The sequence below is a fragment of the Rhodospirillum centenum SW genome (genome assembly GCF_000016185.1).
Lineage (GTDB): Bacteria > Pseudomonadota > Alphaproteobacteria > Azospirillales > Azospirillaceae > Rhodocista > Rhodocista centena.
In genome coordinates, this window is record NC_011420.2 from 1,966,741 (window position 1) to 2,079,460 (window position 112,720).

Annotated in this window: 108 protein-coding genes, 2 tRNA genes, 1 other RNA gene and 1 CRISPR repeat array (2 of these 112 running past the window's edge); of the genes, 47 read left to right on the forward strand and 64 right to left on the reverse strand. The window is 70.1% G+C overall.

All coding sequences use genetic code 11. The annotated features are described in order from the left end of the window. A protein-coding gene (locus RC1_RS09170) for a hypothetical protein (RefSeq protein WP_012567093.1) crosses the window boundary here: on the reverse strand, nt 1-134 show its 5' portion. Its footprint begins 124 nt before the window's first position; 134 of the gene's 258 nt are visible here — the first part of the coding sequence; its start codon is at nt 132-134; its stop codon lies off the left edge, out of view. A gap of 180 nt (nt 135-314) precedes the next feature. Between RC1_RS09170 and RC1_RS09175 the strand changes: the two genes are divergently transcribed. The 10 genes from RC1_RS09175 to RC1_RS09220 all read left to right on the forward strand — a co-directional run bounded on the left by RC1_RS09175 (nt 315) and on the right by RC1_RS09220 (nt 8,860). Further along, nucleotides 315-1,607, forward strand: coding sequence for a glutamate-5-semialdehyde dehydrogenase (locus RC1_RS09175; protein WP_012567094.1), 1,293 nt, complete (start codon nt 315-317; stop codon nt 1,605-1,607). After that, nucleotides 1,604-2,377: a nicotinate-nucleotide adenylyltransferase gene (locus RC1_RS09180; RefSeq protein WP_012567095.1), complete on the forward strand. Its 774-nt coding sequence runs from the start codon at nt 1,604-1,606 to the stop codon at nt 2,375-2,377. Before RC1_RS09175 ends, RC1_RS09180 begins: the two co-directional genes overlap by 4 nt. Nucleotide 2,378: 1 nt before the next feature. Continuing rightward, on the forward strand, nt 2,379-2,810 hold the full coding sequence (rsfS, locus tag RC1_RS09185) for a ribosome silencing factor (RefSeq protein ID WP_419760920.1): 432 nt from the start codon (nt 2,379-2,381) through the stop codon (nt 2,808-2,810). A 34-nt stretch (nt 2,811-2,844) separates the two neighbouring features. Then, a complete protein-coding gene (gene rlmH, locus RC1_RS09190; protein WP_012567097.1) occupies nt 2,845-3,303 on the forward strand; it encodes a 23S rRNA (pseudouridine(1915)-N(3))-methyltransferase RlmH in 459 nt (152 codons plus the stop codon). A gap of 145 nt (nt 3,304-3,448) precedes the next feature. Beyond that, complete coding sequence (locus tag RC1_RS09195) at nt 3,449-4,054, forward strand: tetratricopeptide repeat protein (RefSeq protein WP_012567098.1); 606 nt, start codon at nt 3,449-3,451, stop codon at nt 4,052-4,054. A 204-nt stretch (nt 4,055-4,258) separates the two neighbouring features. Beyond that, nucleotides 4,259-4,969 carry a glycosyltransferase family 2 protein gene (locus RC1_RS09200; protein WP_012567099.1) on the forward strand — a complete coding sequence of 237 codons (711 nt, stop codon included), beginning with the start codon at nt 4,259-4,261 and terminating at the stop codon, nt 4,967-4,969. Between the two features lie 3 nt (nt 4,970-4,972). Further along, nucleotides 4,973-5,329 (forward strand): lipid-A-disaccharide synthase N-terminal domain-containing protein, encoded by a 357-nt coding sequence (locus tag RC1_RS09205; RefSeq protein WP_012567100.1) that lies wholly within the window; start codon nt 4,973-4,975, stop codon nt 5,327-5,329. Next, entirely contained in the window at nt 5,326-7,071 is a 1,746-nt protein-coding gene (locus RC1_RS09210; RefSeq protein ID WP_012567101.1) for an ArnT family glycosyltransferase, read from the forward strand. The genes RC1_RS09205 and RC1_RS09210 overlap by 4 nt, the downstream gene beginning before the upstream one ends. Before the next feature lie 16 nt (nt 7,072-7,087). Next, nucleotides 7,088-7,558, forward strand: coding sequence for a RidA family protein (locus tag RC1_RS09215; RefSeq protein WP_012567102.1), 471 nt, complete (start codon nt 7,088-7,090; stop codon nt 7,556-7,558). Between the two features lie 105 nt (nt 7,559-7,663). Then, nucleotides 7,664-8,860 (forward strand): GNAT family N-acetyltransferase, encoded by a 1,197-nt coding sequence (locus tag RC1_RS09220; protein ID WP_012567103.1) that lies wholly within the window; start codon nt 7,664-7,666, stop codon nt 8,858-8,860. A gap of 79 nt (nt 8,861-8,939) precedes the next feature. On the opposite strand, the gene RC1_RS09225 is transcribed toward RC1_RS09220, so the two are convergent. Further along, a complete protein-coding gene (locus tag RC1_RS09225; protein WP_041785271.1) occupies nt 8,940-9,791 on the reverse strand; it encodes a BrxR family helix-turn-helix transcriptional regulator in 852 nt (283 codons plus the stop codon). A gap of 123 nt (nt 9,792-9,914) precedes the next feature. Here RC1_RS09225 and RC1_RS09230 point away from each other — a divergent pair, with 123 nt between their 5' ends. The 7 genes from RC1_RS09230 (at nt 9,915) to cas2 (ending at nt 17,984) form a co-directional block, all read left to right on the forward strand. Next, nucleotides 9,915-10,331, forward strand: a complete 417-nt coding sequence (locus RC1_RS09230; RefSeq protein ID WP_012567105.1) for an HIRAN domain-containing protein — start codon at nt 9,915-9,917, stop codon at nt 10,329-10,331. Between the two features lie 5 nt (nt 10,332-10,336). Further along, complete coding sequence (gene cas3g, locus RC1_RS09235; RefSeq protein ID WP_012567106.1) at nt 10,337-12,994, forward strand: type I-G CRISPR-associated helicase/endonuclease Cas3g; 2,658 nt, start codon at nt 10,337-10,339, stop codon at nt 12,992-12,994. Beyond that, a complete protein-coding gene (cas8g2, locus tag RC1_RS20760; protein ID WP_012567107.1) occupies nt 12,994-13,890 on the forward strand; it encodes a type I-G CRISPR-associated protein Cas8g2 in 897 nt (298 codons plus the stop codon). Before cas3g ends, cas8g2 begins: the two co-directional genes overlap by 1 nt. Next, a complete protein-coding gene (cas7g, locus tag RC1_RS09245) occupies nt 13,887-14,954 on the forward strand; it encodes a type I-G CRISPR-associated RAMP protein Csb1/Cas7g (RefSeq protein WP_012567108.1) in 1,068 nt (355 codons plus the stop codon). The genes cas8g2 and cas7g overlap by 4 nt, the downstream gene beginning before the upstream one ends. Nucleotides 14,955-14,990: 36 nt before the next feature. Then, complete coding sequence (gene csb2, locus RC1_RS20060) at nt 14,991-17,237, forward strand: type I-G CRISPR-associated protein Csb2 (protein ID WP_012567109.1); 2,247 nt, start codon at nt 14,991-14,993, stop codon at nt 17,235-17,237. Between the two features lie 139 nt (nt 17,238-17,376). Then, nucleotides 17,377-17,664, forward strand: a complete 288-nt coding sequence (locus RC1_RS09255) for a CRISPR-associated endonuclease Cas1 (protein WP_012567110.1) — start codon at nt 17,377-17,379, stop codon at nt 17,662-17,664. A gap of 20 nt (nt 17,665-17,684) precedes the next feature. After that, a complete protein-coding gene (gene cas2, locus RC1_RS09260; RefSeq protein WP_012567111.1) occupies nt 17,685-17,984 on the forward strand; it encodes a CRISPR-associated endonuclease Cas2 in 300 nt (99 codons plus the stop codon). 217 nt (nt 17,985-18,201) lie between these two features. Beyond that, a CRISPR array of direct repeats spans nt 18,202-19,060; the repeat unit is 36 nt; unit sequence CTTCCTCGGCCCCTCGGGCCGAGGCCTCATTGAAGC. A gap of 163 nt (nt 19,061-19,223) precedes the next feature. Here the strand turns inward: cas2 and RC1_RS09265 are convergent. The 6 genes from RC1_RS09265 to wrbA form a co-directional block, all read right to left on the reverse strand. Beyond that, entirely contained in the window at nt 19,224-19,616 is a 393-nt protein-coding gene (locus tag RC1_RS09265) for a DUF423 domain-containing protein (RefSeq protein WP_012567112.1), read from the reverse strand. Between the two features lie 267 nt (nt 19,617-19,883). Next, nucleotides 19,884-22,430, reverse strand: a complete 2,547-nt coding sequence (locus RC1_RS09270; RefSeq protein WP_012567113.1) for a TonB-dependent receptor — start codon at nt 22,428-22,430, stop codon at nt 19,884-19,886. A gap of 92 nt (nt 22,431-22,522) precedes the next feature. Further along, nucleotides 22,523-23,545 carry a FecR family protein gene (locus RC1_RS09275; RefSeq protein WP_012567114.1) on the reverse strand — a complete coding sequence of 341 codons (1,023 nt, stop codon included), beginning with the start codon at nt 23,543-23,545 and terminating at the stop codon, nt 22,523-22,525. After that, the gene (locus tag RC1_RS09280) at nt 23,542-24,105 is read right to left on the reverse strand and encodes an RNA polymerase sigma factor (protein ID WP_049766676.1); all 564 of its coding nucleotides are present in this window, start codon (nt 24,103-24,105) and stop codon (nt 23,542-23,544) included. The genes RC1_RS09275 and RC1_RS09280 overlap by 4 nt, the downstream gene beginning before the upstream one ends. Nucleotides 24,106-24,306: 201 nt before the next feature. Further along, nucleotides 24,307-25,017, reverse strand: coding sequence for a pirin family protein (locus tag RC1_RS09285; RefSeq protein WP_012567116.1), 711 nt, complete (start codon nt 25,015-25,017; stop codon nt 24,307-24,309). A 77-nt stretch (nt 25,018-25,094) separates the two neighbouring features. Next, entirely contained in the window at nt 25,095-25,697 is a 603-nt protein-coding gene (wrbA, locus tag RC1_RS09290) for an NAD(P)H:quinone oxidoreductase (protein ID WP_012567117.1), read from the reverse strand. A gap of 207 nt (nt 25,698-25,904) precedes the next feature. Here wrbA and RC1_RS09295 point away from each other — a divergent pair, with 207 nt between their 5' ends. Together RC1_RS09295 and RC1_RS09300 are read left to right on the forward strand one after the other, a co-directional pair. Continuing rightward, complete coding sequence (locus RC1_RS09295) at nt 25,905-26,840, forward strand: LysR family transcriptional regulator (protein WP_012567118.1); 936 nt, start codon at nt 25,905-25,907, stop codon at nt 26,838-26,840. A gap of 126 nt (nt 26,841-26,966) precedes the next feature. Continuing rightward, nucleotides 26,967-27,662: a glutathione S-transferase N-terminal domain-containing protein gene (locus RC1_RS09300; protein WP_012567119.1), complete on the forward strand. Its 696-nt coding sequence runs from the start codon at nt 26,967-26,969 to the stop codon at nt 27,660-27,662. Between the two features lie 81 nt (nt 27,663-27,743). Here the strand turns inward: RC1_RS09300 and RC1_RS09305 are convergent, their stop codons facing one another. After that, a complete protein-coding gene (locus RC1_RS09305; protein WP_012567120.1) occupies nt 27,744-28,556 on the reverse strand; it encodes an SDR family oxidoreductase in 813 nt (270 codons plus the stop codon). A 101-nt stretch (nt 28,557-28,657) separates the two neighbouring features. Here RC1_RS09305 and RC1_RS09310 point away from each other — a divergent pair, with 101 nt between their 5' ends. After that, complete coding sequence (locus RC1_RS09310; RefSeq protein WP_012567121.1) at nt 28,658-29,254, forward strand: SEL1-like repeat protein; 597 nt, start codon at nt 28,658-28,660, stop codon at nt 29,252-29,254. A gap of 26 nt (nt 29,255-29,280) precedes the next feature. Here RC1_RS09310 and RC1_RS09315 read toward each other — a convergent pair whose 3' ends face one another. Then, nucleotides 29,281-29,871, reverse strand: a complete 591-nt coding sequence (locus RC1_RS09315) for a cell wall hydrolase (protein WP_012567122.1) — start codon at nt 29,869-29,871, stop codon at nt 29,281-29,283. A gap of 143 nt (nt 29,872-30,014) precedes the next feature. Next, nucleotides 30,015-30,554 (reverse strand): thioesterase family protein, encoded by a 540-nt coding sequence (locus tag RC1_RS09320; protein WP_012567123.1) that lies wholly within the window; start codon nt 30,552-30,554, stop codon nt 30,015-30,017. Between the two features lie 143 nt (nt 30,555-30,697). On the opposite strand from RC1_RS09320, the gene RC1_RS09325 reads away from it, so the two are divergent. Further along, on the forward strand, nt 30,698-31,282 hold the full coding sequence (locus RC1_RS09325) for a thymidine kinase (protein ID WP_012567124.1): 585 nt from the start codon (nt 30,698-30,700) through the stop codon (nt 31,280-31,282). A gap of 26 nt (nt 31,283-31,308) precedes the next feature. Here the strand turns inward: RC1_RS09325 and RC1_RS09330 are convergent, their stop codons facing one another. The 6 genes from RC1_RS09330 to RC1_RS09355 form a co-directional block, all read right to left on the reverse strand. Beyond that, entirely contained in the window at nt 31,309-31,572 is a 264-nt protein-coding gene (locus RC1_RS09330; RefSeq protein WP_012567125.1) for a ParE family toxin-like protein, read from the reverse strand. Then, nucleotides 31,569-31,796, reverse strand: coding sequence for a hypothetical protein (locus tag RC1_RS09335; protein WP_012567126.1), 228 nt, complete (start codon nt 31,794-31,796; stop codon nt 31,569-31,571). Before RC1_RS09335 ends, RC1_RS09330 begins: the two co-directional genes overlap by 4 nt. Before the next feature lie 96 nt (nt 31,797-31,892). Then, entirely contained in the window at nt 31,893-33,686 is a 1,794-nt protein-coding gene (locus RC1_RS09340; protein ID WP_012567127.1) for an acyl-CoA dehydrogenase C-terminal domain-containing protein, read from the reverse strand. A gap of 153 nt (nt 33,687-33,839) precedes the next feature. Further along, entirely contained in the window at nt 33,840-36,185 is a 2,346-nt protein-coding gene (locus RC1_RS09345) for a 3-hydroxyacyl-CoA dehydrogenase/enoyl-CoA hydratase family protein (protein WP_012567128.1), read from the reverse strand. A 52-nt stretch (nt 36,186-36,237) separates the two neighbouring features. After that, entirely contained in the window at nt 36,238-37,374 is a 1,137-nt protein-coding gene (locus RC1_RS09350; protein WP_012567129.1) for a thiolase family protein, read from the reverse strand. Nucleotides 37,375-37,517: 143 nt separating this feature from the next. Next, nucleotides 37,518-37,955 carry a MerR family transcriptional regulator gene (locus RC1_RS09355; RefSeq protein ID WP_012567130.1) on the reverse strand — a complete coding sequence of 146 codons (438 nt, stop codon included), beginning with the start codon at nt 37,953-37,955 and terminating at the stop codon, nt 37,518-37,520. Nucleotides 37,956-38,203: 248 nt separating this feature from the next. Here RC1_RS09355 and RC1_RS09360 point away from each other — a divergent pair, with 248 nt between their 5' ends. Then, a complete protein-coding gene (locus RC1_RS09360; RefSeq protein WP_012567131.1) occupies nt 38,204-38,572 on the forward strand; it encodes a VOC family protein in 369 nt (122 codons plus the stop codon). 122 nt (nt 38,573-38,694) lie between these two features. On the opposite strand, the gene RC1_RS09365 is transcribed toward RC1_RS09360, so the two are convergent. Continuing rightward, nucleotides 38,695-40,281 carry a peptide MFS transporter gene (locus RC1_RS09365; protein WP_148213428.1) on the reverse strand — a complete coding sequence of 529 codons (1,587 nt, stop codon included), beginning with the start codon at nt 40,279-40,281 and terminating at the stop codon, nt 38,695-38,697. Between the two features lie 270 nt (nt 40,282-40,551). Then, nucleotides 40,552-41,475 carry a ribokinase gene (locus RC1_RS09370; RefSeq protein ID WP_012567133.1) on the reverse strand — a complete coding sequence of 308 codons (924 nt, stop codon included), beginning with the start codon at nt 41,473-41,475 and terminating at the stop codon, nt 40,552-40,554. A gap of 238 nt (nt 41,476-41,713) precedes the next feature. Between RC1_RS09370 and pepN the strand changes: the two genes are divergently transcribed. Together pepN and RC1_RS09380 are read left to right on the forward strand one after the other, a co-directional pair. Beyond that, on the forward strand, nt 41,714-44,386 hold the full coding sequence (gene pepN, locus RC1_RS09375) for an aminopeptidase N (protein ID WP_012567134.1): 2,673 nt from the start codon (nt 41,714-41,716) through the stop codon (nt 44,384-44,386). Next, the gene (locus RC1_RS09380) at nt 44,298-44,918 is read left to right on the forward strand and encodes an O-acetyl-ADP-ribose deacetylase (protein WP_083759283.1); all 621 of its coding nucleotides are present in this window, start codon (nt 44,298-44,300) and stop codon (nt 44,916-44,918) included. Before pepN ends, RC1_RS09380 begins: the two co-directional genes overlap by 89 nt. A gap of 49 nt (nt 44,919-44,967) precedes the next feature. On the opposite strand, the gene RC1_RS09385 is transcribed toward RC1_RS09380, so the two are convergent. The 3 genes from RC1_RS09385 to RC1_RS09395 all read right to left on the reverse strand — a co-directional run bounded on the left by RC1_RS09385 (nt 44,968) and on the right by RC1_RS09395 (nt 48,032). Continuing rightward, nucleotides 44,968-45,336, reverse strand: a complete 369-nt coding sequence (locus RC1_RS09385; RefSeq protein ID WP_012567136.1) for a hypothetical protein — start codon at nt 45,334-45,336, stop codon at nt 44,968-44,970. A gap of 166 nt (nt 45,337-45,502) precedes the next feature. After that, nucleotides 45,503-46,369, reverse strand: a complete 867-nt coding sequence (locus RC1_RS09390; RefSeq protein WP_012567137.1) for a universal stress protein — start codon at nt 46,367-46,369, stop codon at nt 45,503-45,505. Nucleotides 46,370-46,481: 112 nt separating this feature from the next. Next, nucleotides 46,482-48,032 (reverse strand): bifunctional aminoglycoside phosphotransferase/ATP-binding protein, encoded by a 1,551-nt coding sequence (locus RC1_RS09395; protein WP_041785275.1) that lies wholly within the window; start codon nt 48,030-48,032, stop codon nt 46,482-46,484. A 287-nt stretch (nt 48,033-48,319) separates the two neighbouring features. On the opposite strand from RC1_RS09395, the gene RC1_RS09400 reads away from it, so the two are divergent. Beyond that, the gene (locus RC1_RS09400; protein ID WP_012567139.1) at nt 48,320-48,859 is read left to right on the forward strand and encodes an acyloxyacyl hydrolase; all 540 of its coding nucleotides are present in this window, start codon (nt 48,320-48,322) and stop codon (nt 48,857-48,859) included. A 12-nt stretch (nt 48,860-48,871) separates the two neighbouring features. Here RC1_RS09400 and RC1_RS09405 read toward each other — a convergent pair whose 3' ends face one another. Then, nucleotides 48,872-50,221, reverse strand: coding sequence for a hypothetical protein (locus RC1_RS09405; RefSeq protein ID WP_012567140.1), 1,350 nt, complete (start codon nt 50,219-50,221; stop codon nt 48,872-48,874). Between the two features lie 242 nt (nt 50,222-50,463). On the opposite strand from RC1_RS09405, the gene RC1_RS09410 reads away from it, so the two are divergent. Beyond that, entirely contained in the window at nt 50,464-51,051 is a 588-nt protein-coding gene (locus RC1_RS09410) for a biotin transporter BioY (protein ID WP_012567141.1), read from the forward strand. Nucleotides 51,052-51,063: 12 nt separating this feature from the next. Here RC1_RS09410 and RC1_RS09415 read toward each other — a convergent pair whose 3' ends face one another. From RC1_RS09415 to miaA, 16 genes are all read right to left on the reverse strand, one after another. Beyond that, nucleotides 51,064-51,249, reverse strand: coding sequence for a hypothetical protein (locus RC1_RS09415; protein ID WP_012567142.1), 186 nt, complete (start codon nt 51,247-51,249; stop codon nt 51,064-51,066). 203 nt (nt 51,250-51,452) lie between these two features. Next, a tRNA-Lys gene (locus tag RC1_RS09420) sits at nt 51,453-51,528 on the reverse strand. 42 nt (nt 51,529-51,570) lie between these two features. Further along, a tRNA-Lys gene (locus tag RC1_RS09425) sits at nt 51,571-51,646 on the reverse strand. A 151-nt stretch (nt 51,647-51,797) separates the two neighbouring features. Next, nucleotides 51,798-52,946, reverse strand: coding sequence for a rod shape-determining protein RodA (gene rodA, locus RC1_RS09430; RefSeq protein ID WP_012567143.1), 1,149 nt, complete (start codon nt 52,944-52,946; stop codon nt 51,798-51,800). Beyond that, nucleotides 52,943-54,874, reverse strand: a complete 1,932-nt coding sequence (gene mrdA / locus RC1_RS09435) for a penicillin-binding protein 2 (RefSeq protein ID WP_012567144.1) — start codon at nt 54,872-54,874, stop codon at nt 52,943-52,945. Before mrdA ends, rodA begins: the two co-directional genes overlap by 4 nt. Nucleotides 54,875-54,878: 4 nt before the next feature. After that, on the reverse strand, nt 54,879-55,400 hold the full coding sequence (mreD, locus tag RC1_RS09440; RefSeq protein ID WP_012567145.1) for a rod shape-determining protein MreD: 522 nt from the start codon (nt 55,398-55,400) through the stop codon (nt 54,879-54,881). An 11-nt stretch (nt 55,401-55,411) separates the two neighbouring features. Continuing rightward, nucleotides 55,412-56,287, reverse strand: coding sequence for a rod shape-determining protein MreC (gene mreC / locus RC1_RS09445; RefSeq protein ID WP_012567146.1), 876 nt, complete (start codon nt 56,285-56,287; stop codon nt 55,412-55,414). Between the two features lie 86 nt (nt 56,288-56,373). Then, nucleotides 56,374-57,414 (reverse strand): rod shape-determining protein, encoded by a 1,041-nt coding sequence (locus RC1_RS09450; protein ID WP_012567147.1) that lies wholly within the window; start codon nt 57,412-57,414, stop codon nt 56,374-56,376. A 360-nt stretch (nt 57,415-57,774) separates the two neighbouring features. After that, on the reverse strand, nt 57,775-59,349 hold the full coding sequence (locus RC1_RS09455) for a 2-isopropylmalate synthase (RefSeq protein WP_012567148.1): 1,575 nt from the start codon (nt 59,347-59,349) through the stop codon (nt 57,775-57,777). Between the two features lie 139 nt (nt 59,350-59,488). After that, a complete protein-coding gene (locus tag RC1_RS22505) occupies nt 59,489-59,620 on the reverse strand; it encodes a hypothetical protein (RefSeq protein WP_012567149.1) in 132 nt (43 codons plus the stop codon). Nucleotides 59,621-59,802: 182 nt separating this feature from the next. Continuing rightward, nucleotides 59,803-61,656 carry a DUF885 domain-containing protein gene (locus RC1_RS09460; protein ID WP_012567150.1) on the reverse strand — a complete coding sequence of 618 codons (1,854 nt, stop codon included), beginning with the start codon at nt 61,654-61,656 and terminating at the stop codon, nt 59,803-59,805. 71 nt (nt 61,657-61,727) lie between these two features. After that, on the reverse strand, nt 61,728-63,593 hold the full coding sequence (locus tag RC1_RS09465; protein ID WP_012567151.1) for a DUF885 domain-containing protein: 1,866 nt from the start codon (nt 63,591-63,593) through the stop codon (nt 61,728-61,730). A gap of 214 nt (nt 63,594-63,807) precedes the next feature. Then, nucleotides 63,808-64,827, reverse strand: a complete 1,020-nt coding sequence (gene ilvC, locus RC1_RS09470) for a ketol-acid reductoisomerase (protein WP_012567152.1) — start codon at nt 64,825-64,827, stop codon at nt 63,808-63,810. A 178-nt stretch (nt 64,828-65,005) separates the two neighbouring features. Then, nucleotides 65,006-65,521, reverse strand: coding sequence for an acetolactate synthase small subunit (gene ilvN, locus RC1_RS09475; RefSeq protein ID WP_012567153.1), 516 nt, complete (start codon nt 65,519-65,521; stop codon nt 65,006-65,008). A gap of 73 nt (nt 65,522-65,594) precedes the next feature. After that, a complete protein-coding gene (locus RC1_RS09480) occupies nt 65,595-67,385 on the reverse strand; it encodes an acetolactate synthase 3 large subunit (RefSeq protein ID WP_012567154.1) in 1,791 nt (596 codons plus the stop codon). A gap of 154 nt (nt 67,386-67,539) precedes the next feature. Next, nucleotides 67,540-68,484 carry a tRNA (adenosine(37)-N6)-dimethylallyltransferase MiaA gene (gene miaA, locus RC1_RS09485; RefSeq protein ID WP_012567156.1) on the reverse strand — a complete coding sequence of 315 codons (945 nt, stop codon included), beginning with the start codon at nt 68,482-68,484 and terminating at the stop codon, nt 67,540-67,542. 148 nt (nt 68,485-68,632) lie between these two features. On the opposite strand from miaA, the gene RC1_RS09490 reads away from it, so the two are divergent. Both RC1_RS09490 and serB read left to right on the forward strand, forming a co-directional pair. Beyond that, complete coding sequence (locus tag RC1_RS09490) at nt 68,633-69,805, forward strand: OpgC family protein (RefSeq protein WP_012567157.1); 1,173 nt, start codon at nt 68,633-68,635, stop codon at nt 69,803-69,805. A 75-nt stretch (nt 69,806-69,880) separates the two neighbouring features. Further along, nucleotides 69,881-70,780, forward strand: a complete 900-nt coding sequence (gene serB / locus RC1_RS09495) for a phosphoserine phosphatase SerB (RefSeq protein ID WP_012567158.1) — start codon at nt 69,881-69,883, stop codon at nt 70,778-70,780. 122 nt (nt 70,781-70,902) lie between these two features. Here serB and RC1_RS09500 read toward each other — a convergent pair whose 3' ends face one another. From RC1_RS09500 to hflK, 4 genes are all read right to left on the reverse strand, one after another. Then, entirely contained in the window at nt 70,903-72,453 is a 1,551-nt protein-coding gene (locus RC1_RS09500; RefSeq protein WP_012567159.1) for a DegQ family serine endoprotease, read from the reverse strand. 164 nt (nt 72,454-72,617) lie between these two features. Next, the gene (locus tag RC1_RS09505) at nt 72,618-72,803 is read right to left on the reverse strand and encodes a DUF2065 domain-containing protein (protein WP_012567160.1); all 186 of its coding nucleotides are present in this window, start codon (nt 72,801-72,803) and stop codon (nt 72,618-72,620) included. Between the two features lie 127 nt (nt 72,804-72,930). Beyond that, nucleotides 72,931-73,854, reverse strand: coding sequence for a protease modulator HflC (gene hflC, locus RC1_RS09510; RefSeq protein ID WP_012567161.1), 924 nt, complete (start codon nt 73,852-73,854; stop codon nt 72,931-72,933). An 11-nt stretch (nt 73,855-73,865) separates the two neighbouring features. Further along, nucleotides 73,866-75,011, reverse strand: a complete 1,146-nt coding sequence (gene hflK / locus RC1_RS09515) for an FtsH protease activity modulator HflK (protein WP_012567162.1) — start codon at nt 75,009-75,011, stop codon at nt 73,866-73,868. A 145-nt stretch (nt 75,012-75,156) separates the two neighbouring features. Between hflK and apbC the strand changes: the two genes are divergently transcribed. After that, on the forward strand, nt 75,157-76,290 hold the full coding sequence (gene apbC / locus RC1_RS09520; RefSeq protein WP_012567163.1) for an iron-sulfur cluster carrier protein ApbC: 1,134 nt from the start codon (nt 75,157-75,159) through the stop codon (nt 76,288-76,290). 154 nt (nt 76,291-76,444) lie between these two features. Next, complete coding sequence (locus RC1_RS09525) at nt 76,445-76,741, forward strand: hypothetical protein (protein WP_012567164.1); 297 nt, start codon at nt 76,445-76,447, stop codon at nt 76,739-76,741. A 117-nt stretch (nt 76,742-76,858) separates the two neighbouring features. Here the strand turns inward: RC1_RS09525 and RC1_RS09530 are convergent, their stop codons facing one another. The 14 genes from RC1_RS09530 to RC1_RS09600 form a co-directional block, all read right to left on the reverse strand. Further along, nucleotides 76,859-78,022, reverse strand: coding sequence for a cystathionine gamma-synthase (locus RC1_RS09530; RefSeq protein WP_012567165.1), 1,164 nt, complete (start codon nt 78,020-78,022; stop codon nt 76,859-76,861). A 46-nt stretch (nt 78,023-78,068) separates the two neighbouring features. Then, entirely contained in the window at nt 78,069-79,454 is a 1,386-nt protein-coding gene (locus RC1_RS09535) for a pyridoxal-phosphate dependent enzyme (RefSeq protein ID WP_012567166.1), read from the reverse strand. A gap of 116 nt (nt 79,455-79,570) precedes the next feature. Next, nucleotides 79,571-80,212, reverse strand: coding sequence for an elongation factor P hydroxylase (locus RC1_RS09540; protein WP_012567167.1), 642 nt, complete (start codon nt 80,210-80,212; stop codon nt 79,571-79,573). A 21-nt stretch (nt 80,213-80,233) separates the two neighbouring features. Next, nucleotides 80,234-80,806 carry a dihydrofolate reductase gene (locus RC1_RS09545; RefSeq protein ID WP_012567168.1) on the reverse strand — a complete coding sequence of 191 codons (573 nt, stop codon included), beginning with the start codon at nt 80,804-80,806 and terminating at the stop codon, nt 80,234-80,236. A gap of 192 nt (nt 80,807-80,998) precedes the next feature. Beyond that, complete coding sequence (locus tag RC1_RS20765) at nt 80,999-81,526, reverse strand: EndoU domain-containing protein (protein WP_041785279.1); 528 nt, start codon at nt 81,524-81,526, stop codon at nt 80,999-81,001. Nucleotides 81,527-82,226: 700 nt separating this feature from the next. After that, nucleotides 82,227-82,493 (reverse strand): transposase, encoded by a 267-nt coding sequence (locus tag RC1_RS09560; RefSeq protein WP_012567171.1) that lies wholly within the window; start codon nt 82,491-82,493, stop codon nt 82,227-82,229. 279 nt (nt 82,494-82,772) lie between these two features. Beyond that, a complete protein-coding gene (locus RC1_RS20770) occupies nt 82,773-83,342 on the reverse strand; it encodes a RebB family R body protein (RefSeq protein WP_083759288.1) in 570 nt (189 codons plus the stop codon). 25 nt (nt 83,343-83,367) lie between these two features. Further along, entirely contained in the window at nt 83,368-83,676 is a 309-nt protein-coding gene (locus RC1_RS09570) for a RebB family R body protein (protein ID WP_234703853.1), read from the reverse strand. A gap of 58 nt (nt 83,677-83,734) precedes the next feature. Next, nucleotides 83,735-84,061, reverse strand: a complete 327-nt coding sequence (locus RC1_RS09575) for a RebB family R body protein (protein ID WP_012567174.1) — start codon at nt 84,059-84,061, stop codon at nt 83,735-83,737. Between the two features lie 152 nt (nt 84,062-84,213). After that, the gene (locus tag RC1_RS09580; protein ID WP_012567175.1) at nt 84,214-84,537 is read right to left on the reverse strand and encodes a RebB family R body protein; all 324 of its coding nucleotides are present in this window, start codon (nt 84,535-84,537) and stop codon (nt 84,214-84,216) included. Nucleotides 84,538-84,698: 161 nt separating this feature from the next. Continuing rightward, a complete protein-coding gene (locus tag RC1_RS09585) occupies nt 84,699-85,052 on the reverse strand; it encodes a RebB family R body protein (RefSeq protein ID WP_012567176.1) in 354 nt (117 codons plus the stop codon). A gap of 32 nt (nt 85,053-85,084) precedes the next feature. Then, the gene (locus RC1_RS20775) at nt 85,085-85,432 is read right to left on the reverse strand and encodes a RebB family R body protein (RefSeq protein WP_012567177.1); all 348 of its coding nucleotides are present in this window, start codon (nt 85,430-85,432) and stop codon (nt 85,085-85,087) included. 223 nt (nt 85,433-85,655) lie between these two features. Further along, nucleotides 85,656-86,225: a RebB family R body protein gene (locus tag RC1_RS09595; RefSeq protein WP_012567178.1), complete on the reverse strand. Its 570-nt coding sequence runs from the start codon at nt 86,223-86,225 to the stop codon at nt 85,656-85,658. 21 nt (nt 86,226-86,246) lie between these two features. Continuing rightward, nucleotides 86,247-86,645, reverse strand: a complete 399-nt coding sequence (locus RC1_RS09600) for a RebB family R body protein (RefSeq protein WP_012567179.1) — start codon at nt 86,643-86,645, stop codon at nt 86,247-86,249. A 614-nt stretch (nt 86,646-87,259) separates the two neighbouring features. Here RC1_RS09600 and RC1_RS20065 point away from each other — a divergent pair. Continuing rightward, on the forward strand, nt 87,260-88,153 hold the full coding sequence (locus tag RC1_RS20065) for an RNA polymerase sigma factor (RefSeq protein ID WP_234703879.1): 894 nt from the start codon (nt 87,260-87,262) through the stop codon (nt 88,151-88,153). A gap of 54 nt (nt 88,154-88,207) precedes the next feature. Here RC1_RS20065 and thyA read toward each other — a convergent pair whose 3' ends face one another. After that, the gene (gene thyA / locus RC1_RS09610; protein ID WP_012567181.1) at nt 88,208-89,116 is read right to left on the reverse strand and encodes a thymidylate synthase; all 909 of its coding nucleotides are present in this window, start codon (nt 89,114-89,116) and stop codon (nt 88,208-88,210) included. Nucleotides 89,117-89,227: 111 nt separating this feature from the next. On the opposite strand from thyA, the gene ssrA reads away from it, so the two are divergent. From ssrA to RC1_RS09620, 3 genes are all read left to right on the forward strand, one after another. After that, nucleotides 89,228-89,583, forward strand: a transfer-messenger RNA (tmRNA) gene (ssrA, locus tag RC1_RS20555). A 60-nt stretch (nt 89,584-89,643) separates the two neighbouring features. After that, nucleotides 89,644-90,117, forward strand: coding sequence for an SspB family protein (locus RC1_RS09615; RefSeq protein WP_012567182.1), 474 nt, complete (start codon nt 89,644-89,646; stop codon nt 90,115-90,117). 13 nt (nt 90,118-90,130) lie between these two features. Beyond that, on the forward strand, nt 90,131-90,505 hold the full coding sequence (locus RC1_RS09620; protein WP_012567183.1) for a TfoX/Sxy family protein: 375 nt from the start codon (nt 90,131-90,133) through the stop codon (nt 90,503-90,505). A 144-nt stretch (nt 90,506-90,649) separates the two neighbouring features. On the opposite strand, the gene rpoD is transcribed toward RC1_RS09620, so the two are convergent. The 3 genes from rpoD to RC1_RS09635 form a co-directional block, all read right to left on the reverse strand. Further along, entirely contained in the window at nt 90,650-92,596 is a 1,947-nt protein-coding gene (rpoD, locus tag RC1_RS09625; protein WP_012567184.1) for an RNA polymerase sigma factor RpoD, read from the reverse strand. A gap of 192 nt (nt 92,597-92,788) precedes the next feature. Next, nucleotides 92,789-94,651 (reverse strand): DNA primase, encoded by a 1,863-nt coding sequence (gene dnaG, locus RC1_RS09630; RefSeq protein ID WP_012567185.1) that lies wholly within the window; start codon nt 94,649-94,651, stop codon nt 92,789-92,791. A 193-nt stretch (nt 94,652-94,844) separates the two neighbouring features. Continuing rightward, on the reverse strand, nt 94,845-95,303 hold the full coding sequence (locus RC1_RS09635) for a GatB/YqeY domain-containing protein (protein ID WP_012567186.1): 459 nt from the start codon (nt 95,301-95,303) through the stop codon (nt 94,845-94,847). A 322-nt stretch (nt 95,304-95,625) separates the two neighbouring features. On the opposite strand from RC1_RS09635, the gene carA reads away from it, so the two are divergent. Beyond that, a complete protein-coding gene (carA, locus tag RC1_RS09640; protein WP_012567188.1) occupies nt 95,626-96,819 on the forward strand; it encodes a glutamine-hydrolyzing carbamoyl-phosphate synthase small subunit in 1,194 nt (397 codons plus the stop codon). A 76-nt stretch (nt 96,820-96,895) separates the two neighbouring features. Here carA and RC1_RS20070 read toward each other — a convergent pair whose 3' ends face one another. Then, a complete protein-coding gene (locus tag RC1_RS20070) occupies nt 96,896-97,534 on the reverse strand; it encodes a DUF3618 domain-containing protein (protein ID WP_012567189.1) in 639 nt (212 codons plus the stop codon). A 217-nt stretch (nt 97,535-97,751) separates the two neighbouring features. On the opposite strand from RC1_RS20070, the gene RC1_RS09650 reads away from it, so the two are divergent. The 5 genes from RC1_RS09650 to chrA all read left to right on the forward strand — a co-directional run bounded on the left by RC1_RS09650 (nt 97,752) and on the right by chrA (nt 104,298). Further along, nucleotides 97,752-98,093: a PilZ domain-containing protein gene (locus RC1_RS09650; RefSeq protein WP_012567190.1), complete on the forward strand. Its 342-nt coding sequence runs from the start codon at nt 97,752-97,754 to the stop codon at nt 98,091-98,093. Between the two features lie 83 nt (nt 98,094-98,176). Next, on the forward strand, nt 98,177-98,728 hold the full coding sequence (locus tag RC1_RS09655) for a hypothetical protein (RefSeq protein WP_012567191.1): 552 nt from the start codon (nt 98,177-98,179) through the stop codon (nt 98,726-98,728). A gap of 224 nt (nt 98,729-98,952) precedes the next feature. Further along, nucleotides 98,953-102,240, forward strand: coding sequence for a carbamoyl-phosphate synthase large subunit (gene carB, locus RC1_RS09660; protein WP_012567192.1), 3,288 nt, complete (start codon nt 98,953-98,955; stop codon nt 102,238-102,240). 103 nt (nt 102,241-102,343) lie between these two features. Beyond that, complete coding sequence (gene greA / locus RC1_RS09665) at nt 102,344-102,817, forward strand: transcription elongation factor GreA (protein WP_012567193.1); 474 nt, start codon at nt 102,344-102,346, stop codon at nt 102,815-102,817. A 125-nt stretch (nt 102,818-102,942) separates the two neighbouring features. Continuing rightward, a complete protein-coding gene (gene chrA / locus RC1_RS09670) occupies nt 102,943-104,298 on the forward strand; it encodes a chromate efflux transporter (RefSeq protein ID WP_012567194.1) in 1,356 nt (451 codons plus the stop codon). 99 nt (nt 104,299-104,397) lie between these two features. Here chrA and RC1_RS09675 read toward each other — a convergent pair whose 3' ends face one another. Continuing rightward, complete coding sequence (locus RC1_RS09675; RefSeq protein WP_012567195.1) at nt 104,398-104,913, reverse strand: Lrp/AsnC family transcriptional regulator; 516 nt, start codon at nt 104,911-104,913, stop codon at nt 104,398-104,400. Nucleotides 104,914-105,043: 130 nt separating this feature from the next. Here RC1_RS09675 and RC1_RS09680 point away from each other — a divergent pair, with 130 nt between their 5' ends. From RC1_RS09680 to RC1_RS09705, 6 genes are all read left to right on the forward strand, one after another. After that, complete coding sequence (locus tag RC1_RS09680) at nt 105,044-106,039, forward strand: mitochondrial fission ELM1 family protein (RefSeq protein WP_012567196.1); 996 nt, start codon at nt 105,044-105,046, stop codon at nt 106,037-106,039. A 107-nt stretch (nt 106,040-106,146) separates the two neighbouring features. Beyond that, complete coding sequence (locus RC1_RS09685; protein ID WP_012567197.1) at nt 106,147-106,866, forward strand: 2OG-Fe(II) oxygenase family protein; 720 nt, start codon at nt 106,147-106,149, stop codon at nt 106,864-106,866. A 39-nt stretch (nt 106,867-106,905) separates the two neighbouring features. After that, a complete protein-coding gene (locus RC1_RS09690) occupies nt 106,906-108,837 on the forward strand; it encodes a hypothetical protein (RefSeq protein WP_012567198.1) in 1,932 nt (643 codons plus the stop codon). A 53-nt stretch (nt 108,838-108,890) separates the two neighbouring features. Further along, a complete protein-coding gene (locus tag RC1_RS09695; protein WP_012567199.1) occupies nt 108,891-109,304 on the forward strand; it encodes a DUF350 domain-containing protein in 414 nt (137 codons plus the stop codon). 107 nt (nt 109,305-109,411) lie between these two features. Further along, entirely contained in the window at nt 109,412-109,921 is a 510-nt protein-coding gene (locus RC1_RS20075; protein WP_012567200.1) for a DUF1190 domain-containing protein, read from the forward strand. A gap of 4 nt (nt 109,922-109,925) precedes the next feature. Further along, entirely contained in the window at nt 109,926-111,101 is a 1,176-nt protein-coding gene (locus RC1_RS09705; protein WP_012567201.1) for a glutathionylspermidine synthase family protein, read from the forward strand. Nucleotides 111,102-111,104: 3 nt separating this feature from the next. On the opposite strand, the gene RC1_RS20080 is transcribed toward RC1_RS09705, so the two are convergent. Then, entirely contained in the window at nt 111,105-111,890 is a 786-nt protein-coding gene (locus tag RC1_RS20080) for a MerR family transcriptional regulator (RefSeq protein ID WP_012567202.1), read from the reverse strand. 174 nt (nt 111,891-112,064) lie between these two features. Between RC1_RS20080 and pdeM the strand changes: the two genes are divergently transcribed. After that, nucleotides 112,065-112,720: the 5' portion of a ligase-associated DNA damage response endonuclease PdeM gene (gene pdeM / locus RC1_RS09715; RefSeq protein WP_049766680.1), read on the forward strand. Its footprint extends 85 nt past the window's final position; 656 of the gene's 741 nt are visible here — the first part of the coding sequence; its start codon is at nt 112,065-112,067; its stop codon lies off the right edge, out of view.

Below are 112,720 nucleotides of genomic sequence, written 5' to 3' on the forward strand. Positions count from 1 at the left end.
GCCTCGCCACCACCGGCAAGCGCCTCCGCCGCGCGGGCGACGCGCGCCTGGGCATCCCCGATGCCGGAAAGCGCCAGACCGGAGGGAGAGCCGGTCAGGGGACCGCTCCCGGAAATACCGCCGATCCCTGCCATGCCGATCCCCTTCCCCCGCCACAGGACAGTCCCCGCGGGTCCCCGATCATAGCCGCATCAGCGGCGCCGGGCGAGCCCCGCCGCGTCTGCCCGCCACCCCCTGGTTGCCGGTCGGGCTGGCGTATGGTCATCATCTCACGGTTCCGATAGTGTCGCCTGCCCAGGCCGGGAGAGGGTGTCATGGATGCACGGGAAGCCGCCGCCGAGGCGCCGATGGACGACGTCGCCGCCCTGATGGAGACGCTGGGCCGCCGGGCCCGCGCCGCCGCGGAGCAGCTCGCCACCGTGCCGACGGCGGCGAAGGACGCGGCCCTGCGCGCGGCCGCCGCTGCCGTGCGCGCCCGTGCGGCGGAAATCCTGGAGGCCAACGCGGCCGACATGCAGGCGGCGCGGGCCAAGGACCTGCCCCCGGCCATGCTGGACCGGCTGCGGCTGGACGGCGGCCGGGTCGATGCCATCGCCCGGGGGCTGGAGGAGGTGGCCGCCCTGCCCGATCCGGTGGGCAGCGTGACGGAGGAGTGGACCCGCCCGAACGGGCTGCGCATCCAGCGGGTGCGGGTGCCGCTGGGCGTCATCGGCATCATCTACGAGAGCCGCCCCAACGTGACGGCGGACGCCGGAGGGCTGTGCCTGAAGTCGGGCAACGCCGCCATCCTGCGCGGCGGTTCGGAGAGCTTCCACAGCTCCCGCGCCATCCTGGCGGCCCTGCAGGACGGGCTGCGCGCGGCCGGGCTGCCGCCGGACGCCGTGCAGGCGGTGCCGACCCGCGACCGCGCCGCCGTCGGTGCCCTGCTGGGCCTGACCGGGCTGGTGGACGTGGTGATCCCGCGCGGCGGCAAGTCGCTGACCGCCCGGGTGGCGGCAGAGAGCCGGGTGCCGGTGATCTACCACCTGGACGGCATCTGCCATGTCTACGTGGACCGTGCCGCCGATGTGGAGAAGGCGCGGGCCGTGGTGATGAACTCCAAGATGCGGCGCACCGGCATCTGCGGGGCGGCGGAGACGCTGCTGGTGGACCGCACGGTGCTGGACAGCCACCTGCGCCCGATCCTGGCCGACCTGCTGGAGGCCGGCTGCGAGATCCGCGGCGACGCGGCGGTGCAGGCGCTGGACCCACGGGTCCGGCCCGCCGCCGAGGAGGACTGGGAGACCGAGTACCTGGACGCCATCCTGTCGGTGAAGGCGGTGGACGGGGTGGACGCGGCGGTGGAGCACATCCAGCGCCACGGCAGCCACCACACCGACAGCATCGTGACCAAGGACGCGGCCACGGCCGAGCGCTTCCTGTCCCGCGTGGACAGCGGCATCGTGCTGTGGAACGCCTCCACCCAGTTCGCCGACGGCGGCGAGTTCGGCTTCGGGGCGGAGATCGGCATCTCCACCGGCAAGCTGCACGCCCGCGGCCCCGTCGGCGCTGCCCAGCTCACCAGCTACAAGTACGTCGTCCGCGGCGACGGCCAGATCCGGCCGTGACGCAGGCCCCCGACCCCGGCGGAGCGGGTGCCGCCACCCGCCCCTATTCCCGCACTGCCGCCCCGCTCCCGTCTCCGGCACAGCCGCGCCCCCTGGGCGGGGCGGCCTGGGCCGGGCGGCGCATCGGGCTGCTGGGCGGGTCGTTCAACCCGGCGCACGAGGGGCACCGCCACATCAGCCTGATGGCGCTGAAGCGGCTGGGGCTGGATCAGGTCTGGTGGCTGGTGACGCCGCAGAACCCGCTGAAGTCCGCCGCCGATACGGCGGCGCTGGACCTGCGCGTGGCGACCGCCCAGGCCCGCGCCCGGCACCCGCGCATCGTGGTGACGGCGCTGGAGACGCAGCTCGGCACCCGCTACACGGCGGAAACGCTGGCCGAACTGCGTCGGCGCTTCCCGCGGACGCGCTTCGTCTGGCTGATGGGGGCGGACAACCTGCGGCAGATCCCCCACTGGCGGGGCTGGACGCGAATCTTCGGGATGGTCCCGGTTGCAGTCTTCCCGCGCCATCCCTATGCTATTCCCGCGCTGGTCGGCAAGGCCGCCCGGCGCTTCGCCCGGGACCGGGTGGATGCGGGCCGGTCGCGCGAGCTTCCCCTGAGGGAGCCGCCGGCCTGGGTGTTCCTGGACGGCCCCCTGCATCCGGCCTCGGCAACGGAGATCCGGCGCCGGGGCGATTCCCGTGCCTGGGCCGGGAAGACCGGGGTTCCGGCAGCCGGCGTCGCGGCAAGCGACGGCCCGGCGGATCGGGCCCCCCATCATGGGACATGAGGTGAAGACCATACCTGCCGCATCTAGCATCGGCGTCGCCGGCGCCAGCGCCGCTTCCGCCGACATCCCCGCCCGCATCCGGGATCTCGTCCTCCAGTCGCTCGACGGCGACAAGGCAGAGGACACGGTCGTGATCGACCTGATCGGCAAGACGAGCCTGGCCGACTACATGGTCGTCACTTCCGGCCGTTCGGCCCGTCAGGTCGGCGCCATGGCCGACCACCTGCTGGAGAAGCTGAAGGCCATGGGCATCGACGCCGAGGCCGAGGGCATGCCCCAGAACGACTGGGTGCTGATCGACGCCGGCGACGTGATCGTCCACCTGTTCCGGCCGGAGGTCCGCGCCTTCTACAACATCGAGAAGATGTGGGGCGTGGAACCGCCGGCATCGCTGATCACGACCGGGTTCCAGCCGGACCTGCGGGCGGGCTGACCGCCCGCCCGGTCCACGCGGGGAAGACGCCGACATGCGCCTGTGGCTTGCCGCCGTGGGGCGGGCCAGGCCCGGCCCCGCGCGCGACCTGTTCGAGGAGTACCGCGGCCGCCTGGGCTGGCCCCTGACCTTGAAAGAGGTCGAGGCCCGCAAGCGGGTGGCGGGCGAGGAACTGAAGCGGCTGGAAGCGGACCTGCTTCTGGCCGCGGTTCCCCCCGGCGCCATCCTGGTGGCGCTGGACGAGCGCGGCCAGATGCTCGCCTCCGAAGCCTTCGCCCGCCGCCTGGGCACCTGGCGCGACCAGGACAGCGCCGACATCGCCTTCGTCATCGGTGGCGCCGACGGACTGGCCGAGGAGGTGCGGCGCCGCGCCGACCTGCTGCTGGCCTTCGGCCCCATGACCTGGCCGCACATGCTGGTGCGCGGGATGCTGGCCGAGCAGATCTATCGCGCCCAGCAGATCCTGGCCGGCCACCCCTATCACAGGGCTTAAGACTTCCGAAGGCGTCACACGCCTGCACGCGCTGCATGACAACGGCGGACGGACCTGCATTCCCGCCGATCTGCTTTCCCACGCCACCGAACACTTCCATGCTAGCCTTCAATACTCGGGCAACGCTTGACATGGGGAGGTCGGTATGCGGAAAGCATCGCTGTCGGTGGCGTCTGTTCTCTCCTTCTCCCTTGGAACCCTGGCCGTCGGACTCCTGGCCCTGGTCATGTGCACCGGGCCGGCGGTGGCGGAGGTCCGGTCCCTGAGCACGACCGGCACCATCACGGTGATCGGGCTGACCGATGTGCAGCTCTGCGTGCGGGAGACCCTGCGGGACAATCTCGACGAGGCGGACTACTGGTGTACCCGGACCCTGCAACGGGCGGAGAGCAGCATCAACAGCCGCGCCGTGGCCTCGGTCCACCGCGGCGTGCTGAACCTGAAGCGTGGCCGGACGGCGGACGCGCTGGCGGACATGAACGAGGCGATCCGGCTGACGCCCGACTATGGCGACGCCCACTTCAACCTGGGCAACGCCCTGTTCGCGCTGGGCCGCTACGGCGAGGCGGCGCAGGCCTACGGCAGCGCCATCGCGCTCGCCAATTCGACCATGCCGGACCTGACCTACTTCAACCGGGCCAAGGCCCATGAGCGGCTGGGTCGGGCAGACCTCGCCCGCGCCGACTACGATCAGGCCCGCGCCCTGATGGCGCCGGACAGCCCCCTGCGCGGACGGCTGGCGCAGAACTGACCGGCGGCGGCGCGGAAACGGTCCATGATGAAAGAGGCGTGGGGCGGCAGGATCACCCGCCGCCCCACGCCGGTCCGTGCCGGGACAAGACCTGTTACCGACAGACAAGACCTGCGGGGTTGACGCGGCCGCCCAGCCAAAGCTTCACTGGCGCCCCGTCGCGGCCCGGGCTAAGAGCGCGGCCGGATTACGCGCGAGGTCGCCTTGCTCCGCTATTCGCTGGTCATTCCGGTCCTGAACGAACAGGACAACGTGCTGCCCCTGGTCGAGGAGCTGTACGCCGTCCTGGACCCCGGCTTCGAACTGATCTTCGTGGATGACGGCTCCACCGACGCCACGGCCGAGCGGCTGGCGGCGGCGAAGGAGCGCTTCCCCGGCCTGCGCCTGATCCGCCACGCCGGCCGCGCCGGCAAGAGTGCCGCCCTGCGCACCGGGATCGCTGCCGCCACCGCCCCCTGGATCGTCACCATGGACGGCGACGGCCAGAACGACCCGCGCGACGTGCCCCGCCTGCTGGCGGCGGCCGAGGCCGACCCCGCCGTGGCGCTGGTCGCCGGGCTGCGGCGCAAGCGCGACGACATCTGGCGCAAGCGCGTCGCCTCGCGCATCGGCAACGGCATCCGCCGCGCCCTGCTGCGCGACGACTGCCCGGACACGGCCTGCGGGCTGAAGGCGATCCGGCGCGACGTGTTCCTGGGGCTGCCCTTCTTCGACAGCCTGCACCGCTTCTTCCCGGCGCTGGTGCGCCGGCACGGCCACGCCGTCGCCATGGTGGCGGTGAACGACCGGGCGCGGCGGGCCGGGGTCTCCAAGTACACGAACTGGGGCCGCGCCGTGGCCGGCCTGTTCGATCTGGCCGGCGTCGTCTGGCTGATGCGCCGCACCACCCTGCCCTCCGCCGCGACCGAGATCTGACCCATGCTGTGGACCCATCTGGAATCGTGGTGGCAGGCGGCCGTCGCCGACAAGGGCTGGCTGGTCGTCTTCGGGCTGGCCGCCCAGACCATGTTCATGATGCGCTTCGTGATCCAGTGGATCTCCTCGGAGCGGGCGAAGCGCAGCGTGGTGCCGGAGGCGTTCTGGTACTTCAGCCTCCTGGGCGGGATGATGCTGGTGGTCTACGGCCTGCTGCGGCCGGATCTCGTCATCATCGTCGGGCAGATGCCGGCGCTGATCATCTACAGCCGCAACATCGTCCTGATCCGGCGCGAGAAGCGCCTGAAGGGGGCGGTCGAGCCGGCCGCGGAGGCCGCCCGCGAGGCGGTGGCGGAATGAGCCCGGTAACGGCGGGTGGATCGGCCGCGGACGGGGCGCTGCGGCTGCCGCACTATCTGCTGATCGCGGCGGTGGCGCTGCTGCTGCTGCTGCCCGGCTTCTTCACGATCCCGCCCTTCGACCGGGACGAGAGCCGCTACGCCCAGGCCAGCCACCAGATGCTGGAGACGGGCGATTTCGTGGACATCCGCTTCCAGGAGGAGCCGCGGCACAAGAAGCCCGTGGGCATCTACTGGATGCAGAGCGCGGCCGTGGCGCTTCTGTCCGACGACGGGCACGGCGCCATCTGGATGTACCGCCTGCCGTCCCTGCTGGGGGCCGTCGCGGCGGCGCTGCTGACGGCCTGGGCCGGGGCGCGGCTGTTCGGACCGGCGGCGGGGCTGGCCGGCGGGCTGGCCCTGGCGGCGGCGCTGGTGCTGGGCGTCGAGGCCCGCATGGCGAAGACGGACGCCGCCCTGCTGGCGACCGTGGCCGCGGCGCAGGGCGTGCTGGCGCAGTTCTACATGGCACGCGGCCGGCCGGGGATGCAGCCCGGGACCGGCGTCGCCCTGGCCTTCTGGGCGGCGCTGGGCGTCGGCATCCTGATCAAGGGGCCGATCATCCTGATGGTGACGGGCGGCACGCTCCTGGCGCTGGGCGCGGCCGACCGCGACCTGCGCTGGCTGAAGCCGCTGCGGCCTGCCCTGGGCGTGCCGCTGCTGCTGGCCATCGTGCTGCCCTGGCTGGTCGCCATCGGCATCGCCACCGACTGGGAGTTCTTCCGCTACGCCATCGGGCACGAGTTCCTGGGCAAGGCGCATTCCGTGCAGGAAAGCCATTCCGGCCCGCCCGGCTACTATCTGGCGACCTTCTGGCTGAGCTTCTGGCCCTGGTCGCTGCCGGCGGTGCTGGCCCTGCCCTGGGCCTGGGCGGCGCGGCGGGAGCCGGCGGTGCGCTTCTGCCTCGCCTGGGTGCTGCCGAGCTGGATCATCTTCGAGGCGGTGTCCACCAAGCTGCCGCACTACACCATCATCGTCTTCCCGGCGATCGCCCTGCTGGCCGCCGCGTCCCTCCTGGACCGCGCGAACGGGGCGGACGGGGCCGGTGCCGCGGGGGCTCCCGCACCGGGCCAGGGGGCGCGCTGGTTCCGCGGCGGGGCCGCGGGCTTCTATCTGCTGGTCACCGCCGCCTTCGCCGGGGGCGCCGTCTGGTTCCCCTACGACCTGGAAGGCCGGGTCGAGCCGCTGGCCGTGGCCGCCGCCGTCGCCATCCTGGGCACCGGCATCGCCGTCGCGGTCTTCGCGGCAAGGCGGCAGGCGGAACGGCTGCTGGTGGCCGGTCTGATCGGCGCCGCCGCGACCTACGGTCTGGCCCACGGCGCGGTGCTGCCGCGGATCGAGCCGATGTGGCTGAGCCCGAAGGTCGCCGCCGCGCTGGAGAAGCACCGCCCCTGCCCCGGCACGGTGCTGGCCGCGGCCGGCTATACCGAGCCCAGCATGGTCTTCCTGGTCGGCACCGGCACCGTGCTGGGCGCGGGCGACCGGGTGGCCCGACACCTGCTGGCGGACCCGGCCTGCGCCCTGGGGCTGGTCACCGGCGAGGCGGAGGAGCGCCGCTTCCGCGAGGCGCTGGGCGGTGCGGAACCGCGCCTGCTGGAAGAAATCCCCGGCTTCAACTATTCCCGCGGCAAGCGGGTGGTGCTGCGCCTCTACACGCTGGCGCCCGCCGCTGCGGACCCCGACCAACCCCGGCAACAGCCATAGAAAAGGAGACCATCCCATGGCAGGACGGATCGACGCGCGCCTCGCGGAACTGGGCATCGAGCTGCCGCAGGCCGCCGCCCCCGTGGCCGCCTACGTGCCCGCGGTGCGCACGGGCAACCTGCTCTTCCTCTCCGGCCAGATCACGCTGGAGAACGGCGAGCTGCGCCACAAGGGCAAGCTGGGCGACGGCATCGACCTGGAGACCGGCCGGCAGGCGGCGCGGCTGTGCGGCCTGAACATCCTGGCCCAGGCGAAGGCCGCCCTGGGCGGCGACCTGGACCGCGTGGTGCGGGTGGTGAAGCTGGTCGGCTTCGTGAACTCCACCCCCGACTTCGTGGACCAGCCGAAGGTCGTCAACGGCGCCTCGGAGCTGATGCAGGAGGTGTTCGGCGAGGCCGGCCGCCATGCCCGCTCCGCCGTCAGCGCCGGCAGCCTGCCCCTGGGCGTGGCGGTCGAGGTCGAGGCGATCCTGGAAGTGGCGGACTGACAGCCGGCGGTCGGAACCGGGTGCGGGCGGGGGAGGCTTCCGGAGCCTCCCTTGCCCCGGCCGGGCGGGGCGCTACATGCTGTGGACGCCAACCCGGACCCGCCCATGCCCGACGGACGCGACCTCCCGAGCAGCCTGACCCTGCGCCTCGTCCCCCATATCGCGGAGGTCGGCGCCGACGAGTGGGACACCCTGGCCGGGCCGGACAACCCCACCGTGAGCCACGCCTTCCTACGTCTGCTGGAAGAGAGCGGGTCCGTCGGCAAGGGCACCGGCTGGACCCCGCAGCATCTGACCCTGCGCGACGGCGCCGGCACGCTGCTGGGGGCGATGCCGCTCTACCTGAAGTCCCATTCCTACGGCGAATACGTCTTCGACCATGCCTGGGCCGCCGCCTGGGAGCGGGCGGGCCGCGACTACTACCCCAAGCTCCAGTCGGCCGTTCCCTTCACCCCGGTGACGGGGCCGCGCCTGCTGGTCCGCCCGCAGGCGCCCGAAGGCACGGCGGAGGCGATGCTGCGCGGGCTGGAGCAGATCGCCCGCACCAACGGCCTGTCCTCCGTCCATGTCACCTTCCCGACGGCGGCGGAGTACGATCTGGCCGGCCGCGCCGGCTGGCTGCAACGGCTGGGCCGGCAGTTCCACTGGGAGAACCGGGGCTATGGCAGCTTCGACGACTTCCTGGGGGCGCTGAGCGCGCGCAAGCGCAAGGCCGTGCGGCGGGAACGGCGGGAGGTGGCGGAGAGCGGGCTGGTCCTGCACAGCCTGACCGGCGACGCCCTGCGGCCGGAGCACTGGGACGCCTTCCACCGGCTCTACATGGCGACCAGCGACCGCAAATGGGGCTGGGCCTACCTGACGCGGGACTTCTTCCACCGGCTGGGCACGGTAATGCCCGACCGGGTGCTGCTGGTGCTGGCGGAGGACGGGGGCCGCTGGGTCGGGGGCGCGCTGAACCTGATCGGCACGGACACGCTCTACGGCCGCAACTGGGGGTCCGCCGGGGAATACCCGTTCCTGCATTTCGAGGCGTGCTATTACCGCGCCATCGACTTCGCCATCGCCCGAGGTCTGAAGCGGGTGGAGGCCGGCGCCCAGGGCGAGCACAAGATCCAGCGCGGCTATCTGCCGAGCCCCACCTACAGCGTCCACCACATCGTGGACCGCGGCTTCCGCCGTGCCGTGGCCGACTTCCTGGAGCGCGAACGCGCCACCGAGACGGAGGAGACGGCGCTGCTGGCGGCAGAGAGCCCCTACCGCAAGGACGGCGGCGATGACGCCGGCGGACGTGAGGGCGCTTAGGGCCTGGAACAGACCCGCAGCATGAGCCGGATGGCGCTTCCGGAACCACTCTTCGCTGCCACAAGACGCTGTCGGTGCCTCATGACAGCCGGATGCGCTGATGGATCTCGATATGCTGCTTTTCCGGTGAGCGGTGATCCGGATCGATATCCAGCCCAAGCCGGCGCTCCGCATAATAGAGCAAGGCTTCCCTGACGGTCAGGCGCAGATATCCATCCACCATGCCGTAGTCACGCTCAATCGCCGCTCTCTGAGGCAAGGACAAGCGGCGGTGCGGGACAATTTCCAGCAGGATCAACTGGTGCCATTGGGCATCCTGGGCGGGATCGGACTCTGCCGGGTCCTGCCCGCTCACCGACAGGATGCGGCCCAGCACGAAATCCTTGAAGACCTTGTCGCGGCGGCACCAGGACCGGGCGTGCCACCGGAAACCGTCGAAGGCCAGGGCGTGCGGTTCAATCCAGCGGTCCGTCGGCGCTGCGGCGGTCATGGACTGGTAGCGGACCGCCAGCGCCTGCCGCCGTTGGATCGCCGTGACGATGGCCCGCAGGATGTCCGGGGGCACGGCACGGCGCGGTGTGGGTACCGTTGAGAAGGGCGGCAGATCCGCGGGAGAGATGCCGGCATCCGCGACGATACCCTCCGCATCCAGCCGCAACCAGGCAAGATAGCGATCACTGTCCGGTGTCAGCACCACCGGCTGGAAGCCTGGGGCGGCCCGGTAACATTTGGCGCTCTTGTCGTAGCGGATGTTACCCGGCGCCATCGACTGATAGCGGGTCAGGTCCCCCGACGCCTGATTGATGGAGATGTCGAACCTTTCCATCAGGTCGGAGCGGTTCACCGTCCCGCCCCAGTACAGGCGGAACTCGATGAATTCAAGACGATGCCGGATGCCCCAGCGCAACCCGGACGAGTCCCCTTGTCCCATGATTGAATCTCCCTTGACTCCCTGTCCGGCTTTACCCACCATGAGATGCGAATATAAAATGGATGGACCGCCTTAAAGGACCCGTCAATCTTCACCACTCATCTGATTTCAGGAGGGAAAATCATGCTGCCGCAAGGACCGGCGCCGATCAAGCGGCGGGGCCTTCTGGCTGGCCTGGCCGGGCTTGCCGGTGGACTGATCGCCCCGCGCGCAACCCAGGCAGCGGCAGCCCCGTCCGCCCCGATCCTGCTGCTGGAAAGCCAGGTCGCGGGCACAGCCTATTACGATGCAGGCAAACTGCTGAAGGGATTGTCGCCGGGGCAGCGCCTGACCCTGCGCCGTCAGCCGGACAACAGGCATGACGGTCTGGCCATCGAGGTGCTGGTGCCTGACGCCGGCAAGCTGGGCTACGTGCCCCGGATCCACAACCAGCCGCTGGCGCGACTGATGGATGCAGGCAAAGTCCTGCACGCCGAAGTATTGGCTCTGACTCCGCAGGAATGGGAAAAGGTGCGGATCCAGGTCTGGATGGCAGGGTGACGGGTATGGACGGTTTCGCACAGAACTTCAAGGCGTTGACCGGACATTCCCCTTTGCCCTGGCAATGCCGGCTGTATAGCCGGTTCCGGCAGGGCGACGTGCCGCCGGCCCTGGATCTGCCGACCGGCCTGGGCAAAACCTCCGTCATGGCGATCTGGCTGGCAGCGAAGATCGCCGGGACGCGCCTGCCCACCCGGCTGGTCTATGTGGTGGACCGGCGCGTGGTGGTGGATCAGGCGACGGAAGAGGCGGAGATGCTGCGCCGGAATGCCATGGCACATGGCCTTCTGCCTGACCTGCCCATCTCCACCCTGCGCGGTCAGCATCTGGACAACCGGCGCTGGATGGAGGACCCGACGGCGCCGGCGATCATTGTCGGCACGGTGGACATGATCGGCTCGCGGCTGCTGTTCCAGGGCTATGGCGTGTCCGCCGGCATGCGCCCGTTCCAGGCCGGGCTGCTGGGAGTGGATACGCTGGTGGTGCTGGATGAGGCCCATCTCTGCCCGCCCTTCCAGGCGCTGCTGGAGCGGATCGCGGCCCGGAAAGGCCTGGGCCCGGCAGAAAGCCTGGGGCCGGATGCGGGGCTGCTGCCGCCGTTCAGGCTGCTGCCCCTGTCAGCCACGGGACTGCTGCCCCTGTCAGCCACGGGAAAGAACGCCGATGGCGCTTTCACCCTGGAGGAAGAAGACGAAAAGGACAGCTTCGTCCGCGACCGGCTGACCGCCGGCAAAAGCCTGACCATCGCCCCCTCCGACGGCAAGCTGGAGGACGGGCTGGCCCGGGAAGCGCTGGCCCTGGCCGACAGCGCCGGTGGCCGCATCGCCGTCTTCTGCACCAGCCGTGAGGTGGCCCGGAAGGTGGCCGACCGGCTGGTCGACAGGAAGGCGGGACGCCCGCGCGAAGCGGTCGTGCTGCTGGCCGGCGCCCGCCGGGTCCATGAACGGGAACGGGCCAGGGACGAGCTACAGGCAACCGGCTTCCTTCCCGCCAGGAAAGATCAGTCCGCCCTGTCCCCGCCTACGTTCCTGGTCGCCACGGCCGCCGGTGAGGTGGGGATCGACCTGGACGCCGACCATGCGGTCATGGATCTGGTGGCGGCGGAGCGGATGATCCAGCGGCTGGGCCGCGTCAACCGCGCGGGGGGCCAGGGCCGGCTGGCCCAGGTGCGGGTGATCGACGCCGCACCGGAGAAGGAGAGTGCCGAGGCCCAGGCCCGGCGGCAGGCTTGCCGGCAGTTGCTGGAAAGCCTGCCGATCCGCAGCGATGGCGGCTTCGACGCCAGCCCCGGCGCCCTGCTGACCCTGCGGAAGGACCGCAAGCTGCTGGACCGGGCCAGCACCCCGGCCCCGCTGTACCCGGCCCTGGACCGGCCGACGCTGGACGCCTGGGCCATGACCAGCCTGAAGACCCATCCGGGCCGGCCGGATGTGGCCCCCTGGTTGCGCGGCTGGGTGGAGGAGGACGATCCGGAGATCACCCTGATCTGGCGCCGCTGGCCCTGGGACGAGCAGCATCGGCTGCCCGACCCCAAGGTGCTGCAGGACTATTTCGAGGCGACCAGCCCCCGCCTGCTGGAACGGCTGGAAGTGCCCCGCTCCCTGGCCCAGAAGGTGCTGACCGAGCGGGCCAGGCGGGTGGATCTGGGCGAGCAGGTCCCGGTGGTGCTGGCCCTGGGCGACCGGGTCGAGTGGCTGACCTTGGGCGATCTGCGGGACAAGCGGCAGCGCGACCGCTTCTTCGAACGGCGTTCCGCCGACACGGTCTTCGTCGTCTGCCACCATCTGGGCGGGCTGGATGAGCATGGCCTGCTGTCCGACGATGCCGCCGGCCCGGTGCCCTGCCTGGATGATGGCTGGGACGATGAGGTCCTGAAAAATGCCGGACTCCGCATCGTCTTCGACGAAGCGGGCGAAGCGTCCGGGAGTGAGGGAAAAGGCGGCTGGCGGCAGGTGGACCGGATCGACCTGACCGATCCCCAGCGGCCGGATGCCGAACGGTACCTGTCCATCCAGGTCTGGCGCGATACGGACCGGGAGACGGGCGGTGATCCGGCCGTCCGGCGGCGGGAACAGTTGTTGACCGAGCATCTGCGCGAGGCGGAGGAGGAAGCGGGCGGGCTGGCCAAACGGCTGCACCTGCCTGCCCCCTACCGGGACCTGCCTGCCCCCTATCGGGCCATGCTGATGGCGGCGGCCAAGGCCCACGATCTGGGCAAGCAGCGGCCGCACTGGCAGCGGGCCATGGGGGCGCCGCGGGGCGGGGAACCCTACGCCAAGACCACCGGCAAGGGCGCCACCCCCGCCCTGCTGCGCATCAACGGAGAGACCTACCGGCACGAGTTCGGCAGCCTGCTGGACCTGGAACGGGCGCCGGAGGTTCTGGCCGGGCTGGACGCGGGTCTGAAAGACCTGGCCCTGCATCTGGTGGCCGCCCACCACGGGTACGCCCGGCCCTGGATCGCCCCCGTCGATCCCGACTGGGAGATGTCCCTGGCCAGCCACCGGGAACGGGCGGCCGCGGCGGCCCTGCGCTTCGCCCGGCTTCAGGCGACATGGGGCCCGTGGGGGCTGGCCTGGTGGGAAGCGCTGCTGCGGGCCGCCGACCAGCGGGTGTCGCGCCGGCTGGACCAGGATGCGCAACCGGCCGAGGAGACGGCGTGATGGCGACCTCATCCATTCCCGTCGATCTGCGCAATCCAGGCCAGGTCTTCGCCTGCCTGGGCCTGATGGAGGCGGCGGAGATCCTCGGCGACCCGGCAGAGGGGGGCTTCTTCTGGAAGGATCGGGAAACGCATGTGCGCTTCACCCTGACCACCCCCGGTGAGGCCGATCCCGTGCTGACGGTCCTCCGGTTTCTGACACAGGCCGAGGTGGTGGCGCTGGCGCCGTATCATTCGGGCATAAGGGATAGCCACAAGATTCGGACGGTGGAGACGAAAAATCGCGAATTCCCCTGCCCCCTGCCGGCCGAAACCGCTTTGCCGATTTTCCTTCAAGCCGATGGCGTGAGAGTTCCTATTTCACATTGGGTCGATAGTTTCGGAAAATATAATATAGAAAAAAGATTATTTATTTCTTCTGGGGTGGATAATGTAAAATTTTGGGCCGGCAATAACTCCGGAGCCAAGATAGCAAATTTGGGATTGTCCATTATAAAGAGTGTAAGCGACGACATTCACTCTATATCGGCCCACCCCTTTGCTTTTGCCCACCCACAGAGCAGCAGCTTCCGCTTCGACTGGCGGCGGGACTACATCCCGCTGGATGTGGGATTCTCGCCCAATGACCATGACAAGAAGGTGCGGATGGTGGGCTATCCGCTGGTGGAACTGCTGGCGGCCATCGGCCTGCAGCACGCCCGCCCGCTGCGCCTGCAGAACCTAGCCTATCGCTACGGCGCCTGGGGAGCCAGGGTCCCGACCCTGTTCGCCCGTGCCATGCTGGGGCTGAGCAATCCCGGCTTTCCCATCCGCAGTTTCACCATGCATCTCGGTTGGCCCGGCAAGGAAGGTCAGGCCCGCTGCATCAAGGACGCCCTGGAGGATACCGCACCATGACCGACATCCTGTCTCTGACCGACGACATCATCCATGGCTGGGCCGACGATCCGCGCGGACCGGTGGCCCTGTCCCTGAAGCAGCGCCTGCTGCCGGTGGAGGGCGAGGGGGCGGTCTTCTTCCCGCCCACTTATGCCGACACCAAGAATGGCTACGCCATCGACGAGCTGTCCGATGGCACCAAAGTGGTGACGGTGGACAGTGTGGGGGCGCAGGCCAACCGCATGGAACCCCTGTTCAAGCGGGCCGAGGGCGACCAGCCGGAGAATCCCCTGGCTGCCCTGGTGCCGCAGATCGACGTCGTCTATGGCAACGAAAAGACGATTTCCATCCTGGAGGCGGGCCATCGGCTGGGCGATGCCCTGATCCGGTCCACGGACCTGCAGGAACAGGCCCAGGCCGCCTTCCGGCACTATCTGGACACCGGCGATGCGGACGCCATCGCCAAACTGGCCCCGACCTCCCTGGTATTCGGCGCCTGGGACAGCCGCGACACCCAGGCCAAGCTGCCGCGCATCGTGCAGTCGGTGATCCGCGCCTTCGACATTGACGTGCTGCACCGTTCCGCCCAGTACAACCCGGCCCTGGACTATACGGCCCTGGGCGTCTTCGATGAGACCGACAAGGCCAAAGCGGAGCGCGATGCCAAGAGCCCACTCGCCCAGCGCGGCTTCGTCCATGTGCCCTCCGTCAATGCGCCCGGCGGCGTCATCGCCCGTGGCGGCATCTGGCGCAGCGTGACCATCAATCTGGTGGCCCTGCGCCAGTTGGGGGGAACGAACGGCAAGGCCTTGCGCCGCTATGTCCTGGGGCTGTCGCTGGTGGCGGCGACGGAGCCGCAGGATGGCTTCCTGCGCCAGGGCTGCCTCTTGACCCCCGATGCCGAGGCGCCGGCCGACTGGCAGCTTGTCGCCCGCACCGGCAAGCGCCAGGCCCTGGCCCTGGATGCCGACCTCGCCCTGGCCTATGCGCGCGGTGCGGCGGCGGCGTTCGGCGTCGGGCCGGATCGGCGCGCCACCTTCAACCCCGCCAAGGCCAAGGCCGACGTGAAGGCCAAGGGCTGAGACCACGCCGGTCCCGGTGGGAAAGGAGGGGGATTCATGGCCGACCGTGCCCTGTTGATCGAGGTGACGCTGCTGGACGCGCGGTATCACGGCGTCGGCGACTGGCCGCCCGCTCCCTGGCGCCTGTTCCAGGCGCTGGTGGCCGGGGCCCATGGTGGGCGATGGGCGGCGGAGGACGCAGACGCCAAGGATCAGGCCCTCCAATGGCTGGAGACCCTGAATCCGCCCCATATCGCCGCCCCGCCGGCCGTTCGAGGGGCGGAGACGACCTATTACGTCCCAAACAATAGTCTGGATGCCAAAGGCGGCGATCCCGACCGGGTCGCGGAACTGCGCGTGCCAAAGCGGGTCCGCCCGACCCTGCTGGACGGTGAGCCGCGGCTGCTCTACGCTTGGCCCTATGACCGGGCGGATGAGGGGCTGGCGCGCATCATGGCCGGTCTGGCCGACCGGCTGCACACGCTGGGTCGGGGCATCGACCCGGCCTTCGCCCGCGCCGAGCTGCTGGACTGGTACGAGGCGGAAGAGCGGCTGCGCGCCCATGGCGGGACCGTCGCCCGGCCCGACAACAGACCCGGACGTCCGGACAGGGACCCGGGCTGCCCCGAACCCGGATCGCTTCTCAGCCTGAAACAGCGCTTCGCCGCCACCCGCCGGCAATATCAGCCGGGAAAGGAAGGGCGGACCCGGACGCTGAATTTCGCCCGGCCGCCCAAACCCGCCTTCCGCACCATCGCTTACGACCGCCCCCCCGCCCGCACCCTGTACGAGCTGCGGCAGGAAGACGGGCGGTTCCATCCCTGGCCGCTCTGGCGGGCGGTGGAGCTGACCACCCGGCTCCGCGATCTGGCCGCGGCGGTGCTGACACGGCGCCTGAAGGACCACGCAGCGCAGATCGACCGCTTCCTGGTCGGGCGGGAGGCCGGGCCGGCGGACAAGGACCGCCGGGTGCGGCTGATCCCCCTGCCCTCCATCGGCACGCAGCACACCGACGCCTCGATCCGCCGGCTGCTGCTGGAGATCCCGCCCGACTGCCCCCTGCCGCGGGATGAGGTGGTCTCCGTCTTCTCCGGCCTGGACCTGCGGCTGGACCCCGCCACGGGGGAGGTGGCCGACCGGCCGGAGCCGACCCTGGTGGACAGCAGTGATTCGGGCATGACCGGGCAGTACGGGGTCGGATCGGCCGGCGCGCGCCACTGGCACAGCGTCACGCCGCTGGCCCTGCCGGCCACCCGCCGCCGCCTGGATCCCGGGCGCCTGCGCGATCCGGATGCGCAGGTGCGGGCGCAGGAGTACAAGACCGGCCAGGAGCGCCAGGACGAGGAAACCCGCGCCCGCGCCGCCGTGCTGGAGGCCTGCCGCCACGCCGGGCTGGACCCCCGCAGCGTCCTGTCCATCCGCCTGCAACGCGAGCCGTTCTTCCTCAGGGGAGAGGGGGCGGAGCGCTTCGCCGACGCACGCTTTTCCAGGCACCGGCTCTGGCATCTGGCCATCAGCTTCACCGAACCGGTGGCCGGTCCCCTGCTGCTGGGCGACGGGCGCTGGCTGGGTCTGGGCCTGATGGCCCCGGACAAGGGGGCGGCGGTGCAGGCGGACGCCGTGTCCTACGGCCTGACCCCGGATGCCCGCCCGCCGCTGGCGGAGGGGGCGGCAGTGACGCGGGCCGTGCGCGCCGCGCTGATGAGTCTGGCCCGCACGCCGGACGGCGGCGTGCTGCCCCTGTTCTCCGGCCATCTGGACGGGCCGGGACCGGCACGCCCGGGCGAGCACCGGCATGTCTATGTCGCGGTGCTGGATACCGATGGCGACGGCCGGCTGGACCAGGTGCAGGTGATCGCCCCCTGGCGGGCGGATCGTAGCTTCCGACCGGCAGACAAGGAGAAGGAGACACTGCTGGACGATTTTACCCGTATCACCAACCAGTTGCGGCAGGTGCGGGCCGGGGCCGCCGGCCTGCTCTCCCTCTCTCCGCCCCAGGCCCTGCCGGCCGAGCGGGGTCACGTCTGGACCAGCCGGACCCGCTACCGCCCGACCCGGCATCCGGACTCGGCAGCGGACAGCGCCGCCTTCATCGCCGACGATGTGCGCCGGGAACTCCACCGTCGCGGCCTGCCGGCGCCGACGGCGATCGAGGTCAGCGACAGCCGGGTCGGGCCGCGCAAGGGCCTGTCCGCCCGCGTCACCCTGCATTTCGCCCAGCCCCTCACCGGCCCGGTCCTGCTGGGCCGGGATGCGCACCGGGGCGGGGGGAGGTTCTGCGCAGACAGCCACAGCCCTTCATGACCAGAAGCTGATTTTCACCAGGATTTTGCTATCCTCGGCCCCGAGGCCAGAGGGAGCGACACGCCATGGCGGATGATCCGCCCGAGGATGATCCCGAAGATGCGGGGATCGGCGCCCCGGCGCCCCCGGCCCTGCGGCGATGGCCGATGATGTGCTGGTGCCGGCGCGGATGGTCAATGAATGGGTCTATTGCCCGCGGCTGGCCTATCTGGAATGGGTGGAGGGCGAATGGGCCGACAGCGGCGACACCGTGAACGGGCGCCGCACGCTGATCCGCGCCTTCGAGCGGCGGCTGGAGCAGGAAGTGACCCACCCCGTCTTCGGCTATCAGATTTCGACCCGGCGCATGCTGCATGTGCAGGCCCGGCTGCTGGCCAAATCTCTGCGCGGCGAGATCCCGGCCTATCCGCACTACATCCCCCGCTGATCCCGCCGGAGGGGCGCCCCATGGCAGCACGCAATGAACGGCTCTACATCGTGACCTACGACATCGCCGACCAGAAGCGCTGGCGGCGCGTGTTCCGGGTCATGGAGGCCTATGGCCACTGGCTGCAGCTGTCGGTCTTCCAGTGCCGGCTGACCGCGCGGCGACGGGCCGCCCTGGCCATGCGCCTGGACCGCGAGATCAAGCCGGCGGAGGACCATGTCCTGATCCTTGACGTGGGGCCGGCCGATGAGGTGGATTTGCGTGTGGAAAGTCTGGGCAAGAGCTTCCAGGCCATCGTCCGCGAGGCGCGCGTGATCTGACCCCCGGCCCCGGTTGCCGGCCCCGGTTGCGAGCGGTCCGATACCCCCCGAAAGGCGGGACCCGCTCGAATCAAGACAAGCCTCTGTTTTTGCTTTTGTTCTTGGACATCGTGAAGTAGAGTTCATGCCGTAAGGCGCAGTGTTGCACCCCCGATACCCGACCCGCTCGACTCCCCCCGGAAAAGCCAGGGATCGTCAGCAGGTTGGACCAGGGGGGCTTCCTCGGCCCCTCGGGCCGAGGCCTCATTGAAGCGAAGTCCTTAGGCTCCTGATCATAAAACCCGAAGGGGCCTTCCTCGGCCCCTCGGGCCGAGGCCTCATTGAAGCATTCTGTTTCGGACGTCGCTGAACGCCGTCCACGCCGCCCTTCCTCGGCCCCTCGGGCCGAGGCCTCATTGAAGCTGCCGGACGGTGCCGCAGAAGTCGCGGGCGCCTCGACCTTCTTCCTCGGCCCCTCGGGCCGAGGCCTCATTGAAGCGACGCCGTCGCTCCACCGTTCGGTGGTGGGGCTCAGGGCCTTCCTCGGCCCCTCGGGCCGAGGCCTCATTGAAGCTCCCGCTGGTTGGCATACGGCTTGAGGCTAGCGTACAGCCTTCCTCGGCCCCTCGGGCCGAGGCCTCATTGAAGCGCCAGCGTCGGCACCAGCTCGAGAGGTCGGCCGAGCCACTTCCTCGGCCCCTCGGGCCGAGGCCTCATTGAAGCTGAAGGCCCTCGCCCAGGCCGGCCGCGATCCCGCCCGCTTCCTCGGCCCCTCGGGCCGAGGCCTCATTGAAGCGCGAGTTCAACGACGGTGCGCGCGACCTGTCCCGGACGCCCTTCCTCGGCCCCCCGGGCCCAGGCCTCATTGAAGCGCCGACAGGTTCTCGTCAGAGATCGGGGAGAGGGCGATGCCTTCCTCGGCCCCCCGGGCCGAGGCCTCATTGAAGCACCAAATGGCCATGTGCCAAGCCCGTCCAAACGCAAGCCCCTTCCTCGGCCCCTCGGGCCGAGGCCTCATTGAAGCTCCGATTCCACCGGCATGATCGGTGTCCGGGTGGCGCCTTCCTCGGCCCCTCGGGCCGAGGCCTCATTGAAGCGTCGGTCCGGGCCTTGCCGGGAAGAGCGTGCGGGAGAGGATGCCCTGCAGGCTTCGTCCGGCCATCAGAACCGCCGTGCCCTCAACCCTCGCCGGTCGCTGGAAACCCGGTCCCCCGGGGGGGAAAGCAGGCCGAAAACCGGAACGGTGTCCGGGTGCCCTGCCTAGGACCGGAGCCCGCGCAGGCCGGCGGCGGAGAGCAGGAGCCAGCCCAGGATGAAGCAGACGCCGCCGACCGGGGCGACGGCGCCCAGTGCGCTCGGGCCGAACCAGCCCAGCAGATAGAGCGCGCCGGGGAACAGCAGGCAGCCCAGGGCGAAAGCGGCGCCGGCCAGCGCCGTCAGCCGGTCCGCCCCGCCGTGCCGCCGCCACGCCACCAGCCCCAGCAGGGCCGCCGCATGGGCAAGCTGGTACTGGCTGGCGGTCTGCCACAGCTCCACCGCGCGGGCATCCCGCACCGCGGGCAGGCCATGGCTGGCATAGGCACCGCAGGCCACGGCGACAGCCCCGAACAGGCCGGCGAGGATGAGCAGCGGACGGGTGGCTCGGTCGGTCATGGCGGATGTCCCGGATCGGTTTCGTCCCGACACTTTAGAGGGGTTTCCGGGCGACGGGAATCGTGAGGGATTCTCATTCGCCCGGGGCTGGTGTCGTGATCCATGCTGCCTGCCGGGTCCGGAGGCCCGCATGGACGGGGCCTGGGCGGAACCGAGGGGCGCCGCGCTGAGAGGCCCCGCCGGGTCGCCTGCATGCCCATCCTCTTCAGGATGTCGGCGTGGGCGGGCGGGATGCCAGGATCCCGCCCGCAGCCCGTCCGGGCCGCCTCAGAACGCGTACCGGAAGCCGACGCCATAGGTCGCCGGCGCCCCGACAAGGCGCGAAGCCCCGTTCAGCTCCGGGAAATAGACCTCGTCGGTGATGTTCCGGCCGTAGCCGTAGACCGACCAGCCGGCCAGCGCCTCGAGTTCGACGCGCGCATCAACCAGGGTGTAGGCCTCCATCGTGTTGTTCGGCAGCGCGTTCAGCCGGTTCGTTTCCTCGCCATGATGGCTGACGCTGAGCGTCGAGGTGAGTGTCCAGCCACCAGCGAACAGGATGGAATGGGTGAGTGACGCATAGGCCGTGACGTCTGGTGCGCCTGGCAACGGATCGCCCACCGTCGCGCGCACATCCGCGATCCGGTTCGAGGTGAATTCGGTGATTTCGCTGTCCAGAAAGGCGACGGAGGCCGAGGCGTCCAGGGTCTGGCGGTCGGTCTGAAGCACCCGCAGGAACCCCGAGGCCTCGACCCCCCGCGTCTCCGCACGGCCGACGTTGGTACGGCCGTTGGTATCGTTGGACAGGCGGGTCGTCGCCTGGAGATTCCGGAATCTGTTGATGAAGCCGTCCAACGACAGCCGGAAGCGGTCGCCTGTCCAGCGGAGGCCGGCCTCCAACGATCGCACCGTCTCGCTCTTGAAGGGATAGGTCTCCTCGACCGTGAAGATGGATGTCCCGTCGAACCCGCCGGCCCGGTACCCGGTCCCGCCGGAAACGAAGATGTTGAGCGCATCGTTGACGAAATACTGCGCGGTCAGCCGGCCCGAGGCATTGTCGTCATCGAACGAGCGGTCCCAGGTGAAGGGGCTCCTGGTGGCGAAGCTGGTCTCGAAGGTGGAGATGCCCCAGGGGTTGCGGTCGATGTTGCTGCCCCGATAGTCGGCCGTGTCGCGTGTGTAGCGGGCACCCGCGCCGAGGCGCAGGCTGTCCGTCACGTTCCAGTCGAGTTGCCCGAAGACGGCCGCGCTGTCACGGTTCTGCGCATAGGGCGAGTCATAGACCGAGCGGACCGTGAAGCTGGTCCAGGTGCTGTTGAAGTCGATGTCGTCGCTCACATAGAAGACGCCTGCGATCCAGTCGATCGCCCCGCCGACATCGTCGGCCAGCCGGGCCTCGATGGAGGCCTGGCTCAGGTCCTCATCGAACAGAAACTCGTACTGCGGATAGGGCGTGCCGTCACCGTTGCCACCGACGCGGCGGTCGCTCCACTGCGAGCCGCCGAGGATCGTGAGGTTCAGCCCGTCTGCCAACCGGTGCTCCAGTTCGCCCGACAGCCCCGACACGTTGATCCGCTGCCGGAAGTACTGGCTGGAGAAGAACGTGTAGGGATCCTCGTCCTCCCCCGGGTTCAGGATGGTGTTGTCCAGCCGGCGGGGAAGGCGGTCATACTGCCGGGTGTCCCCTCGATCCCGGCTGCCGAACAGCTTGAGGGTGAGGGTGGTGTCGTCGTCCAGGGTCAGGCCGATGGTGCCACGGGCGGCAAAGATGTCCTTGTCGCCGAATCCCTCGCGCGGGCCGGGGTCGGTGATCGGCGGAACCTGTGTCTGGCGGACACCGCCGATCACCGGCTGGAAGCCCGCCAGGGTCCCGGCGCCGCGGCCCGTCATGAAGCCGCCCCCCTGCTCCGTCAGGACGGCGAGGCGGACCCCGATCCGGTCGGACAGCCTGCCGCCGACAGCGGCCTTCACGGCGGCATAGTCGTAACTCCCGTACTCGACGTCGACATAGCCCTCGGTCTCGTCCGTCACCCCACGGGTGATGGCGTTGACAACGCCGGCGGTGGTGTTGCGGCCGTAGAGCGTCCCCTGCGGCCCTTTCAGGATCTCGATCCTCTCAAGGTCGAAGAGCGGGATCCCCAGATAGGCGTTGGACGTCTGATAGATACCATCGACATGCAGGGCCACCGACGGGTTGCCGTTGGGCTTGTAGTCATCGGCACCGCCGACGCCGCGGATGCTCAACAGACCGTAGCCGGGACCGCCGAAGGCATAGTTGATGGAGACACCGGGCACCTCGTCGACCAGCCCCCCGAAGTCGGTGATACCGCGCTTCGCGGCCTCGGCCCCGTCAAGGACGGCAATGGCAGTCGGCACCGTCTCCAGCAGGCTCTCCCGCTTCTGCGCCGTGACGACGATCTCTTCCAGCGGTTCACGCAGCGCGTCGGCCACCGGCCCCATGGCTGCGGGGGGCGGTGCCCCCGGCCCCGGCCGGGATGGCGCGGAGCCCGCCGGCAGGGGCGTCACCGTGCCCGATCCATCGGGCGCCACCTGGGCGACGAGGCCGGTGCCGACCAGCAAGGCATCCAGAGCCGCCTCGAATGAATCCGCGCGGTTCACGGGAGCGGACCGCTTGTCGGCCACGGCGGCAGGGTTGAAAAGGATGTTACGCCCGGACTGGCTGGCCAGCGACAGCAGGGCGGCCGACAGGTCCTGGGAAGGGATGGAGTAGACGGCTGCCGCAGGGGCCGGTCCGGGCTGGGCGGCGGCGGCAGCCGGAAGGGTGGCGAGGATGGTCCCTGCCAGCAGGACGGGCTTCAAGGCACTGGAGAGCATAATCGACCCCGGTTTCGTTCGGATCGGGCCACGCTGACCCGCACCCGCTCCAGACGCAGCGGATCGACGGATTCCGGGATGACGTAAAAAATTCATGGACCCTTGGAGGCGGCGCCGGGCTCCAGCACGACCTGTCCCGGACCGGTCTGGCGCCAGCCGACCGGGTGGATGCGGGAGAGCGCATCAAGAAAGGCCTGGAGATCGGTCGCGCGGTAGACACCGCTGACGGACAGATCGCGCAGCGGCGCCGCGACCTGGACATCGGCATGCGTGTAGCGGGCGAACTCGGCCAAGGCATCGGGGAGCGGCGTGTTCCGGAAGACGAGCTGCCCGGCGAGCCACGCCCGTTCCGCCGCCGCGTCCGCGGGGGCGAGGGCGACGACGCCGGTCCGGTCCAGCTCGGCCCGCTCTCCGGGTCTGAGCACGGCGAGGGTCCTGTCATCATCGTCATTGAGGATCCGGACGCCCCCCTCCAGCAGGAAGACCCGGGTTCCCTCGCCCGTGTCGCGCACGGTGAAGACCGTGCCCGTGGCGCGCACCTCGATCCCGTTGACGGACACCGTGAAGGCCCGCGGGTCCCCGTGAGCCACGACGAACTCCGCCTCGCCGCGGGCAAGCGCGACGTGGCGGCCGAACCAGCCGTAGTCGATGTGCAGTTCCGTATCCGTGTTGAGCCGCACACGGCTGCCGTCGGGAAGGCTGGTCTCCAGGCTCTGGCCCATGGCCGTGCGGTGGACCGCATCCAGTCCGTAGTTCACGGGCGGAAACAATGCCAGAACGAGTGCAGCGGCGAGCGCGAGCGCCCCCGCGCCGGCCGCGGGCGCGCGCCAGGGCCGCTGGCGGCGTGGGGTATCGGCGGCCGTCGCCAGGCGCAGCCGACGCGCCCGGGCCCTTTCTGCCTGGACGCCGGGCGTCCCTTCCAGATCCCCCGCCATCCGCCAGCTGCGCTCGACAAGGTCCATGGCGGCCAGGTTGCGCGGATGCTCCGCCAGCCATCGCCGCAGTGCCTCGCGGTCCGCCGCTCCGGAGCCCGGTGCGGCCATGCGGACCATCCAGGCGGCCGCGTCACGCAGCGCCGTCTCGTCAGCGGGGGTGCCAAGCCGTGGCCCGGTCATCGTGGGTCCCCGTCGCACTCCGCCAACCGGCGGGCCAGATGGGCGAGCGCACGCTCGACATGGCGGCCGACGGATACGGTGGGGATCCCGAGCCGCTCCGCAATGTCGCGGTGGGAGAAGCCTTCATAACGCGCGAGCATGAAGGCTTGCCGGCAGATGGGCTCCAGCTCCATCAGGGCCGCCTCCACGTCCCGAAGCGTGCGGCGGGCCGCGGCCACGTCCTCGGGCGATGCGGACGGATCGGCGTGGGCGTCATTTTCGGAAAGCAGGTCGACATGGTGGTCCCGCAGCCGGGCGCGGTCACGCCGGAACTGGTCAATCCATACCGTAGACGCAGTCCGCAGCAGAATCCCACGCCAGCTCTGGATTTTTTTCTGCTGCGCCGCCGTGGCGAGGACGCGACAGTAGACCTCCTGGATATGGTCTTCGATATCGTCGGGGGCACGTAGCCGTCGCTGGAAGAACCGGCGCAGCAGGGCCCGATGCTCCGCCGCCTCGACAGTGTCGCCCGGACTCTCCTGTCTTCGATGGGCCGAGCCTTCACCCTTGTGCCTGGACACCCGCCACGCCTCATCCCTGCCGCGTCGGGCATCCGATACCACCGATGCTGCGACGGTTTTATGTCAGCAGGCCGTCATCCCCATCGCCTGTCTGCGGATGCGGGCGACGGGGGATGCGGGCGACAGGCGGCGGCGCCCCGATGGGCAGGGCGGGTCCCCCCCGGGAAGGACCCGCCCGCTTCATCCTGTCCCGGTCGCCGCTCAGGCCATGGGCGGCAGGTCGGCGAGCAGGAGTTCCGTCTCCTCCAGCGCCTCGATCACCAGTTCCGGCTCGTCCCGGACGGCCGCACCGTCGCGGGCGGACAGGTCCACGCCGTTGACCCGCAGCCGTCCCGCGGCGGGGACCAGATAGGCCAGACGCCCGTCCAGCCGGTGGGTCACGGTCGTGCCCGCCGCCAGGGTGGCGCCCAGCAGGGCCGCGTCCTGGTGGATGGTCAGCGCCCCGGACCCGGCGTCCTGCGCCCGGCCGGAGGCCAGCACCACCAGTTCCCCGGCCCGGTCCGCCTTGGGAAAGTGCCGGGTCTCCCAGCGCGGGGCGACGCCGGCCCGGTCCGGGATGATCCAGATCTGGAACAGCCGGGTCTCGCCCGGCTCCCGGTTGTACTCGGCATGCACGATGCCGGTGCCGGCGGACATCACCTGCACGTCGCCCGCCTCGGTCCGGCCCTCGTTGCCCAGGGCGTCCTTGTGCGTGACGGCACCCTGCCGGACATAGGTGATGATCTCCATGTCGCGGTGGGGGTGCGGATCGAAGCCGGTGCCGGGTGCGATGGCGTCATCGTTCCAGACCCGCAGCGGCCCCCAGTGGACCCGGCCGGGATCGCGGTACTGGCCGAAGCTGAAATGGTAGCGGGCATCCAGCCAGCCGTAGCTGGCGGACCCCAGACTGTCGAAGGCGCGACGCTCGATCATGTCGGGTCTCCTTGCCGCGGCCCCTCTGCTGAGGCGGCCGCGTCGACACCGGCCGGCGGAATGCCGGCCGGAAAGCCTCAGCCGCGCAGCTTTGCGGCCGTGCGGGCCACCAGCGCCCCCTGGTAGCGGGCGCCGCCGAGTTCCACCTCGGTCGGCCTGCGGCTGCCGTCGCCGTCGGCGATGGTGCTGGCGCCGTAGGGCGTGCCGCCCTTGACCTGCTCGACCCCGGACAGCCCCTCATAGCTGTAGGGCAGACCGACGACGACCATGCCGTGGTGGAGCAGGTTGGTGAGGATGCTGAACAGCGTCGTCTCCTGCCCGCCATGCTGCGAGGCGGTGCTGGTGAAGGCGGCGCCGACCTTGCCGTTGAGGGCACCCTTGGCCCAGAGCCCGCCGGTCTGGTCCAGGAAGTTCGCCATCTGGCTGGTCATGCGGCCGAACCGGGTGGGGCTGCCGACGATGATGGCGTCGTACTCCGCCAGTTCCGCCACGGTGGCGACGGGGGCCGGCTGGTCCAGCTTCATGCCGGCGTTGCGGGCGACCTCCTCCGGCACCAGCTCCGGCACGCGCTTCACCGCGACCTCGGTGCCGGGCACGGAGCGCGCGCCTTCGGCCACGGCCTGCGCCATGGTCTCGATATGGCCGTAGCTGGAATAGTAGAGCACCAGGACCTTGGTCATCGTCCGTCTCCTTGTTGGTGTCGGGTGGAATCGTGCCGGATAGAGTCAAGCCGGGGCGCCGGTTCGGTATGGGGGTAAGATAGGGCGTTGCACCGGAACCGATAATCGACGCTCTGCGCACAGGCTTGTTGCGGCCGGAAGGACAATCCGGCAGAAGCGGGAGAGCCGACAGGCCAGCCCCGGCCGGGCAACAGACGGAGGGCGCACATGGACCGGCTGGACGATCTGCGCCTGTTCACCTGCGTGGCGGAGACGCGCAGCTTCACCCGCGCGGCCGAGCGCATGGGCCTGTCGAAATCAGCGGCCAGCCGGCGGATCGCGGAGCTGGAGGCGCGGCTGGGCGCACGGCTGTTCCACCGCACCACCCGCTCCATCAGCCTGACCCAGGTGGGCCAGGGCTTCCACGAGCGGGTCAGCCAGATCCTGGCCGACCTGGAGGAAGCGGAGGGACTGGTCGCCAGCCAGCACGCCGCCCCCCGCGGGGTGCTGAAGCTGGCCGCACCGATGTCCTTCGGCCTCTTGCATCTGGGTCCCGCCATCTGCGCCTTCCAGGAGCGGTTCCCGGAGGTGCAGGTGGATGTGGACCTGTCCGACCGCTTCGTGGACCTGGTGGACGAAGGCTACGACCTGGCCGTCCGCATCGGGCGGCTGAAGGACAGCAGCCTGATCGCGCGGCGCATCTGCCCGGCCCGGCGGGTCGCCGTCGCCAGCCCCGCCTATCTGCAGCGTCGCGGCGAACCGGCGACACCCGACGCGCTGGCGGAACACGACTGCCTGCACTATTCCAACGCCTCCGTCGCAGACCATTGGAGCTTCCGGGCGGCGCCGGGGTCGGAGATGCTGCGCCCGGCCCGGCCCGCCGTCACCATGCGCGCCAACAACGGCGACATCCTGCGCACGGCCGCCGTGGCCGGGCGCGGCATCGCCGTGCTGCCGACCTTCATCGTGGGCGACGATCTGGCGGCGGGGCGGCTGCGCGCGGTCCTGCTGGACTGGACGGTCTCGCCCTCGGCGCTGCACGCCGTCTATCCCGCCAACCGGCACCTGAGCCCCAAGGTGCGGGCCTTCGTGGACTTCATCGCCACGCGCTTCGGCCCGGAACCGCCCTGGGACACGGCCCTGCCCGCATGGCCGGGCGGTTGAGCGGGCCGGTACGGATCCTGACGGCGACGGTTGTCGTGACGGCGGCGGCCGTGGCATCCGTCACTGCACCGGGGCCGACCGACCCGGCATGGTCCCGCCCCCGTTTCCGCATCCATCGAGGACGACATGGCGATCGATCTCTACGTCTGGCCCACCCCGAACGGCTTCAAGGTCTCCATCGCGCTGGAGGAGACGGGGCTGCCCTACACGGTCCACCCCATCGACATCGGCAAGGGCGATCAGTTCAGGCCCGAATTCCTGAAGATCGCCCCGAACAACCGGATGCCCGCCATCGTCGATCCCGACGGCCCCGGCGGCCGGCCGATCAGCCTGTTCGAATCCGGCGCCATCCTGATCTATCTGGCGGAGAAGAGCGGCCGTTTCCGGCCGCAGGACCCGGCCGTCTGGTACACCCACCTGCAATGGCTGATGTGGCAGATGGGTGGCGTGGGGCCGATGTTCGGACAGGCCGGCCACTTCATGATCTACGCGCCGGAGAAGGTCCCCTACGGCATCGAACGCTACGGCAACGAGGCGAAGCGCCTGATGAAGGTGGCGGACACCCGGCTGGCGGAGGCCGAGTATCTGGGCGGCGCCGAGTACGGCATCGCCGACATGGCGACCTTCCCCTGGCTGCGGGTGCATGAGCGCTACGGCCTTGTCACCGACGAGTACCCGAACGTGCGGCGCTGGCTGGAGACGGTCGCCGCCCGCCCCGCCGTGCAGCGCGGGCTGGAGCTGCTGAAGGAGCACCAGCCGAAGCCGGGCCAGACCATGACGGACGAACAGCGCGCCGTGCTGTTCGGCAAGCGGCCGGGCTGACGGGTCGCTCCGGGTGCTCCCGCGGGCGGCCCCCGCGGGAGCGCCGGCCGGCCAGAGGCGGCCCATCGGAAGCCGCCGGTATCAGACCTTGCCGAACATCTCCGCCAGGGCGGGGTCGCCCAGGGCGGGGCTGCCGCCCAGGTTGCTGCCGCCGTCCACCGGCAGCACGACGCCGGTGATGTAGGCGGCCATCGGGCTGGAGAGGAACAGGCAGGCGTCCGCGATCTCCTGCGCCGTGCCCCAGCGCCCCAGCGGGATGCCGCGCTTCGAGCGTTCCTCCGCCTCCGGCGTCGGGGTCAGGCGGCGCATCCCCTCCGTCCCCTCGATCGGGCCGGGGGAGACGGCGTTGACGCGGATGCCCTGCGGCCCCCACTCCATCGCCAGCACGCGGGTGAGCTGGTCGATGCCGGCCTTGGCCGCGCAGACATGGGCCTGGAAGACGTAGGGCCGGCTGGACTGGCCGGCGGAGATGCTGATGACGCTGGCGCCGGGGCTGCGCAGGAACGGGTGCGCCGCCCGCAGGACGTTGAAGGTGCCCAGCAGGTCGATGTCCACCACCGCCTTGAAGCCGTTCGACGACATGCCGAGCGCCGGCGCCACGAAGTTGCCCGCCGCCCCGCTGACCAGCACGTCGATCGGGCCGAAACGGTCGTGCGCCTGCCGCAGCGCCGAGTCGACCTGCTCGTAGCTGCGCACGTCGGCCGAAGCGCCGAGCGCATCCACCCCGTGGCCGCGCAGGCGCTCCAGCGCCGCTTCGATCCGCTGCGGATCGCGGGCAAGGATGCCGACATTGGCCCCGCGCGCGGCGAACCCTTCCGCGATGCCCAGGTTGATGCCGCTGGAACCGCCGGCGACGAAGACGGTCCTGCCCGTGAAGTCGAACGGGTCGCGCATGCCTCACTCTCTCCCTTCCCGGTGGCGCCCGGCGGACGTGACGCCGCCGCCGGAGCGGGAGTAGATTAAGCTCTCACCCGTCCCCCGGAACATCCCCCCACATGCGCCCGGTCCTGTCCGTTCTTGCCGCCATCCTCCTGGCGGCCGCCCTCCCCCGTCCGGTCGAGGGCCGCGAGGCCGTCACGGCCTGCGACCGGCTGGCCTCCCACCCCGACGATCCCGACCGCACGGGACCGGGCGTGCCGCAGGAGCGGATGGACATGCCGCGCGCCGTCACCGCCTGCACGGCGGATCTGGCCGCCGCCCCGGGAACGCCGCGGCTGGCCTATCAGCTCTCTCGCGCGCTGATGCTGTCCGGCAAGCCGGACGCCGCCCTGCCGAAGCTGGAGGAGTCGGCGGCCGGGGGATACCGCCATGCCCGCTTCGTGCTGGGATTGCTGCTGATCTCCGGCAAGGGGGTCGCGGCCGACCCGTGCCGCGCCGCGTCGCTGTGGCGGGAGGCGGCGCAGGCCGGCCATCTGCTGGCGGAAATCTCCTTCGCGGCCACGGTGCTGGACGGCGGCTTCGGCCGCTGCGCCCTGGAGGTGCCGGAGGCCGAGGTGCGCGGCTACATCGCCCATGCCCGCGTCCAGGCGAAGGGCACCCGCCTGGAACAGGAGGTCGAGGAACTGGCCGAGGCGCTGGAGGGGGACGAGTAGGCGCGACCCCTGGCGCGGGTGCCGGATCAGCCGTTCCCGTCGCGGCCACGGCCGCGGCTGCCGCTGCTGTAGTAGATGTGGGCGCCGATCTCGGCGACCTGCTCGAAGACCGCGCTCCAGGACGGGCTCACGCGGGTATGGTGGAAGTAGAGGGCGCCGCCCGTGGGGTCCTCGACGGTGCCGGACCCGACCAGATCGGCAATGCGCAGCGCCTGCCGCCAGGAATCCTGGTCGCGCGGCCGGTCGGAGCGTCCATCGCACCACCAGGAGAACTGGCAGGGCGGCGTCTCGCCCCCCTGCCGGACGACGTCGCAGGGCGTGTCGGGGAACTGCGGGTCTTCGACCCGGTTCAGGACGACCGCCGCGACCGCCGCCTGCGCCTTCTCCGGCTCGCCGCGGGCCTCGAAATAGACCGCCTTGGCGAGACACTCCCGCTGCGCCGGCGGCAGGGCGGCACGGGCGGCCGTTTCGTCCATCTCCCGCGTCATGCCCGCGTCGTATCCGGTTTCCGCTCCGGCCGTCCCCTTCGGCGTGTCCGCACGGTCGCGGGCGACGGCGTCGGGGGACGCGAGCAGCAGCACGGGGAGCAGGGCCAGGGCGGCGGAACGGGCGGACATCGGGACGGCCTCGTCGTTGTTGACACCGCCCCGGCAACCCGCCGCAGACCGTCCTTGTTTCCCGCCTACCCCCTCTGCCCCGTTGACCGCCCGACCGGAAGGCGGGCCGCGCGTCCCGTTTCCTTCCCCCGGACGGCGCCGGATCAGGTCGTGTGGGCGCGGGCGGACATCTCCTGTTCCGCCTGTTGCCAGGCGAGGATGCCCGGCGGCACCGGCGGGGAGTCGATCTGGCCGCCGCCCAGCGCGTCGAGCACGGCGGCGGTGGGCACGGTGCGGCCGCCGGCGAGGAACAGGCCCTTGGTCATGGCGACGGCATGGACCTCGCCCGCCAGATCCTCGAACACATGCTCGATGTAGAGCCACTTCTCGTCCCAGCAGATCACCTGGGTGCGGACGCGGAAGCGCTGGAACGGCGCCAGCGAGCGCCGGTAGCGGATGGTCGAGCTGCCCAGCACCGGCGCCCAGCGCCGTTTCAGCAGCACCCGCCAGATGCGGGTGCGGACGATCAGGTCCAGCCGGCCGATGTCCATCATCGCCAGATAGCGGCTGTTGGTCATGTGCAGGTTGGGGTCCAGGTCGGTGGGCCAGACCCGCAGCGTGACGACCGATGCCGCCAGCGGGTGGACCGGGCGGCCCAGCAGGGCGGCGACCACCACCCGGAGCATGCGGAAGAGAAGATTCATGGCGGCACCGGGGTCAGGTCGGGGCGGGGCACGGTCGGCGCTGGGTCATGATTGGCACAGGGTCAGGGCCGGCCGACGGTGATGGTTGGCAGGAACGGCCCGGCCCTGATACCAAGCTGCCGTTCTGCCAGGGAGGGTTCGGCGTGCGCTACGGTAAGCTCGAGGTGATCTGCGGCCCCATGTTCTCGGGCAAATCGACCGAAATCCTCAAGCGTGCCATCTGGTACACGCACGGGACCGGCACCCGGATCATGCTGCTGAAGCCCGCCTTCGACGTGCGCTACGCCCACGACCGGGTGGTGAACCACGACGGCATCGGCTTCGACGCCACGCCCATCACCCGCATGCCGGAGGTGCCGGAGGACGTGAGCGCCGTCTTCATCGACGAGGCGCAGTTCTGCTGCGCCCCGCATTTCGAGGGCGATCTGGTGCAGTCGGTGCGGGCGCTGCTGGAGCGGGGCATCGACGTGGGCGTCAGCGGGCTGGACACCGACTGGCGCGGCCACCCCTTCCCCGTCACCGCCACCCTGGCCGGGATGGCGGACACGGTGATCAAGCTGCGCTCCCGCTGTGCCGTGTGCGGGCACGAGGCGACCAAGAGCTTCAAGAAGCATGGCAACGACCGCACGCTCGAACTGGGCCAGGCCGACCTCTACGAGCCGCGCTGCAACCTGCACTGGCACGACCACAGCGGCCCCCGCAGCCGCGAACTGGCCCTGGATCTGTAGGGGCGGACGGGGAGTCCGGGCGTCGGTCAGGACAGCAGCCTGTCATAGTCCGCATGGGACCCGATCCAGAACCATGTGACCGTATCGCCGTCCACGATCCCCAGCGCCCGCCAGTGGATGCCTATGCGCACAGCATAGACGGCCGCGTCCACGTTGACACATTTGAAGTGCAGGCCCGGATGCCTGGGATTCTCCCGCCAGAGCCGATAGGCCCGGACCGGGGTCCTCTTCACCTCGCGCGGGAGCCCCGCGTAACACGCCCAGAAGTCGATGGTCGTCTGCGACTTCATTCCCGGGGAGCGTCGGAAGGATCATAGGGAAGGACCTCCCCTTCCGCGATCCGCTGCCGCGCGCGGGCGGCCAGGGCGGCAAGCTTGTCCTGGGTGGCCTCGAACCGCGCTGCCCACGCCCGCTCGGCCGCCGCCTGCTCCAGCATCGCGCTGGCGATGGCCTCCTGCGCGTCGTCCGGCAGGCGGGAGACTTCGGCGATGGCCTGGTCGAGGAGCTTGTTCATGCTGCCATCCTAAGGCGAACCGGCCCGCCGTTCCAGGGGCAGCCCGGCCCCGGCGGTCATCGCCGGGGCCGGGTCCCTGTCGCGCCGGGACGGCCGTCAGAACTGGGCGGCGTCCAGGTCCATCAGCGTCTTGCCGCCGGCCATCAGGCTCTTGAAGCGGAAGTCCACCTCCGGGAGCATCTTCTGCATGAAGAAGCGCGCGGTCTTGACCTTGCCGTCCAGGAAGGCGGCGTTGGCCGTGTCGTCGTTGGCTGCCTTCTGCTGCGCCACCTTCACCATCTTCAGCCACATCCAGCCCACGGCCACGAGGCCGAAGATGCGCAGATAGTCGGTGGAGGCCGCCCCCGCCTCGTCCGGCTTCGCCATGCCCTTCTGCGCCACGATGGCGGTCGCCTGCTGGAGCTTGCCGAACGCCTTGAACAGCGGCCCGGCGAACTCGATCAGCGCCGGCTCGTCCATCGCCGCCGCAAGCTCCGCCTGCATCGGGTGGAAGAAGCGGCGCAGCAGCCGGCCCATGTTCTGCGGCATCTTGCGGCCGACCAGATCGAGCGCCTGGATGCCGTTCGCGCCCTCGTAGATCATGGCGATGCGGGCGTCGCGGACGAACTGCTCCATGCCCCATTCGCGGATGTAGCCGTGGCCGCCGTACATCTGCTGCGAGGTGACCGCCGTCTCGAACCCGGCGTCGGTGAAGTACGCCTTCACCACCGGGGTCAGCAGCGCCACGAAATCCTCGGCCTCCTGCCGGACCCTGGGGTCGGGGTGCTTCTCGTAGACATCGATCATCATGCCGACCCAGTAGCCGAGCGCGCGGGCGCCCTCGGTGAAGGCCTTGGCCGTCATCAGGTTCTTGCGCACGTCCGGATGCACGATGATCGGGTCGGCCGGCTGCTCCGGCGCCTTGGTGCCGCCGAGCGAGCGACCCTGGAGCCGGTCCTTGGCATAGGCGACGGCGTTCTGGTAGGCGACGGTGGCGACGCCCAGCCCCTGCATGCCCACGCCCAGGCGCGCCGCGTTCATCATGGTGAACATGGCGCGCATGCCCTTGTGCGGCTCGCCCACCAGCCAGCCGGTGGCCTCGTCGAAGTTCATGACGCAGGTGGCCGAGGCCTTGATGCCCATCTTGTGCTCGACCGCCCCGCACATCACGCCGTTGCGCGGGCCGGGCCGGTTGTCTTCCGTCGGCAGGAACTTCGGCACGATGAAGAGGGAGATGCCCTTCGTGCCCGCCGGCGCGTCCGGCAGCTTCGCCAGCACCAGATGGATGATGTTCTGCGTCAGATCGTGCTCGCCGGCGGAGATGAAGATCTTGGTGCCGGTGATGCGGTAGCTGCCGTCGTCGGCCGGCACGGCCCTGGTCTTGATCAGGCCCAGGTCGGTGCCGCAGTGCGGCTCGGTCAGGCACATGGTGCCGGACCATTCGCCCGCGATCATCTTCGGCAGGTAGCGCCGCTTCAGCTCGTCGCTGGCATGCACCTTGATGGCGTTGATGGCGCCGTGGGTCAGGCCGGGATACATGCTGAACGACATGTTCGCCCCGTTCATCAGCTCTTCCATCACGAAGCTGACGGTGTGCGGCAGGCCCTGCCCGCCATACTCGGGATCGGCCGAGAGGCCCTGCCAGCCACCCTCGACATACCTGTCGTAGGCTTCCTTGAAGCCCTTGGGCGTGCGCACGACGCCGTTCTCGTAGGTGCAGCCCTCCTCGTCGCCGGAGCGGTTCAGCGGTTGCAGCTCGTTCTCGCAGAGCTTCGCCGCCTCCTCCAGGATCGTCATGACGAGGTCGGGCGTCGCGTCCTCGTAGCCGGGCAGCCTGGCGATCTGTCCGATGTCCAGCACGTCGTTCAGGACGAAGCCGATATCCTCGAGCGGGGCCTTGTAGATGGGCATGGGCGTTTCCTCTCTCGCATCCCGCCTCCCCTCCCCCGCCGCACCGGCACCGGCGTCCCCTGGACGGTCCGGATTCGGGTCGGCGGGCGAGACGAGGCCCGTTGGTGTCGATCAGGGCCGGGACCGGAGCGGCACCCCGGCCCCGGTGTTGTTCTAGTTCCGCAGCGGCTTGCCGGTTTCGAGCATGTGCTCGATCCGGTCGATGGTCTGCGTGGTCTTCACCAGCCCGATGAAGGCGTCCCGCTCCAGGGCGAGCAGGTCGTCCTCGGTCACCGGCTTCGTGATGTCGGTGTTGCCGCCCGACAGGATGAAGGCCAGCGCCTTGGACACGGTGATGTCGTGCGGCGTGGCCTTGCCCTGCAGGGCGAAGCCTTCCACCGCCATCTCCAGCGCCATCTTCGCCGACGGGCCGGGCAGGCGGATCTCCACCGGCTGCGGCGGCTCGTAGGCGGCGGCCATCTCCAGCGCCTTCTTCTTGGCGTCGGCCAGCAGGCGATAGCGGTTGAAGGTGATGCCGTCGGTCGGGCGGAGGAACAGCAGCTCCTTCGCCTCGAAGGCCGACTTCGCCACCTTCGCCGTGCTGATGGTCTCGAACACCTGGGCGATCGGCGGCATCGGGCCGCCGGGGCGCTTCTTGTTGACCGTGGCGCGGGTCAGCAGCTCCTTGCAGCCGCCCCAGCCGGGGATCAGGCCGACGCCGACCTCGACGAGGCCGATGTAGCTTTCGGCATGCGCCTGCACCGCCGAGCAGTGCAGCAGGATCTCGCAGCCGCCGCCCAGCGCCATGCCCGAGGGCGCGCCGACCGTCGGGAAGGGCGCGTACTTCAGCGCCTTGTAGGTCGCCTGCCCTTCCGCCGTGCCGGCCTCGATCTGCGGCCACAGCCCGATGTTCACGGCGAACATGGCGAGGCCGAGATTGGCGCCGACGGAGAAGTTGTCGGATTCGTTGTGGATGACCAGCGCCTTGAACGGACCCGCCTTGCCGTTGCCGATCGTCTCGATGGCCTTGCGGATCATGGCCATGATGTCGGTGTCGAGCGCGTTCATCTTGGAGGTGAACTCCAGGCAGAGCACGCCGTCGCCGATGTCCCAGAGGGCGGCGGAACCGTTCTTCGCCACGGGCTTCGACGCCCGCTTCACGTCGGACAGCAGCAGCACGCCGTCGGGGCGCTTCACGTCGCGGTAGTCGCCGTCCACGCCGAGGAACTGGAGCTTCCCGTTCTCCACCCGGTAGAAGGGACGCCCGGCGGCGACCGCCAGCAGCTCGGGCACGCGCTTGCCTTCGGCCGCCAGCTTCTCCGCGAACCAGCCCGTGCCGAGCTGGTCGATCATCTCGAACGGACCCCACTTCCAGTTGTAGCCCAGGCGCATCGCCTCATCGACCTCGACCACCGTGTCGGCGATCTGCGGCACCAGATCGGCGGCATAGGTCAGGGCCTGCGACAGCACCCGCCAGGCGTAGCGGCCGCCCTTGTCGGGATGATCGACCAGGGCGCGCAGGCCCTTCACGCCGGCGCTCTCCAGCGCGGTACGCTGCTGCGGCCGGTACTGGCCCGTGCCCAGGTCCAGCGCCTCGCGGCTGCGCTTGCCGCCCGGCAGCTTCTGCTGGCGGTAGAAGCCGCCCTTGCCCTTCCGGCCCGTGTAGCCCTCGGCGATCATGCGCTCGATCACCGGGCTGGTGCGGAAGATGCGGCGGTAGTCGTCGTCCGCCGGCAGGGTCGCCAGCAGCGACTTGGCGATCAGCGGCATCAGGTCCAGCCCGACCAGATCGATCAGGCCGAAGGTGCCGGTCTTGGGCAGGCCCATGGGCCGGCCGGAGATGGCGTCCGCCTCCTCCACCGTCAGGCCACCGTCGATCGCCTCGTTCACCGCCGCCTGCATGAAGTAGGTGCCGATGCGGTTGGCGATGAAGCCGGGCGTGTCCTTGCAGGTGACCACGCCCTTGCCCAGCGCCACGTCGCAGAAGCGGGCCACCGCCTCCACCGCGTCGGCACGGGTGCGCTCGCCCTTCACGATCTCCAGCAGCCGCATGTAGCGCGGCGGGTTGAAGAAGTGGGTGATCAGGAAGTCCTGCGCGAACTGCTCGCTCTGGCCGTCCAGCAGGATGCGCAGGGGAATGGTGGAGGTGTTGGAGCTGACGACCGAGCCGGGCTTCCGCACGGCGTCCAGCTTGCGGTAGAGGTCGGACTTGATCGCCGGGTTCTCGACGATGGCTTCGACGATCCAGTCCACCCCGGCCAGCTTGTCGAGGTCGTCCTCAAGGTTGCCGGGGGTGATGAGGCCGGCGGCCTTGCGGTGCATGAAGGGAGCCGGGTCGGTCTTCAGCATCTTCTCGACCGCCGTGCGGGCGACGACCGAACGGTCGTTGCCCTGGCCGTCCTTGACGGCCTGCGGAACGATGTCGAGCAGGAAGACGGGGATGCCGGCGTTGGCGATGTGGGCGGCGATGCCGCTGCCCATGACGCCGGCACCGATCACGGCGGCGCTGCGGATTTCCATGGTTCTTTCCTCCCTGGGGGAAGGACGCAGGGGTGCCTGCGGCCGTCGCGTCTCAGACCGCCTCAAGGACGGTGGCGATGCCCTGACCGCCGCCGATGCACTGGGTGGCGACGGCGAGCTGCTTGCCCTCCCGCTGAAGCAGGCTGGCCGCCTTGCCGGTGATGCGCGCGCCGGTGGCGCCCAGCGGATGGCCCAGCGCGATGGCGCCGCCGTCCAGATTGCAGCGGGCGAGATCCATGCCCAGCTCGCGCGCCACGGTCATGGACTGCACGGCGAACGCCTCGTTGCTCTCCCACAGGTCGATGTGCTTCACCTCCAGCCCGGCGCGCTTCAGCGCCTTGCGGGTGGCCGGCACGGGCCCGTAGCCCATGATCGTCGGATCGCAGCCGGAGACGGCGATGGCGCGGATCTTCGCCAGCGGCTTCAGGCCATGGGCGCGGGCGTACTCCTCGCTGCACACCAGCGTGGCCGAGGCGCCGTCGGTCAGCGGCGAGGAGGTGCCGGCGGTCACCGAGCCCTCCGCGTCGAAGGCGGGCTTCAGCCCGGCCAGACCCTCGGCGGAGGTGTCGGGGCGGATGCAGCCGTCCTGATCCACCAGCTTGCCATTGGCCTGGATCGGCACGATCTCGTCCGTGAACCGGCCGGCCTCGCGGGCGGCGGCGGCCTTGCGGTGGCTCTCCACCGCGAAGGCCTCCTGCTCGGCGCGGGTGATCTGGAACTTGCGGGCCAGATTCTCGGCGGTGATGCCCATGGCCATGTAGGCGCCGGGCTCGACCTCGGCCAGCTTCGGATTCGGCATCGGGTTGAAGCCCATCATGGGCACCCGCGTCATGCTCTCCACCCCGGCGGCGATGAAGACATCGCCCGCGCCCATCTGGATGGCGCCGGCGGCCATGTGGATCGACTGCATGGAGGAGCCGCAGAAGCGGTTCACCGTGGTGCCGGCGACCGAGCGCGGCAGGCCGGCCAGCATCGCCACCAGCTTGGCCATGTTGAAGCCCTGCTCGCCCTCGGGGAAGGCGCAGCCCAGGATCAGGTCCTCGATCTCCTCGGCGGGGACGCCGGAGCGCTCCACCAGCGCCTTGATCACGGTGGCGGCCAGATCGTCGGGCCGTACCTTGGTCAGCTCACCCTTGTTGGCCAGATGGAAGGGGGACCGGGCGTATCCGGCAATCACGACGGTCTTCATGGTATCTGCGCTCCTCGCCTTATGAGTTCGTGGTCCTGACGGGATAGGGTCACGTTGTTTCCGGCAGTCCGAAGATCAGGACTGTCCGGTATTTGAGGTCGTCCGGTCTTCTTCCCGGCGTTCCCTGGCATGTGGGGTACCGATCATTCCTCATCCAGGGCGACACCTTGATGACGGAAATGTTCGACGATCTGCCGGTCGATCTCGCGCAGCTCCCGCAGGGTCTGCTGCACGTCCGTGAGCTGCTGTTCAAGCTGGGCGATCCGCCTGGCGCCGATCCGGCGGGCGTAGCGCATCTGCTCGATCTGGCGCTCGTCCTGATCGTACAGGTCGATGAAATCCTTGATCTCGTCGATCGAGAAGCCGAGCCGCTTGCCGCGGCAGATCAGCATCAGCCGGGCGCGGTCGCGGTGGCTGTAGACGCGGTTCTGACCCTCGCGGGCGGGCGAGAGCAGCCCCTCATCCTCGTAGAAGCGCAGGGTGCGCAGGGTGAGGCCGAATTCCTCGGCCAGCTCGCCGATCGTGTAGGTGCGCTCACCGCGCGGCCCCGCCGCCCGGGATGTCTCCAGGCCTTCCGGCACGCCTTGTCTCCTCCCCGCCGGTCATCGACGTGTCCCGGACAGGTTCGGAGCGTCCGGTTTACGTTTACGTAAAGGTAAGTAAGGCTGCCGGGTGTGTCAAGCGGCCGCGGGCCGGCGCGTCCGCCCGGGGGAAGCAGCTTGGCGGGTGCAGGATGTTCATGTATTGTTCCAACCGCCGCTTCGAGATCCGGAGCGGAGCATGAGGCCGCCGCTCCGGCACCCGGGGCGGGCCACGACGGGAGGACCGCATGATCGGGTACGTGACCCTGGGCACCAACGATCTGGAGCGGGGGGCGAAGTTCTACGATGCCATCGCGGCGGCGATGGGCGTGGGCCGCATGATGGAGATGGAGCGCGGCATCGCCTGGGCGGTGCCCGGCGGGGCCGCCGGAATCGGGCTGATGAAGCCCTTCGACGGCAAGCCGGCCACGGTGGGCAACGGCGTCATGGTGGCGCTGGAGGCCAAGGACAGGGAGCAGGTGGACACGCTCTACCGGATCGCGCTGGAGAACGGCGGCACCTGCGAGGGGCCGCCGGGCCTGCGCGGCGACAGTTTCTACGCCGCCTATTTCCGCGATCCCGACGGCAACAAGCTGAACGCCTTCTTCATGGGCTGATCCGGTCGGGGACCGGCCGGACAAGGACGGGGCCGCCGGAACGATCCGGCGGCCCCGATCCCGCATCGCGCTCGCCCCCGCGCCGGGTACGACCCGGCCGCGAGCGGCGGCCCGACGGCACCCTATTCCGCCGCGGCGGGCCGGGGCTTGCCGCTGGTGTGCATGTCCGGCGCGTCGGTATGCATCATCCGCTTCAGGAACGGCGAGACGACCAGCAGGGCAAGGCCGATCACGCCGGCACCGATGAACAGGTCCTGGAACACGCCGGCATAGATCCAGAGGCTCTCGGTCGGCGCGACCTCGACGCCGCCGCCTTCCTGCACGCTCATCAGCGAGGCGACGATGCCGGCCAGATAGTGTGCCATGGCGGACGACAGGAACCAGACGCCCATCATCATCGCCGTGACCCGGGCGACGGACAGGCGGGAGACCATGGACAGCCCCACCGGCGACAGGCACAGCTCGCCCGTCGTGTGCAGCAGGTAGCCGAGACCCAGCCAGAACATCGCCGTCTGCCCGTCCTCCCCGGCGAGGGAGGCGCCCAGCACCAGCGCACCGAAGCCGAGACCCACCTGGATGATGGCCAGGGCGAACTTCACCGGGGTGTTCGGCTCCAGCCCGCGCCGCGCCAGCGTCACCCAGAGCCAGGAGAAGACCGGCCCCAGCATCACGATGAACAGCGGGTTGAAGGACTGCACCGTGGAGGCCGGGACGATGAAGCCCAGCACCTCGCGGTCGGTGTTGCGGTCGGCGAACAGGGTCAGCGAGGTGCCGGCCTGCTCGAACAGGGTCCAGAACACGACGGAGGCGGCCGTCAGGATCAGCACGACCAGCATGCGGTCGCGCTCCGTGGGCGTGCACTTGGCGAGGCTGAACCAGACAAGGCCGGCGACCACCAGGGCGGTGAAGGCGATCAGCAGGACGCCCACGGCCTCGTGGAACTGCACGAGCTGCCAGTTGACCACCACGGCGGCCAGCGCGCCCAGATAGATCAGCCATTCCTTCGAGAGCCCGGCGAAGACCGGCCGGCGCAGATCCTCGGGCATCGGCGGCTCGGCATTGCGGTAGAGCGGCGTGCCGCGGGCGAAGACGATGGCGCCGGCGATCATGCCCAGCCCGGCAAGGCCGAAGCCGTAGGCCCAGCCGAACGTCTCACCGAGATAGCCGCAGGCGATGGTCGAGACCAGCGACCCCATGTTCACGCCCATGTAGAAGATCGTGTAACCCGGGTCGCGGCGGGGATCGTCCTTGTCGACATAGAGCTTGCCGACCATGGTGGAGATGTTCGACTTCAGGAAGCCGACACCGACGATGATGAAGGCCAGCGCCAGGAACATGACCTGGTCGTAGAAGGCCTCGCGGACCACGACCCCGTTCACGACTTCGGCGGCCGGTCCCTCGATCGCCATGGTGACATGGCCGCAGACGAGCAGGATGGCGCCCAGCATCACCGCCTTGCGGTTCCCCAGATAGCGGTCGGCGATCATGCCGCCGATCACCGGCATCGCGTAGTTCAGGCTGGCGTAGCTGGCGTAGATGAGGCTCGCCGTGCCGTCGCTGTAGAGGAAGTGCTTGACCAGATAGAGCGTCAGCAGGGCCCGCATGCCGTAATAGCTGAAACGCTCCCACATCTCGGCGAAGAACAGCGGGGCAAGCCCCCGCGGATGTCCGAAGAACCCGGTTTCGGGGTCGGATGAGATCACTGCCATTGTCGCCTGCATTCCCTGTCCGGAAGGTGGCGCGCCTATAGCATGATCGCCGCGCAGGGCGGAAGATCGCTTGAACGGTCCGTGACAGTCGGCGGACAGCCCTTTCCTTCCGCGCGGACGCGGGAGGATATGCCTGTCCACACAGGATGATGGGCGGAGACTGGCGGCACCGCGCCGGTCCATTTGCCGGACCGGCGCGACATCGTTTCCCGGAGCAGCGGACGACGCGGCCGCGCGGGCCGGTCCCGGCAGGAGACCAGGGGGCGGGGATCAGGCGCCGGCGAGGGCCGCCGCCACCTCGTCCGCCGTCGGCATGGCGGTGCCGGTGCCGACGCGGGTGACGGCGATGCTGGCCGCCACGTTGGCATAGCGCATGGCCTCGGGCAGCGCGTCGCCGGCCGCAAGCCGGGCGGCCAGCGCGCCGACGAAGCAGTCGCCGGCGCCGGTGGTGTCCACCGCCTTCACGGGCCGGCCGGGCACCAGCACCTCGCCGCCCGCCGCCACGGCCACCGCACCACGGGCGCCCAGCGTGGCGACGACGGTCTGGCCGTCGCGGCGGAACAGCCGGCGGGCGGCGTCCGCCACCTGCACCACGGGAGCGTCGGCGGCGACCGAGGCGCCGGCGAAATGGCCCAGCTCCGTCTCGTTCACCACCAGGATGTCGGTGTCCAGCCAGAGGTCGGCCGGCGCGTCGTCCAGCGCCGGGGCGGCGTTCAGCACCGTGCGGGCGCCTGCGGCGCGGCCGCGGCGGAAGAAGGCGGCGATGGTGGTGCGCGGAATCTCGAACTGGCTGACCAGCACGTCGCCGGGCGCGATCGCCACCGTGGCCACGTCCTCGGGCGAGGTCTCCCCGTTCGCGGCGGGGATCACGACGATCCGGTTCTCCGCCGTGCCGTCCACGAAGATGATGGCGTTGGCCGTCGGCTGTGCCGTGCTGCGGACGATGTGCCCGGTGTCGATCCCCTTCTCCCGGAAGAACGCCTCCACCTGGTCGCCGAAGGCGTCGCGCCCCAGCCGTCCGACGAAGGCGACCTCGCCGCCGAGCTGCGCCGCCGCCACCGCCTGATTGAGGCCCTTGCCACCGGGCATGAAGGCCACGGTATCGCCGTTCACCGTCTCACCGGCGCGCGGGGCGCGCTTCATGGTGGACAGGATGTCGATGTTCATGCTGCCGGCGATGACGATGCGCGCCATGGGTTCCGCTCCCCGACCTTGTGGTTCTTCCGGCCCAACCGGATAGCGCAAAGGGCAGAGGTCGGAAAGGGGCGAGGCCGCCGCGGCACCGGCTCCCCCACCGTTCAACCGGCCGTTTCCCCGACCGCGTGCCGTGACTTGCCGCGGTCGCTGGCCTATCTTCCGGAACAGAGCGCAGCCCGTCACGGGCACCGGAACGAAGGCCCGAACCGAAGGCCGGAACGAAAGACCGAGCACCATGGACATCGTTGGCACCACGCCCGCCGCCCCGAAGGCGATCCACCTCAGCGACTACGCCCCGCCCGCGTGGCTGATCGACACGGTCGAGCTGCATGTCGATCTGCGGGAGGACGTGACGACCGTGACCTCCCGCCTCGCCGTGCGCCGGAACCCGGTCCGCGCCGCCGAGGGGCCGGCGCCGCTGGTGCTGGACGGCGAGGCGATGGAGCTGGTCAGCGTCACCGTGGACAACCGGCTGCTGCACCCGGCCGACTATGCCGTGACGGCGGAGAGCCTGACCGTGCCGCGGCTGCCCGAGGCGGCGACGGTGGAGATCGTCACCCGCATCAAGCCGCAGGAGAACACCGCCCTCCAGGGTCTCTACAAGTCCTCCGGCAACTACTGCACCCAGTGCGAGGCCGAGGGCTTCCGCCGCATCACCTACTTCCTGGACCGGCCCGACGTGATGGCCCGCTACACCGTCACCATCGAGGCGGAGAAGGCGCGCTATCCGGTGCTGCTGTCCAACGGCAACCTGGTGGACCAGGGCGACCGGCTGGACGGCCGCCACTGGGCGCGCTGGAACGACCCCTGGCCGAAGCCCAGCTACCTGTTCGCCATGGTGGCCGGCGCGCTGACCCAGGTGGAGGACCGCTTCGTCACCCGCTCCGGCCGCGAGGTCACGCTGCGGATCTTCGTGGAGCCGGGCAACGAGGGCAAGGTCGCCCACGCCATGGACAGCCTGAAGAAGTCCATGAAGTGGGACGAGGACGCCTACGGCCTGGAATACGACCTGGACATCTTCAACATCGTCGCCGTGTCCGACTTCAACATGGGCGCGATGGAGAACAAGAGCCTGAACGTCTTCAACACCAAGTACGTGCTCGCCAACCCGGAGACGGCGACGGACACCGACTTCCTGGGCATCGAGACGGTGGTGGCGCACGAATACTTCCATAACTGGACCGGCAACCGCGTCACCTGCCGCGACTGGTTCCAGCTTTCCCTGAAGGAAGGGCTGACGGTCTTCCGCGACCAGCAGTTCTCCGCCGACATGAACTCGGCCCCCGTGAAGCGCATCCAGGACGTGACTCGGCTGCGGCAGGTCCAGTTCGCCGAGGATGCCGGCCCCACGGCGCACCCGGTGCGGCCGGAGAGCTATATCGAGATCAACAACTTCTACACCCCCACCGTCTACGAGAAGGGGGCCGAGGTCCTGCGCATGTACCGGACCCTTCTGGGGCCGCAGGGCTACCGCAAGGGCATCGACCTCTACTTCCAGCGCCATGACGGTCAGGCGGTGACGACCGACGACTTCCTGGCCGCCATGCGCGACGCCAACCCCGACGCCGCCGTGGACTGGGCGCAGTTCCAGCTCTGGTACCGGCAGGCCGGCACGCCGGTGGTGGAGGCGGACGGCGCCTACGACGCCGCGTCGCGCAGCTACCGGCTGACCCTGCGGCAGTCGCTGGCCCCGACGCCGGGCCAGCCGGAGAAGGCGCCGCTGCTGATCCCGGTGGCGCTGGGGCTGGTCGGTCCGGACGGCGCCGACCTGCCGCTGCGGCTGGAGGGGGAGGCCGCCGCGGCCGGCAGCACCCGCGTGCTGCACCTGACGGAAGCCAGCCAGAGCTTCACCTTCGTGGACGTGCCGGCGGCGCCGGTGCCGTCGCTGTTCCGCGGCTTCTCCGCCCCGGTGCGGCTGCGCTTCCCCTGCTCCGACGCCGAGCTGACCTTCCTGATGGCGAAGGACAGCGACGCCTTCAACCGCTGGGAAGCCGGGCAGACCCTGGCCACCCGCATCATCCTGGGCATGGTCGCCGAGCGGACCGCCGGCCGCGCCATGACCGTGCCGCCGGCCTTCGTGGAGGCCGTCGGCGCCACGCTGGCGCGGGCGCACGAGGACCGCAGCTTCGCCGCCCTGGCCCTGATGCTGCCCAGCGAGGGCTATCTGGGCCAGTCCATGGAGGTGGTGGACCCCGACGGGCTGCACGAGGCGCGGGAGACGATCCGGCGGACGGTCGGCAGCAGCCTGGGGGCGGCACTGCGGCGCCTCTACGGGGAGTGCCGCGAGGACGGCCCCTTCGCCATCACGCCGGAGGCGATGGGCCGCCGGGCGCTGAAGAACGCCTGTCTGGGCTACCTGATGGCGGCTGGCGATGCCGAGGCCGCCGCCCTCTGCCTGGAGCAGTACCGCGGCGGCTCCGGCATGACCGACGTGCTGGCCGCGCTGTCCCTGATCGCGGACAGCGACCTGCCGGAGCGGGAGGCGTGCCTTGAAGCCTTCGCCACCAGGTGGCAGGGCGAGCCGCTGGTGATGGACAAGTGGTTCACGGTCCAGGCCCTGTCGGGCCGGCCGGACACGCTGGAGCGGGTGCGCCGGCTGACGGGCCATCCCGCCTTCTCCATCCGCAACCCGAACAAGGTCTATGCCCTGATCGGCGGCTTCACGGCCAACCAGGCGCGCTTCCATGCCGCCGACGGGTCCGGCTACGCCTTCCTGGCCGAGCGGGTGCTGGAGCTGGACGGGCTGAACCCGCAGGTCGCCTCCCGCATGGTCAAGGCCTTCGCCCGCTGGCGCAAGTTCGACGCCGGCCGGCAGGCGCATGCCCGTGCCCAGCTCGAACGCATCCAGGCGACGCCGGGCCTGTCGCCGGACGTGTTCGAGATCGTCGAGCGCAGCCTGGACGGCTGAACCGGTAACGACGCGGCTGGAGGTCGTCGAGGGCGACATCACGACACTCGCCCTCGACGCCATCGTCAACGCCGCCAACGACCGGCTTGCCGGCGGCGGCGGCGTGGACGGGGCCATCCACCGGGCGGCCGGATGGGCGGAGATGCAGGCGGCACTGCGGCCCTTCGGGGGGTGTCCGACGGGCGGGGCCGTCATCACCCCCGGCTTCCGCCTGCCGGCCCGGTTCGTCATCCACACCGTCGGGCCGGTCTGGCGCGGCGGCGGGGCGGGCGAGCCGGACCTGCTGGCCGCCTGCTACCGGCGCTCGCTGGAGCTGGCGGCGGAGCACACGCTGCGCAGCATCGCCTTCCCCGCCATCTCGACCGGAGTCTACGGCTACCCGGCGGCCCCGGCGGCGCGGCTGGCGGTGGCGACGGTGCGCGGCTTCGTGGCGGCGAACGCCGGCCTGCTGGAGCGTGTCGTCTTCTGCTGCTTCAGCGCGGAGAGCGCACGGCTGCACCGCGCCGCCCTGGCGGGCGAGGCGCCGGCATGATCCCCGACCGCCGCGCAGCGGCCGGGGGGCGGCTGCCGGGCGGGCAGCGTCAGTGCGGGTCGGTGACGGAAACCACCTTGAAGGGACGCTGCTCCCCGTCATGCTCGGTGACGGAAACATAGTCGCCCTGGTTGAAGGTGTGGCGGTCGAACCGGAAGATCGGCTCGTCGTCCTCCGCCTCCACCCCGTCATAGTGGAAGTACCAGGCCGAGCCGCGATGGACGAGGCGGCCGCGCTCGTCCGGCTCCCCGGCCCAGAACCGGCGGACGAGGCACTGCTCGCGCGCCTCATGCCAGCCGTCCTTGTCGAGATGCCCGTCGACCGTCAGCGGGGCCACGAATTCGTAGCCGCGGTCGGCCGCACCCTCGGGGAATTCGTGGGTGCGGGCCAGTTCCAGCCGGATCCTGCGCAGTGCCATGGGCGTCCTCCTCCCGCGCCGTTCCGGCGCGATGCTTCGCCTGCCCGGGCTTCTTGCGACCCTGGGCCAGTTCTGCCGCGCGCCCGCTCTCCGCGCGATCGACCGTGCCGGCCGACCGGCCCGGACCGTTCCGTCCGGGCCGTGGAGCGCCCCCGTCGGATCGCGCTCAGTGGCCCATCAACACCGGAATGGTCGCCTGGTTCAGCACATGCCGGGTGACGCCGCCGAGGATCATCTCGCGCAGGCGCGAATGGCCGTAGCCGCCCATGACCAGCAGGTCGGACCCGACCTCCGCCGCGGAGCGCAGGAGTGCGGCCCCGACCGGCTCATGCCCGACGGTCACGGCATAGGGCGTGCTGTGGATGCCGTGCCACGCCAGCAGCGCCGCCAGCCGGTCGCCATGGGCCGTCGCCGTCTTGCCGGTGCCGGCAGTCAGGATGTGGACATCGTCCGCCGCGGCCAGCAGGGTCATCGACAGGCCGACGGTGCGGGCGGCCTCGATGCTGCCGTTCCAGGCGACCGCCGGGTGGCTGCCGATGCTGTGCGGCGCCGTCGGCGGGGCCACGAGGATCGGCTTGCCGCCGGCCATCAGCGCGGCCTCGAACATCAGGATGCCCTGGCTCTCCTCGGTCGTCGTGATGTGCGGGAAGACGACAAGGTCGGCGACACGGGCGAAGGCGATCACCGTGTCCTCCGGCCGGCCGACCTGCTCGGTCCAGGAGGTGGTGACGCCGCCCGGGCCGGGCCCCTCGGTCGCAGGCACGGCGCCGGCCGCGACGCGGCCGGCATCGAAGCAGGCCCGCGCATGGGTGGCGTGCTCCGCCCCTTCCTTGCGGGCGATGTCCATCACCTGCTGCACCAGCGAGCCGGACACGCCCTCGCCGAGCATGGGAACCGCGTCGCGGGGATCGCCGCTGACGAACAGCCCCTGAACGTGCGCCTCGAACCGGCGGGCCACGGAGAAGGCGCTGGCGACAGCCGCCTCATCCCCGCCGCAACCGCACAGGACGCACAGGATCTTCTTGAAGGCCATGGCCCGTTACCCCTTCGTTCCAGACGGAACCGTCAACGGACCGTAGGATGCCCCCCGCCCCCCCTCATTGACGTGCGTCAATAGCGGGACGGACCCGGGGTCGCGGGCGGCGTCAGGCGACGATCAGCCGCCGCGCGATGGCCGCGACATCGGCCGGCGGGCCGCTGGCCGGGATGATCTCCCAGCGCATCTCCCCCAGATCGTAGGCGCCCTGGCGGCGCACCACGTCGGCGGTGGCATCGGACGCGTCCCCCGAACGCTCGCCCACGCGGGCGAGCTGAGTCTCCTGGTCCGCCACCAGCCAGAGGCCGGCGAAGGGCTGTCCGGCGGCGCGGGCGATGGCCTCGATGGCGGCCCGCTGCTCCGCCCGGGCATAGACGGCATCGCAGATGACCGCATGCCGACTCTCCAGCGCCAGGCCGGCGCGGCCGGCGATCTCGGCATAGACGCGGCCGGTCACGGCCTCGCTGTAGCTCTCCGGCGGCAGCCGGGTGCGCTCGTCCACGCCCAGCAGGCGCTTGCGCAGCCCGTCGCTGCGCAGGATCACGGCGCCGGGCGCCGGCCCGATCTCCGGCGCCAGCCAGCGCGCCAGAGTGGACTTGCCGGTGCCCGACAGGCCGCCGATGGCGACCAGCCGCGGCGCCGGCGGGGTCAGAACCTGCAAGGCCAGCGTCAGGTGCGCCGCGGCGTCGGCCCGCATCGCCTCGGCCACCGACGGGGCCTGCTGCGCCGCCGCGGCGGTGGCGCCGGCATGGGCCCGGATGCCAGCCCGGAGCGCCAGGAACAGCGGCATCAGCGCCAGCCCGGCGAGGTCGCCCGACAGTTCCAGGTAGCGGTTGAACAGCACGTTCGCCAGCGGCCGCAGCCGACGGTGCTCCAGATCCATCAGCAGGAAGGCGAGGTCGTAGAGAACGTCCGTGACCGCCAGGGCCTCGTCGAACTCCAGACAGTCGAAGGGCACCGGATGGCCCTGCCAGAGGACGATGTTCCGCAGGTGCAGGTCGCCATGGCAGTGGCGCACATAGCCGGCGTCGCGCCGGCGGTCGAGCTGGGCGCCGTGGCGCTCCAGCTCCTGCCCGAACAGATGCTCCAGCAGCCGGACACGGGACGCGGCGAACAGCTCAGGGAAGCGGCGCAGCTCCGCCAGCACGCCGGCGACGAGACCGGCCATGGTCGCCGCTCCGCCCAGGTCGGTGCGGGGCTCCGCCTCTTCATGGAAGCCGGCGATGGTTTCGGCCAGTTCCCGCATCAGGGCGGGGGTCAGGGCCCGCCGCTCCGCCATGCGGTCGAACAGATCCTCGTCCCGGAAGCGGCGCATCTCCACGACCCAGTCCGCCGGCTCGCCCTGCCGCGCCGCCGGGTCCAGGGTCAACCCACCATCGGGCCTGCGCAGCAGGGGGACGGTGCGGAGATAGAGGTCCGGCGCCGTGCGCCGGTTCAGCGCCAGCTCCGCCGCACAGGCGGCACGCCGGCGCTCCAGCGTGGAGAAGTCGAGATAGGGCAGCCGGACGGCCCGCTTCAGCTTCCAGGCCCGGTCGCCGGCCATGAAGACGATGGCGCCATGCGTGTCGATCCGCTCCACCGGCTGGCCGCCATGGGTCATCGGATCGCCGAGGAAGGCGATCACGTCCGCCTGCGCCGTGGTCGGGGTAGCCGCGTCCATGACCACCGACCATAGCGAATCCAGATGACATTTCGAGTGCCTTGAGCGCGCGAAGAGGACGCACATCCGGAGACCGCCCATCTGCGCCGACCGCCCGTGACCGGGGTAGCCCGCCCCGGTCCGCCACACCGTGCGACCGTCCCACGGCGGGCGGGCGAGTCACCGGACGGCAACACCCCGTCGGGAAAGGCAGACCCGCGGCGTTCAAGGGAGTATTGGCCTTGCGGTGCGACGATCGTTCCGGAATCAATCCGGTCCGCCGTTGGCTCTGCGCGTTGGGGGTAATCTTGGTCCGCCGCTTCTTGTCAGCCCTGCTCTGCCTTGTCGGGCTGGCGGTCCTGTCCGGGGGCGCCAGAGCCGAGGACCGCGCACAGCCCGACCTGTTCAGCCTGGGCGCCGGCAAGTTCGACGTGGACGACAACCAGCCGCGCAACCAGGCTGCCGATTTCCGCCTGGAATACAGGTTCGGGGCGGCTCTGCTGGAAGCCGGCGACTGGCTTACCGTGCGGCCCTGGGTCGGGGCGGAGGTGACGTCGGACGGCGGTGTCTACGGCGGCGGCGGGCTGGTCCTGGACATCCCGATCGGGCCGTTGAACCTGACCCCCAGCTTCGGCGCCGGCCTGCACTATGACGGCAACGGCAAGCAGCTCGGATCAGCCCTGGAGTTCCGCTCACAGGCCGAACTGTCCTACCGCTTCGAGAACGACAGCCGCCTGGGTATCGCCTACGGCCACATCTCCAACGGCGGCATCACGGAGGCCAATCCGGGCTCCGAGATCCTGACCGTCTACTGGCACTTCCCGTCCTCCTGGCTGTTCGGCAACTGAACCGGCAGCCTTCTATGCCTTGGCGTCTCCGGCATCCGCGGGTACCGCGGGCGGCGGAGAAGGACGACGCAGCAGGCGGGACAGCCATCCGCCGACGCTGGCTTCGGCCGGGGACGCGACGCCCTCCGGGGCTGTCTCTCCGGCGGGTTCGGCCCTGCCGTCCCGGTCGCGCGTGCTGTCCCACTCCATCTCCTCGTGCCGGGTGACGAAACGGGTCACGGCCGCCCCCTGAAGCAGGCGGAAGCCGGCGAGCAGCCCCTCCTCCACCGCGCGGCGTTCGGCGCAGCGGGCCAGGATGCAGCGGTCCACCCCGACCGTCTCCAGGATCGCGGCCGCCCCGTCGAGCGAATTCGACCGCCCGGCGTCGTCCAGCCACGGCACCCGGAAATAGTCCATCTCGGGGAAGCGGCCGGCCCCCAGCGCCGTCAGCGGCACATGGTCCAGGGCGACCCCCAGAGCCTTGCCGCGCGCCACGGCGATGGCCTGCACCACCCGGTCGCGGTCCGTCTCCCATTCCAGCCAGGGCAGCTCCACCACCACGCGGCCGTACCGTTTGGCCGGAAACTCCGCGATCAGCCGGGAGAACTCCGGGGAGCAGACGGTGGCGGCGTGCAGCTTGACGGCCACCGGCAGCTGATGGGTGTCACGGTCGTGCAGCAGGTGGGAGAGCATCCGCCGGTCCAGCAGTTCCGTCACCCGGGTGTAGAGCCAGGGGTCGCGCTGCACCGGCACGTCGAACAGACGCTCCAGCTCCGGCAGCGCCACCGTCAGCTCCAGCATCACGGGATCGGGTTCGGCCACCGGGGCGCCGCCCTGCCGCGTCTCCGGGTCGGTGAAGCGGTAAATGGGCTGCTGCCGCACCAGAACGGTCAGATCCATGGCGTGCAGCGACCGCTCCACCGCCATGAAGCGGCCGAGCCGGTCGTCGGCGGGCAACGAGCCCGGCCGGTCACCCGGCATCGCCTCCTCGGCCAGCAGGCGGACCGTTCTGACGAAACCGTCCGCATCCCGCGGCAGCTCGAACCAGGCGGCCTTCAGCAGACCGCGCCGGTGCTCGGCCAGCAGTTCCGCGACCTGGGTCAGGACGGCGCGGCGCTCGGCCAGCCGGCCCTCGTCGATGATCAGGGCGAGGCGGTTGCGCACCAGCTCGTAGGCATCGATGGTTCCGGCAGGCGCAGGCTCCTCGGCGTCGGCCGGCGCCGACGCCTCCCCCGTCAGCCAGCGGGCGAGCGTGCGGTGGAACACCGGCTCGTCGATGTGGAGCACGCCCGACAGATCCAGGATGACCGCATGCCGTACCGGCTGGTCAGGCCGGGACAGGGCGGCGGCATCGGCAAGCAGGCGGCTTTCCTCGGTCTTCATGGCAGGCTCACAGCACGGACCGGCAGCGGGCAGACGCCGGAACTTTGGTTAACATTTGGGGCAAATGCCCCAGGGAACCTTGACCCACGTCAAGCGCGCCAGCGACCGACCGCCGCGCGGGCAGGCCCCGGAAGGGCGGTCCTGGCGGACCGGCATGCCCGCTTGCCCCCGGCCCCGCGAGCGCCCTATCGTCCCGCCGCACCGACCGCCCGCGCCGCGGGCCGCCGCCAGCAGGACAGATCATGCCCCCGACGAAGCCCGGCCCGGGCCTTCCCGTCCGCTCCGAGGAGCGCCTTCTGCCCGCCGGGCTGGCGGGCCGCCTGACCATCGCCCTGGCCGCGAGCTGGGCGGTGGCGGGCGCGGCCTGGGTCGAGGTGCCGATGATCCCGGTGCCGATGACGATGCAGACCTGGGCCGTGGTGCTGGTCGGCACCCTTTGCGGCTGGCGCCTGGGTGCCGCCGCCCTGGCCCTGTACCTGCTGCAAGGGGCCCTGGGCCTGCCCGTCTTCGCCGGCGGCCACGCGGGAACGGCAGTGCTGACCGGCCCCACGGGGGGCTATCTGGCCGCCTTTCCCGTCGCCGCCGCACTCTGCGGTTTCCTGGCCGAGCGGGGCTGGCGCGCGACGCTGCCGCGGCTGCTGACATCCCTGCTGGCGGGCCATGCCCTGATCCTGGCGGCGGGGTTCGTCTGGCTGTCGGGCTTCGTCGGCGCGGAGAAGGCACTGCATGCGGGCGTGCTGCCCTTCCTGGCCGGCATGGTGCTGAAGAGCGCCCTGGCCGCCGCCAGCGTGCGGGCGGTCGAACGGCTGCGGCCGCGGCGGGGGACCTGACGGCATCGGTCCTCAGAAAACGACGACGGACCGCAGCACCCGGCGCAGCAGCACCGCGAGCGTGGCCCCGAGGATCATGCCGACAGGCTGCCCCAGGGCGAGCAGCGTCACCGCGGCCCAGACCAGACCGCCCCCCGCCCAGGCGGTCAGATCGCCCCGCGCCGCCGCCGCGTCCGTCTCGAACTTCAGCCAGTCCATCGCCACCCCCTCCCGTCCGGAAGGGGCAGCCTAGGCAGGAAGCATTGCCGGTCCGTTAGCGGCCCCCCGCCCTGACCCAAGGGACAGGGCGCCCGCATGCAGGAAAGACATCCGCGGCGTCAAAGAGCGTTATGGAGCGGCCGTTACGGAGCCGGAACCGTCATGTCTGGGAAAAGATCGTTCCGCCTGGGGAACGGAGCCGGTGGTGGGTGTACAAGGACTCGAACCTTGGACCCGCTGATTAAGAGTCAGCTGCTCTACCAACTGAGCTATACACCCGGACCGGCGCTGCCGGACGGCGTGGAGGGACAGGACGGAAGGTGGTGGGTGTACAAGGACTCGAACCTTGGACCCGCTGATTAAGAGTCAGCTGCTCTACCAACTGAGCTATACACCCGACCTTCGACCGTCCGACGCAACGCGCCGCGCGGCGGGAGGAAGCAACCTCCCTGCGAGGCGCGCGGTATAGCAAAGGGCGGCGGGCTTGTCGATAGGGAAAAGTCCCCCGACCGGACGGGGCGGACAGCAGCCCTTCCCCGCCGGCCCCGTCAGAAATCCGTCAGTCCCCGCCGCGACAGGCGGACATCGCGGTGGATATGCACCGACATGAGCAGCCCGAACCCGATCATGACGGTCAGGGTCGCGGTGCCGCCATAGGAGATCAGCGGCAGCGGAATACCGACCACCGGGATCAGCCCCATGTTCATGGCGCAGTTGATGAAGAGGTAGAGGAACAGGTTGAAGGTCAGCCCCAGCGCCACCAGCCGGCCGAACTGGTGGCGGCAGCGCAGGCCGATGACCAGCCCGTAGACCAGCAGCAGGCAGTAGAGCCCCAGGAAGCCCAGGCTGCCGGTCAGCCCGAACTCCTCCCCCAGCATGGTGAAGATGAAGTCCGTCTGCTTCTCCGGCAGGAAGTTCAGATGGCTCTGGCTGCCCATCAGGAAGCCCTTGCCGAACATCCCGCCCGACCCCAGCGCGATCTTGGACTGCATGATGTGATAGCCGGTGCCGAGCGGGTCCTCCTCCGGGTTCAGGAAGGTGCGGACCCGGTTCCTCTGGTAGTCGTGCATGAACTGCCAGACGACGGGGATGGCGGCCAGCCCGCTGCCGATGACCAGCGCGAACTTCCAGAGCCGCACCCCGACCAGGAAGAAGATCGCCCCCGTCACCATCAGCAGCATCAGCGACGTGCCCAGGTTCGGCTGCATCAGCACCAGCGCCACCGGCATCAGCACCAGCAGCAGGGGCGGCAGCAGGTACGAGATGCGGCCCGTATCCTCCAGGCTGGCGCCGTGGAAGTAGCGGGCCAGCGCCAGCACGAGGCAGACCTTCATCAGCTCCGACGGCTGCAACTGGATGAAGCCCAGGTCGATCCAGCGCTGGGCCCCCATGCCGATCTGGCCCACCAGTTCCACGCCGATCAGCAGCACCAGCGACAGGGCGTAGAGCGGATAGGCGAGCCGCATCCAGACGCGGATGTCCACCAGCGCCACCACCATCATCATGCCCAGCCCCGCGGCGAAGCGGACCATCTGGCGCGAGGCCCAGGGGTCGAAGCTGCCGTTCGCCGCGGAATAGAGCATGGCGAAACCGATCGAGGCGACGACGATGATCAGCAGCACCAGGCTCCAGGAGACCTGGCCCAGCTTCTCCGCGATCGTCATGTCGTTGTGGTCGACGCCGAGGTCCCAGCTCATTCCTCGTCCTCCTCGGCCCCGGATCCGGGCTGGGCGGCCACGGCCGGCGCGGGGCGGACGGGCAGCGCCGCCGCCTGCGCCGGCGCGATCCGCATGGCGTCCAGCATCTGGCATTCCAGCAGGATGTCACGGCCGATCGGGGCCGCCACCTTGCCGCCGCCGCCGCCATGCTCGACGATCACGGCCACGGCGTAGCGCGGCGACTGCACCGGGGCGTAGCCGACGAACAGCGCGTGGTCGCGCTCGCGCCAGGGCAGATCCTCGTTCTTGCGCACGCCGGTGGCACGCTCGGCCATGCTGATGCGGCGGACCTGGCTGGTCCCGGTCTTGCCGCCCATGGCCATGTCGGGCTGGGTGATGCGCTGGGAGAAGGCGGTGCCGCCGGGCTCCATGGTCACGGCCGCCATGGCGCGGGCGATGACCGCCAGATTCTCCGGCCTGACCCCGATGGAGGGCCACTGCGTCCGTTCCTGTTCCTGCCCTTCGACCGAGCGGGTCAGGTGCGGCCTCACGGCGAAGCCGCCGTTGACGAGGCGCGACTGCATCACGGCGAGCTGGATCGGCGTCGCCAGCATGTATCCCTGGCCGATGGAGACGATCAGCGTCTCCCCCTCGTACCAGCCGGCCTTGAGGCGTTCGCGCTTCCAGCGGGAATCGGGGACGAGCCCGCCGCGCTCCCCGGGCAGGTCGATCTCCGTCGGCTGGCCGAGGCCGAAGCGGCGGGCCATCTCGGCGATGCGATCGACGCCGACACGGCGCGACACCTCGTAGAAATAGGTGTCGCAGGAATGCTTGATGGCATCATGCATGCTCATCGCGCCGTGACCGCCCTTCTTCCAGCAGTGGAAGCGGTGGCTGCCCAGCTCGTAGTGTCCGGGACAGAAGACGCGGAAGTCGGGGCTGACGATGCCGTGCTCCAGCGCCGCCAGGGCGACGATCATCTTGAAGGTGGACCCGGGCGCGTAGAGGCCCGCGATCACCTTGTTGGTCAGCGGCGAGGTCTCGTCCGAGGTCAGCCGCTTCCAGAGATCCAGACTGATCCCCATGGCGAACTGGTTGGGGTCGAAGCTGGGGCTGGAGCAGAGGGCCTGGATACCGCCGGAATGCACGTCCATGACCACGGCAGCGGCGCTCTGTTCGCTGGACAGGCGCTGCTGCACATAGTGCTGGAGCTTGGCGTCGATGGTCAGCGCCACCTCCCGCCCCGGCTGACCGTCATTGCGGGACAGTTCGCGCACGACACGGCCGACGGCGTTCACTTCGAACTGCACGGTGCCGCCGGTACCGCGCAGCGCGAGGTCATGCGCCCGCTCGATGCCGCTCTTGCCGGTGCGGAAGCCGGGCAGGGTCAGCAGCGGGTCCTCCGACCCTTGAAGCTCCTTCTCCGTCACGGCACCGACATAGCCCAGCACATGGGCCGTCGCCTCGCCGAAGGGGTAGCTGCGCACCTGCCCCACGTCGATGGAGATGCCGGGCAGGTCCGGCAGGTTGACCTCCACCGCGGAGACCTGGTCCCAGGTCAGGTTCTCCCGCACCGTGACCGGGACGAAGGAACGGGAGCGCTGGATGTCGCGCCGGATACGGCGGTAGTCCGTATCCCCCAGCGGCACGAGTCCGGCGACCTGTTCCAGGATCAGATCCACGTCGCCCGCCCGCTCGCTGGTCAGCAGCAGACGGAAGTTCTGCTCATTGACCGCCAGCGGCACACCGTAACGGTCCACGATCAGGCCGCGCGGCGGCGCCACCAGCCGCAGGCTGATGCGGTTCTCCTCCGCCAGCATGGAGTATTTGTCGCTCTCCACGATCTGGAGATAGTAGAGCCGGCCCACGAGCGCCGAGACGGCCGCGGCCTGCAGACCGCCCAGCACCAGGGTCCGGCGGGTCAGGACGCGCTGGCGTTCGGCATCACGGTCGAAAGCGGACAGCACGGCCTCAGCCCTCCTCGTCCATCAGGAAGGCGCGATGCAGACGCATCAGCACCCAGGCCGCCAGCGGAAACACGGCGGTCGCCAGCATCACCTGGAAGCCCGCCGCCCGGAACGTGAGCAGCTCCGCCGCCATCAGGGAATAGACCGCCCACTGCACCGCCGCAGCCCCCAGCGCCACCATGGTGAAGCCGATCCAGAGCAGCAGGAACGAGTTGCCCAGGAAGAAGCGGCGCTGCGTCAGCAGCAGCCAGTAGGCCAGCACGAAGACCAGCGCCGTCATGCCCAGGGGCGCGCCCCCCAGCAGGTCGTTCAGCACGCCCAGCAGGAACACCAGCGTCGGCCGCAACAGGTCGGGGCGATGGATCGCCCAGTAGACGACGGCCATCAGCATCAGCGGCGGCGCCACCTGCACCAGCCCCGGTATCTGTGTCGGGGTCATGCCGACCAGCATGAAGATCACCGTCGTGCCCAAGGGCAGCAGATGGCGCCCCGTCTGGTCGAGCCTTTGCCAGATCCCCACGGCCATGGCCGCGGCCCTCACTGCATGGCGCCAGGCTGCACCGCTTCGGCCGCCAGCCCGCCGGGAATGCCGAAATCGACGAGCTGGACATGCTCGATCCGCGTCAGGTCCACCATCGGCACGACCCGCGGCTCACCGCCCCCGGTCGTCACCATGCCCATGGGCAGGCCCGGCGGGAACAGGCCGCCATGGCCGGAGGTGAAGACCCGTTCCCCCTCGATCACCTCCGCCCCCCGCTGCATGTACATCAGACGCGGCCGCTCCGTGTTGTCGCCGGCCAGCATGGCGCGGCGACGGCTGGTTTCCAGCACCACCGGAATGCGGGCGTTGATGTCGGTCATCAGCAGGATGCGCGACGACCATTCGCCCACCTGGACCACCCGGCCGACCAGCCCCTGCCCCGCCATGGCAGCCTGTCCCCGCTTCACCCCGTCGCGCCGGCCGGCCGTGACGACCAGGGTGTGAAGGAAGGCGCTGCCGGGATCGGCGATGACGCGGGCGGTGATGAAGGAGACGGCAGGATCCGGCCTGTAGGCCAGCAGCGAACGCAGCGAGCGGTTTTCCGCATCCAGACGCAGCGCCGCCTGCTGCCATTGCAGCAGGCGCGCATTCTCTTCCCGCAGGCGCTGGTTCTCACCGTGGATGCGGGCAAGCTGGCGGATGGATTCGATCACGTCCGCCGCGGCGGCGGCCGGCCGGGAGAGCACGTCGAGGACGGGAGCGAAAGCATCCGTGACACGGGCACGGGCATGATCGACGACAACCGCATCGACCCGTCCGAAGACCATCAGCGCCACCGCGGCCACGATGAGCAGCAGGAAGTAGAACCGGTTGAGCAGAGCCCAGAGTGGGGCCGCGATCCGAACCACTGTTCCGCCGTTGCGCGTCTTCACTGGCCGCTTCCGCAGGGTCCGAAAACTTGGTCTCCCCCGGCGGCACCGGGGGAGCGATCAAGGGAATATTATAACATCCGGCCGCGTCAGTACATGGTGATGAGGACGTTCTTGAGCGTCTTCATCTCCTCCAGCGCCCGGCCGGTGCCCAGCGCCACACAGGACAGCGGGTCGTCAGCGATGGAAACGGGCAGGCCCGTCGCATGGCGCAGCACGAAATCCAGGTTGCTCAGCAGGGCGCCGCCGCCGGTCAGCACGATGCCCTTGTCCACGATGTCGGCGGCCAGCTCGGGCGCCGTATGCTCCAGCGCGACCTTCACCGCCTCGATGATCTGGCTGACGGGCTCCGCGAGGCTCTCGGCGATCTGCCGTTCGCTGATGATCAGCTCCTTCGGCACGCCGTTCATCAGGTCCCGGCCCTTTATCTCCATGACCCGGCCCTCGCCGTCCTCCGGCGGACAGGCAGAGCCGATCTCCTTCTTGATGCGCTCGGCCGAGCCCTCGCCCACCAGCAGGTTATGGTGGCGACGGATGTAGGCGATGATCGCCTCGTCCATCTTGTCGCCGCCGACACGGACGGAGCGGGAATAGACGATGCCGCCCAGCGACAGGACGGCCACCTCGGTCGTGCCGCCGCCGATGTCCACGACCATGCTGCCGGTCGGTTCCGTCACCGGAAGCCCGGCGCCGATCGCGGCGGCCATCGGCTCCTCGATCAGGAACACCCGGCGCGAGCCGGCATGCTCGGCGGATTCCTGGATGGCGCGGCGTTCCACGGCGGTGGAACCCGACGGCACGCAGATGATCACCTGCGGGCTGGCGAAGCCGCGCCGGTTGTGCACCTTCCGGATGAAGTGCTTGATCATCTCCTCCGCCACCTCGAAATCGGCGATGACGCCGTCGCGCAGGGGGCGGATGGCCTGGATGTTGCCCGGCGTGCGGCCGAGCATGAGCTTCGCCTCGTCACCGACGGCGAGCACCTGCTTCTTGCCGCGCACGTTGGCGATGGCAACCACCGAGGGCTCGTTCAGCACGATGCCGCGGCCCTTCACGTAGACCAGGGTGTTGGCCGTCCCCAGGTCGATCGCCATGTCGGCCGAGAACATCCCAAGCAGGTTAGGAAACATGGACGGAAATTTTCTCTGAGTCCGGTGTCAGCGGGCCGCTCCGCGGACGACCCCGGAACTGGCCGTGCCGCCCGGTTTGCATAGACCATCCAGGCGCCCTTCCTCAAGGGGTGAAAGCCCGGCGGCTGGAATTTGTCGTTGCGGTGTTAAGGAATTGCAGCAGATGAGACCGCCCCCGCGAGGGTCGGAGGGCAGTCGGGAGGCCGTCGGGAGGCGGTCAGGAGCCGACCGGGGGCCGCCCGCGACCGTTGCAGCAGACAGCCGCGGGGAGCGGCAGAGCCGCCGGGCCGGGACAGCCCCGACTCGCCCGGCAGGGCGCCGGGCGGACGGGACACCGGTGGGATGATGCCGTCAGGCCGGTCAGGCGCTGAGCGCCGCGGGTGCGGTCTTCTCCCGCTTCACCAGCAGCTTGTTCAGGGCGTGGATGTAGGCACGGGCGCTGGCGACCAGGGTGTCGGCGTCCGCCCCCTGCCCGTTCACGGTCTTGCCGTTCTCCTCCAGCCGCACCGTCACCTCCGCCTGGGCGTCGGTGCCGGCGGTCACGGCCTGCACCTGATAGAGCTGCAGCCGCGCCTCGTGCGGGAAGGCCTGCTTGATGGCGTTGAAGACCGCATCCACGGGGCCGTTGCCGAAGCTGACCACCGGCGCGCACGCCTTGCCGTCCACCTCCACCTCCAGCACGGCATGCTGCGGCCCCTTGGAGCCGGCGACGACCTGGAGGGAGACGAACTGGATACGGTCGTTCTGGCGGCCGACCTCGTCGTCCACCAGGGCCACGATGTCCTCGTCGAACACGTCCTTCTTGCGGTCGGCCAGATCCTTGAAGCGCCTGAAGGCGTCGTTGACGGCGTTGTCGCCCATCTCCTCGTAGCCCAGCTCCTTGAGCTTGGCGCGGAAGGCGGCGCGGCCGGAATGCTTGCCCATGACCAGGGTGGAGCGGTTCAGGCCGACGCTCTCGGGCGTCATGATCTCGTAGGTGCCGGCATGCTTGAGCATGCCGTCCTGGTGGATGCCGGATTCATGGGCGAAGGCGTTGGTGCCGACGATCGCCTTGTTGGGCTGCACCGTGAAGCCGGTGATGGTGGAGACCAGCCGCGAGGCGCGGGTGATGTGCTCGGTCCGGACGCCGGTCGTATAGGGCATGGCGTCATGGCGCGTGCGCAGCGCCATGACGATCTCCTCCAGGGCCGCGTTGCCGGCGCGTTCGCCCAGGCCGTTGATCGTGCATTCGACCTGCCGCGCACCGTTGGCGACGCCGGCCAGCGAGTTGGCGACGGCGAGGCCCAGATCGTTGTGGCAGTGGACGGAGAAGACCGCCTTGTCGCTGTTCGGCACCCGCTCGATCACCATGCGGATCAGCGCGCCGTACTCCTCCGGCACGGCATAGCCCACCGTGTCGGGGATGTTGATGGTGGTGGCGCCGGCCTTGATCGCCGTCTCCACGCAGCGGCAGAGGAAATCGGGCTCGGTCCGCGAGCCGTCCTCCGCCGACCATTCCACGTCGTCCACCAGAGTGCGGGCATGGCCCACGCTGTCCGCGATGGCCTGGACCACGGCGTCCGGCTGCATCTGGAGCTTGTACTTCATGTGCAGCGGGCTGGTGGAGATGAAGGTGTGGATGCGCCTGCGCTCGGCGTACTGCAACGCCTCCGCGGCGCGGTCGATGTCCATGCGCGCGGCGCGCGACAGGCCGGCGACGACGGAGGTCTTCACCACCCGGCCGATTTCCCGCACGCACTCGAAATCGCCGTTGGACGCGATGGGGAAGCCGGCCTCGATCACATCGACGCCCATCTCCTCCAGCGTCAACGCGATGCGGAGCTTCTCCTCCAGGTTCATGGAGGCGCCGGGCGACTGCTCGCCGTCGCGCAGCGTCGTGTCGAAGATGACGACGCGGTCGGCCGGGCGCTGCGATACGGGGGTGGTGACGGTCATGCTACGGGTCCTCGCCTGGGCGGCCGTTCCCGCGGATCATCGGTGGGGCGGACGGCCGGAAATTTCGACTATGGCTGACGCGCCGACATGCGGCGCGGGGTTCCCCCTGAACGCCTCTCCGCAAGCGGAGCCGCGGCGCTCAGGGGCCGATAAGTCGAAGGGCGAGAAGCAGCAGGGCGGTGGCCGCGCCGGACAGGTGCAGCGCCAGCAGCGCGCGGCCGGTATCGGCGGCGGCGGTGCGGGCGGTTGCTTTTCCAACGGGACGCTGCATGGCGCCGTCAGTCCTGTTCATGTCGAAACCGGCCAGCCCCTGGCGGGATCGCGGCCGGCGAAGCCGGGTTGCTGAAGGTCAATCTAGGACGCAACGCCGTTAGCCGCAACGGCTTTCTTCCGAAAGGAGCTTTCCCGGAAAGGCGCACGGCCGGGGCGGCGGCGCCCCGGCCGGCGGAACCGTCACGCCTTGCGGGCGTCGGTCCAGCGACCCACGACCTGTTCCAGGATCGGCAGCGGCATGCTGCCGCCGACCAGGATCAGTTCGTGGAAGTCGCGCAGGTCGAAGGCGGCCCCGAGCTTCGCCGCCGCCTTGGCCCGCAGATCCTCGATGGCGCGCATGCCGACCTTGTAGGCCAGCGCCTGCCCCGGATTGACGGCGTAGCGGTTGATCTCCCGCTCCACGCTCTCCCGCGGGATCATGGAGTTCGACTCCATGTAGTCGGCCGCCTGCTCGCGTGTCCAGCGTCGGGCATGGATGCCGCTGTCCACGACCAGCCGGATGGCGCGCCACAGCTCGTTGTTCAGGCGGCCGGCGTCGGAATAGGGGTCCTGATAGAGCCCGACCTCCTTGCCCAGCTTCTCGGCATAGAGGCCCCAGCCCTCCCCGAACACGGTGTAGCCGCCGATCCGGCGGAAGATCGGCAGGTTGTCCGCCTCCTGCTGGATGGCGTTCTGCATGTGGTGGCCCGGCACCGCCTCGTGATAGGCGATGGCCTCGATCTCGTGCCGCGGCCGCTCGCGCATGGTGGCGAGGTTGATGAAGTAGATGCCGGGCCGGCTGCCGTCGCGCGAGGGGCGGTTGTAGAAGGCCGGCGGCGAGGATTTCTCGCGGAACGGCTCGACCCGCCGCACCTCCACCGGGGCCTGCGGCAGGGTGCGGAACAGCAGCGGCAGCTTGCCCTGCATCGCCGCCACCGCGGCGCGCGCCTCGGTCAGATAGGCCTCGCGGCCCGCATCCGTGTCGGGGAAGAAGAAGCGCGGATCGCTGCGCAGATAGGTGAGGAAGGCCGGCAGGTCGCCGCCGAACCCCGTCGCCTTGCGGATGGCGTCCAGCTCCCCGTGCAGGCGCTTGACCTCCGACAGGCCGAACTCGTGGACCTCGTCGGGGGTCATGGGCAGGGTGGTGTGGCGGCGGACGCAGGCGCGGTAGTAGTCCTCGCCCTGCGGCAGCTTCCAGACGCCGTCATCCGTGCCGGCGCGCGCCTCCAGCGAGGCCAGCAGGGCCAGCAGCCGCTCGTAGGCCGGCTTCACGCCGTCGCGCAGGGCGCTCTCCGCCTCCGTCAGCAGGGCCTTGTGCTCCGCCTCGGGCAGCCTGGCGCGTGCCAGCTTCGCCTTGGCATCGGCCCAGAGGGCGCTGTCCTCCCCGGAGCCGTCGAACGGCGCGCCGGCGATGATGGAGCGGGCGTCCTCGACCGCCTTCGCCAGGGAGAATTTCGGCGGCAGCACGCCCATCTCGGCCCGCCGCAGCGTCTCCCGCTCCACCGCCGCGAACTGGGCGGGGATGCCCTTCAGCCGCTGCACATAGGCGGCGGCCGAGGCCGCATCCACGACGCGGTGCTGGTTGATGAGGAAGGCCGGCAGCCCCGTATGGGCGCCGTACAGATGATTGATGGTGTAGGCGTGCAGCCGCCAGGGGAAGGCCTCCGCGTTCTGCTGCGCGCGGAACCGGAACAGCTCGACCGACAGCCGGTCCTGCTCCGACAGGGTGGCGGGGTCGAACGCCGCCTCCAGGCGGGCGACGGCCTCCTGCTCCAGCGCCTGTTCGCGCTGTGCCGCCTCGTCGGAGATGTCGTCCCAGTCGCCGCGGTCGTAGCGCAGGCCCAGCGAGGTTTCGAGCTGCGGCCGGCGCTCCACATAGCCCTTGTCGAATTCGGTGAAGAAGAGATCCAGCGCCGGCGACGGCCCGGCCGCGGCTCCCGTCGCCGCCCCCTCTGTAGCCGCGGCGGCAGCGCCCGCCCACGGCAGCGAGGCGACCGCCACCGCGGCGGCCCCGCCCAGCATGCCCGTTCTCAGCACGTCACGACGTGTCAGCATTGCGCTCAAGCTCCCCGGTCCCTGTTGTTTCGTGGTTGGTGATGTCCGTCCGCGGGGACGGCCGCCGCGGATCAGGCCCGTTCGGCCGCGATCCAGCCGTCGATCCTGTCCTCCAGCACGGTCAGCGGCAGGCTGCCGCCGGTCAGCACCGCGTCATGGAAGCGGCGCAGGTCGAAGCGGTCGCCCAGGTCCGACTCCGCGCGGGTGCGCAGGTCCTCGATGGTGCGCATGCCCATCTTGTAGGCCAGCGCCTGTCCGGGATTGCCGATGTAGCGCTCGATCTCGCGCACGGCGCGCGGCTCCGGGATGGCGCTGTTGGCGGTCATGAAGTCGATGGCCTGCCGCCGGGTCCAGCGTCTGGCGTGGATGCCGGTGTCCACCACCAGCCGGATGGCGCGGAACAGCTCCCCCTCCAGCCGGCCGTAGTCGCTGTAGGGATCGGTGAAGGCGCCGAACGCCTTGACCATCTTCTCCGTGTACAGCGCCCAGCCCTCGGCATAGGCGGAGTAGCCGCCGAAGCGGCGGAAGCGCGGCAGTCCCGTCAGCTCCTGCGCGATGGCGATCTGCATGTGATGGCCGGGGATGCCCTCGTGATAGGCCAGCGTCTCCACCCCGTGCCGCCGGTGCTCCTCCATGTTGAACAGGTTGATGAAGTAGATGCCGCCGCGGGAGCCGTCGCCCGGCGGCCCGTCATAGAAGGCGCGGGCAGAGCTGCGCTCGCGGAAGGGCTCCACCCGGCGGATCTCCATGCCGGCCTTGGGCAGGGTGATGAACATGCGGTCGAGCCGGGCCTTCATGGCCTCGATATAGCCGTGACTCAGCGCGATGTACTCGGCCCGCCCTTCGTCGGTGTCGGGGAAGCGGAAACGGGCATCGTCCCGCAGATAGGCGAGAAAGCCCTTGAGGTCGCCGTCGAAGCCGACCTTGCGGCGGATCTCCTCCACCTCGCCATGGATGCGGCGGACCTCCTCCAGTCCGAAGGCATGCACCTCCTCGGCCGGGGCGGAGCGGGTGGTGAAGCGACGGATGCGGTGGTCGTAGTAGGCGAGCCCGTCCGGCAGGCGCCAGACGCCGTCGTCCTCCCCCGCCTTGGCGACCAGCGGGTCGAGCGTGGCGAGAAGCGTCTCGTAGCCCTCGCGGAACGGCCCGTCGAGCGCCGCCGTCAGCTCCGCCACCAGCGCGGCGCTGCGCGCTTCCGGCAGCCCGGCCTCGCCCAGCTTGCCGCGGAAGTCCAGCAGCAGCAGGTTCTCCCCCTCCCCCGCGAAGGGCGCGCCAGCCAGGACGCGGCGCGCATCCGCCGCCGCCTTCGCCAGCGAGAAGCGGGGCGGCAGCACGCCGCGGTCCGCCCGGATCCGGACATTCTCGGCGGTGACGGCCAGCAGTTCCTTCACCGCGCGGACGCGGGCGACATAGGCGGCAGCGTCCGCCTCGGTCCGGATGTGGTGCTCGTTGATCAGGAATCCGGGAATGCCGGTGTGGCGTCCGCCGATATGGCTGACGGCGTAGCTGTTGAGCCGCCATCCGTACGCCTCGGCGTCGGCCTCGGCCTCGTACTCGAACAGGCGGTAGCTCAGCCGGTCCTGCTCCGACAGGCGGGCGGGATCGAACTCCGCCCGCAGGCGGGCCAGTTCGGCCTGCCGGCGCTCGTGCTCGCGGCGGCGGCCGTCCTCGCTGTCGTCGCTCCAGGCGCCATTGTCATAGCGGTAACCCAGCGCCGTCTCGCGCTCCGGGCTGGCCGCCACCTCGGCGTCGAAGGCCGCCTCCAGGAAGGTGTTGAGCGCGGTCCCCGCGCCGTCCGCCCCCGCCGTCGGCCCTGGAGCCGCCTTCCCGTCCGCCGCGACGGCCATCCCGCCGCGCAGCAGCAACGGCCCCGCGACCGCCCCAGCCGCCGCCATCGCCAGGAAATCGCGCCTGCCCACCCGCATCGTCGCCCGCATCGCCCTGTTCCGTTCGTTACTTTTGTTGCGAAGGATTAGGGCGGGGCGGCACGATTCCGTCCAGCGGGATTTACCAATCCGTTACAAACCAGCAGCACGGGGCACCGCAGCGCGGAGGGGGAGTGCGCGGCCGGAAGGCTGGCCCCGGAAACACGAACGGCCCCCGTCCGGATGGGACGGGGGCCGTCGACGGATGCCGCCTGGTGGCGAGGGATCAGTTCCGGTTCTTGTCGACCAGCTTGTTGGCGGTGATCCACGGCATCATGCCGCGCAGCTTCGCCCCCACCTCCTCGATGGGATGCTCGGCCTGACGGCGGCGGGTGGCCTTGAAGAAGGGCAGCCCGGCCTTGTTCTCCAGCATCCAGTCGCGGGTGAAGCGGCCGGACTGGATGTCCTCCAGCACCCGCTTCATCTCCGCCTTCGTCTCGGCGGTGATGATGCGCGGGCCGGTCACGTAGTCGCCGTACTCGGCGGTGTTGGAGATCGAGTAGCGCATGTTGGCGATGCCGCCCTCGTACATGAGGTCGACGATCAGCTTCACCTCGTGCAGGCACTCGAAATAGGCCATCTCGGGCGCGTAGCCGGCTTCCACCAGCGTCTCGAAGCCGGCCTGGATCAGGGCGGAGAGACCGCCGCAGAGCACGGTCTGCTCACCGAACAGGTCGGTCTCGCACTCCTCGCGGAAGGTCGTCTCGATGATGCCGGAACGGCCGCCGCCGATGGCCGAGGCGTAGGACAGCGCCACCTCCAGCGCGTTGCCGGAGGCGTTCTGGTGAACGGCCACGAGGCAGGGCACGCCGCCGCCCTTGACGTATTCGCTGCGCACCAGATGGCCGGGGCCCTTCGGCGCCACCATGAACACGTCCAGGTCCGGGCGCGGCTCGATCAGCTTGAAATGCACGTTCAGCCCGTGCCCGAAGGCGATGGCCGCCCCTTCGCGCAGGTTCGGGCCCAGCTCGGTCGCGTACAGCTCGGCCTGATGCTCATCGGGGGTGAGGATCATCACCACGTCCGCCCAGGCGGCCGCCTCGGCCGGGGTGACGACGGCGAGGCCGGCGGCCTCCGCCTTCTTCTTGCTGGCCGAGCCCGGCTTCAGCGCCACGCGCACCTCGGCGACGCCGCTGTCGCGCAGGTTCTGCGCATGGGCGTGACCCTGGCTGCCATAGCCGACGACGGCGACCTTCTTGCCCTTGATCAGGTTCACGTCGGCGTCACGATCATAGTAAACGCGCATTATTCTTTCTCCGGAAGGCCGCGAATCGGTCGTTTGCTACAGGCCGCACGGCCGTGCGGCAACAGGATTTTTCGTGCCCTGCCCATGCATTCCTCGCACCGGACGGCGGGCGGCCCGGTGCGGGGTCCCTTCCGGCACGGCGGCGCCGGAACGGTCCGTCACGGTGTCCCGACCCGCGTCACAGCCCGCCCGTGCCGCGGGACATGGCGACGGCGCCGGTGCGGCTGAGGTCCACCAGCCCGAGCTGGCCCATCAGGTCGATGAAGCGGTTCAGGTCGTCCGCCGTGCCGGTGATCTCGAAGACGAAGCTGGTGATGGTGGCGTCCACCACCCGCGCCTTGAAGATGTCGGCGATGCGCAGCGCCTCGACCCGCTTCTCGCCCGCGCCGGACACCTTCACCAGCGCCATCTCGCGCTCCACGAAGGGGCCTTCGAGGGTGAGGTCGCGGACCCGGTGGACGGGCACCAGCCGGTCGAGCTGCGCCTTGATCTGCTCGATGATCATGGGCGTGCCGGAGGTGACGATGGTGATGCGCGAGAGCTGCTGCTCCGCGTTCACCTCGGCCACGGTCAGGCTCTCGATATTGTAGCCGCGGCCCGAGAAGAGGCCGATGACGCGGGCCAGCACGCCCGGCTCGTTGTCCACGAGCACGCTGATCGTGTGGCGTTCGATGTGTTGTTCGACGGGAGACATGGGGCAGAAGGTCCGGATGTTCGTTGTTGCTGGGCACCATCGTATGGGGCGGCGGGCGTGCCGGCCGGGCCGGTCAGACCAGCACCATCCCCTCCTCCGGGGTCGCCTCGTCCAGCTTCTCCTCCGGGCCCAGCAGCATCTCGTTGTGGGCCTTGCCGCCGGGGATCATGGGGAAGCAGTTCTCCTTCTGGTCCACGCACATGTCCACGATCACGGCCTTCGGCGTCTCGATCATGGTGCGGATCACGTCGTCCACCTCCGACACCTTGGTGGCGCGCAGGCCGACGGCGCCGAACGCCTCGGCCAGCTTCACGAAGTCGGGCAGCGCCTGGGAATAGCTCTCCGAATAGCGCTCGCCGTGCAGGAGCTGCTGCCACTGCCGGACCATGCCCATCCACTGATTGTTCAGGATGAAGACCTTGACCGGCAGCCGGTACTGCAGGGCGGTGGACATCTCCTGGATGTTCATGAGGATGCTGGCCTCACCGGCCACGTCCACGACCAGCGCCTTGGGGTGCGCGATCTGCACGCCGATGGCGGCGGGCAGGCCGTAGCCCATGGTGCCCAGCCCGCCGGAGGTGAGCCAGCGGTTCGGCTTCTCGAACGGCAGGAACTGGGCCGCCCACATCTGATGCTGGCCGACCTCGGTCGTGATGAAGACGTCGTCGCGGCCGCGGGTCAGCTCGCGCAGGCGCTCCAGCGCGTACTGCGGCTTGATCACCTTGTCCGTCTTCTCGTAGCGCAGGCAGTCGCGCGCCCGCCAGCCCTCGATCTGCTTCCACCACGCCGCCAGCGCCTCGCGGTCGGGCTGCTTCGCCCGCGCCTTCCACAGCCGGATCATGTCCTCCAGCACATGCGCGGCGTCGCCCACGATGGCCACGTCCACGGGGACGTTCTTGTTGATGCTGGAGGGGTCGATATCGACATGGATCTTCTTCGAGCCCGGAGCGAACTCCGACAGCTTGCCGGTCACCCGGTCGTCGAAGCGGGCGCCGATGTTGATCATCACGTCGCACCCGTGCATGGCGAGGTTCGCCTCGTAGGTGCCGTGCATGCCCAGCATGCCCAGGAACTGCGGGTCCGACGCCGGGAAGGCGCCCAGGCCCATCAGCGTGGTCGTGCAGGGATAGCCCGTCATGCGCACGAGCTGGGTCAGGAGCTGGCTGGCGATCGGGCCGGAATTGATGACGCCGCCGCCGACATAGAAGATCGGCCGCCTGGCGTTGGCGATCAGTTCGACCGCCTCCTCCACCCGGTTCAGGTCGGGGCGGATCTGCGGCCGGTAGCTCTTGGGCGCGCACTCGCCGGGGGTGCGGTAGGGGCCTTCGGCGAACTGCACGTCCTTGGGAATGTCGATGACGACGGGACCCGGCCGGCCGTTGCGGGCGACGTAGAAGCCCTCATGGATGGTGCGGGCCAGGTTGTCCACATGCTTGACCAGGTAGTTGTGCTTGGACGCCGGCCGGGTGATGCCGGTCGTGTCGCACTCCTGGAAGGCGTCGTTGCCGATCAGGTGGGTGGGCACCTGCCCCGTCAGGCAGACGACGGGAATGCTGTCCATCAGCGCGTCCACCAGCCCGGTGACGGCGTTGGTGGCGCCGGGGCCGCTGGTCACCAGCACCACGCCCACCTTGCCGGTGGACCGGGCATAGCCCTCCGCCGCATGCACGGCGGCCTGCTCGTGCCGGACCAGGATGTGGCGGATCTCGTTCTGCTTGAACAGCGCGTCGTAGATGGGAAGGACGGCGCCGCCGGGATAGCCGAAGATGACGTCTACGCCCTGGTCCCGCAGCGCCTTGATGACGATCTCAGCCCCGGTGAGCTTGCCGTTGGGGGCGGTGACGGGCTTCTGGGCGGGAGGCATGGCGGTCTCTTCAAGGCTTCGGTGTCTGTAACGGGCCGTCGGCCGGCAGCGCGGGCGGACGGACCCTGTGCGGGTCCTGCTGCGCGCGCGAACGACGGCGGGAGGGGGAACCTATTTCGAAGCGTGCGCGGCGTCAACCCGTTTCGGTAATGATCTATGAGATTTGCGTCACGTTATCGACACAAAATTTCATGACCGCGTTGCGTTCCACGCAATCGCCGGGATCGAACCGCCGCGCCGCGGCGATCTGATGGCGGAACCAGGTGAGCTGGCGCTTGGCGTAGTTCCGCGTCGCCTGCTGCGCCGTCGCCGTCGCCGCCTCCAGCGGCAGGTCACCGCGAAGATGCGCCAGCAGTTCCGGCACGCCCAGCGCCTTCATCGCCGGCAGGCCGGGATCGAGGCCCAGGGCGGCAAGCCGCCGCACCTCCTCCAGCGCCCCCGCCTCCAGCATGCGCAGGAAGCGCGCATCGCAGGCGGCATAGAGACGGTCGCGCGGCGGCTCGCAGACCAGCGTCAGGAAGCGCAGCCCCGGCGGCGGGGCCGCGCGCCCGGCCGTCTGCCAGTATCCCAGCGGCCGGCCGGTGGCGCGCAGCACCTCCCAGGCGCGCAGCACGCGGGTGGTGTCCCCCGGATGCAGGCGGGCGGCCCCGTCGGGGTCCTCCGCCGCCAGCCGGGCATGCAGGGCCGGGGTGCCGAGGGCGCGGTGCAGGGCCTGCGCCTCCGCCCGCACCGGCTCCGGCACCGGCGGGATGTCCGCCAGCCCCTCGGCCAGGGCGCGGAGATAGAGGCCGGTGCCGCCGACGACGACGGGCACCCGCCCGGCATCATGCGCGGCCGCGATCTCCGCCAGCGCCAGATCGCGCCAGCGCGCCGCGCTCATCCGCTCCGACGGCGGAACGATGCCGTAGAGCCGGTGCGGGACCCGCGCCTCCTCGGCCACGGAGGGGCGCGCCGTCAGCACCCGCAGCCCGTCATAGAGCTGCATGCTGTCGGCATTCACGACGGTGCCGGACAGCCGCCCGGCGAGGTCGAGCGCCAGGGCGGACTTGCCGCCGGCCGTGGGGCCGCCGATCAGGAGGACGGGTCGGGTCGCGGGCACGGGGATCGGTCCTGGGTCCGGTGCGGGAGCGGTGGAAGCGTCAAGCTGCCGCTCTTTATCACACCCCGGCGGTGACATGGGTCCGCTTCGGGCCGCGTTTGTACCCGGTCAGATCGCCGACGGGCGACGGTATCGGGGCGGAGCACGCATGCGGGATCTCAGGATCGACTTCTTCCGCGGACTCGCGTTGTGCGCCATCTTCCTGAACCATGTGCCCACGCCGGCGACGCTCCTGACCTGGCGGGCCTACGGGTTCTCGGATGCGGCGGATCTGTTCGTCTTCCTGGCGGGATTCAGTGCCTCGCTGGCCTGGTCGCAGGGGTTCCTGAAGGACGGGCTGTCCGCCTCGCTGAAGGCGGCCCGCCGGGCCTTCGTGCTCTACAAGGCGCATCTCTGCCTCGTCGCGGCCCTGCTGGCGGTGGCGCTGGTCACCGTGCGGCTGACGGGCGACGCGGCGGTGCTGGACTGGATGGCCCTGGAGCATCTGGCCCGCGACCCGGTGGACGGCTGGCTGCGGGTGGCGACCCTGAGCTATCTGCCGACCTATGGCGACATCCTGCCGATGTACGTGGTCTTCATCGGGGGGCTGGCGCTGCTGGGACCGCTGATCGTGCGCCAGCCGGCGGCGGCGCTGCTGCTGTCCGTGCTGCTCTGGCTGGTGGCGGGACGCTACGGGCTGGCCCCGGCCGGCCGGCCCGACGGCGAGGCCTGGTTCTTCAACCCCTTCTGCTGGCAGCTCCTGTTCGTGCTGGGTTTCGTGCTGGGCCAGCGGGCCCGCCGCGGCACGCCGCTGCCGCGCCATCCCCTGCTGGCCGCCGCCGCCGCGGCCATGGTGCTCTACGCCTTCCTGGCGGTGTCGCCCTGGCAGCGGTTCGGGTATGCGCCCGGATTCGTGCTGTTCGACCCGGACCTGCTGCCGCCGCACGGCAAGTCCATGCTGGAGATCGGGCGGCTGCTGCATTTCCTGGCCCTGGCCTATCTCTGCGCCTGGGCGATCCCGCCGCAGGCCCGCTGGCTGGGTCGCGGTCCGGCGGCGCTGTTCCTGCTGATGGGCCGGCACTCGCTGCCCGTCTTCTCCGTCGGCATCGTGCTGTCCACGGTCTGGACGGTGCTGGTGGTGACGACACCGACCACCCCGGGGCTGGAGATCGTCTTCGCCCTGTCGGGGCTGCCGATCCTGATCGCCGTCGCCCTGATGCAGGAGCTGGACGCGCGGCAGGCGGCGGAAGCGGCGCAGGCCGGTCCGGGGACAACAGGCCCGGGACCGGCACTCCCGACGCCCGCCGGCCAGAGGGTCACCGGCCGGGCGGCGGTGGCGTGACGGCGCTTTCGGCCATGGACTTTGCCCGGCAGGGACCGCATAACGGCGGCGCCCCCTCCTCCGGAGTAGCCGCGCATGACACATGTCCTGACCCTGGTCTCCTCCCCGACCGAGCCGGCGCTGGACGACGTCGCCGCCCGTGCCGCCCGCACGGCGTTGCAGGATCTGGGCGCCTCGGCCTCTCCGCCGGACTGGCTGGCGCCGGGCGTGGCCTGCGACATCGGCTTTGACGGGCTGGATGCCGACCAGGCCCAGGCGGCGGCCGCGCAGGCCCTGTCCGGCCTGCCGCTGGACGTCATCGCGCAGCCCGTGGAAGGCCGGCGCAAGGCCGTGCTGGTGGCGGACATGGAGTCCACCATCATCCGGCAGGAGATGCTGGACGAGCTGGGCGAGCTGGTCGGCGCACGCGACCGGATCGCCGCCATCACCCAGCGCGCCATGAACGGGGAGATCGACTTCCGCGGCGCCCTGCGCGAGCGGGTGGCGCTGCTGGCCGGCCTGCCCGCCGGCGTGCTGGCGGACATGATCGGCCGCATCACGCTGATGCCCGGAGCGGCAGCGCTGGTGACGACCCTGCACCGGAACGGCGTCTACTGTGCGCTGGTGTCGGGCGGTTTCAAGGTCTTCACCGACCATGTCCGCGACCTGCTGGGGTTCGACGAGGATCAGGCGAACGACCTGGAGGTGGCGGACGGCAAGCTGACCGGCCGGCCGGTCGAGCCGATCCTGGACAAGGACGCGAAGCTCCAGGCCCTGACCCGCGTCGCCACCGCCCGCCGGGTGCCGCTGTCCGCCACGCTGACGGTGGGCGACGGAGCGAACGACCTGCCGATGCTCCAGGCGTCGGGCCTGGGGATCGCCTTCCATGCCAAGCCCGCCGTGGCGGCACAGGCGCGCGCCCGGGTGGACCATGGCGACCTGACGGCGTTGCTGTTCGCCCAGGGCTACCGCTCGACGGAGATCGCCGGCCGCTGAGCCGCAGCGTGCCGCAAGGCCGCGGACAGAGTCCCGCAGGCCACGGACCGAAAGAAGGAAGGCCGCCGCCCCGGCAGGGACGGCGGCCTTTTCCATATCCGGCCCGGCGGCGCGGGCGGGGATCACTCCTCCGTCAGCGGAACCGCCTGGAAGACCAGCTCGCCGCGGCGCTCGATCAGCAGCAGCAGGGCCTTCTGGCCGGCGTCGCGGGCTTTCTTCACCCGGGCAACGACGTCGGCGGGCGACCCGACCTCTTCCTGGCTGACCTCGACGATCACGTCGCCGGCACGGAGCTGCTGGCGGACGGCCGCGGGGCTGTTCGGGGCCACCTGGGTGATGACCACGCCCTTCACGTCGTCGTCCAGTTCGAACTGGCGGCGCACCTCCGGCGAGATCGACGTGACGGCGATGCCGACGCCCTCGATCGTCTCCGGCTTGCCCGGCGCCGCGTCGCCCTGACCGGGGGCGTTGGCGAGCTGGACGTCCTGCGGCTGCAGCTCGCCCAGCACCACCTGCACCGTCTCGCGCTTGCCGCGGCGGATCAGCTCGACCGGGACCTTCTTGCCGACCGGCGTGTCGGCGACCATGCGGGGCAGCGAGCGGCTGTTCGTCACCTCCCGTCCGTCGAAGCTGAGAATGACGTCGCCCGGCTGCAGGCCGGCCTTCTCGGCGGGGCCGCCCGGATTGACCATGCCGACCAGCGCGCCCTTCGCCTCCGGCAGGCGCAGGGCCTCCGCCTCCTCCGGCGAGATGTTCTGGATCTGCACGCCCAGCCAGCCGCGGCGGACCTTGCCGGACTCGCGGAGCTGCGCGATCACGTTCTTCGCCATGGCGGACGGAATGGCGAAGCCGATGCCGATCGAGCCGCCGGTCTGTGAGAAGATGGCCGTGTTGATGCCGATCACGTCGCCCGACAGATTGACCAGCGGGCCGCCGGAATTGCCACGGTTGATCGAGGCATCGGTCTGAAGGAAGTCGTCGTAGCGGCCGGCCCCGATGTCGCGGGCACGGGCCGAGATGATGCCCGCCGTGACGGAGCCGCCCAGGCCGAACGGGTTGCCGATGGCGACGACCCAGTCACCGACGCGGATCTTCTCGCTGTCGCCCCAGCTCAGGGCGGGCAGCTTGCGGCCGGCGTCCACCTTCAGCAGCGCAAGGTCCGTCTCCTTGTCGACGCCGATGACCTCGGCCTTCAGCTCGGTCCCCTCCTGGTCGTGCAGGATCACACGGATCTCGTCGGCCCCGTCGATGACGTGGTTGTTCGTCACGACGTAGCCGGCCGGGTCGATGATGAAGCCGGAGCCGAGCGAGGTGGCGCGGCGCGGCGGCGTGTTCGGGTCCTGCTGCGGCTGCTGGCGGTCGAAGAAGTCCCGGAAGAACTCCTCGAAGGGGGAGCCGGGCGGGAACTCGGGCATCGGCACCGGCGAGCGGCCCCGGTTCTGCACCGTCTGCGTCGTCGAGACGTTGACCACGGCCGGCAGGATGCGTTCCGCCAGGGGAGCGAAGCTCTCAGGCGCCCCCCGCTGGGCCAGGGCCGGCGGTGCGGCGACCATCACCGCCGCGAGCGGCAGCAGAAGCAGCCAGGCGATCCAGCGGCGTGCCTGGACGCCCGCGCCGGCGGCATCGGGCCGGCCGGAACGGGAACGGACGGGTTGGGTCACGGGTAGGGTCACGTGGGTCTCCTTGGCACCTCGAAATGGCCGCACCGTCCCCGCGAACGGGCGCGGCCGCCCGGCATCCGGCTGTCCCGGCCGTGCCGGACGCCGCAGCGCGGACGCTAAATATAAGCTGCGACGGAATTGTGGCGAAGCTTTCCTTGACCGGCAGGGCAAAGAAATCAGCCGCGGATCACCCAGACGATCCCCACGCCCACCGTCATCGCCACCAGTCCCGCCAGCCGCAGATATCCCGCGGGCGTCTCCAGGGCGATGGCGGCCATCTCCTTCATGCCGTCGGGGGCGATGGCATAGAGCAGCCCTTCGATCACGAACACCAGTGCCAGGGCTGTCATCAGATCGGTCACGGGCAACCTCGACGGACGGAAGAGGGCTCGACGGGAAGGGGTCTGCCGCAAGAAAAAAGGCCGGACCGGATTTCCCCCGGTCCGGCCTTGCCGGTCAAGCGGTCAGGGCCGCCTGCGGCCGTGTGACTTACTGGGCTTTGCCCGCCGGGGCGGGCTCGGCGCGGGAGCGCTGGGACGCACCGTTGCCGAGCGCACCCATGCTGTCGAAGAAGCGGAAGAAGTCGCTGTCCGGAGACAGAACCAGTGAGGTGTTGTCCTGACGCAGCGCCTGCCGGTAGGCCTCCAGCGAGCGGTAGAACTGGTAGAACTCCGGATTCCGGGCGCCGGCGTCGGCCAGGATGCGGATCGCCTGGTTGTCCCCCTCACCGCGCAGCACCTGGGCGTCGCGCTGGGCCTCGGCCAGGATCACGGTGCGCTCGCGCTCCGCCCGCGAGCGGATCTGCTGCGCCTGCTCCTGGCCCTGGGCGCGGGCCTCGCGGGCCTCGCGCTCGCGTTCGGAGCGCATGCGCTCGAACACGGCCTGGGACGTGGCTTCCGGCAGGTCGGCCCGGCGGATGCGGACATCGACGATCTCGATGCCGAAACGCTGCGCCTCCTGGTTCACCTGGGTGCGGATGTCGGTCATGACGCGGGCGCGCTCCTCGGAGAGGACGGCGAGCAGCGTCACGTTGCCGAGCACGCGGCGCAGGGCGGAGTTGACCACCGCCGACAGCCGGGTCTCGGCGTTCGCCTCCGTCCCCACCGACTGGTAGAAGCGCAGCGGGTCGGCGATGCGGTAGCGGGCGAAGGCGTCAACCTCCAGCCGCTTCTGGTCGGCCAGGATGACCTGTTCCACCGGGGGGTCGATGTCGAGGACCCGGCGGTCGATCATCACCACGTTCTGGACGAACGGGACCTTCACGTTCAGCCCCGGCTTCTGCACCGTCCGCTTCCATTCACCGAACTGGAGCACCAGGGCCTGCTGCGTCTGATGGACGGTGAACAGGGAGGCACTGCCGACCACGGCCAGGATCAGGACGAGGACGCCGAGAATCACCAATCGCTTGCTCATCGGGCGTCCTCCTACTGGCGCGGTTGGGCCGGCTGCGTCTGACCGGGCTGGCGTTGCAGCAGCTCGTTCAGCGGCAGATAGGGCAGCACGCCCTGACCGCCCGACTTGCCGTCGATGATGATCTTGTTGGTCCCGGACATCACCTCCTGCATCGTCTCCAGATACATGCGGCGGGCGGTGACCTCCGGTGCCTTGGCGTAGGCCTCCAGCACCGAGATGAAGCGCTGCGCGTCACCCTGGGCCAGATTGACGACCTGCTCGCGGTAGGCCGAGGCCTCCTGGATCAGTCGTTCCGCCTCACCGCGGGCACGCGGGATGATGTCGTTGCGGTAGCCTTCGGCCTCGTTGCGCAGGCGCTCGCGGTCCTGCCGGGCGCGCTGCACGTCGTTGAAGGCGTCCACCACCGCCGAGGGCGGGTCCACCTTCTGGAGCTGCACCTGCGTGATCTCGATGCCGGACTGGTACTCGTCCAGCATGGCCTGGAGCAGGCCGAGGGTGGACGCCTCGATCTCCTGCCGCGCCTCGGTCAGGGCAGGCTGGATGTCGGTGCGGCCGATCACCTCGCGCATCGCGCTCTCGGCGGCCTTCTTCACGGTCGCTTCGGGGTCGCGGATGTTGAACAGGTAGGCCCCGGCGTCCTTGATGAACCAGAACACCGTGAAGTCGATGTCGATGATGTTCTCGTCGCCGGTGAGCATCAGGCTCTCATCGACCACGTCGCCACCGGCACGGCGGCCGTCCGCGACGGAGCGGTAGCCGATCTCGATCCGGTTCACGCGCGTGACCTTCGGCGTCAGCGCCGTCTCGATCGGCGCAGGGAAATGCCAGCGCAGGCCGGGCTGGTCGGTGCGGACGAACTCGCCGAAGCGGAGAACCACACCCTGCTCGTCCTGCTGCACCCGGTAGATGCCGCTCGCCACCCACAGCAGGGCGACGACGAAGATGGCCAGCGCGATGCCCTTGCCACTGCCGAAACCGCCCGGAACCATGCGCTTGAACCGATCCTGGCTCCTGCGCAGAAGGTCCTCCAGATCGGGACCCTGGGGATTGGAGCCACCGCCCCCGCCACCCGGACGCCCCCACGGGCTGTTCCCGCCGCCTCCCGGAGGCGGTCCCCACGGACCACCGCCACCACCACTTTGATTGTTCCAGGGCATGTCAGAAGACCCTTCGGTTCCATCGCTTTCCCGGCTCGGGCGCTTTCCCACGCCCCGCGGCCACCGTATATAGACGGGCGACGGCAGGGAAGGCCCTCGGTCGGGAGTGCCTGCCAATATTGGGAAGGGGTGGGAGTTTTCAACCATGGCCGAGGTCACCGAGGCACAAGTCCTGGCAGCGCTGGGCACGGTAAAAGACCCGGACCGGGGCACGGACATCGTCAGTCTCGGCATGATTTCGGGTCTGGCCATCAAGAATGGCAATGTGGGTTTCTCAATCGAGGTCGATCCGCGGCGCGGACCGGCGCTTGAGCCGCTGAGACAGGCCGCAGAAAAGGCCGTGGACAGGCTTGCGGGAGTACTTTCGGTGACCGCGGTGCTGACTGCGCACCGCCCCGCCCCGCAAATGCAGGCCGGAGCGCAGTCCGCCCCCGGACCCGGCGCCAACTCCGCTCCCCGTGCCGCCGGGCCGAAACCTGCGGTGCCGGGGGTGCGCGCCATCGTCGCGGTCGCCTCCGGCAAGGGGGGGGTGGGCAAATCCACCACCGCCGTCAATCTCGCACTCGCGCTGGCTGGCCGCGGGCTGCGCATCGGGCTTCTGGACGCGGACATCTACGGCCCGTCGCTGCCCCGCCTGATGGGGCTGTCGGGCCGCCCGCCCGCCCGCGACGGCCGCACGCTGGAGCCCCTGACGGGTCACGGCGTCAAGGTCATGTCGATCGGCTTCCTGGTGGCCGAGGACACGCCGATGATCTGGCGCGGCCCCATGGTGCAGAGCGCCATCCAGCAGATGCTGCGCGACGTGGCCTGGGGCGAGCTGGACGTTCTGGTCGTGGACATGCCGCCCGGCACCGGCGACGCCCAGCTCACGCTGGCGCAGCAGGTGCCGCTGGCGGGGGCGGTGATCGTCTCCACCCCGCAGGACATCGCCCTGCTGGACGCCCGCAAGGGGCTGAACATGTTCCGCCGGGTGGACGTGCCCGTGCTCGGCATCGTCGAGAACATGAGCTATTTCTGCTGCCCGAACTGCGGCCACCGCTCCGACATCTTCGGCCATGGCGGCGCCCGCGCCGAAGCCGGGCGGCTGGGGGTGGACTTCCTGGGCGAGATCCCGCTGGACATCGCCATCCGGGAGACCAGCGACGGCGGCACCCCGATCGTCGCCACCGACCCCGACGGCGCGCACGCCCGGGCCTACCGCGCCATCGCGGAGACGGTCTGGCAGAAGATCTCCGGCGAGGGCGGACGCCGCGCGGCGCCGCGCATCGTCATCGAGTGAGCCGGCGCCGGCACGGCTTCTGCCCACGCGGACCGTCCCCGCCCGGAAGGGGTGCGGCGCATTGCTGCGCTGCGTTCAGGTTTTACGATTATTCCTTTCTCCGGATAGCGCATTTTGGTACGAAAGATGCGCAATCCGCCCGAGGCTCCCGATCATGGCCCAGAGCAACCCGATCCTCGTCGCCTATGCGTTCCGTAACGGCGCGCATTCCTTCCGCACCGACGATCCCCGCACGGGGGAGATCGCGGTGGCCCACGGGGTGCCGGAGATCGCCTATGAACAGGTCACCCGCACCCTGACGGAACGGGTGTCCGGCACGCTGGGCCACACCGCCCAGGCGCGCCCTGCCCTGCCCTTCAAGGAATTCTGGACATGGTTGCAGATGAATCCCATCGCGGCCATGCCCAATGCCCCCTGCCACGTGGAGTTCGCGTGGGAGATCCGGGGCTGACGCCCGCCCGTCTGCGGGGCGGCGTCGCGCCGGATAGTTTCGACTGTCCTGGTCAGAGCAACCTCGCAACGCCCGGACCCGGCAAGGGTCCGGGCGTTCTTTTGGCGCCACCGCGTCTCAGCGCAGGGCCTGCTCCAGATCGGCCAGCAGGTCGTCCACCTCCTCCACGCCGACGGACAGGCGGACCATGCCGTCGTCGATGCCCAGCGCCGCCCGCTGGTCGGCGGGGATGGAGGCGTGGGTCATGATCGCCGGGTGCTCGATCAGGCTCTCGACCCCGCCCAGGCTCTCGGCCAGGGCGAACAGTTCGGTCCGCTCCAGCATGCGCCGGGCCGGCTCCAGCCCGCCCTTCAGATGGATGGTGACCATGCCGCCGCCGGCCGCCATCTGCCGCCGCGCCAGCTCGTGCTGCGGATGGCTGGGCAGGAACGGGTAGCGCACACGCGCCACGGCCGGGTGCCGCTCCAGCCATTCCGCCACGACCAGGGCGTTCTGGCAGTGCCGCTCCATGCGCAGGGCCAGCGTCTTCAGCCCGCGCAGGGCGAGGAAGCTGTCGAACGGCCCCTGGATGGCGCCGACGGCGTTCTGCAGGAAGCCCAGCCGGTCGGACAGCTCGCCCGCCTCCCGCACCACCACCAGACCGCCGACCATGTCGGAATGGCCGTTCAGGTACTTGGTGGCCGAGTGGGTGACGATGTCGAAGCCCAGTTCCAGCGGGCGCTGCACCCACGGGCTGGCGAAGGTGTTGTCGCAGACCGTGATGAGGCCGCGGCGCCGGCCGAGCTGGGCCAGCGCCTCCAGGTCGGCCAGCTTCAGCAGCGGGTTCGTCGGCGTCTCGACCCAGATCATGCGCGTCTCGGGCCGGATCGCCGCCTCCACGGCGGCGAGGTCGGCGACGTCCACGAAGCTGAAGGACAGCCCGGCCGTGCGCTTGCGCACCCGCTCGAACAGCCGGTAGCTGCCGCCATAGATGTCGTCGGTGGCGACGACATGGCTGCCGCTGTCGAGCAGTTCCAGCACCGTCGCCTCGCCCGCGAGGCCGGAGGCGAAGGCGAAGCCGCGGTGGCCGCTCTCCAGGTCGGCGACGCAGCGCTCATAGGCGAAGCGGGTCGGGTTCTGGCTGCGGCTGTACTCGAACCCCTTGTGGACGCCCGGGCTTTCCTGGACGTAGGTCGAGGTCTGGTAGATCGGCACCATGATGGCGCCGGTGGCGGGGTCGGGCTCCTGCCCGGCATGGATCGCGCGGGTGGAGAAGCCGTGGCGGTTCGGGCGGTCGGTCATGCGTGGGTCCTCGGACTCAGGGGGCTCTCGTGCCGGATCGGGGCTCTCAGCCCATCTGCCGGCGCAGATGGTTCAGCAGATCCATCCGCGTCAGCAGGCCGAGGAAACGGCCGTCCTGCATGATGATGGCGACCAGGTTGCGCTCGAACAGCGGCGTCAGGGCGGCGATCGGCGCCGTCGCGGGCAGCGTCTCCAGCCGGTTGACCATGGCGGTATAGACCTTGTCCTTGAAGCGGACGGGGTCCTTCTCGACATGCAGCAGCAGGTCGGATTCGTCCAGGATGCCGATGACGCGCTCCCCCTCCATCACCGGAAGCTGGGAGACGTCGCTGATCCGCATGCGCTTGTAGGCGGTCAGCAGCGTGTCCTGGGGCGAGACGGTGACCACCTGTCCCTTGTCGTGGCGGCGGGTCATCAGATCGCGCAGGTCGCCGTGCTTCTCCAGCGGCAGGAAGCCCTGGTCGGCCATCCAGGCGTCGTTGAACATCTTCGACAGGTACTTGTTGCCCGTATCGCAGACGAAGGTGACGACGCGCTGGCGGGTGGTCTGGTCGCGGCAGTACTTCAGGGCACCGGCCAGCAGCGTGCCGCTGGAAGAGCCGCCCAGGATGCCCTCCCGCCGCAGCAGGTCGCGCGCCGCCGTCAGGCTCTCCGCGTCGGAGACGTAGTAGGCGGCCTTGGCATAGCGCAGGTCGCAGTTGGGCGGCACGAAGTCCTCGCCCACACCCTCGACGACCCAGCTTCCCGGTTCCTCGTGCGTGCCCTTGTTCACCAGATCGGCGATGATGGAGCCGGCCGGGTCGGCGATGACCATCTTCGTCTTCGGGCTGGCCTTGGCGAAGAAGGCGCCCAGCCCCGTCATGGTGCCGCCGGAGCCGACGCCGACGACCACGGCATCCACGTCGCCGTCCATCTGGCGCAGCAGTTCCGGCCCGGTCCATTCCTCATGGGCGCGGGGATTCGCCGGGTTGGCGAACTGGTTCATGTAGACGCTGCCGGGGATGTCGGCGGCAAGGCGCTCGGCGATGTCCTGGTAGTAGTCGGGATGGCCCTTGCCCACGTCGGAGCGGGTGATGTGGATCTCCGCCCCCAGGGCGCGCAGGTGGTTGATCTTCTCCACCGCCATCTTGTCGGGGATGACCAGGATCAGCCGGTAGCCCTTGGCGGCGCAGACCAGCGCCAGCCCCAGGCCGGTGTTGCCGGCGGTCGCCTCGATCACCGTGCCGCCGGGCTTCAGGCGGCCTTCGGCCTCGGCGGCCTCGATCATCTTCAGCCCGATGCGGTCCTTGATGGAGCCGCCGGGATTCTGGTTCTCCAGCTTCAGATACAGTTCGCAGGGGCCGGTATCGAAGGTGCTGACACGGATGACCGGCGTCCCGCCGATCATGGACAGGATCGCCGGTGCTTTGGCGGCGGACAGGGTGTCCGGCATGGGGTCTCTCCTCCCGGGGGCTGGCGCCGGGCCCGTGGCCGGGTCCCGTCACGCCTTGTCGCCGTCAGGAAAACGCATCCCGGGGCCGGGCGGCAACCGCCATGGCGGGCGCGGAATCAAGCTGCCGCGGGCGCCGTTCCGGGGAAATTTTCGGGCGGGACGGGCCGTCCGTCGGCATCGATCCAACCCTGCCGGTGCAGCGCCTCCAGATTGGCGGCGAAATTTTCGGCGCAGAAGGGGCGCTGCCACCCCTCCATCCAGTTCTGCTCCAGGAAGGCGAGGATGGCGGGCTGGCCCAGTTCCACCTCCCAGAGGATGCCGATGAGGCTGGCCAGCGCCTCCTCCTCGATCTGGCTCTCGCGGTCCACGGCCAGGGCGGCGTCCGCCTCTGCCCTCCGGCCCGATTCCGGGCCGGCGCCGAGGCCGAAGTCGATCACGCCGCGCCGCTCCGGCGGGGCGACGATCCAGTGCCCCACCTCATGCACGATCACCGCCGCCTCGGAGCGGGTGCGGATCGCCTGCCCGTCGTAGCTCCAGGCCGCCTGCGGCGCCTCGTCGATGGTGCCGATGCCGAAGCGGCGCGCGAGATCGACCGCCGCCGCCCGGTGCGCCGGCGTATCGACGCCCAGCGGGATCAGGTCGGCCGTAGCGGCGATGCGGTCGAACACGGACCGCGCCAGGGTGCCGGGCGTCAGGTTCACCCGCACGGCCTCGATGGCCCGGGGCAGGTCGCTGTCGGGGATGGGGGTGAGCTGCATGGGATCGGTTCGTCGGAAGGGTCAGCGTTTCCGGTCCAGCCGCAGGATGCGGTAGGCGGGGCTGTCGGGGCCGGCAGCGTCCGCCCGCTCCAGCTCCGTCTGCATCCAGGCGCCACGGTCGAAGGGCGGGAACAGCACGTCGCCCGCCGGCTCGGCCAGGACCTCGGTGAGATAGAGGCGGTCCGCCATGCGCAGCGCCTCGGCGAACAGGCTCTCGCCGCCGATGACGCAGACCTCCGGGGCCCCCGTGCGGGCGGCGACGCTGCGCGCCTCCGCGATGGCGCCCAGGAAGCCGTGGCAGACGATCGCCCCTTCCGGCGCGAAGCCGGTGTCGCGCGTCAGCACGATGTTGCAGCGGCCGGGCAGCGGCTTCGCACCGATGCTCTCCCAGGTGCGGCGGCCCATCACCACGGGCTTGCCCATCGTCGTGCGCTTGAAGAAGCGGAGATCGCCCGGCAGCCGCCAGGGCAGCGTGTTGCCCCGGCCGATCACGCCGTTGCGGGCGACGGCGGCGACCAGGACCAGCCGCGGCGTCTCAAGCGGGGCGCTCCCGCTGCGGGCACCCGACGCGCACTCGACCCCGGCACCTGACATGCTTCCCGTCCGCTCCACCCGGCCGGCTCCGGGCCGGCATCATCGACGGGGGAGAATGCCGCGCACGCCACCGGGGCTCAAGACCCGGTTGCGGGAGGCCGGGGCGCGGGCGACGCGGGGCGGGACGGTCGCGGACGGGGAGAAGGCGGGCCGCCGGGGCGTGGTCGGCGGCCCGCCCGCACGGGCCGGGGCTCAGGACGGCGAGGCTTCGCCGGACAGAGGCGGCACGTACACCGGGACGGGCCAGAGCGCACCATCCTGCCCGCTGCGGAACTCGACCACGGTGCCGTCGTCCAGCGTCGCCTCCCACTGGCCGTCATGGCTGCGGTGGCGTCGGCCATAGGCCGACTGGAGCGCGCACATCAGATGCCCCTCGTCGTAGCGGTCGGGAAAGAAGACGCTCTCCCCCTGCTGCGTCGTCCCGCCATGGCGGTAGAGCACCGTGCCCTTGTAGACGCCGGTATGGTCCGGAGCGCCGGTGATCCGCATCAGCCGGGCGTAGGCCGGCGCCGGATCGCTTCCCTTCGGCCGCGCGACGAAGCCCTGGGCGTGGCCGCCTGCCCGCACGCCACGGTAGAGCCAGCCCTTGCTGATCGGCGGCACATGTTCCCCGGCGACGAGACTCTCCTGGATGTAGTGGTGCGGCGAATGCGGGGCGGGCGGGACGATGAGATCCGCCCCAGCCGCTTTGTACGAGTCCGGCACACCGGCCCCCGGCATGGGCGGCGGATTCAGCCCCGCGCCGACGGTCAGCAGGGGGCCGGGCGGCCCCGGCGGGCCGGCGGGTCCCTGCGGGCCGGGGATTCCCTGCGGTCCCTGCGGCCCCTGGGGGCCAGGGATTCCCTGCGGACCGGGCAGTCCCTGGGGACCCTGGGGACCTTCCGGACCCGGCGGTCCCATCGGGCCTTCAGGACCCTGGGGGCCGCCCGGACCCTGTGGCCCGCCGGGACCCTGGGGGCCTTCGCCGCCCGGCGGTCCGGAGGGGCCGGGATCGCCCGGCGGACCCGGAGGCCCCGGAGGACCGGGAGGGCCCGGCGGCCCCGGCGGGCCGGAGGGCCCGGGCCTGGCGCCCTGGGGCGTCCCGATCTGGATGACACCATGCACAGAAGCCTTGTCGCTCATCTTGCTTCTCCTTCCGAAACCAGCAGGGAGACCGGGATCACCCGGAAGGGCACGCCGACCCGCGGGCGGGCGGCGCGCACGGAACGGTCATCCCCGGCCTTCCAGGCCGGCGGTCCGTTGCCCAGAACCACCGGCCGCAAGTCCAGAAAAGATAACAGAAAATATCCGCTACGCAACTTTGAAGTATTTGATTGTATTGAGTGTTCTCTCAATAGGAGAAATCCTGTCGGATCAACATGAAGATTGAAAACAATCGAAAATTCTCGAAAGCCGGCCCGGGGGCGCCCGACGGATGCGGTCAGCGTCGGACCTCCTGCTGCTCCTCCAGCTCCTGCACGCGCAGCACCAGCTTCGCCACCAGGGCCCGCAGGCGGCGGTTCTCCTCCTCCAGCCCGCGCAGACGCTGGTCACGTTCCGGCGGCGCATCGCCATAGCGTTCGCGCCAGCGGTAATAGGTGGCTTCGGCAATGCCGAAGCGTTTGATGACGTCGGCGACCGCCGACCCCTGCTCGACCGCCTTGACCACTTGGCGCCTCAGTTCGTCGCTGTACCGTTTGCGCACCATCAAGACTCTCCCGAGCATGACCCTGTCCGGGCTCGGACAGGGACTCCCACCGGAAAAAACGGCCGGCCCCACGGCGCGCTGTGCGCCCGCAGCGGAAGCCGGCACTCAAGGTTAGGGACGCTGTCGGGACACCTCTCTGCCGGCCGGACACTGCGGCGTTGCCGCGGCCCTGCCGGTGCCGGGATTCCGCGGCACCCGTCGCCCGCGGCCCGGCCAAGTTTCCCCCCTGCCCTGTTCTTTCTGCTGCCGTTCATGGCGGCGTTCCCTGCCGCGCCCGGATCAGCCTCCCCCCGGAGGCGGTGGAGGCGGAGGCGGAGGCGGAGGAGGTGGTGCCGGCGGTGCGGGCGGTGGCGCCGGAGGTGGCGGTGGCGGCGGCGCCGGCGGTGCGGGCGGCGGTGCCGGCGGTGGCGGTGGCGCCGGAGGTGGTGGCGGGGCGGGCGGCGGCGGCTGCGGGGTGGTGGGGTTCAGGATCACGTTGTAGATCCGCTGCAACTGGTCGGCGGTCATCGCCAGGTTGCCCTGGTTCTGCTGCACCGCCTGCAACGCCTTCTCCGGATTCGTCTCCGCCAGCACGTTCATCGCCTTGGTGGCGATGGCGTTGTTGATCGTCAGCATCGTCTGCTGCTGCGCGACGATGTTCTGCATCGCCATGCCCAGGGCCTGGGCGAGGACGGTGTAGAGGGCCGAGGTCGCCTCCGCCGGGGCCGGCCCCAGCACCATCGCGTTCAGGGGGCTGAGCGGCGCGCCGTCCAACGTCGTCTGGGCCTGGGCCTGGGGTTGGGGCTGCGGAGCCGGGGCGGCACCATAGCCGTAACCGTAGCCGGGAGGGTTCAAGGGTCCGTTTGCCATGGCGGTCAGGCTCCTTCGTCCGGGGTCACGGCTTCAGCGACCGCAGCAGCGCGCGCAGGCTGTCCGTCGCCGCCGCCGTCTGGTTGCCGGAGAAGACCTCGTTGGTGCCCCTTACGCCCGCGGCAAGATCGCTGCCGAAGATCATGCCGATGGCATCCACCGTGACGCCGAGGCCGATGGTGGAACCGTTCTTCTGGTAGGCGACCGCGTTCTGCATGCCCAGCCCCAGCGACTGGGACAGGGTCAGGTAGTTGGTCGCCAGTGCGTGCGCAGGCGCTATGCCGGTATTGACGACGTTGGCCTGCGCGACCGCGTCGGTGATCTGTCCATTCATTGCCGTGGTGTCGGCCATCGCCAGTCTCCTTCAGATGGATGGCGGAACGAGCCGCCGGTCAGCCCTTCTTCATGGCGGCGACGGCCGTCAGCGCGGCGATGAGCTCGGCCAGGCCGTTACCGCTGAAGACCTCGGTGGTGCCGCGGGCACCCGCCGCGACCGGCGTGCTGTAGAGCAGGCTGGTGCCCTGGGTGGTGACGGCGGTGTCGATCATCGCCATGGAGCGCTGGCGCGCGACGGCGTTCTGCATCGACAGTCCGATGGACTGGGCCATCACCTGATAAAGGGTCGCCATGGCCTGCGCCGGAGCGGCGGCCAGAATGGTGACGTTCGCCTGGCTTACGGCATCGGTGATCTGTCCGTTGACGAGGGTTGGGTATGCCATTATCGTTCACGCCCTGTGTGATGGTTGGCTTCAGGCCGGCCGACGGCAGTGCAAGTGCCGACGGCCGGCCTTTTCGTGTCCGGACCCGGTCAGCGGATGCCGACCCGGTCCGCGATCAGCCCAGGGACGGGCGCCCGGCGGGCGCCGACCGATCAGCCGAACGCCTGGACGGTGGACTTGAGCTGCGCGATCAGCTCGGCCAGGGAGTTGCCCGAGAAGATCTCGTTCGTGCCGCGGGCGCCGGCGGCGACCGGCAGGCTGTAGAGCAGGTTCACGCCCTGGGTCGTCACGGCCGTGTCGATCGTCGACATGTTCTGCTGATTGGCGACCGCGTTCTGCATGGACAGACCGACGGTCTGGGCCATGACCTGGTAGACGGACGCGATGGCCTGGGCCGGGGCGTCGCCGAGGACCTTCACGTTGGCCTGGGTGACGGCGTCGGTGATCTGGCCGTTGACGAGGGTGGGATCAGCCATGGTTCAGCTCCTGTGTGTGCATGGTTGGATGAAGGCTCTCTGAGAGCGGGAGCGAGAGCCCTTACGCGTGACTGCGTGGAATGACGGTTCCGTCGAGAGGGTCCTTTCGAGAGCCGTCATCCGACACTACCGGCCGACCGGAGGTCTGCCGGGTTCCGGGATCACGGACCGCGACCGGGGATCGGGGCCGGGACCTTGGTCGCCTGGAGCACGGACTTGAGCTGGGCGAGCATCTCGGCCGTCGCATTGCCCGAGAAGATCGCGTTCGTGCCGCGGGCACCGGCCGCCACCGGCATGCTGTAGAGCAGGTTCACGGCCTGGGTCGTGACCGCGGTCGTGATCGTGCTCTTGTTCTGCTGGTTGCTGGTGGCGTTCTGCATCGACAGGCCGGTGGACTGGGCGGCGGCCTGGTACACGCTGGAGAGGGCCTGGGCGGGCGCGTCGCCCAGGACCTTGACGTTGGCCTGGGTCACCGCATCGGTGATCTGGCCGTTCACGAGGGTGGTGTTTGCCATTCTCAACTCCCTGGAGGTTCAACGCGACCGACTTACCGCCCCGGAACCTGATCGGTGCGGGTGAGCGACTGGACCATCGAGCGGAGATCGCGGATCGCCGAGACGAGCTCCTGCTGCACCAGCATCGCGTTGACGGCCCGGGTGTCCGCGGCGGTCGGGATGCTGGCGATCAGGGCCACGCATTGGGAGGTGAGAGCCGTGCCGATCGCATTCATGTGCTGCTGATTGGCGACAGCATTCTGCATGGAGAGCGCGAGAGACTGCGCCATCGCCTGGTAGAGTGCCCCCGTGGCGTGCGCAGGTGCCGCCCCGAGGACCTGCACCTGTGCCTGGGTGACCGCATCCGTGACCAGGCCGTTAGCGAGCGTCGTTTCCGCCATGCTTCTTCCGTTCCCTTTGCGTGTCCGCGGCCGATCGGGGATCGGGTCGCTACGCATCCGGGAAGACGCGGGCAGGCGGGCTTTGTGAAACGCGGACGTGCGGAAACGGCGCCGACGGGCGGACCGCGGGCGTCGCAGGACAGGGCGGGGAGGATCGGATCCGGGCCGAACACGGAAATCCGGCCGGGGCAGTCCCCCCGGCCGGTTCCCCGTCCCCCTCGGGCTACTTGCCCAGGGTCGCCAGGAAGGCCTTCAGCGCAGCTGCGATGGCGATGGCGATCGTCTCGATCGACTGCCCGGCGTTGGACGCGCTGAGCGAGGCCGTCTCGACCGTTCCGACCAGGGCGCTGCCGTTGCCGAGCGCGGTCGAGACCTGGCTCGTGGCATTGCCCTGGGCGGTCGCCACCTGGCTGGCCGCCGTGCCCTGGGCGGCGGCGACCTGACTGGCGCCGTTGCCCTGGGCCGCGGTCACCTGGCTGACGCTCTCACCGACGGCCGAGGAGACCGAGGCGAGCGCCTCGCTGTTGGCGGTGGCGACGGAGTTGATGCCGTTGCCGAGCGCCGTGGTGAGGCTGGTGACCGCGTTGGTGTTCGCCAGCATCTGGCTGTTGTAGGCCTCCGTCGTCACCAGCGCCGCCTTCTGCGCCAGATTGTTGTTGTAGGCGGCGTTGAGCATGGCGATGCCGGAGGAGGTCGCGGCGAACTGGTAGACCAGTCCGGACGCGAAGGCAGGAACGTCGGCCAGGTTCTTCAGGTTCGCCTGGGCGACTGACGTCGTTATGTCGTCAGGCATGGTCGGTCCTCCCTCGCCGCATCAACCCTGGAGATCGAAGTCGAACTCGACCTTGCCGTTGATCGGCCTGGAGAAGCGGGCGAGGAAGGCATTCAGCATCTCGCCGGCGGACGGGCCGGAGCCGCCGCCCCCGCCGCGCGGGCCGGGCTTGCCCTCCATGATCATGGTCACGGCCCGGTCCACGGTGGGGGAACCCATGATGTGGTCGATCGCGCGCGCCGTGACCGCGGTCTGCGCCGTCCAGTTCTGCTGCTGCTGGTTCACCGAGTTCAGCAGCGCCTGGGACAGGCCCATGCTGTTGGTCAGCAGAAGCGTCCCCATGGCATAGGCCTGGGCGTCCCCCATCCCGAAGGATGCCGAAGGGAAGGTGCTGTTGGTGATGTAGATCGGGCTTGTCTCGAACGGGCCGGTGTTGTCCATGGCTGTTCCCTAACCTTGAGTTATTTTGGGTACATATTTGCTACCATGGTATTTTTGTCTTAACAATATGAAGTAATCGGTGAAGAAATTTCTCATTATTTGCTTTCACAACCTGCGTTTTGACAAACCTGCTCGCATTCTGACACTCACTCTTTCGATGGCTCTCACCTTCCCGTCACTTGGCGTTACCCCGTATGGATATTTCCGTTCAGCCAATCGTCCGGCATCCGTTGAAATGTCCGCAGTATGGCAGACGATCCCAGGGGAATTGCCGCCGATAGCGAAAAATCCAGGCGCCACTTTCTACCCAAGCGGATTTTTTTTCTCCTGTTCCGTATCCGCACAATAGTGATTCAGAGCACCCCGATCACCGCCGCAAGACGCACAGGGATTTCGGACGCACTAGAACCTTCCTTGATCTCTGACGAGTCGTGAAAAACCACACTCTCCTCGCGCTTCACGACTCTCGTTCAAAAACGTCGTCCGGTATGGCAGGTAGCTCTCGCTGCCGTTCGCCTGAAAAGAGATTACGTATGATATTGTCTTGACGGGAGGTGCTCGTGACTCATCACGCAGCGCGCGGGGGACGACCGCCTCTGGTTTCGACCCTGGATGTGCAATACGGCCGCAACTGTTCCGTCAGAGAGGAACCTCTCCGCCCAGGGCTTTACCGGAATGTCACTTTTCCCCAGATCAGCAGAATCAGGCCTACGCCCTGCCAGAACCATTTTTTGAATATCTGGCAGCATAATCGCGCATATCTGCGGGCGCTCGCCTATCGCTGGCTGGCCGGAAACGCGGCCGATGTCGAAGACGCGATGTCCGATGTTTTCTGCAAGGCCAGCAGGGCCTTCGACCAGGCGCAGGTCGGGATCGCCAACGAGCGGGCGTGGCTGTCCCGGCTGCTGCACAACACCTGCATGGACGCACATCGGCGGCGGCGGGCGACGGAACAGGTGATCGCCCCCGCCTTCGAGGACAGCGACGAGACCGACGCCGCGGCCGAACTGGGCGAGACGGCGTCGCCGGAAGACGAGCTGCTGAACCTGGAGCTGCGCCGCGTGCTGCAAGGCGCGCTGGCCGACCTGCCGGAATCGCTGCGCGGTCCGGCCGTGATGCGGCTGGTGGAGGACGAGCCGTATGAGAGGATCGCGGCCGCCTACAACATCAGTCTTGCGAACGCCCGCAAACGCATCCAACTGGCCCGGGCCGCGCTGCGCTCGCAGCTCACCGGCTATCTGACCGCCGGGGAAGCCCCCCGTGCCGCAGCGGACGCCGCCGCCCCCCAGCCGCCCGGCACCGCCGCGGCTCCCGTGGCTCCCGTGGGGCCGGCGGTAACGCCGACACCCTCGGCCGGCGCCGCCCTGGCGGCGGCACGGGCCGCCATGGCCGCTGCCGCATCGGCCCCGCCTCCCCCGCCGCCCGCCCGTCCGGCGGCGCCGGCCCCGGACGGGGCCGCGGCACCGCGGCGGCGCGGCGTGCTGACGATCCGCTTCACCATCGCCTGAGTCACCATCGCCCGAGGATGACCGCCGGCCCCGGGAGCGGGGCCGGCAGGAACATCAGACCGCGACCTCGGCCCGGATGTGGGGATGCGGGTCGTAGCCTTCGATGGCGAAATCCTCGAAGCGGTAGCCGAACAGGCTCTCCGGCCGGCGCCGGATGACCAGCCGCGGCAGCGGCCGCGGCTCGCGGCCGAGCTGCTGGCGCGCCTGCTCGACATGGTTCAGGTAGAGATGGACGTCGGCTCCCGTCCAGACCAGCTCGCCCGGCTCCAGGTCGCACTGCTGCGCCAGCATGTGGATCAGCAGCGCCGCCTCGCAGAGATTCCAGGGCAGGCCCAGCAGGGTGTCGGCGCTGCGCTGGTAGAGGATGCCGGACAGCCGCCCGTCCGCCACGAAATACTGGTAGGTCATGTGGCAGGGCGGCAGGGCCATGCGCTCCAGTTCGCCCACGTTCCAGCCGGTGAACAGCAGCCGGCGGCTGGTCGGGTTGCCGCGGATGCCGTCCACAAGCTGGGCGATCTGGTCCACCACCCGGCCGTCCGCCGTCTCCCAGGCCCGCCACTGCTTGCCGTAGACGGGACCCAGGTCGCCCCAGCGGGCGGCGAAGGCATCGTCCTCCAGCACCCGGCGCTCGAACGTCTCCTGGTCGATCGACTCGCCCGTCTCCCGCCGGTAACGGGCCAGCGGCCAGTCGGTCCAGATGCGCACGCCGTTCTGCAGCAGGGGCCGCAGCCGGGTATCACCGGAGAGGAACCAGAGCAGTTCGTGGATCGCCGCCTTGTAGAAGATCCGTTTCGTCGTCAGCAGCGGGAATCCCCGGGACAGGTCGAAACGCATCTGCCGCCCGAACAGGGCCAGGGTGCCCACGCCGGTGCGGTCCTCCCGCCGAGCGCCTCGCTCCAGCAGGTCCCGCAGCAGGTCGAGATACTGGGTTTCCGGATGCGGCGGGACGGCGGATGGAACCATGATGGGTCGGACCTCCAGGGAGCGCGCTGGCCTGATGAGGGCCGGACTATGCCATAGAACTCCCTGTTGGCAGCCCCGCTTCAGGGCCTGCGGCGCCCCTGCATGCGCAAGGCCCTTTCGTCCCCGGCGCCGAGTGCCTATATTGGGGTCGTCGGGTTCGCCCGACTATGGCGATAAACGCTATGCGGAATAAGCGTTGTGGACCCGGGGGCGGTACCCGGCGCCTCCACCAATCTCCCCGGACGGCCTTGGCCGGCCGGGACGACGGGGGCGAAACAGGATCGACACGCGTGGTAAAGGCATGGTTTTCGCTCGGCATGGTTCCGCCGTTACCGGGCCATTTCATAGGTGCCAACGACAACACGGCGCCTGCCCTTCGCATGGCTGCCTGATAGCCCCCTTAAGGGCTGTTAGCAGTTAGCTGAGGACGGGGTTCGGGGGGCACCCGGCAACAGAAGCCCCCCACTGATTTCCAGGTCCCGCCCGCTGGCGGGACCACAGAACTGGTGACGAGGTTCGCGCGCCGTATGTCCAGGGAACCCTTGCGATACGACCGGATGGTCGAGAACGCCCTGCGCGGCGTGGTGCGCGAAGCCCTGACCGAGGTTCAGGAAGACGGCCTGCCCGGGGAGCACCATTTCTACGTCACCTTCCGCACCGACGGGGCCGGCGTGAAGATCCCGGACTATCTGCGGGAGCAGTATCCGGGCGAGATGACGATCGTCCTGCAATACCAGTTCTACGGGCTGGAGGTGACCCCGCAGGGCTTCTCCGCCACCCTGAGCTTCGGCGGCGTGCATGAGCGGCTGGTCATCCCCTTCGCCGCCATCACCGGCTTCGCCGACCCCTCCGTCAATTTCGGCCTGAAATTCCAGGGCGCTGACGAGGAGGCGAGCGGGGAGGACGAGGCCGACGGGGAAGCGGCGGCCGAGGATGACACGCCGGCGGAGGAGTCCCGCACCGGGACCGTCGTCGCGCTGGACGCCTTCCGCAAGAAGTGAGCGGTCCCCCGGCATGCCGGTGTCCCGCGACTATCTCGACCATGTGCTGGAGCTGCTGGCCCCGCTGGGGCCGGTGAAGGCCCGCGCCATGTTCGGCGGCTGTTCGCTCTCCCTGGACGGCGCCAGCTTCGCGCTGATCGCCGACGATGTGCTCTACCTCAAAGCCGACGCGCAGAACCGGCCCGCCTTCGAAGCGGCCGGCTGCCGGCCGTTCGCGCCGTTCGAGGACAGGCCGCAGCAGACCATGTCCTACTATCCGCCGCCGGAAACCGCCTTCGACGACACGGACGAACTTCTGGCCTGGGCCCGCCCGGCCGTGTCGGCGGCGCTGCGGGCCAAGGCGGCGAAGAAGCCCGCGCGGACGAAGGCTCCACGGACCAAGCCCTGACGGACGACGCCGGACTGAAGGTCACGTCCCCGCCCCCCCCACCGGCATGCAGAAAAGAAAAGGGGCGGCGCCCCGTAGGCCCCGCCCCTTCCCGTCCTGTCGTCAGAGCCGATCCGCAGGCGGCGGTTTCCCGCCGCCCGGGCCTCACGTATCCAGGAAGCTCCGCAGCTTGCGCGAACGCGAGGGGTGCTTGAGCTTGCGCAGGGCCTTCGCCTCGATCTGGCGGATACGCTCGCGCGTGACGCTGAACTGCTGGCCGACCTCTTCCAGCGTGTGGTCGGTGTTCATGCCGATGCCGAAGCGCATGCGCAGCACGCGCTCCTCACGCGGGGTCAGGGTGGCGAGGATGCGGGTCGTCGTCTCGCGCAGGTTCGCCTGGATGGCGGCGTCCAGCGGCAGGACGGCGTTCTTGTCCTCGATGAAGTCGCCGAGGTGTGAATCCTCCTCGTCGCCGATCGGCGTTTCGAGGGAGATCGGCTCCTTGGCGATCTTCAGGACCTTGCGCACCTTCTCCAGCGGCATCATCAGCCGTTCGGCCAGTTCCTCCGGCGTCGGCTCGCGCCCGATCTCGTGCAGCATCTGGCGCGAGGTGCGCACCAGCTTGTTGATCGTCTCGATCATGTGCACGGGGATGCGGATGGTGCGGGCCTGATCGGCGATCGAGCGGGTGATCGCCTGCCGGATCCACCAGGTCGCGTAGGTGCTGAACTTGTAGCCGCGGCGGTACTCGAACTTGTCCACCGCCTTCATCAGGCCGATGTTGCCCTCCTGGATCAGGTCCAGGAACTGCAGACCGCGGTTCGTGTACTTCTTGGCGATGGAGATGACGAGGCGGAGGTTCGCCTCCACCATCTCCTTCTTGGCGCGGCTCGCCTCCTTCTCGCCCTTCTGGACGGTGGAGACGATGCGGCGGAACTCGCCGATCGGCAGGCGCACCTGGTCGGCCACCTCGGAGATGGCCTCGCGCACGCGGCCCACTTCGACCGAGGACTTGTCGGCGAACCGGCCCCAGCTCTTGCTCAGGCCACGGCAGCGTTCCAGCCAGTTCGGGTCCAGCTCGCTGCCGTAATAATGATGCAGGAAGTCCTCGCGCTTGATCTTGCAGTCGGTCGCCAGCCGCAGCAGCTTGCCCTCGTAGCCCAGCAGCTTGCGGTTCAGGCCGTAGAGCTGCTCGACGAGCTGCTCGATCCGGGCATTGTTCAGGCGCACGGAGTTGACGAGATCCGTCAGCTCCGCCTTCAGCTTGTCGTACTTCTTGTCGGAGCCCTTCGGCAGCTCTTCGCCCCGTTGCAGGACGGCGAGGCGCTGTTCCTGCACCTTGTGCAGCTTCTCGTAGGTCTCCTCGATCCGGGCGAAGGTCTCGATGACCTTGGGCTTCAGCTCGGCCTCCATGGCCGAGAGGGAGATGTTGCCCTCTTCGTCGCCGCCCTCAGGCTCGCCCTCGGCCCCTTCCGGGCGCTCGGGCGTCTCCTCCTCCTCGGACTCCGCTTCGACGGCGGAGAGGTCCTCGCCCGTCGGTTCGCCCGACTCGGGGTCGATGCCGTAGGTGGCGTCCAGGTCGATGATGTCGCGCAGCAGCATCTTCCCTTCCATCAGGGACTGATGCCACTCGATGATGGCGCGGATGGTCAGCGGCGATTCGCAGATCGCGCCGATCATCATCTCGCGGCCGGCCTCGATGCGCTTGGCGATGGCGATCTCGCCCTCGCGGCTCAGCAGCTCGACCGACCCCATCTCGCGCAGATACATCCGCACCGGGTCGTCGGTGCGGCCGATGTCGTCGTCGTCCAGGTTGCCCGAGACGCGGCCCTCGCCATCGCCCGAGGCGTCCTGTCCGTCCTCGGGCTCTTCGCCCTCGACGACATTGATGCCCATCTCGCTGAGCTGGGCCATCGTGTCCTCGATCTGTTCCGAGGACGACTGGTCCGGTGGCAGGGCGGCGTTCAGCTCGTCATAGGTGACGTATCCGCGCTCCTTGCCGCGCTGGATCATCTTCTTGACGGCGATCGCCATGTTATCCATGAGAGGACCGTTGGCTTCGTCCTCCCGGGTATCCGTCACTTCGGCGCTTTGCGTCGCTTTCGTGGCCATTATGTCGATGCCCCCGCACTCACTCCGCTGGAACCCGTAAACGCTTGCAGGCGACTCGGGCAACAGCCCGGCCGCAGAGATGACCGACTTCGCTCAAACTGCCTGCACGGCGGCGACCGACTGTGTTCCCGGGAACACACTTCGGCAGACGGGACAGGCCGGGCAGGCCGCTTTCCGCCATGCCCTCATGTCCTAATCGTCCAGATCGGTGGAACCGGCCGAATGTCCGCGGCGTCGCAACGCCTCCTGCCGAAGTGCCTGAACGCGAGCGAGGTTCTCCTGGCTGAACTGTTCAGCCAGCCTCCGCTCGGCATCCCGCAACTCGGCCTGGAGCGCCACTTCCTGGGAATTCAGCCAAACTCCTTGCCAGCCGGTCCTTGCGGCATCGATCGACGCTCCGGGGTGCGCGAATCGGGGCGCGTCTGCACTCAGCAGACCATCCAGCGTCTCGGACAAACCGCGGGAAGACAAGTGGCTATGTAATTCGGCCGCGTCAAGGGCGGAATTCGCCGTCAGCACCTCGACCATGGCGCAACGCAGCGTCTCCAGCGCCGGCGTGGCGAAGACGGCTTCGGCCAGTTGCTCGCCGAATTCCTCGAACAGTTCGGGGTGATGCAGGACCGGCAGCAGCAGCAGCCGCTCCATCTGGCGCGGCTCGGTGCGGATCAGCCCGGTGCGGAAACGGGCGTCGTAGAGCGGGCTGACCGGCAGCCCGTCCACCAGCGGCCGCATCCCGCGACGTCCTGTCCCGGCCCGCCCGCCCCGTCCGCCCCGGCCCTGGCGGGCGGCGGCGAACAGGCGGTCGCGCATGTCCTGTTCATAGGCGCGGCGGACGCGCGCGTCCTGGATCGCCGCACAGCGGGCGGCCAGCGCCGCCTCCAGACCCGCCCGCGCGTCGGGCTGGGCGAGGTCGCGGCCCTGCGCCTCCAGGTCCCAGAGCACGTCCGCCAGCGGCCGGGCGCGGTCCAGCACCGCCTGGAAGGCGGCGGCCCCGCCGGCCCGGATCAGGCTGTCGGGGTCCTCCTTCTCCGGCAGGAAGGCGACGCGGGCGGAATGGTCCGGCAGCAGCAGGGGCAGCAGGCGCTCCACCGCCCGGGCCGCCGCGCGGCGGCCGGCGCTGTCGCCGTCGAAGCAGAGGATGGGCGTGCGCCGCCCCTCCGGGGCCAGCTTCCACAGTTCCAGGATCTGCGCCTCGGTCAGGGCCGTGCCCAGGGGTGCCACCGCCCCGTCGAAGCCGGCCGTGACGCAGGAGATCACGTCCATGTAGCCTTCGGTGACGACGACCGGACGGCCCTCCACCGCGGCCTGCCGGGCGCGGGAGAGGTTGTAGAGGATGTTCCCCTTGTGGAAGAGGGGCGTGTCGCCGGAATTGATGTATTTCGGCCCGTCGCCGGACAGCAGCCGCGCACCGAAGGCCACCACCCGGCCGCGCCGGTCCGTCACCGGGAAGATCACCCGGTTCCAGAAGAAGGCGCGGAGCCCCCGGCCGGGCTCCGGCCGCTTGAACAGCCCGGCCTCGATCATGTCGGCCTCGCCGTAGCCGGCCTGCTCCAGCTCGGCCCGCAGCCCGGCCCCGTCATGCGGGGCATAGCCCAGGCGGAAGCGGGCGATGGTGTCGTCGTCCAGGCCACGGCCGCGCAGATACTCCAGCGCCTGCCGCCCGGCCGGCAGGCCGAGCTGCTGCTCGAAATGGCGGGTGGCGCGCTCGACCAGATCGAACAGCGACTTCTGCCGCTCGAACCGCGCCACCGCCTCGGGCGACGCCTTCGGCACGCTCAGGCCCGCCTCCCCCGCCAGCAGCTCCACCGCCTCCATGAAGGAGAGGTTGTCGTGGCGCATGACGAAGGCGATGGCGTCACCGTGCGCGCCGCAGCCGAAGCAATGGAAGAAGCCCTTGGCGTCGTTGACGTAGAAGCTGGGCGTCTTTTCCTTGTGGAAGGGGCACGGCGCCTTGTACTCGTGGCCGGCGCGGATCAACCGCATCCGCTTCATCACCACGTCGGACAGCGACAGGCGTGCGCGCAGCTCTTCCAGGAAGTTGGGCGGCAGGGCCATGACGACGCCTAGGGCAACGGGGGCCGACGGCAGGGGGCGGATGCGGGCGATCCGCGCCGGGCCCCGGGTCGGTCAAGGAACGAGCATACGCCCCGGGCCGGGTGCCGCGCCATGCGGCCCGGCCCGGCGGGCGCAGTTATCCCCAGGTCACACACTTATCCACAGGCGCAGCCGGCCGGGGGCATGGCGGGTCTCAGCAGGCGAGCTTTTCCCGCACGATGCCGCTGGCGCGGGCAAAGTCCATCTGGCCGGCATAGCGGCTGCGCAGTTCGGCCATCACCCGGCCCATGTCCTTGACCCCGGCGGCGCCGATCTCTTCTGCCAGGGCAGCGACGACGGCGCGGATCTCCTCGTCGTCGAGCTGCTTCGGCATGAAGCGCTCGATCACGGTGATCTCCTCGCGCTCCTGCTGGGCCAGCTCGATCCGGCCGCCCTGCTCGTAGAGTTCGATGGATTCGCGGCGCTGCTTCACCATCGTCTGCAACATCGAGAGGATCTCCGTCTCGTCGATACCGTCGGGGATGCCCCGGCCGCGGGCGGCGATGTCCCGGTCCTTCAGGGCCGCGAGGATCAGCCGCACCGTTGCGACAGCGCGTTGGTCCTTGGCGCGCATGGCCTCCTTCAAGGCCTCGTTGAGCCGCGTGCGCAGCATCGTTCAGTACCTCATTGTCGGAATATGCCGGACTTTACGCAAACTTGCGGTTAACCGCCAGCCCGGAACGGCGGCTCCGCCGGCGCGCCCCGGTTGACCCGGCGGCGCGGCTTGTCTATCTCACGGAACGAGCGGGCTCACGGAACGAGCGGGACGCCGGCCCGGACGGGCTGCCCCGTCCTGGTGGACATCCCGTCCTGGTGCCACGCCGTCCACCCGGCGGCATGGCCGCCATGCAACGGATGCGCCCGCACGGATGCCCCCTCGCGGGGATGTCCGGTCTATATGATCGCCGGTTTCCCAGAAGGTAAGGGCCCCACCGATGACCGACGCCGCCTCCCCGGCCACTTCCCCCCGCGCGTCCGCCACCCCCCGGCCCGAGGGCGCCACGGGCGTCCTGGTTCTGGCCGACGGCACGCTGCTCTGGGGGCGGGGCATCGGGGCGGCCGGGCACCGCGTGGGCGAGGTCTGCTTCAACACCTCGATGACCGGCTACCAGGAGATCCTGACCGATCCCAGCTACGCCGGCCAGATCATCACCTTCACCTTCCCGCATGTCGGCAATGTCGGCGCCAACCCCGAGGACATCGAGACGGTGACCCCGGCTGCGCGCGGGCTGGTGCTGAAGGCGGACATCACCGACCCGTCGAACTGGCGCGCCACCCGGCATCTGGACGACTGGCTGAAGACCTTCGACATGGTCGGCCTCACCGGCATCGACACGCGCCGGCTGACCCGGCGCATCCGCGATGCCGGGGCGCCGACGGGCGTGATCGCCCACGCCCCCGACGGCCGCTTCGACCTGGACGCCCTGCTGGCCCAGGCCCGCGCCTGGCCGGGACTGGAGGGCATGGATCTGGCGAAGGAGGTGTCCTGCCGCCAGACCTATGGCTGGACGGAGACGGGCTGGACCCTGGGCCAGGGCTACGGGACCCTGGAGACGCCGAAGCACCATGTCGTCGCCGTCGATTTCGGGGCCAAGCGCAACATCCTGCGCTGCCTTGCCAGCGCCGGCGTGAAGGTCACCGTGGTGCCCGCCACCGCCACCGCGGAGGAGGTGCTGCGGCACCGGCCGGACGGCGTCTTCCTCTCCAACGGCCCCGGCGACCCGGCGGCCACCGGCGACTATGCCGTGCCGATGATCCGCGGCGTCATGGAGTCCGGCGTGCCGATGTTCGGCATCTGCCTGGGCCACCAGCTCATGGCGCTGGCCCTGGGCGGCCGCACCACGAAGATGGAGCGCGGCCACCGGGGTGCCAACCACCCGGTCAAGGATCTGGCCACCGGCCGGGTCGAGATCACCAGCCAGAACCATGGCTTCGTCGTGGTGCCGGAGAGCCTGCCGGAGACGGTGGAGGTCACCCACGTCTCCCTGTTCGACGGCACGAACGAGGGGCTGCGGCTGAAGGGCCGGCCGGTCTTCTCGGTGCAGTACCACCCCGAAGCCAGCCCCGGCCCGCAGGACAGCCACTACCTGTTCCAGCGTTTCGTGGACGCGATCGAAGGCCGTTACTGAGCCGTCGCAGCCCCTGTCTGCGCCATGAAAACGGCGGGGCCCGCAGGTCCCGCCGTTTCCGTATGTGCCTGCCGGATCAGGACCGGCCGGGGTCGCGGTATTGCGGGTCCGCCGCCTCATGCGCGGTGGAATGGCCGCCGGCCCGGTAGCCGACGACATCCTCGGCCATCGCCGGGCGGGCACCTGCCGTCTTCCCCTCCCCGGGGACCGCTCCGGTCCCGGCACCGGCCGCACCGGAGCCGGTGCCCGCGTTGTTCCGGTCGCTGTCGCGGAACACCTCGGCCGCCTCGCGCGCGGACTGCGTGCCGGGCTGCCGGCCGATGATCTCGTCCGCCCCGGGGGCCTGTCCTGGCCGGGCCGCCCGTCCGTCATCCTCGACATGGCTGTGGTGCGTCTCCGCCCGCGGGTCCGGCCCCAGGCGCTGGCGCATCGGCGTGTAGCGCGACGCCGACCCGGATGACGGGTGGCGCGTCATCTCCCAGGCCAGCCATGCCACGCCGACACCGATGAGGGCGAGCGGCAGCGGGTTGCGCGCGACCACGTCCAGCACGTCTTCGGTCATGGCGCGGCCGCGCCGGCTGGTGCGCACCCAGGTCACCGCTCCGTCGAGCAGGCTTTCCGGTTGCAGGCGCCGCTCGATCTCCGCCGCCGTGCGGCTCATGCCGCGGCGGGTCTCCTCGATCTCCCGCTCGATCTCCTCGGATCGTGTCGCCATGGCTGTCCTCCGCAGTCTCTCTTCCGGGCACTGTCGTGCAGGGGGCCGGCAGCAGCCGCCCCCGTCGGAGAGGAAACAGCCGGAAGCGGCTTCCGTCCCGGCGCCGGATCGCGGCCGGCTATCCGAAGGAATCTGCGGCGCACGGGTGGATCATGTTAAGTTCTGGTAAAATGTTTGTGGACGATCATACGTCCCGTGTCAGGTGAACGAGGCTTTAATGGGCGTTTTCGACTTCCTGAAGGTCACGGTCGTCGAGAAGACGGTCGTCGCCAGCTACAAGGCGGCCCTGACCGTGGACGGGAAGCCCCTGCCCGTCGCCAATCTCGGCATGGACAGCGTCACGGCCGGCGCGCCCGGGAAGCTGAAGCAGGGCCAGCGGGTGAGCTTCGCCCTGGCCCTGACGGACCCGAAGGAAAGCCTGTCGATCCGCGGCACCGGCGTAGTCGCCAGCGTGGACAAGACCCAGGCGAAGATCCAGTTCCAGGGCCTGCCGGACCAGACGCGCCAGCAGGTCGCCCGCTTCCTGGCCCGCTACCTGATCAACCGTCCCGCCTCCTGACCGGGCGGGAGTGCCGCCTGTCCGATCAGCCGCCCGACTGCTACCATGCCGCCCCGGCATGGATTTTCTGCGGATCGCGGGTGATGGGGCGACGGACGGCAAAGACAGGCATTCCCGCGCGCGGCAGCGCCGCGCTGCCGGCGGCCCTGCGCCTGCTGACCCTCCTTGTCCTGCTGCCCCTTGCCCTGACGGCCGTTCTCCTGCCGCCGACGGCCGCCGCGGCGGCGGAGCGGCTGAAGATGCAGCGCACGCACGACGGGGATGCGCGCGCCCTGCCCTACGACCCCGATCCCCCGCCCGCCGTCGCGGAGCCGCGGCCGCCCTGGCAGTCGAAGAACCGCATCGTCTATGCCTTCGACCGGCCGGCGCGCTCCCGTCTCGCCTACTCCGCGGAGCTGAGCACCGCCTGTCGCCGGGGCGAGTTCCTGCAACGGGTGGACATGCTCTACCGCGCCTTCGGCCCCGGTGAGCAGCCGCTGGGTGTCGCCTACGGGGCCATGGCGGTCAATCTGATCGACCCGAAGCGCCGGCGGCAGGTGGACATGGTCTATTTCTTCCACCGCCAGGACACGGGCCGCTGCGCCGTCTATGAGGCGCGGCTGGAGACGCTGCGGCCCTGGTTCGTCGGACCCTGAAACGGCGGCCCCTGAAACGGTGGGCGCGGACCCGGCCGGAGCGGTCCCCGGAGCGGGCCGGGGAGCGACTGCATCGCAGGGCGGCATCCTCGACGCTTCCCACCCGGGGACGCGCCCTCTATATAGGGCGGTCAGCCGAAGCATCCCCCGCGCCCTGGCCTTCGCTCCGGGGCGGAGGATGCTTTCGCGCGACCACGAAGACCCCATGACCGCGGCCTGATCCCATGCCCAAGCGCACAGACATCACGTCCATCTGCATCATCGGCGCGGGGCCGATCGTCATCGGACAGGCGTGCGAGTTCGACTATTCCGGCGTGCAGGCCTGCAAGGCCCTGCGGGAGGAGGGTTACCGGGTCATCCTGGTCAACTCCAACCCGGCGACGATCATGACCGATCCGGGCATGGCCGACGCCACCTACATCGAGCCGATCACCCCGGCCATGGTCGCCAAGGTGCTGGAGCGCGAGCGGCCGGACGCCCTGCTGCCCACCATGGGCGGTCAGACGGCGCTGAACACGGCGCTGGCCCTCTTCAAGGACGGCACGCTGGACCGGCTTGGGGTGGAGATGATCGGCGCCAAGGCCGATGTCATCGCCAAGGCCGAGGACCGCCTGCTGTTCCGCGAGGCGATGGACAAGATCGGGCTGGAGAGCCCGCGCTCGCGCCTCGTGAAGACCTATGACGAGGCGCTGGAGGCGCTGGCCTTCGTCGGCCTGCCCGCCATCATCCGGCCCAGCTTCACCCTGGCCGGCACCGGCGGCGGCATCGCCTTCAACCGGGTCGAGTTCGAGGAGATCGTGAAGGGCGGCCTGCGCGCCAGCCCGGTCGGCGAGGTGCTGATCGAGGAGTCGGTGCTGGGCTGGAAGGAGTACGAGATGGAGGTTGTCCGGGACAGCCGGGACAACTGCATCATCGTCTGCTCCATCGAGAACATCGACGCCATGGGCGTGCATACGGGCGACAGCATGACCGTCGCCCCGGCGCTGACGCTCACGGACAAGGAATACCAGATCATGCGCAACGCCTCGATCGCGGTGCTGCGCGAGATCGGGGTGGATACCGGCGGCTCGAACGTCCAGTTCGCGGTCTGCCCGGACACCGGCCGCATGGTCGTGATCGAGATGAACCCGCGCGTCAGCCGCAGTTCGGCCCTGGCGTCGAAGGCGACGGGCTTCCCGATCGCCAAGATCGCCGCCAAGCTGGCCGTCGGCTACACGCTGGACGAGCTGACCAACGACATCACGAAGACGACGCCGGCCAGCTTCGAGCCGACGATCGACTATGTCGTCACCAAGATCCCCCGTTTCGCCTTCGAGAAGTTCGCCGGCGCCGACAACACGCTGACCACCAGCATGAAGTCGGTGGGCGAGGCCATGTCGATCGGCCGCACCTTCGCCGAATCGTTCCAGAAGGGGCTGCGCTCACTGGAGACGGGCCTGACCGGCCTGGACGAGGTGGACCTGACCGACGGCACCGGCGTGGTGGACCATGCGCGGATGCGCGCGCTGCTGTCGCGGCCGACACCGGAGCGGCTGCTGATCGTGGCCCAGGCCATGCGCCACGGCTGGACGGTCGAGCAGATCTACGAGGAGTGCAAGTACGACCCCTGGTTCCTGCACCAGATCGAGGCCATCGTGAAGACCGAGGCCGAGATCCGCGACGCGGCCGGCGCCAGCCTGCGCGATCCGCAGGCGCTGGCCCGCTACAAGGCCATGGGCTTCTCCGACGCGCGGCTGGCGAAGCTGGTCGGCTGGAGCGAGGAGCAGGTGGCCGAAGCGCGCCGCGCCGCCGGCATCCTGCCGGTGTTCAAGCGGATCGACACCTGCGCCGGCGAGTTCGCCAGCGGCACGCCCTACATGTACTCGACCTACGAGGGCAACGGGCTGGAGCCGGCGGAGGATGAGAGCGAGCCGTCCGACCGCACCAAGGTCGTCATCCTGGGCGGCGGGCCGAACCGCATCGGCCAGGGCATCGAGTTCGACTACTGCTGCGTCCATGCCGTCTACGCCCTGCGCGACGCCGGGTTCGAGACGATCATGGTGAACTGCAACCCGGAGACCGTCTCCACCGACTACGACACCTCCGACCGGCTCTATTTCGAGCCGCTGACGGCGGAGGACGTGATCGAGCTGGTCCGCCGCGAGCAGACGAACGGCAAGGTGCTGGGCTGCATCGTGCAGTTCGGCGGCCAGACGCCGCTGAAGCTGGCGGACGCGCTGGAGAAGGCCGGCATTCCCATCCTGGGCACCACGCCCGACGCCATTGATCTGGCCGAAGACCGCGAGCGCTTCCAGAAGCTGCTGCATCAGCTCCAGCTCCGCCAGCCGGCCAACGGTCTGGCCCGCAGCCTGGAGGAGGCGGAGCGGGTCGCCCGCGAGATCGGCTTCCCGGTGGTGATCCGGCCCAGCTACGTGCTGGGCGGCCGCGCCATGGAGATCGTCCACGATCTGGCAGGGCTGCACCGCTACATCCACACCGCCGTGAAGGTGTCGGGCCGGAACCCGGTGCTGATCGACAGCTATCTCCAGGACGCCATCGAGGTGGACGTGGACGCCGTATCCGACGGCAAGACGGTCTATGTCGCCGGCATCATGGAGCATATCGAGGAAGCGGGCATCCATTCGGGCGACAGCGCCTGCGCCCTGCCCCCCTACACCCTGCCGAAGCCGGTGGTGGACGAGCTGGCGGCCCAGACGGTGAAGCTGGCCAAGGGCCTGGGCGTCGTCGGCCTGATGAACGTGCAGTTCGCCGTGAAGCAGAGCGCGCCCGGCGAGGGCGACGCGACCGGCTTCGACGTCTACATCCTGGAGGTCAACCCGCGCGCCAGCCGCACGGTGCCCTTCGTCGCCAAGGCCACCGGCACCGCCATCGCCAAGGTGGCCGCCCGCATCATGGCCGGCGAGACGCTGTCCACCTTCGACCTGAAGGGCGCCTTCCCCGGCCACACGGCCGTGAAGGAAGCGGTCTTCCCGTTCAACCGCTTCCCCGGCGTGGACATCGTGCTGGGGCCGGAGATGCGCTCGACCGGCGAGGTCATGGGCCTGGACCGCGATTTCGCGCTGGCCTTCGCCAAGAGCCAGCTCGGCGCCGGCGTCAGCCTGCCCCGCAGCGGCACCGTCTTCATCTCGGTGCGCGAGCGCGACAAGCCGGCCATGGTGCCGATGGCGAAGCGGCTGGCGGAAACGGGGTTCCGGATCGTCGCCACGCGGGGTACGGCGAAATATCTGGCCGAGCACGGCATCGAGGTGGCGGCCGTGAACAAGGTGCTGGAAGGCCAGCCCCATATCGTGGATGCGATGATCAACGGGGATGTGGACCTCATCTTCAACACCACCGAAGGGGCGCAGGCGCTGTCGGACAGCTTCAGCTTGCGCCGCGCGGCGCTGACCAATAACATCCCTTACTACACAACGGTGGCGGGGGCCCGGGCGGCGGTCGAAGCCATCTCTGCGCTGAAGACCGGCAGTCTTGAAGTGGCGCCGCTCCAGTCCTACCTGAGCGGGTCATACTGAGGGCTTGGGCCGGCGACGCGGGGAAACCCGCGTCGGCCGGTTCGTATTGTTCGGCAGCAACCGTGTTCCGCAGGAACACTGTCCAGACGGGTAGCCTGACAAAATGGAAAAAGTTCCGATGACGGCCCGGGGTTTCACCCGGCTGCAGGAAGAGCTGAAGCAGCTCAAGAGCGTCGAGCGGCCTGCCGTGATCAAAGCGATTGCCGAAGCACGCGAACACGGCGATCTGTCGGAGAACGCGGAATACCATGCCGCCCGTGAGCGCCAGAGCTTCATCGAAGGCCGCGTCATGGAACTGGAGGACAAGATCAGCCGGGCCGAGGTGATCGACCCGACGAAGCTGTCCGGCAGCGCCATCAAGTTCGGGGCCACCGTGACCCTTGCCGACGAGGACACCGACGAGGAGGTGACCTATCAGATCGTCGGCCAGGACGAGAGCGACATCAAGGCGGGCTTCATCTCCATCACCAGCCCGCTGGCCCGCGCCCTGATCGGCAAGCAGGTCGGCGACAGCGTGGAGGTGACCACTCCCGGCGGCTCGAAGAGCTACGAGATCACCGGAATCCAGTTCAAGTAACCGGCTCCGGCCCGCCCGCCCGCTCCGACGCCCGCCTCCTGGCGGGCGTCCGCGTTTCCGGCCCTTGCGCCACCGGCGGCCGGCGCCATCTCTGGGCGGACCGCGACCCCGGGAGCACCCGCCGCATGACCGCCAGGACGACGACGGCCACCGTGGTGGCGCCCCCTGTTGAGACGGGGGACACGAAGACGGGGGGCACGGAGACTCCCCGACCCTCCTTCGCGGAGGCGCTGCGCTTCTGGCTGAAGCTGGGCTTCATCAGCTTCGGCGGCCCGGCGGGTCAGATCGCCCTGATGCAGACGGAACTGGTGGACCGGCGCGGCTGGATCGACCAGCGCCGGTTCCTGCACGGGCTGAACTTCTGCATGCTGCTGCCGGGACCGGAGGCACAGCAGCTTGCCACCTATGTCGGCTGGCGGCTGCACGGCATCCCCGGCGGACTGGCGGCGGGGCTGCTGTTCATCCTGCCGGGGGCGCTGCTGCTGCTGGGCCTCTCCTGGCTGGCGGCGGCGCATGGCGATCTGGCCTGGGTCGCCGCGCTGTTCGACGGGGTGAAGCCGGTGGTGGTGGCGATCGTCGCCACCGCGCTCTGGCGCATCGGCGCCCGCACCCTGCGCGGCTGGCCGTCGCTCGCGCTGGCCGCCGCCGCGTTCCTGGGCATCTATGCCCTGGGCGTCCCCTTCCCGCTGATCGTGCTGGCGGCCGCCCTCACGGGGGCCGCGGCCGCGGCCCTGGGGCACACCCCCTTCACACCCTTCGGCGCGGATGCCGGGGGAGACGGGCCGCTGCCGCCGGAGACCCTGCCGGGTTCCCTGCGGCTGCTGAAGCTGGGGGGTATCTTCCTGTTGCTGTGGGCGGTGCCGGTGGGGGCCGTGCTGGCCCTGGCCGGGACGGAGCCCTATGCCGCCATCGCCGCCCTGTTCACCAAGGCCGCCTTCGTCACCTTCGGCGGCGCCTATGCCGTGCTGCCCTACATCGCCGAGGCCGGCGTCGCCCACGGCTGGCTGACGCCGGGCGACATGCTGAACGGCCTCGCGCTGGCCGAGAGCACGCCCGGCCCCCTGATCCTGGTGACGCAGTATGTCGGCTTCTTCGCCGGCTGGAGCACGCCGGGCGGCCTGCCCCCCGTCTGGGCCGGGGTGCTGGGCAGTGCGCTGACGCTGTACGTCACCTTCCTGCCCTGCTTCCTGTTCATCTTCGCTGGCGCCCCCTATGTGGAGACGCTGATCCGGAACCGGCTTGCCGCGGCGGCGCTGGCGGCCGTCACGGCGGCGGTCGTGGGGGTGATCCTGAACCTGGCGGTGTTCCTGGGAACCCACGTCCTGCTGCCGGAACCGGGCCGGCCGGACCTGTTCGCCCTGGGGCTGGCGGCCGCGGGCCTGCTGGCGCTCCTGCGCCTGAACTGGCAGGTCCACTGGCTGGTGCTGGCGGGCGCCGCCGCCGGACTGGCCCGGGCGGCGGTGACGGGGGGGCTGTCGTGACGGGGCTGCTGTAGGGAACGGCTGGGGAAGGACGGGGCCGGGAAGAGTCCCGGAGGCGGCCGGAGCCGCGCTCACTCCTCGTCGCTCACTCCACGTCGCTCACTCCTCCTCGTCGTCCTCGTCCTTGATCTCCGGCCCGACATCGACATCCACGGGCACGCCGGGCGCGAATTTCGACTGCCGGATGGCGAGGGCCGACTTCACATGGCTGACATTGGGTGCGGCCGTGAGCCGCGTGGTAAGGAACCGCTGGTAGGAATCCCAGTCTGAGGCGACGATCTTCAGCAGGAAGTCCGTCTCCCCGGCCAGCATGTTGCACTCGCGGACCTCGGGCCAACTGTTGACCAGGTCCTCGAATCTCTTAAGGTCCTGCTCCGCCTGGGAGGAGAGGCCGACCTGGGCGAACACGGTGACGTGGAACCCCAGAGCCTCCGGATTGATGTCCGCATGATAGCCACGGATATAGCCAGCCTCCTCCAGGGCGCGGACACGCCGAAGGCAGGGGGGCGCGGAGATGCCGGCGCGCCGCGCCAGCTCCACGTTCGTCATACGGCCATCCGCCTGAAGGTCACGGAGGATGCGCCGATCGATCCGGTCGAGTTTGACCCGCCGCATGTTGATTTCTTGAGGCTCCAGGGGTTGGTGTTTGGGAAATGATATTACACGAGCCATCCGCGGGCGCCAAGAGACGCCCGCTGCCCTTCGCTCTTCCGTCTGTTCGCTCGGGGTATCGGGAGACGCGCCGATGACGGCGGTCCCGATGGCGGCACCTGTCTGCTGGGTGATGTCCGACGGCAAGGCGGGCATGGAGAACCAGTGCCTCGGCCTTGCCGAGGCCGTGGGCGCGCACCCTATCATCAAACGGATCGCACTCAAGACCCCTTGGCGGCAGACCACCCCCTATCTTCCGATCAGCCTGCGGCTCGCCCTGGCGCCGGAGTCCGATCCGCTGACCCCGCCCTGGCCGGATCTGCTCATCACGTCCGGCCGCCAGGCGGTCGGGCTGTCGCTGCTGATCCGCCGCCTGAACGGCGGTCGGACCTTCTGCGTCCACATCCAGAATCCGGGCGTGCCCTTCTCCCGCTTCGACGCGGTGATCCTGCCGAAGCATGACGAGAAGTGCGGCCCCACGCTCATCACCACCCGCGGCGCCCTGCACCGGGTGACGCCGGAGCGGCTGGCCGACGCGGCCGCCCGCTTCGCGCCGGCCGTGGCGCACCTGCCGCGGCCGCGGGTGGCGGTGCTGATCGGCGGGTCGAACGGGGTCTATCACCTGACGCCGACGGTGATGGGGGACGTGGCGGAGAAGCTGTCCGACCTCGCCCGGCATGAGGGCGTCGGACTGATGGTGACGCCGTCCCGCCGCACCGGCGCCGACAACGAGGCGATCCTGCGCGCCCGGCTGGCGGGGTTGCCCGCCACCGTCTGGGACGGCACGGGGGAGAATCCCTATTTCGGCTTCCTGGGACTGGCGGACGCGGTGGTCGTCACCTGCGACAGCGTTTCCATGGTGTCGGAAGCGGCCAGCACCGGCAAGCCGGTCTACATCATCGAACTGGAGGGCGGCTCGCCGAAGTTCCGCCGCTTCCATGAGATGATGTACGCCGACGGCATCGCCCGGCCCTTCACCGGGGTGCTGGAGTCCTGGAGCTACACGCCGCTGGACGATACCGCCCGCGTCGCGGCGGAGGTGCTGCGGCGCATGGCGGTGTGGCGGCACCGGCACGGCATCCCCGGCTGACGGCCGGTCGGGGGCCGGCATCGCACCACCTGCGGATGCCGGCCTCTTGACCGGCCCGCGCATGTGTCCCACCTGCCAACGGTCAGCGACCAACGACGGGGCCAGCCATGCGCGAACCCACGACGCCCCTGCCCACGGCACCCTTGCCCACGGCGGCCCTGCCCACGGCGCTCCAGAAGAACCTCCCCGCCGGCACTGCGGCCGGCGGGCTGATCGACCTGGAGCGGTTCCGGGCGACGCCCCTCTCCCCCGATCCCTACGACCACCTGATCGTGCCGGGCTTCATCCGGGCCGACGCGCGCGACGCGGTGAACCGCGACTTCCCGGAGATCACGAGGCCGGGCAGTTTCCCCGCCTCCGAACTGCGCTTCGGCGCGGTCTTCGCCCGTCTGCTGGCGGAGATCCAGGGGCCGGAGATGACCCGCGCCTTTGCGGAGAAGTTCGACCTGGACCTGTCCGGCCGGCCCACCATGGTCACGGTGCGCGGCCGGGCCCGCGCCAAGGACGGCCGCATCCATACCGACAGCGACAGCAAGATCATCACCGTCCTGATCTACATGAACCCGTCCTGGGAATCGCCCGACGGGCGGCTGCGCCTGTTGCGCTCGCCCGACCGGCTGGACGACGCGGCGGTGGAGGTGCCGCCCGAGGAGGGCACCCTTCTGGCCTTCCGCAACGGGCCGACGGCATGGCACGGTCATTCCAGCTTCGTCGGCCAGCGCCGGGTCATTCAACTCAACTGGGTGACCGACGCGGGCGTCGTCCGGCGCGAGCAGTTCCGCCATTCCGTCACGGCCCGGCTGAAGCGGCTGAACCCGTTCCGCTGAGCCGCCGGCCCCCGTCCCGTCCCCCACCGGAAGCCGCCCATGGCCCTGCGCATCGAAACCTTCAGCAACGTCACCGGCGGCAGCAGCACCTTCAAGGCACTGGGGCACCCGCTGGCGGCACGCCAGGGGCACGGGCTGCTGCGCCGGCTGGCGGAGGAAGGGCCGGTCGCGCTCTTCGACCCGCTGGGGCTGGCCGAACCCTTCGCGGAGCTGTGGCCGCTGCACACGGTGGAGCTGACCGGCGTCTACGTGCAGGACGTGGAGCGCATCGGCCTGCCGCTGCTGGGCGAGCGGGCGATGCCGGTGACCGCCATCGCGGAAAGCACGGCGCGCCTGCTGTTCGTCGTGGCGTTCGATGCCGACCGTCTGGTGGCGCAGATCCGTCACCTGATCCCGCCGGGGACGAAGGTGCTGAGTCTGGACCCGCTGAAGCTGCCGGCGGAGATGCTGACCGATCCGGGCCGCTATCTGGCGCCGCTGAACTTCGCCACCAACTTCGCCTTCTTCCGCGATTCGGGCGGCCACCACACGCGGCTGGTGACGGCCAACTACTGGTCCGCCTACGGCGCCGCCTCCCCGCGGCTCTGGCTCTGCCTGTTCGACCATACGGGGACGGTGCTGGCGGAATGGACGGAGGCCCTGCCCGAGGCCGACGGCACCGTGGTGATCGACAGCGCCGAGGTGCGCCGCCGCTTCGGCCTGCCGGAGTTCGTCGGCCAGCTCTTCGTCCATGTCGTCGGCGCCGCCGGGCACGACGTGGTGAAGTACGCGCTGGACACCTACGGCAGCGATCCGCACGTCCTGTCCTGCACCCACGACGCCAACGCCTGGCCGGCGGACTTCTATGCCGGCCTGCCGGCGCCGCAGCCGGGCGAGCGTGTCCTGCTCTGGGTACAGAACAGCCACCCCGTCCCGATCCCGTCCGGGACGGTGGCGCTGAACCCCATGGGGCGCGACGAGGAGGCGGTGACCCTGCGGCACGAGGTCCCGCCGTTCGGCAGCTATGCCCTGGACGTGGCGGAGCTGCTGCCCGAGCTGCGCTGGCCGCGGCAGATCGAGGTGCGGGCGGGGCGCCACTTCGTCCGGCCGCGCTACGAGGTGGTGCGGGAGGCGCCGGGCCGCCCGGCACGCCGGCGCATCGCCCATCCCAATGTCGAGCGCACCGACCTGATGCCCGACCCGCACCTGCCCGAACTGCGCGGGCTGCTGGGCAAGGGCTTCATCCTGCCGGCCCCCGTCTTCCCGCCGGCCCGCTTCCGCTCCATCGCCCTGCCCACGCCGATGGCGCGCGGGCAGCAGAGCCTGCCGCTGCGGGCCATCCTGTACGACGCCGACGGGACCGAGGTGACGCACCGCTCCCTGGGGCTGCTGCCGCGCGACCACGCCACGGCGCTGGACGTGGAGACGCTGCTGGACGGCCACCGGCTGCGCGCCGGCTACGGCCACCTGGAGCTGATCTACGACTTCGCCGTGGGGGAGGAGGCGGACGGCTGGCTGCACGCGCTGTTCCGCTACGAGGACCGCGAGAGCGGCCACGCGGCGGAGACGAGCTTCGGCGCCCACATGTTCAACACCTGCCTTGTCTACCGCGGCGAGCCGCAGAGCTATGCCGGGCGGCCGCCGGGCCTGTCCACCCGGCTGTTCCTGCGCACCGGCATGGACGCCGCCACGGAGACCTTCTGCCACCTGATCTATCCGGCCAGCACGCCCTGGCGCCAGCGTTCGGACACCTCCCTGATCCTGACCCGGCGGGACGGGTCCGAGGTGGCGCGGCGGCATGTCCGCATCGCCTGCTCGGGCAGCTACCGCTTCCAGGTCGGCGACACCTTCGACGCGGCGGAGCTGCGCGAGGCGGGCCCGGACGCCCATGTCCTGATCCGCGACACCACCTGCCGGCTGTTCGGCTATCACGGGCTGATCCGCGACGGGCGGGAGGGCGCCTTCGCGCTCGACCACATGTTCGGGTTCTGACAGTCTGGCCCCCACCGCGGGCGGAGCAACCGCCCCATCCGGGAGCCAGAACCATGGAACCGCTGCTGAGCTACAGCCTGTCCAACTTCCCCGCCTACCTCGCCTATGCGGGGTCGCTGGCCGTGCTGATGACGGTGTTCGTGCTGATCTATGTCTGGATCACGCCCTACAAGGAGATCGGCCTGATCCGGGCGGGCAACAGCGCCGCCGCGCTCAGCTTCTCCGGCGTGCTGATCGGATTCGCCATTCCGGTCTCCAGCGTCGCCGCCTCGGCGGGCAGCCTGCTGGACATGCTGATGTGGAGCGCCATCGCCCTGGTCGGCCAGCTCCTGGCCTTCCTGGTCGCTTCGCGCCTGATGGGCGACCTGCGCCAGGGCATCGAGCACGACAAGGCCAGCTACGGCATCCTGCTGGCCGGCCTGTCCATCACCACCGGCATGATCAACGCCGCCAGCCTGACCTACTGACACAGGACCGATGGACGCAACGGGGGAGCGCCCGGACCGGCCGCATCTTGCGCCGGGGCCGCGGCGTTCCCTTCTATTCATCGTCGCACGGGGTTCGGAGAGAGGGAATGCGCAAGTCGAAGAACGTCGCCACGCTGCTGGCCGGCGGGGCCCTGCTCAGCCTGGGGCTGACGGGCTGCGATCCGGCGCAGGAGGAGGTGCAGATCTATCCGGGGCCGCAGGCCTGCGCCGAGGAGCGCCCGGCCGCCGAATGCGAGGCCGCCTTCGGGGAGGCCCAGCGCCAGCACCTGACGACCGCGCCGCGCTTCACCTCCAAGGAGGAGTGCGAGGCGGAGATGGGACCCGGCGCCTGCACCGTCGTCGAGAGCGGCCAGGGCAGCGTGTTCATGCCGCTGATGGCGGGCTTCCTGCTGGGCCGGATGCTCAGCGGCCCGAATCCGGTCTATGTCGACCGCCGCGGATTCGCCCATGCGCCCGGCGGCACGCTGGGCCGGCTGCCCGGCGGCCGCACCACCCTGAACGGCCCGGTCCGCACCAGCGCCCCCCGGTCCGTCGTCAGCGGCACCAGCCGCGGCGGCTTCGGCAGCACCGGGCGCAGCTTCAGCGCGGGGAGTTGAGGCCGTGCGCCGTCTGACCCTGGCGCCGCGCCCCGACTGGCAGGCCAGACTGGAGGCGCTGGGCTTCGACTTCCACAGCGGCGGCGGCGTGCCCTACTGGGACGAGACCGCCGCCTGGGAGTTCACCACCGCCGAGATCGACCGGCTGGACGATGCGGCGGTGGAGCTGCACCGCCTCTGCCTGGAGGCTGCGGCGCATGTGGTGGCGCACGGCCGCTGGGACGCGCTGGGCATCCCCGCCCACTGGGCACCGCTGCTGCGGGCGAGCTGGGAGCGGCGGGAGGGCACGGACCGCGCCCTCTACGGCCGCCTGGATCTGGCCTGGAACGGCAGCGGCGAGCCGAAGCTGCTGGAATACAACGCCGACACCCCGACCTCGCTGTTCGAGGCGTCGGTCGTGCAGTGGCAGTGGCTGGAGGACCGTTTTCCCGGCACCGACCAGTTCAACGGTCTGCACGAGGCACTGCGCGACGCGCTGGCCGCCCGGCCGGAGCTGGCCCGCGGCCTGCACCTGAGCTGCATCGTCCCGCACCAGGAGGACGAGGGCACGGTGCGCTACCTGGAAGGGGTGGCGCTGGACGCCGGCCGCGCCACCAAGTTCGTGCCGATCGACCAGATCGGCTTCAACGACCGGCTGGGCTTCGTGGACCAGCACGACGAGCCGGTCCACGCCCTGTTCAAGCTCTACCCCTGGGAATGGCTGCTGCGCGAGCCGTTCGGTGCCGCGATGGCCGAGGCGGTGGCCGCCGGCCGGCTGACGGTGATCGAGCCGGCGTGGAAGCTGCTGCTGTCCGGCAAGGGCCTGCTGCCGTTGCTCTGGGAACTGTTCCCCGGGCATCCGAACCTGCTGCCGGCCTACCGCGAGCGCACCCGCTTCCCGGCCGGCAGCACCGTGGTGGCGAAGCCGCTGTTCGGGCGCGAGGGGGCCAATGTCTCCATCGCCCGGCTGGGACCCGACGGCCGGCCCGACGGGGCGCCGCTGGTCAGCATGGCCGGCCCCTACGGCGAGGAGGGCTGGATCTACCAGGAGTTCACGACGCTGCCCGAGGCGGGACCCGGCCGGCATGCCGTACTGGGCGTCTGGCTGGTGGACGGGGCCGCCAAGGGCATGGGCATCCGCGAGGATGACGGTCTGGTCACCCGCGACAGTGCCCGCTTCGTGCCGCACCTGTTCCGCTGAGCCTCAGCCGGCGGCGCGGGTGGCCTCGGCCACGCGGGTCATGAAGGTCCAGACGTCGCGGCTGAGGGCCAGCTCGCCCAGGTCCCTGCCCTCCGGATCGCGCTCCAGATAGCGGGTCCAGAGGGCGGCGGCCTTCGCGGCTTCCGCCGGGTCGCCCTGGGTGAACCGCTCCGTCAGCGCCCGCCAGCGGGCCAGGAGCGCCTGCGCCCCGGGCGAGGCCGGGTCGCCGCCGGCCGCCATGAAGTCCTTCACCTCGGCCACGAGGCGGGTCCAGGCGGCGCCGACCTGCTGCTGCTCTTCCTCCGTGATGCCGCCCTTGCGGGCCGCCCATTCCGCCTGCTCCTCGGGACTGTAGAGTTCGTCCATCACGTCCTGGAGCGCCTTGGGTGTGTGCTGCGTCGTCATCGTCCTCACCAGATCGCAGAGGGTTTCCAGGGAGGGCTGTTCCGGCCCGTCGAGGCGACGCAGCGCCGTGAGCGTGAGCGTCAGCCCGCGCTGTGCCGCGGCCAGCCGGTCGCGCCAGAGTGCTGCCTGCATCTCCAGCAGCCGCGGCAGCGCCGGATCGCCGGCCGACAGCAGGGCGGCGATGCGGGACAGGCCGAAGCCCATCGCCCGCAGCGCCACCACCGCCCCCAGCCGCTCCAGCTCCGCCGGGCCGTAGACCCGCCAGCCCTTCGCCGTCCGGGCGGGGCGGATCAGCCCTTCGCGCTCGTAGACCCGCAGGGCGCGGACCGTGAGGCCCGTCCGCCGCGCGCATTCCGATGCACTGAGGTACCGATCCGCTTTCATCCCGCCCCTCCCGGCCGACCCCGTCCGGCCGCCCTCCCCTGCCCGCCATTGCGCGGGCCCCGTCTTCGCTAAGGTATGACCCAGGGTCCGGCTCAAGGGGTATTTTTCCGGACGCGGCGACCCACGCGGATGGACGGGCTTGCCCGGCCGTTCCGGCTATGTTCTGTTGCCGGCATGACCGACCGTACCATCCTGCTGAATGGCGCCCGGCTGCTGGCCGATCTGTCCGGGGCGCTTCTCTGGCCCGAGCGGGGCTGGCTGGTGGTGGCCGACCTGCATCTGGAGAAGGGCTCCGGCTATGCCGCCCGCGGTACGCTGCTGCCGCCCTACGACACCGGCGCCACCCTCTCCCGGCTGGAGGAGGCGGTGGCGCGGCTGCGGCCGGCGCGGGTCGTCTGCCTGGGCGACAGCTTCCACGACCGCACGGCCGCGGCCCGCGTGCCGGCGGAGGACGGTCGGCGGCTGACACGGCTGACGGCGGCGCTGGACTGGGTCTGGATCGCCGGCAACCACGACCCGCTGCCGCCCGGCGACTGGGGCGGCACGGTGCGGGAGGAGATCGTGGAGGGGCCGCTGACCTTCCGGCACGAGGCGCTGGCAGGGGCCGTGGCGGGCGAGGTGTCGGGGCACTACCACCCCAAGGCTGCCGTGCTGGTGCGCGGCCGACAGCTCAGCGCCCGCTGCTTCGCCTCCGACGGGCGCCGGCTGATCCTGCCCGCCTTCGGCGCCTATGCCGGCGGGCTGAACGTGCTGGACCCGGCCCTGGCCGGGCTGCTGGGGCGGGACTTCCGGGTCTGGCTGCTGGGGCGGGAGAAGGTCCATGCCTTCCC

Bases quoted from the DNA above. Each gene is read 5' to 3' on its own strand.
- RC1_RS09175 (WP_012567094.1), top strand. From the start codon at position 315: ATGGATGCACGGGAAGCCGCCGCCGAGGCGCCGATGGACGACGTCGCC.
- rlmH (WP_012567097.1), top strand. From the start codon at position 2,845: ATGCGCCTGTGGCTTGCCGCCGTGGGGCGGGCCAGGCCCGGCCCCGCG.
- RC1_RS09195 (WP_012567098.1), top strand. From the start codon at position 3,449: ATGCGGAAAGCATCGCTGTCGGTGGCGTCTGTTCTCTCCTTCTCCCTT.
- RC1_RS09205 (WP_012567100.1), top strand. From the start codon at position 4,973: ATGCTGTGGACCCATCTGGAATCGTGGTGGCAGGCGGCCGTCGCCGAC.
- RC1_RS09210 (WP_012567101.1), top strand. From the start codon at position 5,326: ATGAGCCCGGTAACGGCGGGTGGATCGGCCGCGGACGGGGCGCTGCGG.
- RC1_RS09215 (WP_012567102.1), top strand. From the start codon at position 7,088: ATGGCAGGACGGATCGACGCGCGCCTCGCGGAACTGGGCATCGAGCTG.
- RC1_RS09220 (WP_012567103.1), top strand. From the start codon at position 7,664: ATGCCCGACGGACGCGACCTCCCGAGCAGCCTGACCCTGCGCCTCGTC.
- RC1_RS09225 (WP_041785271.1), bottom strand. From the start codon at position 9,791: ATGGGACAAGGGGACTCGTCCGGGTTGCGCTGGGGCATCCGGCATCGT.
- RC1_RS09230 (WP_012567105.1), top strand. From the start codon at position 9,915: ATGCTGCCGCAAGGACCGGCGCCGATCAAGCGGCGGGGCCTTCTGGCT.
- cas3g (WP_012567106.1), top strand. From the start codon at position 10,337: ATGGACGGTTTCGCACAGAACTTCAAGGCGTTGACCGGACATTCCCCT.
- cas8g2 (WP_012567107.1), top strand. From the start codon at position 12,994: ATGGCGACCTCATCCATTCCCGTCGATCTGCGCAATCCAGGCCAGGTC.
- cas7g (WP_012567108.1), top strand. From the start codon at position 13,887: ATGACCGACATCCTGTCTCTGACCGACGACATCATCCATGGCTGGGCC.
- csb2 (WP_012567109.1), top strand. From the start codon at position 14,991: ATGGCCGACCGTGCCCTGTTGATCGAGGTGACGCTGCTGGACGCGCGG.
- RC1_RS09255 (WP_012567110.1), top strand. From the start codon at position 17,377: ATGGCCGATGATGTGCTGGTGCCGGCGCGGATGGTCAATGAATGGGTC.
- cas2 (WP_012567111.1), top strand. From the start codon at position 17,685: ATGGCAGCACGCAATGAACGGCTCTACATCGTGACCTACGACATCGCC.
- RC1_RS09265 (WP_012567112.1), bottom strand. From the start codon at position 19,616: ATGACCGACCGAGCCACCCGTCCGCTGCTCATCCTCGCCGGCCTGTTC.
- RC1_RS09270 (WP_012567113.1), bottom strand. From the start codon at position 22,430: ATGCTCTCCAGTGCCTTGAAGCCCGTCCTGCTGGCAGGGACCATCCTC.
- RC1_RS09275 (WP_012567114.1), bottom strand. From the start codon at position 23,545: ATGACCGGGCCACGGCTTGGCACCCCCGCTGACGAGACGGCGCTGCGT.
- RC1_RS09285 (WP_012567116.1), bottom strand. From the start codon at position 25,017: ATGATCGAGCGTCGCGCCTTCGACAGTCTGGGGTCCGCCAGCTACGGC.
- wrbA (WP_012567117.1), bottom strand. From the start codon at position 25,697: ATGACCAAGGTCCTGGTGCTCTACTATTCCAGCTACGGCCATATCGAG.
- RC1_RS09295 (WP_012567118.1), top strand. From the start codon at position 25,905: ATGGACCGGCTGGACGATCTGCGCCTGTTCACCTGCGTGGCGGAGACG.
- RC1_RS09300 (WP_012567119.1), top strand. From the start codon at position 26,967: ATGGCGATCGATCTCTACGTCTGGCCCACCCCGAACGGCTTCAAGGTC.
- RC1_RS09305 (WP_012567120.1), bottom strand. From the start codon at position 28,556: ATGCGCGACCCGTTCGACTTCACGGGCAGGACCGTCTTCGTCGCCGGC.
- RC1_RS09310 (WP_012567121.1), top strand. From the start codon at position 28,658: ATGCGCCCGGTCCTGTCCGTTCTTGCCGCCATCCTCCTGGCGGCCGCC.
- RC1_RS09315 (WP_012567122.1), bottom strand. From the start codon at position 29,871: ATGTCCGCCCGTTCCGCCGCCCTGGCCCTGCTCCCCGTGCTGCTGCTC.
- RC1_RS09320 (WP_012567123.1), bottom strand. From the start codon at position 30,554: ATGAATCTTCTCTTCCGCATGCTCCGGGTGGTGGTCGCCGCCCTGCTG.
- RC1_RS09330 (WP_012567125.1), bottom strand. From the start codon at position 31,572: ATGAAGTCGCAGACGACCATCGACTTCTGGGCGTGTTACGCGGGGCTC.
- RC1_RS09335 (WP_012567126.1), bottom strand. From the start codon at position 31,796: ATGAACAAGCTCCTCGACCAGGCCATCGCCGAAGTCTCCCGCCTGCCG.
- RC1_RS09340 (WP_012567127.1), bottom strand. From the start codon at position 33,686: ATGCCCATCTACAAGGCCCCGCTCGAGGATATCGGCTTCGTCCTGAAC.
- RC1_RS09345 (WP_012567128.1), bottom strand. From the start codon at position 36,185: ATGGAAATCCGCAGCGCCGCCGTGATCGGTGCCGGCGTCATGGGCAGC.
- RC1_RS09350 (WP_012567129.1), bottom strand. From the start codon at position 37,374: ATGAAGACCGTCGTGATTGCCGGATACGCCCGGTCCCCCTTCCATCTG.
- RC1_RS09360 (WP_012567131.1), top strand. From the start codon at position 38,204: ATGATCGGGTACGTGACCCTGGGCACCAACGATCTGGAGCGGGGGGCG.
- RC1_RS09365 (WP_148213428.1), bottom strand. From the start codon at position 40,281: ATGGCAGTGATCTCATCCGACCCCGAAACCGGGTTCTTCGGACATCCG.
- RC1_RS09370 (WP_012567133.1), bottom strand. From the start codon at position 41,475: ATGGCGCGCATCGTCATCGCCGGCAGCATGAACATCGACATCCTGTCC.
- pepN (WP_012567134.1), top strand. From the start codon at position 41,714: ATGGACATCGTTGGCACCACGCCCGCCGCCCCGAAGGCGATCCACCTC.
- RC1_RS09380 (WP_083759283.1), top strand. From the start codon at position 44,298: ATGCCCGTGCCCAGCTCGAACGCATCCAGGCGACGCCGGGCCTGTCGC.
- RC1_RS09385 (WP_012567136.1), bottom strand. From the start codon at position 45,336: ATGGCACTGCGCAGGATCCGGCTGGAACTGGCCCGCACCCACGAATTC.
- RC1_RS09390 (WP_012567137.1), bottom strand. From the start codon at position 46,369: ATGGCCTTCAAGAAGATCCTGTGCGTCCTGTGCGGTTGCGGCGGGGAT.
- RC1_RS09395 (WP_041785275.1), bottom strand. From the start codon at position 48,032: ATGGACGCGGCTACCCCGACCACGGCGCAGGCGGACGTGATCGCCTTC.
- RC1_RS09405 (WP_012567140.1), bottom strand. From the start codon at position 50,221: ATGAAGACCGAGGAAAGCCGCCTGCTTGCCGATGCCGCCGCCCTGTCC.
- RC1_RS09410 (WP_012567141.1), top strand. From the start codon at position 50,464: ATGCCCCCGACGAAGCCCGGCCCGGGCCTTCCCGTCCGCTCCGAGGAG.
- RC1_RS09415 (WP_012567142.1), bottom strand. From the start codon at position 51,249: ATGGACTGGCTGAAGTTCGAGACGGACGCGGCGGCGGCGCGGGGCGAT.
- rodA (WP_012567143.1), bottom strand. From the start codon at position 52,946: ATGAGCTGGGACCTCGGCGTCGACCACAACGACATGACGATCGCGGAG.
- mreD (WP_012567145.1), bottom strand. From the start codon at position 55,400: ATGGCCGTGGGGATCTGGCAAAGGCTCGACCAGACGGGGCGCCATCTG.
- RC1_RS09450 (WP_012567147.1), bottom strand. From the start codon at position 57,414: ATGTTTCCTAACCTGCTTGGGATGTTCTCGGCCGACATGGCGATCGAC.
- RC1_RS09455 (WP_012567148.1), bottom strand. From the start codon at position 59,349: ATGACCGTCACCACCCCCGTATCGCAGCGCCCGGCCGACCGCGTCGTC.
- RC1_RS22505 (WP_012567149.1), bottom strand. From the start codon at position 59,620: ATGCAGCGTCCCGTTGGAAAAGCAACCGCCCGCACCGCCGCCGCCGAT.
- RC1_RS09460 (WP_012567150.1), bottom strand. From the start codon at position 61,656: ATGCTGACACGTCGTGACGTGCTGAGAACGGGCATGCTGGGCGGGGCC.
- RC1_RS09465 (WP_012567151.1), bottom strand. From the start codon at position 63,593: ATGCGGGCGACGATGCGGGTGGGCAGGCGCGATTTCCTGGCGATGGCG.
- ilvC (WP_012567152.1), bottom strand. From the start codon at position 64,827: ATGCGCGTTTACTATGATCGTGACGCCGACGTGAACCTGATCAAGGGC.
- ilvN (WP_012567153.1), bottom strand. From the start codon at position 65,521: ATGTCTCCCGTCGAACAACACATCGAACGCCACACGATCAGCGTGCTC.
- RC1_RS09480 (WP_012567154.1), bottom strand. From the start codon at position 67,385: ATGCCTCCCGCCCAGAAGCCCGTCACCGCCCCCAACGGCAAGCTCACC.
- RC1_RS09490 (WP_012567157.1), top strand. From the start codon at position 68,633: ATGCGGGATCTCAGGATCGACTTCTTCCGCGGACTCGCGTTGTGCGCC.
- serB (WP_012567158.1), top strand. From the start codon at position 69,881: ATGACACATGTCCTGACCCTGGTCTCCTCCCCGACCGAGCCGGCGCTG.
- hflC (WP_012567161.1), bottom strand. From the start codon at position 73,854: ATGAGCAAGCGATTGGTGATTCTCGGCGTCCTCGTCCTGATCCTGGCC.
- hflK (WP_012567162.1), bottom strand. From the start codon at position 75,011: ATGCCCTGGAACAATCAAAGTGGTGGTGGCGGTGGTCCGTGGGGACCG.
- apbC (WP_012567163.1), top strand. From the start codon at position 75,157: ATGGCCGAGGTCACCGAGGCACAAGTCCTGGCAGCGCTGGGCACGGTA.
- RC1_RS09525 (WP_012567164.1), top strand. From the start codon at position 76,445: ATGGCCCAGAGCAACCCGATCCTCGTCGCCTATGCGTTCCGTAACGGC.
- RC1_RS09530 (WP_012567165.1), bottom strand. From the start codon at position 78,022: ATGACCGACCGCCCGAACCGCCACGGCTTCTCCACCCGCGCGATCCAT.
- RC1_RS09535 (WP_012567166.1), bottom strand. From the start codon at position 79,454: ATGCCGGACACCCTGTCCGCCGCCAAAGCACCGGCGATCCTGTCCATG.
- RC1_RS09540 (WP_012567167.1), bottom strand. From the start codon at position 80,212: ATGCAGCTCACCCCCATCCCCGACAGCGACCTGCCCCGGGCCATCGAG.
- RC1_RS09545 (WP_012567168.1), bottom strand. From the start codon at position 80,806: ATGTCAGGTGCCGGGGTCGAGTGCGCGTCGGGTGCCCGCAGCGGGAGC.
- RC1_RS20765 (WP_041785279.1), bottom strand. From the start codon at position 81,526: ATGCCGGGGGCCGGTGTGCCGGACTCGTACAAAGCGGCTGGGGCGGAT.
- RC1_RS09560 (WP_012567171.1), bottom strand. From the start codon at position 82,493: ATGGTGCGCAAACGGTACAGCGACGAACTGAGGCGCCAAGTGGTCAAG.
- RC1_RS20770 (WP_083759288.1), bottom strand. From the start codon at position 83,342: ATGGCAAACGGACCCTTGAACCCTCCCGGCTACGGTTACGGCTATGGT.
- RC1_RS09570 (WP_234703853.1), bottom strand. From the start codon at position 83,676: ATGAATGGACAGATCACCGACGCGGTCGCGCAGGCCAACGTCGTCAAT.
- RC1_RS09575 (WP_012567174.1), bottom strand. From the start codon at position 84,061: ATGGCATACCCAACCCTCGTCAACGGACAGATCACCGATGCCGTAAGC.
- RC1_RS09580 (WP_012567175.1), bottom strand. From the start codon at position 84,537: ATGGCTGATCCCACCCTCGTCAACGGCCAGATCACCGACGCCGTCACC.
- RC1_RS09585 (WP_012567176.1), bottom strand. From the start codon at position 85,052: ATGGCAAACACCACCCTCGTGAACGGCCAGATCACCGATGCGGTGACC.
- RC1_RS20775 (WP_012567177.1), bottom strand. From the start codon at position 85,432: ATGGCGGAAACGACGCTCGCTAACGGCCTGGTCACGGATGCGGTCACC.
- RC1_RS09595 (WP_012567178.1), bottom strand. From the start codon at position 86,225: ATGCCTGACGACATAACGACGTCAGTCGCCCAGGCGAACCTGAAGAAC.
- RC1_RS09600 (WP_012567179.1), bottom strand. From the start codon at position 86,645: ATGGACAACACCGGCCCGTTCGAGACAAGCCCGATCTACATCACCAAC.
- thyA (WP_012567181.1), bottom strand. From the start codon at position 89,116: ATGGTTCCATCCGCCGTCCCGCCGCATCCGGAAACCCAGTATCTCGAC.
- RC1_RS09615 (WP_012567182.1), top strand. From the start codon at position 89,644: ATGTCCAGGGAACCCTTGCGATACGACCGGATGGTCGAGAACGCCCTG.
- RC1_RS09620 (WP_012567183.1), top strand. From the start codon at position 90,131: ATGCCGGTGTCCCGCGACTATCTCGACCATGTGCTGGAGCTGCTGGCC.
- rpoD (WP_012567184.1), bottom strand. From the start codon at position 92,596: ATGGCCACGAAAGCGACGCAAAGCGCCGAAGTGACGGATACCCGGGAG.
- dnaG (WP_012567185.1), bottom strand. From the start codon at position 94,651: ATGGCCCTGCCGCCCAACTTCCTGGAAGAGCTGCGCGCACGCCTGTCG.
- RC1_RS09635 (WP_012567186.1), bottom strand. From the start codon at position 95,303: ATGCTGCGCACGCGGCTCAACGAGGCCTTGAAGGAGGCCATGCGCGCC.
- carA (WP_012567188.1), top strand. From the start codon at position 95,626: ATGACCGACGCCGCCTCCCCGGCCACTTCCCCCCGCGCGTCCGCCACC.
- RC1_RS20070 (WP_012567189.1), bottom strand. From the start codon at position 97,534: ATGGCGACACGATCCGAGGAGATCGAGCGGGAGATCGAGGAGACCCGC.
- RC1_RS09650 (WP_012567190.1), top strand. From the start codon at position 97,752: ATGGGCGTTTTCGACTTCCTGAAGGTCACGGTCGTCGAGAAGACGGTC.
- RC1_RS09655 (WP_012567191.1), top strand. From the start codon at position 98,177: ATGGGGCGACGGACGGCAAAGACAGGCATTCCCGCGCGCGGCAGCGCC.
- carB (WP_012567192.1), top strand. From the start codon at position 98,953: ATGCCCAAGCGCACAGACATCACGTCCATCTGCATCATCGGCGCGGGG.
- greA (WP_012567193.1), top strand. From the start codon at position 102,344: ATGGAAAAAGTTCCGATGACGGCCCGGGGTTTCACCCGGCTGCAGGAA.
- chrA (WP_012567194.1), top strand. From the start codon at position 102,943: ATGACCGCCAGGACGACGACGGCCACCGTGGTGGCGCCCCCTGTTGAG.
- RC1_RS09675 (WP_012567195.1), bottom strand. From the start codon at position 104,913: ATGCGGCGGGTCAAACTCGACCGGATCGATCGGCGCATCCTCCGTGAC.
- RC1_RS09680 (WP_012567196.1), top strand. From the start codon at position 105,044: ATGACGGCGGTCCCGATGGCGGCACCTGTCTGCTGGGTGATGTCCGAC.
- RC1_RS09685 (WP_012567197.1), top strand. From the start codon at position 106,147: ATGCGCGAACCCACGACGCCCCTGCCCACGGCACCCTTGCCCACGGCG.
- RC1_RS09690 (WP_012567198.1), top strand. From the start codon at position 106,906: ATGGCCCTGCGCATCGAAACCTTCAGCAACGTCACCGGCGGCAGCAGC.
- RC1_RS09695 (WP_012567199.1), top strand. From the start codon at position 108,891: ATGGAACCGCTGCTGAGCTACAGCCTGTCCAACTTCCCCGCCTACCTC.
- RC1_RS20075 (WP_012567200.1), top strand. From the start codon at position 109,412: ATGCGCAAGTCGAAGAACGTCGCCACGCTGCTGGCCGGCGGGGCCCTG.
- RC1_RS20080 (WP_012567202.1), bottom strand. From the start codon at position 111,890: ATGAAAGCGGATCGGTACCTCAGTGCATCGGAATGCGCGCGGCGGACG.